Source organism: Stenotrophomonas sp. STM01 (assembly GCF_014852135.1).
In the GTDB taxonomy this organism is placed as follows: domain Bacteria; phylum Pseudomonadota; class Gammaproteobacteria; order Xanthomonadales; family Xanthomonadaceae; genus Stenotrophomonas; species Stenotrophomonas capsici.
Map to the genome: position 1 here is coordinate 1 of NZ_JACVBA010000005.1, position 111,437 is coordinate 111,437.

Below are 111,437 nucleotides of genomic sequence, written 5' to 3' on the forward strand. Positions count from 1 at the left end.
AAACCCAAAAAGCTCGCAGTAACGGCATGCATGCGCAAATACCTCACCCGTCTTAATGCCATGCGCCGCGACAATGCCCCTTGGAAAGCCGCTTCAGAGCAGCATGGTAAAGACAGTTGACTCCTACGGAGTGCATGAGCGCCGGTGCTGCGCTCCCTCCCTTTCGCGCAGCGAAGGGGAGGGCAGGGGAGGGGTAGCTCTGCGAGACCGCAGGAGTCGTGGCTTCGCGGCCGAGGCCGCTCCTACGGGGATGCCGTTGCTTCGAATGCCGCGTGGTAGTGCACCTGCGCCGCCGGTACGGTGCCGGCCAGCGGCAGTGCCTGGAAGTACGCCGGCGGAACCCCCGGCAGTTCCAGTCCCGGAACTACCTTGAAGCCGAACCGCGCGTAGTACCCCGGTTCCCCCAGCAGCACACAGCCGGCACTGCCCAGCTGCGTCAGGCGATCAATTGCCGCCCGCATCAACGCCGTACCAATCCCCTGGCCCTGGCGATCCGGACGGACCGATATCGGCCCCAGGCCATGCCAGCCGGCGTCGCCCGATGACAGCACCACCGGCGATACGGCGACGTGCCCGATCAGCGCGCCGTGCTCCTCGGCCACCAACGACACCGTCAGCTGCCCGGCCGCACGCAATGCGGCAACGATGAACTGCTCGGTATGGCTGGAATGGACCGCCTCGGCGAATGCAGCCTCGGTCAGGCGGTGGATCGCGTCGATGTCGGCGGGTTGCTCGTCGCGGATATGAAACGTCATGCCATGCATCCAGAACGTTGCGGGGCGGATGACCGCCCCGGGAAGAAAGAAAACAGGCGCGGCTCAGTCGTCGAACGACTTGCCGTCGCTGCGCAGGCGTTCCTTGGCCGACTGCCACCAGCCGTCGAGCATGCCCTTGCCGTCGCCCATCAACTGGTCGACCTTCGCGCTCTGCTGGTCCACGAACTCCATCAGGCTGGCCAGCCCATCCGGCCCGTGCCGCTTGATCTCGCCCCAGACCACCTTGGTGAACACCCTGGCCATCCACAGGCTGGAATCAACGTCGCCGGTCTCGGCCTCGATCTGCCCGATCAGTTCACCCAGATAGGCGCGCGCTTCCGGTGGCACCTGCGGGTTCTCGCTCAGGCGCTTGAGCATCACCAGCCCTTCGCGCACGTCGCCGTTGTTGATGGCCAGACCGGCGCGCCCCAGCTCCGACAGCCACGGCTGTTTCAGGCTCAGCGCGATCGCGTCGATATGGACCTGGGCGCGGTCCCAGCGCTTGTCCGTGATGGCCTTGTAACCCAACGCGGCATGCACGATCAGCATCCGCATCCGTGCCTCGGTGGCCTGCCCAGCGTCGAGCGTCTTGCCGCCGTTGATCGCGAATTCGCTCTGCTGTTCGGCCAGTTGCGGCCATTCCCGCCGATGGAAGGCCACCGAACGGAGGGCGGCGCTGATCTGCGCGTAGTCCCTGCAGGCGGGCAGGGCATCGACGATGTCCGATTCGGCGATGGCGATGGTGCTGCGGTCGGCGCTGAGCGCGCTGTAGCCGAGCAGGCCATGGATCATGCATTCGGTATCGGGCGTCAGCTCCGGCGTGGGCTCGCTGCCGGCCATCCGCATGCCCTCGCGCCAGGCGTTGTAGGAGGCGGGCAGGCCGTGGTGCGAAAGGCGCCGGTACTGCGTGTAGGTCAGGCTGTCGCGCAATGCCTCCAGCTGCTCCTGCTCGGTCTTCTCACCGCAACCGGCAAGGATCAGGACGCCAGCGACGGCGGCCAGCCAGCGCAGGCGGGGGCGGGTGTGCGGAAGTGTCATGCGGTCCATCCGTGGGAACACGAGCGCTATAGATACCGCAGCCGAGCGCCGCCCGTACAGTGCGGCGGCGATCATGAAGACGGCGCTGTGGCGCGGTGGGGGCCGGCAACGTACTGTGCCGGGCATCGCACGCACGCTGAGTTCGACCTTCATGTATCCGGGATGCCCGCTGTGAATGCCGCTTTCATGCCCGTTTTGCCGCTGCCCCTGCACCGTGTCCTGCTGGGGGCGGTTGCGATGGGCGTCCTGGCTGCCTGCAGCACGGTGCCGGCGCCCGCCCCGGGGCCGCCGGCGGACGTGGTGCGCAACGAGATCGAACGTCGCATCCCTGCGCGGACCGCGGACCGTGCCGGTTGGGCGGCGGACATACAGGCGGCCTTCGCCGCGCAGCGCATTGCCCCCAACGCCGAGAACATCTGCGCGGTGCTGGCGGTGATCGAGCAGGAGTCGGGGTATCGCGCCGATCCGGCCGTCGCCAACCTGCCGCGCATCGCGCGCCAGGAGATCGACCGGCGTGCCTCGGCGTTGCATGTCCCGGGCCTGCTGGTGGATGCCGGCCTGCGGATCAAGGCAACCGATGGCCGCAGCTACGGTGACAAGCTGGCGGGGGTGCGTACCGAGCGTGACCTCAGTCGCCTGTATGAGGAGATCATCGACCGCGTGCCGCTGGGGCAGCGTTTGTTCGCCGGCAAGAACCCGGTGCAGACCGGTGGCGCGATGCAGGTCAGCATCCCCTTCGCGCAGGCGCATGCCCAGGGGTATCCGTACCCGGTGCAGGCCAGTATCCGCGACGAGGTGTTCAGCCGGCGCGGTGGCGTGTACTTCGGCACGATGCACCTGCTGGGCTATGAAACGCCGTATACCCGCAAGGTGCACCGGTTCGCCGACTACAACGCCGGCTGGTATGCCAGCCGCAATGCGGCCTTCCAGAACGCGGTGGCGGTTGCCTCCGGGCAGGCGCTGGCGCTGGATGGTGACCTGCTGGCACCGGGGGCGCCGCTGGATGCGCCGGGCCAGACCGAGCGTGCCGTGCGGCAGCTGGGCGCGGCGCTGGGAATGGACGAGCGGGGCATCCGGCGGGCGCTGGAGCAGGCGGACCAACTGGCCTTCAGCGAGAGCCCGCTGCACCAGCGCGTGTTCACCCTGGCCGAATCCCGGGCCGGCAAGCCGTTGCCGCGCGCGGTGATCCCCGGCATCCGCCTGGACAGCCCCAAGATCACCCGCGAGCTGACCACCGAGTGGTTCGCCAACCGCGTGGACGGACGTTACCGGGAGTGCCTGCAGCGCTGACCGTGGCAGGTTCGGGTGGGTGTTGCGGCAGGCGAGGGTGGTGGCCTGCCCGCGGGTGCGCAGGCGGGCAAGGCTGCGCCGCTCAGGCGCGGACGGGGTTGCGTCCCAGCACGCGTGCGCCGGTGATGATCATGCGGATCATCTGCGACATCTGCTCGATCAGCTCCGGGTCCTTCTCTTCCGGCAGGTCCATGGCGGTGCCGCCCATGGCGAAGATCAGGCGGGTGATGGCCTTGGCGGCCAGCGCGGGCTCATGCAGCGTGGCACCGTCCAGTGCGGCCAGGCGCACCAGGTCCACCTTGAGCTCGTCCTCGAAATAGTTGAGCTCGCGGTCCACCGCCTGCTTGAAGGCGTCCGAGCCGGCGGTGCCTTCGCGCAGCAGCACGTGCATCAGCCGGTCGTCGGCGCGCAGCTGCTCCATGAAGGTTTCCACCGACAGGCGGATCACACCGCGGTTGCTGTCGGCCGCACGCAGGCGGGCCTGGCCGATGATGGTGCGCAGCGAACGGCCCGCCAGGTCGATCAGGGCCACGGTCAACTCGTCCATGTCCCTGAACTGGCGATAGAACGAATTCGGGGCGATCCCCGCTTCGCGGGCCACCTCGCGCAGGCTCAACGTGGACACGCTGCGATGCGGGCCGATCAGCGCCAACGCCGCCGCCAGCAGGTCGTCGCGCGAGATCGAAGCCTTGCGTGCCGGGTGCTGGTCGTCGTGGTGGGTCAAGGGCTGATCGGGACGGGTCATCGCGGGCAGGATGGACGGATTCGTGAATCATAGCCGGTATGGTGAATATACGAGTGTATACACAGCTGTATGCTCGGCCGTATAGTTCGTCGCCATGAGTGCTGTCTACCGTAATGCCACGCCCCCCCAGATCCCCTGGCTGAGCGAGGGCTTCTTCGATTTCTGGTCCACCCGCGTCAATCGCCTGTGGACGCTGCGCCGTCCATTGGCGCGTGTCGTGGCCCGCAACGCCGCCAGCGCCGATGCGGTGACCCTGGAGCTGCAACCCAACCGGCACTTCGCCGGGGTGCAGGCGGGCCAGCACATCAACGTCGGCGTGGAGGTGGATGGCCGCATGGTCACCCGCAGCTACAGCCCGACCGTCCTGCCCAATGGGCGCCTGGCCATCACCGTCAAGGCAATCCCCGATGGCAAGGCCAGCACCTGGCTGACCCGCAATGCCCGGCCAGGCGACGTGATCGCGCTGGGCCAAGCTTTTGGTGAGATGACCCTGCGCACCGATCCAGGCCAGCGCCTGTTGTTGCTGGCCGCCGGCAGCGGCATCACCCCGATGCGCTCGCTGCTGCAGGCGCTGGATGCGCAGGGCATGCCGGTGGCCGTGGACCTGTTGTACTGGGCGCGTCGCCGCGAGGAGCTGTGCTTCGTCGAGGAGCTGCAGGCGCTTGCCGCCCGCCATACGCACTTCCGCCTGCAACTGTTGCTGACCCGCGATGCGGCCGCGTCCGCGGCGCGCGTGGATGCGCACGACTTCGCGGCATTGGATGCACCGGCGGCCACGCGGGTGCTGGCCTGCGGGCCGGCCGGGTTCGTTGAAGCGGCACGGCAACGCCTGCAGGGCCAGGTTGCCCAGTTCGAAAGCGAGGCCTTCAGCCAACCGGCCTTGCCGGACATCGAGCAGGGCAGCGTGCAGGTGCAGCTGCTGCGGACCGGTCGCACGTTGACGCTGCCGCGCGGCAAGCCCCTGCTGGCGGCGCTGGAGGCCCAGGGCATCCAGCCGGCCAGTGGTTGCCGCATGGGCATCTGCAACACCTGCGTCTGCGACAAGGTGTCCGGCATCACCCGCCATACGCTGACCGGCGACTACGCCGCCGAACCGTCCACCCCGCTGAAGCTGTGCGTCAACAGCGCCAGTACCGATCTCGCCCTGGAGCTGTAACCGATGTCTTCCGTGCACAACCGCACCCTGTCCGCGGCCGAACTGCAGGCCTTCGGCGATGAACTCGACGCGGTGCGCGCCAGGCACCTGGCTTCGCTGGGCGCCGCCGACGCGCGCTACATCCGCAGGATCGTCGCGGCCGTGCGCTGGACCGGCGTCGCCGGGCGCACGCTGCTGTTCCTGGGGGCATTCGTGCACAGCGTGCTGGTGCCGGCCTGGATTGCCGGCGTGGTGCTGCTGGCGCTGTCCAAGATCCTGGAGAACATGGAGCTGGCGCACAACGTCATCCATGGCCAGTACGACTGGATGGGCGACCCGTCATTGCAGGGCAAGACCTACGAGTGGGACATCGTCGGCACCGCCGAGAGCTGGCGCAAAACCCACAATTTCCGCCACCACACGTACACCAACGTGCGCGGGCTGGACGATGACATCGGCTACGGGCTGCTGCGCATCTTCCCCGAGCAGCGCTGGCATCCGTTCTTCCTGGCGCAGCCGTTCGTGGCGGTGGTGTTCGCGCTGCTGTTCGAGTGGGGCATCGCCATACAGGACCTGCGCGTGGGCCGCCTGCTCAACCGCAAGGTCACGCTGCGGCAGCTGTGGGCGCAGGCCAGGCCGGTGCGCCGCAAGATGCTCAAGCAACTGCTGAAGGACTACGTGCTGTTTCCGGCACTGGCCGGCCCGTTCTTCCTGCCGGTGCTGCTGGGCAACCTGCTGGCCAACGTCATCCGCAACGTGTGGACGTACGTGGTGATCTTCTGCGGCCACTTCACCGCCGACGCCGAAACCTTCCCCAAGGACTGCATCCGCAACGAGACGCGCGGCCATTGGTACCTGCGCCAGTTGCGCGGTTCGTCCAATCTCGCCGGCGGCCGGTTGCTGGACGTGATGACCGGCAACCTCAGCCACCAGATCGAGCACCACTTCTATCCCGACATCCCCGCCAACCGGTACGCCGCGATGGCGGTGGACGTGAAGGCCATCTGCGCCCGCTACGGCCAGCACTACAACACCGGCTCACTGCCGAAGCAGTTCGGCCAGGTGGTCTGGCGCATCCTGCGTCACGCCTTCCCGAGCCGCCCGGCCCCGGAGCGCCCGCTGGTAGCCGCCGAGCCCGCCGAGCCGCCTGGCAATGCTCCATCGGTGGGCGCGGCGTAGTCCGCGAAATCGCCTACGCTTGGTAATCCCCCCAAGCCAGCGTTCGTCAGCGGCCGTAATCTCGCATGCGTCCTAAGCCACGCACCAAACCGGGGCGTTGATTGCCCCGGAAGCGCCGCCCGTGCCGTGAGTTGTGTCATCGATGCCGCACACGCCGGCAGCGATGCCGCTCTTTTCGCCAGCGGTGGCGAATGAACCGGCAACGATGCCACTTTTTTCGCCATCCATGGCGCTCGTAACGGCATCCATGCCCCTTGAAGGTGCGCGCGGCAAGCACACGTGGCACGTCTGCCACCGGGAGCGTGGCCCATGCCGCTTCAAGCGGCACGTGTGAGGCCGACACGTTGACCGTTGAAGCACCGGCCGGGCCAATGAAGGGCAGGGCCGGCGATACGACGCCCGGGCGCGCAACATCCCTGCCAAAGAAAGAGGCCGCCCGTGGGCGGCCTCTTCGCGGTCTAGCGCTGGAGCGGTGACGGCAGCCCCGTCAGTACGGTTTCACGAAGGGGAAGACCTGCCGCCGCGCGAGGATTTGGAGAAGCGGCTGCCCAGATTGCGCCGCAGGGCTTCCAGGCCCTGGTTGCGACCGGCCACCTTGAGCAGGGCGTAACCGTCCAGGGCGCAGCGCATCACGTCGCTGCGCAGGGCGATGTCGGTATCGGAGGCGCGTTCGGCAAGGCGCAGGATGCGCTGCAGGCGGGGGCGCAGGCGGTCCAGTGTGTCCAGGTCGGACAGGGCCTCGGCGATGCTCAACGTCGCCGGTACCACCTGCGGGTTCTGCGCCAGTACATGCAACGTCTGCCGGCAGAAGGCTTCGGATTTGCTGCCCATGCGCGAGAGCTTCTTGCGCTGCGCGGCGGACATCGCCACCAGCCCCACCAGCTGTGCCTCCAATTCGGTCAGTGCGGCATCCAATGCGCTCAGCTGCTTGTCGGTCAAACGAAGGGAACTCAGGTTCTGCATCGTCGGTCGTCCTTTTCGATCAAGGGGATGGCCGCTTTCGCCGCGGCCATCGCCACCTTGCCCGCCCGAAGCATCGTTGCCGCCGGGAAAACACCGCCCTTCATCCTAAGAGGCTACCCCCACTTCCCGTAGGGGCAGCCATGGCCGCGAAGCGCGTGCGTCGCGGGAACAAACGCGCCAACCGATCCAATCCCGTGCCTCACCCCCGGCGTGCCGCCTCGATCCTGGCGATGTCGATCTTCGTCATCTCCATCATCGCGGTGAACGCCCGCTTGGCCGCGGCCGGGTCGGGGTCGCTGATCGCCTCGCTGAGCACGCGCGGTGTGATCTGCCACGACAGGCCCCAGCGGTCCTTGCACCAGCCGCAGGCGCTCTCCTGGCCGCCGTTGCCGACAATGGCATTCCACAGCCGGTCGGTTTCGGCCTGGTCCTCGGTGGCCACCTGGAACGAGAACGCTTCGGTGTGCTTGAAGGCCGAGCCGCCGTTCAAACCGAGGCAGGGGATGCCCATCACCGTGAACTCCACGGTCAGGACGTCGCCCTGTTTGCCGGCGGGGTAGTCCCCCGGCGCGCGATGCACGGCATTCACCTTGCTGTCGGGGAACGTGGCGGCATAAAACGTCGCCGCCTCCAGCGCCGTGCCGTCATACCAAAGGCAGATCGTGTTCTTGCTGTTCATGGCAAACCTCCATCAACGGGCCCCCGGCATACCACAGCAACCCTTCAACCCGCGTCGTAGGCGTGGCCTGGGCTGTGAATCCGACAGGCCAGACGGCCGACCCGCGCGCCCGAGCCAGATCCCCGGCTAGAATCCGGAAAAACAACCACACCCGCCGGGGCCGGAAACGCATTTCCGGACGGGTGCCGCAACCGGACAGGAGTCCACGGGGGAAAGGATGGCGGAAGTAACCAAGGCCCGAACCGGCCAACTGATACGCAAGCTGTTTGGCATCCTGCAGGCCCAGCCGGACGGCATGAAGGCCGGTGATGCCTTGGCGGCCCTGGCCGCGCAGGTGCAGCTGACACCTTACGAGGCAGGTGATTACCCCACCGGTGGACGGCGCTTTGAGAAGATCGTGCGCTTCGCCACCGTGGACACGGTCAAGGCCGGCTGGCTGGTGAAGGACAAGGGCATCTGGACGGTGACCAGCGAAGGCGCGCAGGCGCTGCAGCAGTATCCCGATGGCGAGCAGTTCTACCGCGAGGCGGTGCGGCTGTACCACAAGTGGAAGAAAGCCCAGCCGGTCGCGGAGGTGGAGGAGGGCGACGATGAGGCCGTGGAGAAATCGGCCAGCATCACGCTGGAGCAGGCCGAGGAAATGGCATGGGCCGAGATCGAGGCCCACCTGGCCGCCATGCCGCCGTATGAGTTCCAGGAACTGGTCGGGGCCCTGCTCATCGCGATGGGTTACCACGTCGCATGGATTGCGCCGCCCGGAAAGGACGGCGGCATCGACGTCATTGCCTACAACGACCCGCTGGGCACCCGCCCGCCGCGCATCAAGGTGCAGGTCAAGCGCAATGCCAACTCTCCCCGGATCGACGTCATGGGGCTGCGCAGCTTCATGGCGGTATTGGGCGAGGGCGACGTGGGCCTGTTCGTGGCCCTGTCAGGTTTCACCAAGGATGCCGACCTGGAAGCGCGCCAAAGCCACCGCCGAATCACATTGATCGATGCCAACCGGCTGGTGGATCTGTGGACGCGACATTATGGCCAGCTGGACGATGGTGCGCGGCGCAGGCTGCCATTGAAACCGGTTTGGTTTCTGGCGGGGGATGAGTAGGGCGGTGGGAATGGTTTGTCGGCTTTCGGCCCATAGCGGACATTTAGTTGGCGCCAGATTGGGGTCCGTGGGGTCTCCAGCGTTATCTCTGGGTCCTGGCTTGTTAGTGGGACACAGCCGCTCTAAGATCGAGCTGTATCAAGGGGAAAGCCCGCCTATATCCGCGTGGACAAGTCGAATGATCGGACTCCGAGATTAGGCTTCTGGATAGTTGGGGGGGGGCATTGAGCTGGTTGGCGGCGTGTCATTCAATGTGACATCGGTCAACGGCGGCTGTCTCAGAGTCGATGACATATCCGTCTGTAGATAACACGGGCTACGCCATACGCAGGGTTCTTGCCAGCACGTCTTTTCACAACTATCTAGGAGTGAGATATGTCGCTTGAAAAGCTCTACACCAAGACCTTCGCTAAAGAGACCAATTACTTCACACACTGGCTACCCAGTGCTGCCCTTACCCTTGGAACTGTGGGATCCTTGGATGGCTATATGTTTGTCCCGAAAAGCACCCTTCAGGACATGGGGATCGCGTTTAACCCGCTGACGGACGTAGTCCAAGACCTGTCCCCAACCCCCATGAATTTCACATCGAGCAAGGGTGTCGGCATTACTGTCCAAACGACAGCCGATACCAAGCAATTCCTGGCCGGTGTGCCCGTTGGAAAAGCGGGGCTCGGAGTGCAGTTCTCGAAGAAGGGATCCTTTGTCTTAAGGGCAGCGAAGGCCTTCGAGCCGCGGATCAGGGATGTTCACCGTATTGAGATGGAAATCATGAATGCGTTCAAAGCTGGGAAATGGCCGCGGGATTACGTGGTAATAACCCAGCTGTGGCATGCGCCTTACATGGATGCATTTATCTCGGATGACTCCAATGCATCCTGCGATCTTCAATTGGATGGCGACGCTGGCGCCATAGTTCCTGAGCTGGGGAACGCCTCGGCGAAGTTCTCGCTTGTACGCAGCACCGGTAAGGTTATCAGCCTTCTGGGTTGCCAGGACGTACATCCGGCCTTCCTGTTGTCAGGGCTGAAATCGAGCGGGAGAAGGCTGTTCCATAGCCCCAATGCTATGCATGCAGATGGCCTAGCGACCGCAGACGAAGTGGTCGGAGCAGATGATGTTGACGACTACAGTTTCGGCCAGATCAATCCCGTGGATTTGGACGGCTGACCAGTGTGTTGACCAAGGCGCTACCGTTCGCGATTAGTCGGTGCGAGGATACTCATGGTCGTCCTTTTGAAGTCGCTTGGTTTTGGTTGCAATCGGGTTTTCTCGACCATTACTCAGTGCCAGCGATTAGCTCGCAAATCACGGCCCATAACATGTGGCCTTACCTTTGACTTAGGCCGCATGTCTTGTACTTGGCGTGACCCAGCTCAGGCAATGGCGAACGGCTGCTTGTGGTGGTAGGGCCTCATGCGACCCATAGCGGCCATTGGTGCGGCCGCCGAGCCTACCGCTGGGTCCGGTTATACGCTGGCTTGTTAGCCGGACCCGGCCGCCCTAAGATCGTGTTGTATCAAGGGGAGAGCCCACCACAGGTGCTTTGTGGATAAGTCTTATAACCGGACCAATGGGGCCGTCTATTAGGTAATTAGCTTCCTAGAGGGAGAGATGACAGACGACGATAAGAAGGTTTCAATCGCCTTGCCGGGGGAATGGGCACTTCAGAAGACCTTAGGCCCAGTACTCACCGAGATCGGTGATGATCTCAAGCGTCTTTACTCCAAGGGTCGAGACAAGATCATCGAGAAGGCGTACAAGAAGATCGAAGATCCCGAGGATGGCAAGAGCGCAAATCTCCGCATCGCCCACGACGTTTTGACGAACGGCGCTTTCACCGACGAGGAAGTCTGCGCCGAGTACTTCGGTGGAATTCTCGCGTCGTCCAGAACAACCGACGGAAAGAGCGACGATGCCATTCAGTTGCTCGATACCATAAAGTCACTATCCGCCAAGCAGCTGCATCTTCACTATGTTCTGTACAACTCCCTCAACAAACTTCTTGTTGCTGGCCAGGAACATATCAATGTTGGGAAGGCTGCCGAAGTGCAAAGTAGGGAAACTTGGTTTGCTTTGAGCGAACTCGCTGGCATTGGCATCAAGTACGACACTGATTTCAATATCCTGCATAGACAAGGCTTGGTCATTTCCTACCAGACAAGCACGCACAAGATTGATGAGATGCGTGTTCTTCCCTACGCGAAGGCGGGGCCGACCACATACGGTATCCTGCTGTACTCCGTCGCACATAACCTACTCGGCGACTGGCGCAAATTCTCATCGCAGATTTTCCCTGACTTTGAAGGAATTGCGCTCCCAAAGTTGTATGGATTCAGTGTTTCTGAGCTTCTAGAAAAGGCTGGTATCAAGGCCCCAGGGAGCTAACAATTCATTCAAGCCGACGCCGCTACGCGGGTCGGCTCAGTTCCGGAGTTGAACGGTCGCTTCTGGCCGTAGTACGCCAGTCTCCCCATTTGGGTTGGTGATGCGGTTAATTCAGCTAGTTGAGCACCATGATTGGAGGCCGGGCGATGAAGCGCGAACCAAACTGCGTGGGAGTGGACGGGGCGAAGTCGGGTTGGATTGCCGTCTGGTGGGCGGGAGCCGCATTGACGCACTGCGTGTACCGCAGTGCACGTTCTCTTGTGGATGCGCATCGGCAGGCGCGGGTTATCGCGGTGGACATTCCAATCGGTCTGTCGGAGTACGGCGGGCGACGGGCAGACGTTGAGGCGCGACAGTTTGTGGGAGGCCGACGGGCCAGCAGCGTGTTCTCTTCGCCGGTCAGAGGCATCCTTGATGCGACCTCACAACCCGAGGCATCACGTAGGCACAAGGAGATTGACGGGCGCGGTTTTGGTTCGCAATCGTTCGCCATCCTGCCCAAGATCCGCGAATGGGATGAGTTGATGCGGTCGGACACCCTGGCGCGCGCAATGGTGAGGGAAATTCATCCCGAGGTATCCTTTGCCGCGCTGAACGGTGGCCGAGGAAAGGGGCTGGCGTTCAAGAAGAAGTCGCAGGACGGTGCTGCCATACGAACCGAGTTGTTGTCGCCTGTGTTTGGCTCCGAACAGGTCGCACGACTTGTGCAATCGGGGTGCGTCGGCAAGCGGCCAAGGACGACGTACTCGACGCTTTAGTTGCTCTTTGGAGTGCGGAACGCGTCGCCGCGGGGGAAGCCGTTTCTTTGCCGACGCTACCCGTTTCCGATGCCACCGGTCTGGCTACCGCGATCTGGTACTAACGTTGCGTTTAAAGCACGGGGCGTCGAATCTCGTGTGCCTCCACTTGGCCCCCATTTTTACCGGAAGCTGCAGTCCCGGCAATCTCTGAGCGACGCTATTTGCAGCTTCAAGATTCTGCGGCCTTACCCGGAATCAGCGGCCGCAGAAACGAGTGCTTGCTCCCCCAAGTCGCGACCTGCCCTAAAGCCAGCCCCCACGTTTTTCAGCTTGTGAGCGGCGCTCGTGCTGGCTGGCATGGCGCCTCGTCTCCCGGGGCTATGCCCGATGTGTTGCCGGACCCATTGCCGGAAACCATGGTTCCGGCGGCAGGGAGGCATGGTGGCTACGGGCCAACCATGTCAGCCGGGCGACGCCGACGATGACTGCTCGCCGTGCGGATCAGGCTTCCAGCACTTCCAGCACGCGGCCGTCGGGCAGTTCCAGCCCGCGCGGCTTGGAGGGCTCGATGAACTCGGCCAGCCGGCCGGCGTTGGGGCACTGCAGCAGCATGTAGTTGACGTCGAAGTTGAGCTTCTCGACCAGGAAGTCGATGAATGCCCGCACCTTGGGTGAGACCATGCCGCCGCCGGCGAACACGGCGTTGAAGTCGTACTCCGGGCCGGTCCAGCCGGCCAGCACGCGGCGCAGCATGCCGGACTCGACGTAGGGTTTGGCCATCACGTCGCTGCTGAGCATCAGGCCTTCACCGGCGACCAGCATGCTGTTCAGCGCGGCCGTGTCATTGGCCAGCAACAGCGGATTGACGACGAACTCGCGCATCTCGCCGCCGGCCTCGGCCAATGGCCAGGTGAAGCGGTTATTGGCGTTGTGCGGCTTGCGCACGGACAGGGTGCGATGGAACTGCAGCTCGTCCGGGTGGCGGGGTTCGCCGTAGCGCTTGATGTAGGACGGGCTGGCGAACACCTGGGTGCGCAGCGTGCCCAGCTTGCGCGCGACCAGGTTGGAATCGGGCAAGGGGCCGATGCGCAGGGCCATGTCGATCTCGCCGGAAATCAGGTCCAGGGTTTCGTTGCCCAGGTGCATCTCCACGCGCAGTTCCGGGTACTGGGCCTGGAACTGGCCCAGCAGCGGCGCAATCCAGGTGGTGCCCACCGAGTACGGCACGGTGAAGCGCAGCCAGCCGCGCGGGCCGGACTGCAACTGGCTCACCGCGCTCTCGGCCTGCTCCAGTTCGCGGGCGATGCGCTGGCAATGTTCGTAGTAGACGGTGCCGGCCTCGGTCAGGCCCAGACGGCGCGTGGTCCGGTGCAGCAGGCGTGCGCCCAGCCGGGTTTCCAGCTCCTGCACCTTGCGGCTGACGGTGGTCTTGGGTTGCCCGAGCAGCCGGGCGGCGGCCGTGAAGCTGCCTTGTTCAACCACCTTGACGAAGATCAGGGTGTCGTTGAGGTCGTTGGCCATCGAGGGGGACTCTTCAGGGGAGCGGCAGCGGGATTGTGCCGGCGACGGGATGATTATTCCCCTGAATCCGTACTAATCAAGTATGGATTGGAGGCGTACCTTGCACAGCTCCGCACAGATCGGACTTGCAGCCATGCGTCTGCGCCACCTTCCCAGCTTCCGCCGGATCCGCCGCCAAGCCGCGCCAGGCTTGATCACTGACGCGCGCGTTTCGTTCAAAAGCCTGAATTCATTGGAGTTTGCTTTCCCCGACGGGGCCGATGTGGCCGCGCGTCCGGTTGGCCGGGTGCAGCGCCTTGTCCCTGCAATGTGGCACCGACTGATGCGGTTTGTCCCGCAGGTGGGAGAAAAATTTCCGTAGGCGGGACACTGAATGCGTCGGCCACGCGCGTCCAGCGACGCAATGCACGGCCCCACGCGCAGCAACCGGCATGCCGGCCCCTCTTTTCCAGCCTTACCGCAGCACCCGCGCTTTCAGCTTCTCTTTCGCTTCCCTTTCTCCCCCTGTTCTGGATGGATGACATGAACGCAATGACGCCCCGATTCCCCACCGCACGACGTGTCGTGCTGGCCAGCTTCTCCGCATTGGCCATCGCCGTACTGGCTGCCTGCAGTGGCGGCCACGCCGAAGAAGCGGGCATGCCGCCCCCGCCGGAGGTCAATGCCGCCCCGGTGCTGGTCAAGCAGGTCAACCAGTGGGACGAGTTCAGTGGCCGCGTGGAGGCGGTGCAGAACGTCGAGCTGCGCCCGCGCGTGTCCGGCTACATCGACAAGGTCAACTATGTCGAAGGCCAGGAAGTGAAGAAGGGTGACGTACTGTTCCTGATCGATGCACGCACCTACCAGGCTGCCTACGAGCAGGCCAATGCCGAACTGGCACGTGCGCGGACGCAGGCGTCGCTTGCCCGCAGCGAATCCGAGCGTGCCCGCCGCCTGTCCGAGCAGCAGGCCATCTCCACCGAAACCTGGGAGCAGAAGCGCGCGGCGGCCGACCAGGCCGCGGCCGACGTGCAGGCCGCCAAGGCGGCGCTGGACGCGGCCGCGTTGAACCTGGAGTTCACCAAGGTGCGTGCACCCATCAATGGTCGCGCTGGCCGCGCGATGGTCACCGCCGGCAACCTGGTCACGGCCGGCGATGCTGCCAGCGTGCTGACCACGCTGGTATCGCTGGACACGGTGCACGTCTATTTCGACGCCGACGAGGCCACCTTCCTGCGCTATGCGCAGATGGCGCGCAAGGGCGAGCGGCCGAGCGAGCGCGACCAGGCCCTGCCGGTGCAGATCGGCCTGGCCGGCGAGCAGGGCTTCCCGCACGAGGGCAAGGTGGACTTCCTGGACAACCAGGTCGTGCGCAGCACCGGCACCATCGGCGTGCGCGCGTTGCTGGACAACGCCGACCGGCAGTTCACCCCGGGCCTGTTCGCACGCGTGCGCCTGCTCGGCAGTGGCCAGTTCCAGGCCATGCTGGTGGATGACAAGGCCGTGCTCACCGACCAGGACCGCAAGTACGTGTACGTGGTCGACAAGGACGGCAAGGCGCAGCGCAAGGACGTGCAGCTGGGCCGTACCGCCGATGGCCTGCGCATCGTCGAGGCCGGGTTGGCCGCCGGTGACAAGGTGATCGTCGACGGCGTGCAGAAGGTCTTCATGCCCGGCATGCCGGTGCAGGCCAAGCCGGTGGCGATGCAGCCCCTGCCGGCCGGGCCGAAGACCGCCGCGCTGAACTGATTTCCGGTTTCGTCTGATGCCGGCGCCGTGCCGGCCACGCGCCTTCGCCCACCACGGGCGAGGGCAGGGTGGCTGCACGCCATCGCTGGCTACTTCAAGGAACTTCCCTCATGGATTTCTCACGTTTTTTCATTGACAGACCGATCTTCGCGGCGGTGTTGTCGATCGTCATCTTCGCGGCCGGCCTGATCACGCTGCCGATCCTGCCGGTCAGCGAATACCCGGAAGTGGTGCCGCCGTCGGTGGTGGTGCGTACGGTGTACCCGGGCGCGAACCCCAAGGTGATCGCCGAGACCGTCGCCACGCCGCTGGAGGAAGCCATCAACGGCGTGGAGGGCATGATGTACCTCAAGTCGGTGGCCGGCTCGGACGGCGTGCTGCAGATGACCATCACCTTCCGCCCGGGCACCGACCCGGACGCGGCGGCGGTGAAGGTGCAGAACCGCGTGGCCCAGGCGGAAGCCCGCCTGCCCGAGGACGTGCGCCGGCAGGGCGTGACCACGCAGAAGCAGTCGCCCACCTTCCTGATGGTGGTGCACCTGACCTCGCCGGACGGCAAGTACGACACCCTGTACCTGCGCAACTACGCCCGCCTGCACGTCAAGGATGCGCTCACCCGCATTCCCGGCGTGGGCGACGCGCAGATCTTCGGTGGCGGCGACTACGCCATGCGCGCCTGGCTGGACCCGGACCGGGTGGCCTCGCGCGGGCTGACCGCCGGTGACGTGGTGCGCGCCATGCGCGAGCAGAACGTGCAGGTGTCCGCCGGCCAGCTCGGCGCCGAGCCGATGCCCAACAGCCAGTTCCTGACCCTGATCAACGCGCAGGGCCGCCTGCGCAGCGAGCAGGAGTTCGGTGACATCGTGCTCAAGAGCGGTGCCGACGGCGAAGTGGTGCGGCTGTCCGACGTGGCGCGCATCGAGCTGGGGGCCGGTGACTACACCCTGCGCTCGCAGCTGGATGGCAAGAACGCGGTGGGCATCGGCATCTTCCAGGCCCCGGGTGCCAACGCGCTGGAGATCCGCGACGCGGTGATCGGCACGATGGACCAGATGCAGAAGACCTTCCCGGCCGGGGTGAAGTACGAGGCCGTGTACGACACCACCATCTTCGTGCGTGACTCGATCAAGGCCGTGGTCTCCACCCTGCTGGAGGCCATCGCGCTGGTGGTGCTGGTGGTGATCCTGTTCCTGCAGACCTGGCGTGCCTCGATCATCCCGTTGATCGCGGTGCCGGTGTCGGTGGTCGGTACGTTCGCCGCGCTGTACCTGCTGGGCTTCTCGATCAACACCTTGAGCCTGTTCGGGCTGGTGCTGGCGATCGGCATCGTGGTCGACGACGCTATCGTGGTGGTGGAGAACGTGGAGCGCAACATCGAGGAAGGCCTGTCGCCAACGGCGGCGGCGCACCAGGCGATGAAGGAGGTGTCCGGGCCGATCGTGGCGATCGCGCTGGTGCTGTGCGCGGTATTCGTGCCGATGGCGTTCCTGTCCGGCGTGACCGGCCAGTTCTACAAGCAGTTCGCCGTCACCATCGCCATCTCCACGGTGATCTCGGCGATCAACTCGCTGACCTTGTCGCCGGCGCTGGCCGCGCGCCTGCTCAAGCCGCACGGTGCCGCCAAGGATGCCCCGAGCCGCCTGATCGACCGCTTGTTCGGCTGGGTGTTCCGCCCGTTCAACCGCTTCTTCAAGTCCAGCTCGGAGAAGTACGAGCGCGGCGTGTCGAAGATCCTCGGTCGTCGCGGCGCGGTGTTCCTGGTGTATGCGGTGCTGCTGCTGGGCACCGGCGTGATCTTCAAGCTGGTGCCGCCGGGCTTCATCCCGACCCAGGACAAGCTGTACCTGATCGCCGGCGTGAAGCTGCCGGAAGGCGCGTCGATCGCGCGTACCGATGAAATGCTGCGCAAAGTCGCGCAGATCGCCAAGGAGACCGACGGCGTCGCGCACACCATCTCGTTCCCCGGCTTGAACGCACTGCAGTTCACCAACACGCCCAACACCGGCGTGGCGTTCATCCCGCTCAAGCCGTTCAACGAGCGCAATGGGCGGACCGCTGCCGAGATCAACGCCGAGATCAACCAGAAGATCGCCGGCCTGAAGGAGGGCTTCGCGTTCTCGATGATGCCGCCGCCGATCCTTGGCCTGGGCAACGGCAATGGCTACCAGATGTTCATCGAGGACCGCGGTAACCTGGGCTACGGTGCGCTGCAGACCGCGGTGCAGACCATGCAGGGCGCGGTGATGCAGACGCCGGGCATGGGCTACCCGATCACCAGCTACCAGGCCAACGTGCCGCAGCTCGACGCCGAGGTGGACCGCGTCAAGGCCAAGGCGCAGGGCGTGCAGTTGACCGAACTGTTCGACACGCTGCAGACCTACCTGGGCTCGGCCTACGTCAACGACTTCAACCAGTTCGGTCGTACCTGGCAGGTGATCGCCCAGGCCGACGGCCAGTTCCGTGACAGCGTGGAGGACATCGGCAAGCTGCGCACCCGCAACGATCGCGGCGAGATGGTGCCGATCGGCTCGATGGTGACCATCAAGGAAACCTACGGCCCGGACCCGGTGCTGCGCTTCAACGGCTACCCGGCCGCCGACCTGGCCGGCGAGGCCGACCCGCGCGTGCTGTCCTCGGCGCAGGCGATGAACAAGCTGACCGAGATCGCCGGGCAGGTGCTGCCGGTGGGCATGACCACCGAATGGACCGACCTGAGCTACCAGCAGGCCACGCAGGGCAATGCCGCCTTCATCGTGTTCCCGGTGGCGATCCTGCTGGCGTTCCTGGTGCTGGCCGCGCTGTACGAAAGCTGGTCGTTGCCGCTGGCGGTGATCCTGATCGTGCCGATGACGCTGCTGTCGGCCCTGTTCGGCGTGTGGCTGACCGGCGGTGACAACAACGTGTTCGTGCAGGTGGGCCTGGTGGTGCTGATGGGCCTGGCGTGCAAGAACGCGATCCTGATCGTCGAGTTCGCCCGCGAGCTGGAGATGGGCGGCAAGGGCATCGTCGACGCGGCGCTGGAAGCGTGCCGCCTGCGTCTGCGCCCGATCGTGATGACCTCGATCGCGTTCATCGCCGGCACGATCCCGCTGGTGCTCTCGCACGGTGCAGGTGCCGAGGTGCGCTCGGTCACGGGCATCACGGTGTTCGCCGGCATGCTGGGCGTGACGCTGTTCGGCCTGTTCCTGACCCCGGTGTTCTACGTGGCCCTGCGCAAGCTGGTGACCCGCAACGGCGGCGGCAAGCTGGTCCAGCATGGTGAACCGACGATCCACCATTGAGCCCGACCTGCCCGGGCACGGATGACGGCCCCTGCCAAGGCAGGGGCCGTGACCGCCCCGGTAGCTGTTTCCCTTCCTGTTTCCTTCCCGAATTTCTCCTCCGAGGCTTCCCATGAACCACCACAACCAAAAGATCGCGCTGGTCACCGGCGCCACCCGTGGCATCGGTGTTGAGACCGTGCGCCAGTTGGCGCAGGCGGGCGTGCACACCCTGCTGGCCGGTCGCAAGCGCCAGGCGGCCGTTGACCTGGTCCTGAAGCTGCAGGCCGAGGGCCTGCCGGTGGAAGCGCTGCAGCTGGACGTCGCCGACGCCGACAGCATCGCCATCGCGGTCGAGCACGTCACCGAGCGCCATGGCCGCCTCGACATCCTGGTCAACAACGCCGGCGTGCTGCTTGAGGACCCGGCCGTGGCACCGTCGGCGCAGCCGCTGGATGCCTGGCAGCGCACGTTCGATACCAATGTGTTCGCCCTGGTCGCGGTGACCCAGGCATTCCTGCCGCTGCTGCAGCGTTCGCAGGCCGGTCGCATCGTCAACGTCTCCAGCATCCTGGCCTCGCAGACGCTGCACGCCGACCCGGCGTCGGGGATCTGGGACTTCAAGATTCCCGCCTACAACGCCTCCAAGGCGGCGGTGAACAGCTGGACGCTGAGCCTGGCCTACGAGCTGCGCGACACGCCGATCAAGGTCAACACCGTGCACCCCGGTTACGTGAAGACCGACATGAACGGTGGCGAAGGCGAGATCGAAGTGGGCGAAGGCGCGCGCTCCAGCGTGCAGATGGCGTTGATCGGCAACGACGGCCCCACCGGCAGCTTCACTTACCTGGGCGAGGTGCTGCCATGGTGATGCGTGGCCTGACCGTCGCCGTGGCCAGCGCATTGCTGGCCGGCTGCATGACCGTCGGCCCGGACTACACCGCACCGCCCGTGCAGCCAGTGCAATTGCAGGGCACGGCCGACCCGGCGTTCAGCAGCGTGTCGCCGGTGGCTGACTGGTGGTCGCAGTTCAATGACCCGGTGCTGACCCAGCTCATGCACGGCGCGCTGGCCGGCAACCTGGACCTGCGCATCGCGATGGCACGCGTGCGGATGGCGCGCGCGGCGTTCACCGAGCAGCGGCTGGACCAGTTGCCGCACGTCACCGCCGGTGGCAGCCAGGACCGGCGCAAGCAGCCGGATGCGAGCCAGGGCGGCGAGCGGGTGTTCAGTGAAACCTACCAGTTGGGCTTCGACGCGGGCTGGGAGCTGGACCTGTTCGGTCGCCAGCGTCGCGCCGCCGAGGCGGCGCGCGCCGACCTGGGCGCCGAGCGTGACAACCTGCTCGATGCACAGGTCACCGTGGCTGCGGAAGTGGCGCGCAACTACTTCGAACTGCGCGGCACGCAGAAGCGCATCGCCGTGGCACGGCAGACGCTGGTCAACCTGCGCGACACCCAGCAGCTCACCGAAACCCGCTGGAAGCTGGGGGCCGGCAGCGAGCTGGACGTGCAGAGCAGTCGCGCGCGATTGAAGGCGATCGAGGCCGACATCCCGCTGCTCGAAGTGTCCGAAGTGCAGTCGCGGCATCGCCTGGCGGTGTTGCTGGGCCAGCGTCCGGAGGCATTGGACGCCTTGCTGCAGCCCCGCGAGGTGCCGGCCTTCGCCCAGGCCCTGCCGTTGGGCGATACCACCGACCTGCTGCGTCGTCGCCCGGACGTGCGCGCGGCCGAGCGCCGCCTTGCCGCAGCGACGGCACGCGTGGGCGTGGCAACGGCCGACCTGTTCCCGCGCATCAGCGTCAGCGGCTTCGTCGGCTTCCTCGGCGGCGATGCCAACGGCCTGGTGAACGGCAACAACAAGGCGTGGTCACTGACGCCGTCGATCAGTTGGGCCGCTTTCGATTTTGGTACCGTGCGTGCGCGGCTGCGTGCGAGCAAGGCGCAGGCCGATGGTGTCGCCGCCGAGTACGAGAAGACGGTGCTGCTGGCGCTGGAGGACACCGAGAATGCGCTGACCCGCTATGCCAAGGAGCAGTCGCGCCTGGCGATCATCGCCGAGCAGGCCGAGGCGGCGCGGCGGGCCGAAGCATTGGCGCAGATCCAGTACCGGGAAGGCTCACAGGACTTCCTGGCGCTGCTGGATGCACAGCGCAACCAGCTCGCGGCCGACGACGCGCTCGCCGCGGCCGAGGCCACGGTCAACGTCAACGTGGTGTCGGTGTACAAGGCGCTGGGCGGTGCCGGGCAGTTCGAGGTACCGCTGGCGAGCCGCTAGGCCGTGCACCACGGGCGCTGATGCACGCGATGGAAGCGGGCATCGGCGCCGAACCCGGGAGCAGCAAACGAAAGAGGCGGCCAATGGCCGCCTCTTCGTGTTTCAGGCCGGAAAAGCAGGCCTCAGGCAGCGTTGGCCTGCTCGCGGCGCGGGCCCTCGACCAGCGCACGGCCAACCATGTCGACCAGCAGGTCCAGCTCTGCCTCGTCCATGTTGAAGTGCGGGGTGAAGCGCAGCGAGTTCTCGCCACCGTGGATCACGTTGACGCCGTGCATGCGCAGCCACTCTTCGGTGGAGCCGGCGCCGTAGCACTTGAACTGCGGGGCCAGCTCGCAGGAGAACAGCAGGCCGGTGCCCTGTACCTTGGTGATCAGGCCGCCGAGCCTGGCCTTGAGGGCTTCCAGCTTCTGCACGGCCTGTTCGCCGCGCAGGCGGATGTTCTGGCGCACGTCCGGCGACAGGTGGGCCAGGGTGGCACAGGCCACGTCCAGCGCACGCGGGTTGGTGGTCATGGTGTTGCCGTACACGCCCTTGCGGTACAGGCCCGCGGCATGCTCGGTGACGGCCAGCACCGACAGCGGGAACTGCGCGCCGTTCAGGGCCTTGGAATAGGTTTCCATGTCCGGCGGGTCCAGCGTTTCGTAGCCGGGGTAGTCGACGAAGGACAGCGTGCCGTGCACGCGCAGTGCGGCCTGGATGGAGTCGATCAGCAGCAGGCTGCCGTGCTCGCGGGTGAGCTCGCGCGCGGCCTTGTAGAAGCTGGCCGGCACCGCGCGGCCCGGGTCGCCTTCGCCCATCACCGGCTCCAGGAACACGGCCTCGATGAACCAGTTGTTGGCTTCGGCATCGGCGAACACCTTGCGCAGCACGGCTTCGTCGTACGGCGGGATGGTGATGACGCTGTTCTCGCCGCGGTAGCTGGCCAGGTGCTGGTCATACGACTTGCGGCTGGAGTCCGAATACAGCGCCGGGCGGTCGGTGCGGCCGTGGAAGCTGCCCTTGATGACCACGCGCTTGATGGTGGCGCCGGCGTGGCGGGCACCCGGGTCGGTCTGCAGCTTGGCGTTGATGTCGGCGATGCGCGCGGCCAGGCCCACGGCCTCGGAGCCGGAGTTCAGGCACATGAAGCGGGTGAACGGGCAACCGCCGCGGGTGTGGCCGATCTCCTTGCGCATGGCGTTGGTGAAGCGGCGCTGGGCCAGGCTCGGGGTCATGATGTTGGCCATGACCTGCGGCTTGGCGGCGGCGTCCATCACGTCGGCCGGGGTGTGGCCGAAGCCGAGCATGCCGTAGCCGCCGGCGTCGTACAGCACCGCGCCCTTGAGCGAGATCACCCACGGGCCGCGCGCGGCCAGCGCGATGTACGGGACCACGGCGTCATCGGCGTAGAAATTGACGAAACCGGCCTGCATCGCGGCGATCTGGTCCTTTTCGTCCAGATCCAGCAGGTCGGCGGCTTCGTCCTTGATGCGGGTGTATTCGGTGGCGGCAGCCGCGATGGCCTGGGCCAGATCGGGATGGGCGGTGGCCAGGCGTTCGACGCTGGCATCGTCCAGACCCTGGGTAAGGCGGGTGCCGGCGTGCGCGCGAAGCGGGGCGAGGGGGCCGAGTACGGTCATGCTCATCTCCAGAAGTAACTTGTATATATCCATTATCTGGAGATTCTGGACATATGGCAGATATGAACTGGACAGATTTTCGGGTAATTTCGTCGAATCGACGAATCTGGTTTGCAATGTGAAGATTTCCGCCGCTGACGAACGCCTGTTGTCCGTGCTGCGCGAGGACGCGCGCGCCTCCACCGCCCAGATCGCCCGCCGGCTCGGGCTTTCGCGGACCACCGTGCAGAGCCGCATCGACCGCCTGGAGCAGCAGGGGGTGATCGCCGGTTACACCGTGCGCACCCACGAGGACTACGAGCAGGGCCAGGTGCGTGCACATGTGCTGATCACCGTGCTGCCGAAGAAGATGCCGGCGGTGGTGAAGGCGCTGCGCGACATCGCCGAAGTGCGCTCGCTGCATTCGGTCAGCGGCAACCACGACCTGATCGCGATGGTGGTGGTGGGCGGCGTCGGCGAAATGGACGTGGTCACCGATGCCATCGGCGCCATCGACGGCGTGGAGCGCACGACCAGCGCGATCATCCTGTCGACCAAGTTCGAGCGCTGAAGGGCAGGCAGCGCCGAACCATGCCCGGCCGGGGGCCCGGTCTCCCGGCGCTGGCCGGGCCGCCTACCAGCCTAAAACCGCATGGGGGCTACAATAGCCGGCTCCCCGCACGACGTTCCGGCCTTGAAGAAGTCCGATTTTCACTATGACCTGCCCGAGGCGTTGATCGCCCAGGCGCCCCTGGCCGAGCGTTCGGCCAGCCGGCTGATGCTGGTGCCGCCGGCACCGGCCGCCTTCGATGACCTCCACGTGCGCGACCTGCCGACGCTGTTGCAGCCCGGTGACCTGCTGGTGTTCAACGATACCCGGGTGATCCCGGCGCGCCTGTTCGGGCAGAAGGCCACCGGTGGCCGGGTCGAGATCCTGATCGAACGGCTGCTCGGCGGCCAGCAGGCCCGTGCCCAGATCGGTGCCAGCAAGTCGCCCAAGCCGGGCAGCCGCATCCAGCTCGACGCCGGCGGCGAGGCCGAGGTGCTGGGCCGCGATGGCGAGTTCTATGTCCTGCGGTTCGACATCCCCGAGCCGCTGGAGTCGTGGCTGGTCCACGAGGGCCGCCTGCCGCTGCCGCCGTACATCCACCGCGAGCCCGGCCTGGATGACCGCGAGCGTTACCAGACCGTGTTCGCGCGCCAGGTCGGTGCGGTGGCCGCTCCCACCGCCGGCCTGCATTTCGACGAAGGCCTGCTGGCGCAGTTGCGCGAACGCGGCGTGCAGTTCGGCCACATCACCCTGCACGTCGGCGCCGGCACCTTCCAGCCGGTACGCGTGGATGACCTGAGCCAGCACGTGATGCACCGTGAATGGCTCAACGTCGGCGCCGAACTGGTCGAGCAGGTGCGCCGCACCCGCGCGGCCGGGGGGCGCGTGATCGGTGTCGGTACCACCGTGGTGCGGGCGCTGGAGAGCGCCATGCGCGAGGGCGAGCTGCAGCCGTACGCCGGCGAGACCCAGATCTTCATCACCCCCGGCTACCGCATCCGCAGCGTCGATGCGATGGTGACCAACTTCCACCTGCCCGAAAGCACCCTGCTGATGATGATCAGCGCCTTCGCTGGCAAGGCCCGGGTGTTCGAGGCCTATGCCCACGCCATCGCGCAGGAGTACCGCTTCTTCAGCTACGGCGATGCGATGCTGCTGTTCCCGCAGGGCGGGGAGGGCGCCGGCGACGGCGGGGATGCCGCCTCCCGTCCCGGCTGACCGCCAGCGCCCGGCGATCCAAGCCCCGTCGAACGCGCGCCGGTAGACTGTCCGTCTCCGGCGCGCCTGATTTCCGCCCCCATTCCCGAATTTCTGCCTCTCGCCATGTCCCGACTGCACTTCAAGCTCCAGACCACCGATGGCCGCGCCCGCCGCGGCCAGCTGTCCTTCCCGCGCGGCACCGTGCAGACCCCGGCGTTCATGCCGGTGGGCACGTATGGCTCGGTGAAGGGCGTGCTGCCGGAGCAGGTCCGCGCGCTCGGCGCCGAGATCATCCTGGGCAACACCTTCCACCTGTACCTGCGCCCGGGCCTGGACGTCATCGCCGACCACGGCGGCCTGCACGGGTTCTGCCGCTGGGACGGCCCGATCCTGACCGACTCTGGTGGTTTCCAGGTGTTTTCGCTGGCGCATCGCCGCAAGATCACCGAGGAAGGCGTCACCTTCGCCTCGCCGACCGACGGCGCCCGGGTCTTCCTGGGGCCGGAAGAGAGCATGAAGATCCAGAAGGTGCTGGATTCGGACATCGTCATGATCTTCGACGAATGCACCCCGTACCCGGCCACCGAGGCGGTGGCGCAGAAGTCGATGGAACTGAGCCTGCGCTGGGCCCAGCGCAGCCGCAACGCGCATGACGCGATGGGCAATGACGCGGCACTGTTCGGCATCGTCCAGGGTGGCGTGCATACCGACCTGCGCAGCCGCTCGGCCGAGGGGCTGCAGAAGATCGGCTTCGACGGCTATGCCATCGGCGGCCTGGCGGTGGGCGAGCCCGAGCACGAGCGCAACGCCATGCTCGACCACATGCACCCGATCCTGCCGGCCGACCATCCGCGCTACCTGATGGGCGTCGGCCGCCCGGAAGACCTGGTCGAGGGTGTGGCGCGCGGCGTGGACATGTTCGACTGCGTCATGCCGACCCGCAACGCCCGCAACGGCCACTATTTCACCTCCTTCGGCACCGTGCGCATCCGCAACGCCAGGTACGAGCGCGACATGGACCCGATCGAGCCGGGCTGCGGCTGCCACGCCTGCACCAGCGGCTACACCCGCGCCTACCTGCGCCACCTGGACCGCTGCAACGAGATGCTGGCGCCGATGCTGGGCACCCTGCACAACCTGTTCTATTACGAAAAACTGATGGCCGACATGCGCGCGGCGATCGAGGCGGGAACCTTCCTGGCCTTCCGCGAGTCCTTCTACGCGGCCCGGGGCGTGTCTGCCCCGGCCTTGTCGGGGGAGTAACCCAGCAGCCACGCGGCCCGGGACGAGGTCCCGGGGCCGTGGCATACTTCACGGCTGACCCCGTTTCGCGGTGACCGCCGGCCCCAGGCCGGGCAGGGTGCCGCCCAACACCAAGGACTTACGTAATGAATCTGATGGCCATCCTGCTTCCCGTCGCCCAGGCCGCCCCGGCTGCCCCGGGCATGGGCACCTTCCTGCTGCCGATCGCCCTGATCGCGGTCATGTACTTCCTGATGATCCGCCCGCAGATGAAGCGCCAGAAGGAACACAAGGCGATGCTGGACAAGATCAGCAAGGGCGACGAAGTGCTGACCTCCGGCGGCATCGCCGGCGTGGTCACCGACATCGGCGACAACTTCGTCACCGTCGAAGTGGCCGACAACGTGCGCATCCGCGTGCAGAAGGGCTCCATCGGCAACGTGCTGCCCAAGGGCACGCTGAAGTCGGCTGCCTGAGGCTGAATTCCCTTTCCGTCACGTCGTGACGCCGGGAAGGCGCCACGCAGGAATCCGCAATGCTTGAATTTCCACGTTGGAAGTACTTCCTGATCGTGATCGTTCTGGCGGTCAGCGCGCTGTATGCGCTGCCGAACATGTACCAGAAGGATCCGTCCGTCCAGATCACCGCCAACCGCGGTGGCCAGATCGATGACGCCTTCAAGGAGCGCGTCACCACGGCGTTGGGTACCGCCGGTGTCACGCCCAAGGGCGTGGCCAAGGAAGGCGACAGCCTGATCGTCCGCCTGCCGTCGCTGGATGCGCAGACGCGCGCCAACGACGTGCTGCGCGAGGCGGCCGGCGAGAACTACACCGTCGCCCTGAACCTGGCTTCGACCGTGCCGGAATGGCTGGCCAAGCTCGGCGGCAAGCCGATGGTGCTGGGCCTGGACCTGGTCGGTGGCGTGCACTTCGCGCTGCAGGTCGACCAGAAGGCCGCCGTGGACAAGCGCTTCGAGGCCTTCACCGAAGACGTGCGGACCACCCTGCGTGACAGCCGCGTCACCTACCGTTCGGTGGAGCGTCGTGGCAACAGCGACATCCAGGTCACCCTGGCCAACGCCGCCGATGCGGACAAGGCCCGCGCCGCGCTGGCCAAGGCGCAGCCGACCTTCACCTACTCGGTGAGTGGCGATCGCATCACCGCCACGGTGCCGCAGACGGAAATGAGCCAGATCGCCACCGGTGCGATCGAGCAGAACCTGACCACGCTGCGCAACCGCGTCAACGAACTGGGCGTGGCCGAGCCGATCATCCAGCGCCAGGGCGACGACCGCATCGTGGTCGAGCTGCCGGGCGTGCAGGACACCGCCGAGGCCAAGCGCATGATCGGTGCCACCGCGACGCTGGAGTACCGCGCCGTGGTCGATGGCAACGCGCAGGACGCCGCCGATACCGGCCGCATCCCGCCGGAAGCCAAGCTGTACCGTGACCGCGCCGGCCGCCCGGTGCTGCTGAACAAGCGCACCATCGTCACCGGCGACCAGATGGTCAAGGCCAACGTCTCCACCGACCAGAATGGCCTGCCGTCGGTGAGCGTGACGCTCAACGCCGTGGGCGGCCAGCGCATGTTCGACTTCACCAGCGCCAACGTCGGCAAGCCGATGGCCGTGGTCTACACCGAGCGCATCCCGCAGGTGGCCATGGTCAATGGCAAGGAAGAGCGCAGCTTCCGCGTCAAGGAAGAAGTGATCTCGGTGGCCAACGTCAACGGTGTGTTCGGCAAGGAGTTCCAGACCACCGGCCTGGAGAAGACCGAGGCTGACGGCCTGGCCAAGCTGCTGCGTGCCGGTTCGCTGGCCGCGCCGATGGACTTCGTCGAGGAATACGTGATCGGCCCGAGCCTGGGCAAGGAAAACGTGGCCCGCGGCGTCAAGGCCGTGGTGTTCTCGTTCGTGTTCACCCTGGTGTTCTTCACCGTCTACTACCGCATGTTCGGTGCGATCACCTCGGTGGCGCTGCTGTTCAACCTGCTGATCGTGGTGGCGGTGATGTCGCTGTTCGGCGCGACCATGACCCTGCCGGGCTTCGCCGGCCTGGCGTTGTCGGTGGGCCTGTCGGTGGACGCCAACGTGCTGATCAACGAGCGTATCCGCGAGGAGTTGCGGCTGGGCATGCCGGCCAAGAAGGCGATCGCCGAAGGCTACGAGCGTGCATCGGGCACCATCCTGGACGCCAACCTGACCGGCCTGATCGTGGGCGTGGCGCTGTACGCGTTCGGCACGGGCCCGCTGAAGGGCTTCGCGCTGACCATGATCATCGGTATTTTCGCCTCCATGTTCACCGCGATCACCGTGTCGCGTGCGCTGGCCACGTTGATTTACGGCCGCCGCAAGAACCTGAAGTCCGTGGCGATCTGATCGGGAAGAGACTCAATACATGAAACTGTTTCCACTCCATATCGTCCCGAACGACACCAACATCGACTTCATGCGCCACCGCAAGCCCGTGCTTGCGCTGATGGTGGTGCTGCTGTTGCTGTCGGTGGCCGTGATCGGCTTCAAGGGCTTCAACTATGCGCTGGAGTTCACCGGCGGTACCGTGGTGCGCACGCACTTCGAGAAGCCGATCAACGCCGACAACGTGCGTGAAAGCCTGTCCAAGGCCGGCTTCGAGAACGCCCAGGTGCAGAGCGTGGGCGGCGGCAACGACGTCATGATCCGCCTGCAGCCGGACGGTGAGCACAACAACGCCGCTGATGCCGCTGCCCAGGTGGCGGAGAAGGTGCGCGTGGCGGTGACCACCACCGACAACCCCGCCTCGGTGCAGCCGGGTGAGTTCGTCGGCCCGCAGGTGGGCAAGGACCTGGCCCTGAACGGCGTCTACGCGACCCTGTTCATGGTGATCGGCTTCCTGATCTACATCGCCGCGCGCTTCGAATGGAAGTTCGCGATCGTGGCCAGCATCACCGCGTTCTTCGACCTTATCCTGACCATCGCCTACATGTCGCTGCTGGGTCGTGAGTTCGACCTGACCGTGCTGGCGGGCATGCTGTCGGTGATGGGTTTCGCCATCAACGACATCATCGTGGTGTTCGACCGTGTCCGCGAAAACTTCCGCAGCCTGCGCGCAGAGCCGCTGGAAGTGCTGAACAAGTCGATCAACCAGACGCTGTCGCGTACGGTGATCACCGCGGTGATGTTCTTCCTGTCGGCGCTGGCGCTGTACCTGTACGGCGGCGAGTCGATGGAAGGCCTGGCCGAGACGCACATGGCCGGTGCGGTGATCGTGGTGGTGTCCTCGATCATCGTGGCGGTGCCGCTGCTGAGCATCGGCCCGTTCAAGGTCAGCAAGCAGGACCTGATGCCCAAGGCCAAGGACGTGGAGGAGCTGGCCCGTCGCCCGTGACGGTGCCCCTCCCGGCAACCCGGAAAAGCCGCGCACCGCGCGGCTTTTCTTTTGCCCGCGCCGGCAGGTTGCACGGGGATTTCCATGCGGTGGCGTCGGTTGTGTTCGCTGCGGGTGCACACTACGATCCTTCCGGTTCGGCGCCGGGCCGTGGTTTCCCTGTCATGGCGGCGCTGTTTTCCTGCTTACCTAGCTGAGGTTTTCATGGTCATCAAACCGCGTGTGCGCGGCTTCATCTGCGTCACCACCCATCCGACCGGTTGCGACGCGGCGGTCAAGGAACAGATCGACTACATCCAGTCGCTGCCCAAGCTGGCCAATGGCCCGAAGAAGGTGCTGGTGCTGGGTGCCTCGACCGGTTACGGCCTGGCGGCGCGCATCAAGGCGGCCTTCGGCAGCGATGCGGCCACGCTGGGCGTGTTCTTCGAGCGCCCGGGCAGCGAGACCAAGCCGGGCACGGCGGGCTGGTACAACTCCGCCGCGTTCGAGAAGTACGCGCACCAGGCCGGCCTGTACGCGCGCAGCGTCAACGGCGACGCGTTCTCCGACGAGGTGAAGCAGAAGGTCATCGAGATCATCAAGGCCGACCTGGGCCAGGTTGACCAGGTCGTCTACAGCCTGGCGGCGCCGCGTCGCAAGCATCCCAAGACTGGCGAGGTGATCAGCTCCACGCTCAAGCCGATCGGCGCGCCGATCACGCTGCGCGGCCTGGATACCGACAAGGAAGTGCTGACCGAAACCACGCTGCAGCCGGCCACCGCCGAGGAGATCGCCGGCACCGTGCAGGTGATGGGGGGCGAGGACTGGCAGATGTGGATCGATGCGCTGCTGGAAGCCGGCGTGCTGGCACCGGGCGCTACCACGACCGCCTTCACCTACGTGGGCGAGGAGATCACCCAGGCCATTTACTGGAACGGTTCCATCGGTGCGGCCAAGAAGGACCTGGATGCCAAGGTCAAGGACATCCGCGGCAAGCTGCAGGGCATCGGCGGCGACGCGCGCGTGTCGGTGCTCAAGGCGGTGGTGACCCAGGCCAGCTCGGCCATCCCGACCATGCCGCTGTACCTGTCGCTGCTGTTCAAGGTGATGAAGGAAGAAGGCACGCACGAGGGCTGCATCGAGCAGCTCGATACGCTGTACGACATCCTTTACAACGGCCCGCAGGGCGGCGCCAACGCGGCTGACCATATCCGCCCGGCACTGGTTGACGGCAAGGGCCGCGACGTCGCGCTGGTCGACGCCGAAGGCCGCCTGCGCGCGGACTACAAGGAAATGGCCCCGGAAGTGCAGGGCAAGGTGCTGCAGCTGTGGCCGCAGGTGACCAACGAGAACCTGTACGAGATCAGCGACCTGGCCGGCTACAAGGCCGACTTCCTGCGCCTGTTCGGCTTCGGCATCGACGGCGTGGATTATGAGGCTGATGTGAACCCGGACGTGGCGATCCCGGGCATCGTCGAGGCCTGAGCCTCGGCGGTTCCGGGAACAGAAGGGCCGCGCGATGCGCGGCCTTTTTTGTTCCTACACGATCGCCAGGGCCCGTGGAGCCCCTCATCCGCCCTTCGGGCACCTTCTCCCGCCCGCGGGAGAAGGGAGCATCAATCGTACGCTGCCAGCACACGAGCCCTTCTCCCGCGGGCGGGAGAAGGGGGTGTCATCGCACGTTGTCGATGCAAAAGCCCCTCTCCCGTGTACGGGAGAGGGGTTGGGGTGAGGGCAGGCCTCAGTTGAACTCGAAGTCCATCTGCGCCGTCGGCGGCCCGACGAAATCGCCCTGTACGTAGTCCACGCCGGCACTGAACAGCAGGCTCATCGTGGCCGCGTCGGTGACGAACTCGGCGACGGTGAGGATGCCGGCCTCCTGCGCCTTGCCGGTGATCTCGCGGGTCTTGTCCAGCTGTTCCTTGGCCTGCGCCGGATCGGCGGTGAAGCTGCGGTCCAGCTTGAGGAACGCCGGTTGGAAATGGGCCAGCAGCTGGAACGAATCCAGGCCCGAGCCGAACTGCTCCAGCCCGACCTTGCAGCCCATCGTGGCCACGCCGGCGAGGAACTGCTGCGCGTTGCGCAGGTGGGTGAATACCTTGGCCTCGGGGATCTGCAGCCACAGCTGGTCGCCGTCCACGCCTTCGTTGGCCAGCCCGTCGCGGATGACGTCCAGCAACTGCGGGTCGGTGAACGACTCGGGGGTGATGCGCACCATCAGGCGGGTGGTGTGGCCGGCGCGGCGGCGTTCCCCCAGCGCGCGGATGGCGTTGGCCACCACCCAGCGGTTGAGCGGCGCCAGCAGGCCGTGGTCCTCGGCGATGGGCAGGAAGGTGCCAGGGCTGACCAGCTCGCCGTTGTTCTCCAGCAGCAGCGAGGTGTCGTACAGCTGCATCGGCTCGCCCATCAGGTTCAGCACCGGCCGGAAACGCAGATGGAACCCGTCGCCGGCGATAGCCTCGCCGATGCGCTGCACCCAGCGCTGGATGCGTTCTTCCTCGACGCGATCGGTCGCGCCCGGGTCGAACACCTTGACCGTGTTGCCGCCCAGCTCGATGGCCGCGCGGTTGCAGTCGTTGGCATGGCTGAGCACCTGGCCGACGCTGGCGATCTTCTCGCCGACCTGCACGCCGCCGATGCTGACAGTGACCGTGGCCGAACGCTGGCCGATGCTGAACACATGGGAGGCGAAGGCCTGGCGCACGCGTTCGGCCACCTGCGTGGTGTGCGCGTACTGGCCCTGGCAGAGCAGGGCGAAGCTGTGCTCGCCGAAGCGTGCCAGCTGCGCCTCCTCGTTGATGGCGCCGGCCAGGTGCTGGCCGAGCGCGGCGATCAGCGCATCGGCCGAATCCAGGCCGATGTCCGCCAGCAGGCGGTTGTAGTGGTCCGGTTCGACCAGCAGGAAGCCGTACTGGCCGTCGCTGCGGCTGACCTGGGCCACCGCGTTCTCCAGGTGGACCATGAAGGTGGGGCGGTTGAGCAGGCCGGTGACCTGGTCGCGCTGGCGCAGTTCCTCCACCTCGCGCGCCAGTTCGGGGTCGAACTCCTCGCGGCGGCGGAACACCACCTGGAAGCAGGACTCGCCCTCATAGGTAGCGGCGGTGAACTCCATCGTCGCCGGGAAGGTGTCGCCGTCCTGGTTGCGCGCGTGCACTTCGTACTGCGGCGGCGGCGCCTCGCCCTTGCTCAGCGACTTGAGCAGGTTCTTGAAGTCCTCCACGTACTGCGGGGCGACCATGTCCAGCAGCGAGATGCCTTCCACGTCATCGAACGACTCATACCCGAACATGTCCAGGTACGCCTCGTTGGCGCGGATGTGCATCCCTTCGTGGATGTAGGCGATGGGGTCGCGCGAGGAGGAGATCAGCGCATCGCAGCGGCGCTCGGTCTCGCGCATCTGTACTTCGATGCGGCGCAGGCCGCGGCGTGCCTGCAGGTCGGTCCATTCGGTGCGCACCACCGACAGCAGGTGGTCCGGCTCGGTGCGCAGGGCGATGGCACGGATGCCGTTGGCCGAGGCGTCGAGCAGCAACTGCGCGTCGACCTGGTCGGCCAGCAGGATCATCGGGATGTCCTTGCCACTGGCGGCGACCTGCTGGGTCAGCAGCGACTGCGGGATCGTGTACGCGTTGGCGGCCAGCACCAGGTCGAGCGGTTGCCCACCCACGGCCTGGACCAGCTCGTCCGGGCTCTGCGGCCGGAAGGGACGCACGGCGATGCCGCTGTTGCGCAACGTACTGACGATGGCTTCGGCATTCTCGGCGCTGTCATCGACGATCAGCAGGCGCAAGGTGATGTCTTTGGCGTTCTGCATTCAAGACTCCTTCGGACGCCGTTTAATACACGATGGGCAGGTACGGCGTCTATGCGTGGAACGTTTGACAGTGCCGGGCTGGGGCACAAATGGCCCCTGTGCGGCTCATGCCACCTGGCCCGCCGCGTGGCCGGAAGCCCAGGCCCACTGGAAGTTGTAGCCGCCCAGCCAGCCGGTCACGTCCAGCACCTCGCCGATGAAATGCAGGCCCGGCACGTGCTGCGATTCCATCGTAGAGGACGATACCTTGCGCGTGTCCACGCCGCCGAGGGTGACTTCGGCGGTGCGGTAGCCCTCGGTGCCGCTGGCGACCAGCGCGAAGTCGGAAAGCAGGCTGGCGGCGGCCTGCAGCTCGCGCTCGTCCAGTTGCCGCACCGGCTTGTCCTTGAGCCACTGCTCGCACAGGCGCAGCGCCAGCCGGCGCGGGATGACCTCCGACAGCACGGTGCGCAGCTCGGAGGCGCCGCGCTCGCACTTCATCGCGCGCAGCCACTCGGCGGCATCGCGGTCGGGCAACAGGTCCAGGCGCAGGTCGTCGCCGGGTTGCCAGTACGAGGAAATCTGCAGGATCGCCGGGCCGCTGATGCCGCGGTGGGTCAGCAGCATGAAGTTGCGGAAGTGCTGGCCGTTGCAGCGCGCTTCCACCGGCAGGGCGACGCCACTGAGGTCGGCGAAGCGTTCCTGGTGCTTGCCACTGAGCGTGAGCGGTACCAGCCCGGCGCGGGTCGGCAGCACTTCGTGGCCGAAGCGGCGCGCCACTTCATAGCCGAAGCCGCTGGCGCCCATGCTCGGGATGGACAGCCCGCCGGTGGCGATCACCAGCGAGGCGCAGTGGAACAGCCCCTGCGCGGTGCGCACGCGGAAGCCGTCGGCGCCGCGTTCGATGTCCTCCACGCCGCAGTCGGTGCGCACCTGCACGCCGGCGGCACTGCATTCGTCCAGCAGCATTCTTACGATCTGCTTGGAGGAGATGTCGCAGAACAGCTGGCCCAGTTCCTTCTCGTGGTAGGCGATGCCGTGCCGCTCGACCATGTCGATGAAGTCGGTCGGCGTGTAGCGCGCCAGCGCCGACTTGCAGAAGTGCGGGTTGGCCGAGAGGAAGTTGGCCGGCGTGGTGCCGGTGTTGGTGAAGTTGCAGCGCCCGCCACCGGACATCAGGATCTTCTTGCCCGGCTTGTTGGCATGGTCGATCACCTGCACGATGCGACCGCGCTGGCCGGCGGTGAGCGCACACATCAGGCCGGCGGCACCGGCGCCGACCACCAGCACGTCGCAACGGATCGTGTTCACTGCCACCGCCTGCTCAGCCTGCCGGGCGCTTGCGCCACTGCGGGATCACGTCCAGTTGCATCTGGTCGTTGATCAGCTGCACCTCGCCGTCCTGGATCAGCACGCTCCAGCGCATGGCGCGCTGGATCTGGCTGCCCCAGCGTTCGACGAAATCGCCGGGCAGGTCGAGCACGGACAGGTTGTCGAAGCGGGCCAGCGGCTTGCCCTGCTTCTGCCACCAGATGTCCGAGGCATTGCCGCCGTAGTTGATGATCTGCACGCGGCCGCTGCGGTTGCAGGCCTTGCGGATGCGCGATTCGTCCGGCTGGCCCAGGTCGATCCACTGCACGATGTCGCCGGTGTAATCGTGTTCCCACAGGTCCGGCTCGTCATCGATGCTCAGCCCGCGGCCGAACTCCAGCCGGTCGCCGGCATTCAGGGCGAAGGCGAGCAGGCGGACCATCAGCCGCTCGTCGGTTTCGGACGGGTGCTGGGCCAGGGTCAGGTTGTGGGTCGCGTAGTAGCCGCGGTCCATGTCGCTGATCTGCAGCTCGGCCTTGCGGATGGTGGCAGTAAGGGCCATGGGATTACCGGGGGCAAAGACCGACAATGATACGGCTTTGCCCCTGCCGGGACCCGAACGCGTGAGCACCGACGATCTGCCCAGTCATCTGCAATTGGCCCCCGGTCCGTGGGCGAGCCTGCTGGAGGGGTTGTGTGCGCGCTTTCCGGCGATCACGCGCGCGCAGTGGCTGGACCGGTTCGCGCGGGGGCGGGTCCAGGCCCTGGATGGCAGCGCGCTGGACCCGGGGCAGCCTTGGCAGGCCGGGCGTGAGATCCGCTACTTCCGCGAGGTGGCGCAGGAGCCGGTGGTGCCGTTCGAGGCGGACATCCTGTACCAGGACGCGCATCTGCTGGTGGCCGACAAGCCGCATTTCCTGCCGGTGATGCCGGCCGGGCGTCATGTCCGGCAGACGTTGCTGGCGCGCCTGGTGGCCTGCACCGGCAACCCGGCACTGGTGCCGCTGCATCGGATTGACCGGGGCACGGCCGGGTTGGTGCTGTTTTCCTGCAACCCGGAGAGCCGGGCGTCGTACCAGCGCCTGTTCGCCGAGCGGAAGATCGAAAAGCACTACGAGGCGCTGGCGCCGGCCTTGCCGGACTGCGTGTTCCCCGTGCAGCGGCATAGCCGGCTGGAGCGTGGCGAGCCGTTCCATGTCATGCGCGAGGGCTTTGGCGCGCCCAATGCGCTGAGCCGGATCGATGTGATCGAGCGGTGCGGGGAGATCTGGCGTTACGCCCTGGAGCCGGTGAGCGGGCGCAAGCACCAGTTGCGCGTGCACATGGCCGCGCTGGGCGCACCGATCCTGGGGGACGATTGCTATCCGTGCTTGCTGCAGCGCGCGCCGGAAGATTTCAGTACCCCGCTGCAGTTGCTGGCCCGTCGCTTGGCCTTCATCGATCCGTTGAATGGCGAACCGCGCCAGTTCACCAGCCCGCGTCGGCTGGGGTGATGTCCCGGCCAAGCGTTAGGCCGATGCATTGCCGTGGTGCAGGGAGTGCGGCCCGGCTGCCGGGAACGGCCCCGCGGCTGCAAGGTGGTGGACGCCCCAGGCCGGCAGCCCCGGATGCCTAGGCGACTGGCCGTGGGCGCTGGGCGAGCCAGCGGTCCAGCTGCGCGGCGAAGGCCTGGCGGTCGCGTGGGTGCAGGGCGGCCGGGCCACCGGTCTGGATGCCGGCGCCGCGCAACTCCTCCATGAAGTTCCGTACCGACAGTCGCTCGGCGATGCTGTTTGCGGTGTAGACCTCTCCCCGCGGGTTCAGCGCCGCGGCCTGCCTGTCCAGCACACGGGCGGCCAGCGGGATGTCCTGGGTCACGACCAGGTCGCCGGCGGCGACCCGCTCGACGATGGCGTCGTCGGCCACGTCCGGGCCACCGGGCACCTGCAGCGCGCGGATGAACCGGGAGGCCGGGGTGCGGATCCATTGGTTGGCCACCAGTACCGTTTCGATGCCGGTGCGCTCGGCGGCGCGGAACAGGATGTCCTTGATGACGACCGGGCACGCGTCGGCGTCAACCCAGATGCGGGGGGCGGGCGGGGAATCGGGGGCAGTCATGGGGCGCAGTGTAGCGGTGCCCCCGTGGGACGCCGACCGGCGCTGCCCGGCCAAGTCCATGAATCCGGACGACATTGGCGCGGTGCTGAACCGCTCAGCTTTGATGAATACGGTATTTATCGCTTTTTAACCAAAAGCCGCGTATCGTTCGCCCCACTGTGCTTGCAAGGGTCACCGTGAATCGTGGCCTGATGCAGTTGATCTCACCGATCCGCTCATCGTTCCGCTTTACCAACGCCTGCAACTCAGTCTCGGCCCCGAATATCCGGTGGCTGCGATTTTTCTCATCAATGTTTCAGGAGTTTGTAATGTCTGATCGTCAGACCGGCACTGTGAAGTGGTTCAACGATGCCAAGGGCTTTGGCTTCATCACCCCGGAAAGCGGCCCGGACCTGTTCGTGCACTTCCGCGCCATCCAGGGCACCGGCTTCAAGTCGCTGCAGGAAGGCCAGAAGGTGACCTTCGTCGCCGTGCAGGGCCAGAAGGGCATGCAGGCTGACCAGGTGCAGGCGGTCTAAATCGACCCCTGCCACCGAAAGGTAGCTTGGAACGCCGGAAGCGAAAGCTTCCGGCGTTTTCTTTTGTGCCGCCCCGTGGCCGACCGTGCGCGCCATAACCGGTAGGATCCGGGTGTACGGCAGTGACGAGCAGGCGATGCACAACAACGACCCTCATTTCGACAACCGATTCGTGCAGGCGCTGCCCGGCGATCCCGAGCGTGGCCCCGGCCGCCGCGAAGTGCGCGGTGCGCTCTGGTCGGCAGTCAGTCCCACGCCGGTGGCCGCTCCCCGCCTGCTGGCGTACTCGCCCGAGGTGGTGGCACTGCTGGGTTTCAACGAATCCGTCGTGCAGGGCGAAGGCTTCGCGCAGGTGTTCGGCGGCAACGCGCTGTATGCCGGGATGCAACCGTGGGCGGCCAATTATGGCGGGCACCAGTTCGGCCAATGGGCCGGGCAGCTCGGCGATGGCCGCGCGATCTCGTTGGGCGAACTGCTGGCCGGCGGCCAGCGCTGGGAGCTGCAGCTGAAAGGCGCGGGGCCGACCCCGTACTCGCGCGGCGCCGACGGCCGGGCGGTGCTGCGCTCCTCGGTACGCGAGTTCTTGTGCTCCGAGGCGATGCATCACCTGGGGGTGCCGACCACCCGCGCCCTGTGCCTGGTGGCTACCGGTGAAACGGTGGTGCGCGACATGTTCTACGACGGCAACCCACAGGGAGAACCCGGCGCGGTGGTGTGCCGGGTGGCGCCGTCGTTCCTCCGTTTCGGCAGCTTCGAACTGCCCGCCTCGCGCGGGGACATCGCGCTGCTGACCCAACTGGTGACGTTCTGCATCGACCGCGACTACCCCGAACTGGCCGACGCCGGTGCGCAGCGCCAGGCGCGCTGGTTCGAGCAGGTCTGCACGCGCACCGCGGTGATGGTGGCGCACTGGATGCGGGTGGGCTTCGTGCATGGCGTGATGAACACCGACAACATGTCCATCCTCGGGCTGACCATCGATTACGGTCCGTATGGCTGGGTGGAGGACTACGACCCGGAATGGACGCCCAACACCACCGACGCGCAGGGCCGTCGCTATCGCTTCGGCACGCAGATGCAGGTGGCGTACTGGAACCTGGTGCGGCTGGCGCAGGCCGTGTCGCCGCTGTTCGAGGATGCCGCGCCGCTGCAGGCCGGGCTGGATGCGTTCCGGACGCGGTTCGAGCAGGAGCAGCGCCATCATCTGGTGGCCAAGCTGGGCCTGGGCCGTTTCGTCGAGGGGGACGACACCTTGATGGCGCAGTTCCTGCAATTGCTGCACGAGGGCGAAATGGACATGACGCTGGCGTTCCGTGCCTTGGCCGAGGTGGACCCCGCGGCGCCGGATGTGGCGGTGCTGGAGGCGGCGTTCTACGCGCCGGACAAGCGCGGGCAGGTGCTGCCGAAGCTGCAGGACTGGCTGCAGCGGCATGGCCAGCGCGTGCTGGCCGACGGGCAGGCGCCGGAGGTGCGTCGCGCCACGATGAACGTCGCCAACCCGAAGTACGTGCTGCGCAACTGGTTGGCGCAGGAGGCCATCGACCGTGCCGAACAAGGCGATTCGGCCGGTATCACGGACTTGCTGGACGTCCTGCGGCATCCTTATGACGACCAGCCGGGCCGCGAGGCGTTCGCCCGGCGCCGCCCGGAATGGGCGCGCGAACGGGCCGGCTGCTCGATGCTGTCGTGCAGCTCCTGACTCCTGTTTTCCTGATTCGATGATTGAAATGACTCCTGTTTATCCCGAGTGGTCGCGCACGATCCGCGACGTGGCCGACTTCCCCAAGCCCGGCATCCTGTTCAAGGACATCACCCCGCTGCTGGCGGACGCCGAGGCGTTCGATGCGGCCGTCAAGGCCATGGCCGCGCCCTGGCGCGCGGCCGGCGTGCAGGCGGTACTGGGTGTGGAGGCACGTGGCTTCATCCTCGGCGCAGCGTTGGCGCTGGAGCTGGGGGCCGGCTTCGTGCCGGTGCGCAAGCCCGGCAAGCTGCCCGGTGCCACCCTGCAGCAGGAATACACGCTGGAGTACCGCAACGACCGCATCGAGGTGTGCGCCGATGCCATCGCGCCGGGTACCCGGGTGGTGCTGGTCGACGACGTGCTGGCCACCGGCGGCACGCTGGCCGCAGCCCTGCTGCTGGCCGGGCAACTGGAGGCGCAGGTGCTCGGCGCGGCGGTGCTGGTCGAGCTCGACGGGCTCGGCGGCCGTGCGCGCCTGCCTGCCGGCGTGCCCTTGCAGGCCACGCTGGTCTACTGACTTTCCATCGCAGGACGCCCCATGCCGAACCTGAGTGAACTGCTGTCCTCCTTCGACGCGCGCAAGGGCGTGCTGCTGCCCGACAGCTGGCGCCAGGGGCGCACCGCGTACGGTGGCATCGTCACCGCGCTTGGCATCAGCGCCGCGCTCCAGTCGCATGCGACGCCGCTGCCGCCGCTGCGCGCGATGCAGGTCAACTTCATTGGCCCGGCCGTGGGCCAGTTGACCTTCGCGCCGCAGGTGCTGCGCGAAGGCAAGTCGGTGGTGAGCCTTGGGGTGGACGTCTTCGCCGAGGGCGCGCTGGCGGCGCGCTTGATGGGGGTGTTCGGACGCGCCCGCGAGAGCGGCATCGTCCATGATTTCGGCGACTTCCCGGACGTGCCCGGCGTGGACGATTGCCGTGAGTTGAACGCGGCGGCCGCCCCGTTCGTGCCGGCGTTCCTGCAGAACTTCCAGCTCAAGCCGGCCGGTGGTGCGATGCCGGTGTCCGCGGCGGCGTTCCCGGAGCAGTTGGCCTGGGTACGTCACCGCGACGCGCAGGGGGTGGATCCGGCCATTGCATTGGCGGCGATGGGAGACGCCATGCCACCGGCGGCCTTCACCGCATACCGCGCGCCTGCGCCGGTCAGCTCGATCAACTGGAGCTTCGAACTGCTGGATCCGGCGCCGGCCGGGGAGTGGTTCCTGCTGCGCTCCTTCAGCCAGCACGCACGCGACGGCTACTCCTCGCAGGACATGCAGGTCTGGAACGCGCAGCGGCAGCTGGTGATGCGCGGCCGTCAGAGCGTGGCGATCTTCAGCTGACAGCCCGAGCGGGCCGAGGCTGCTCCTGCCCGACGTGGCGATGCCATGATGGCCGCAGGTTCATTCGGGGCAGGGCATGCGCATTCTGGGTTGGCTGGTACTGCTGTTGGCGATGCTGGGCTGGACCGCCTGGTTCGTGGTCTGCAATGTCTACGAGTTCGCGCCACGGCTGGATCCGTGGGCGTTTGCCTATGGCTGGCTGCTGGCCGCGCTCGCTGGCGCGTTCGCCCGGCGCAATGGCTGGAGCCTGTGCGCGCAGGCCGGAAGCGTTGGCCTGTACCTGTTGTTGATCCACCGCGGCATGGGGGATGGCAGTGCACGTGGACTGTTGTTGCTCACCTCCGCCGCCATCGTTGGCGTGACGTGGTGGATCCGTCGGGCCAAGCGCTAGCGCGCTTTCACTGTGGAAGGACAAGTGCCCGGCGCAGGAAGGCCAGCACCGCGGGCGCGCTTTCCCGGTCGGCGCGGGCATGGCCGGCCGGCGTGCCGCCAACCCGGAGATGCGGGCCGCTGGCGTGACGGAAGGTGGTGGGCTGGTGCATCTGCCCGATCAGGTGACCGGCATCGGAGTAGTACAGCAGCGCATCGGCCTGCGGGACGCTGCGGCGCTGCAGGCGTCGCATGGCGACGGCCGCCATTTCACCGGATGCGCCCAGTTGGTCGTCGCCGCCGGCGACGAGCAGCACGGGGCCGTTGATACGTTCGATCGGCAAGGTGGCGTTCTCCAGTGCGGCGGCATGGCCGCCCGGCTGGTTCCAGTTGACGTCCTCCAGGTAGGGGAGGAACGGCAGGTCCCGGCCCTGATGGCTCAGCGCCGGGAGATCAACCGCGCGGAAGTCCGCCGGCGGCACGTCGCGGCGGATGCCGCGAAACGGAGCGGGGCTGCCCACCCACGACACGACCGCCTTCAGGCGCGGATCATGGGTGGCCGATGCCATGGCCAGGGTGGCCCCCCAGGAACCGCCCATCACCCCCACCTGGCCAGTGAACGGTTGTGCCTGCAGCCAGTCGATGGCGCGGCTGACCGGGTCGATCGGAACGCGGATCAGGTCTTGGGGCAGGCCTGGCATGCGGTAGTAGGCAAGTGCCACGGCCGCGAAGCCATTGGAGGCCAGCCAGGCCGCGTAGTAGTTGGCGGTGTCGATGCCGCCCTCCGCGCCACCGAGGGTGATCACCACCGGCAGGCGCTGGCCGTCCCGTGCGGCATCCGCAGGCAGGTAGAGGTTGCCGACAAGGCCATCGACGCCGAGCGGGCGGGCACGCACGCCGGGATGGTTGATGCGGCGTAGCAGTTGTTGCTCACCAACCAGCACGCCGTCGATCCAGGCCTGCAGCGTGAACGGTACGGGTTTGAACAGCAGCCCCCCGGCATCAGGCCGTATCGGCAGCGGGGAGGGCGGGCCGTCACCGGAAACCGGCTGCATCGACCAGAACAACCCCATGGCGTCCACGCCGCTGTAGGTGCCGGCCTCGGCGCCGGTCCGGCGCGTGTCCACGCGGCCATCGAGGTCGGCGCGGAAGGTCGCCTGCGATACCCACTCGACACCGCGGGAATCCTGCAGGGACAGCCGCAGTTGCACCGCCTGCGTCGGCAGCAGTCCTTCCACCTGCATCTGCACGGGCTGGTCGGCGGGCCCATCGGCGGGGGTCACCACGAGGCGGGCGGCATTGGAGGCAAAGCAGGTGCCCAGCAGCAGGGCGGCGAACAGATGACGGTGCATGTGAGGGGAGGACGGTGGACCAACCGCAATGGTGGCGGTGGTGCATGCCGTGGTGTAGCCCCAGGCAGCCCGGATGGCACGGGCCGGGTACAGGCTGGCACGAACGGTGCGAACCGGCTCAGCCGCGCTGTGCGATGGCCTGATCGAATGCGTCGCGGTGCGACCGGCTCAGCGGCAGCGCGGTGCCATCAAGCAGTAGCAGGGTTGCATCGCCATTGCGGCGGTGCTGGAGCGAACGCACCCGGGCCAGGTTGACGATCACCGCTCGCTGGACCTGCAGGAAGCCGGCGGGGGCCAGCTGCTGGGCCAGACGCCCGATGCTTTCGCGCAGCAGGTGTACCTGCCGGCCCACATGGACGCAGGCGTAGTGGCCGGCATTGTCGATGTAGTCGATGTCGCCGACGGGGATGTACTCAATGCCGGCGCCGTTGCGGATGCAGAGCGGCTGCGGCGTTGAAGGCGGCGGCTGGACCAATTGCCGACGCACGCGTTCCAACGCGAGCGCCAGGCGCATGCCGTCCAATGGCTTGAGCAGGTAGTCCACGGCACCCAACGCATAGGAATCGACGGCGTGCCGCGCGTGCGCGGTGGTGAAGATCACAAGCGGCGCTGGGGCGGGTAGCCGTTGGGCCAGCTGCATGCCGTCCTGGCCGGGCATCTGGATGTCGAGCAGCAGCAGGTCCACCGTCTGGTGCTGCAGCAGATGGCGTGCCTGTTCGACGTCGGCGGCTTCGCCACGGATGTCGATATCGGCGTGCACGGCCAGCAGGTGGCGCAGCTTGTCGCGGGCCAGTGGAACGTCGTCGACGATGAGCGTGCGGATCATGCCGCCTCCCTCCTCGCCGGCATCGGCAGCCGGATGCGGGTGTGGCAATGGCCGGCAGCGCGGTTGACGTCCACCGAGGCGCGGCTGCCATGCAGCGCGTGCAGGCGTTGCCGGCTGGCGTCCACGCCGATGCCCCGCCCGGGAGGCGCGCTGCCGCAGGGGTTGCCGATCACGATCTGCAGGATGCCGTCATCGGCCGTCATCGACAGGGTGATCGCGGCATCCGGCACGGTGGAAGCCTGGGCAAACCGCAGGGCATTCTCGATGAAGGGCTGCAGCAGCAGGCTGGGCACCATCGCCTGCCAGGCATCGGGGTCGGCCTGGAGCTGCAGCGCGATGGGGCGGTCCTGCAGCAACTGCTGGAGCTCGACGAAGGCCATGGCATTGGACACCTCCTCGCGCAGGGGCACGATGGCGGCGTTGTCCAGCAGGGTACGCAGCAGCTCACCGAGCTGTGCCAGCGCGGCATCGGCGCGGGCCGCATCCCGGTAACCCAGGCTGCCGATCGCATTGAGGGCATTGAACAGGAAGTGGTGGTTCAGGCGTGATGCCAACGCCTGCTCACGGGCCTGGGCGAGCAGCTCCCCGCGGCGCCGGTAGCGCTGGATGTAGGCAAGGGTCTGCCCGATCCCGATCACGGCAAAGTAGGTGGGCAGCGCAAACAGGCTCGTGGCCAGCACCGCACGTGGCCAATGGGCCGGCAATGGCAACGCGGCCGGCAGGTGCGACAGCCCATGGCCCAGTACCCAGCCGGCCAGTGACAACGTGGGAATGAGTGGCAAGCCCACCAACAGCAGCTGGCCGATGACGCGGGTATCGCTGTCCATTCCCAGTGGCCAGCGCCGGCACAATCGCCACAGCCCCGGCGTCGCCAGCACCCACGGCAGCTGGATGCCGAGCAGGAAGACGAAGTTCCTGCCCAGCGATGACCAGAAGGGCGTGGTGCCGGCGTCGCTGGTGAGCTGCACCGCTGGAAGCGTGACCAATGCGAGCAGCAGCCAGCCAGCAGCAATCTGCTGCCAGCCGGGGCGGTTGTCCTTGCTCGCTGCCGTCATGGCGCGCGGGAAAATCAGATGATGCGGACGCGGAAACGCTTGCCCTTGATCTTGCCGGCTTCCAGGCGGGCGACGGCCTTGCCGGCCTGTTCGTGGCTGATGGCCACGTAGGAGCGGGTCGGGAAGATGTCGATCTTGCCGATCGCCTTGGCCGACAGTCCCGCATCGCCGGTCAGCGCGCCGAGGATGTCGCCGGCGCGCAGCTTGTCGGTCTTGCCGCCGTCGATGCGCAGGGTGCTCATCGCCGCCTGCGGCAGCTGCGCCGGACGCGCGGTGGCCAGCGGCGTCTTCTGCCAGTTGAGCGGGTTGCCCTGCTGGGCCTCCAGCGCATCGGCGCGGTTGCGCTCGCGGCCGGCCACCAGGCTCATCGCCAGGCCGCTGCGGCCGGCACGGCCGGTACGGCCGACCCGGTGCTGGAAGGTGTCGATGTCGGTGGGCAGCTCGTAGTTCACGACGGCGGCCAGGTCTTCCACGTCCAGGCCACGCGCGGCCACGTCGCTGGCGACCAGCACGTTGCAGCTGCGGTTGGCGAACTGCAGCAGTACCTCGTCGCGGTCACGCTGCTCCATGTCGCCATGCAGGGCCAGCGCGGAGAAACCGAACTGGCGCAGCGAGTTGGCAACCTCGTCCACATCCTTGCGGGTGTTGCAGAACACCACCGCCGATTCCGGCGTGTACTTCAGCAACAGGCCGCCCAAGGCCTTCTGGCGGTGGGCCGGTTCCACTTCGAAGAACAACTGCTGGATCGCCGGGGCCTCGGCCTGGCCGTCGATGGTGACTTCGGCCGGGTCGTTGAGCAGGGCGTGGGCAAGCTCGCGGATCGCCTCGGGGAAGGTGGCCGAGAACAACAGGCTCTGGCGCTCCTTGTGGGTGCGCCCGGCGATCTCGCGGATGGGTTCCTCGAAACCCATATCGAGCATGCGGTCGGCTTCATCGAGGACGAAGCCGCGTACCTGGCCAAGGTTGAGCGCGCGCTTGCGCGCCAGTTCCTGGATGCGGCCGGGGGTGCCGACCACGACGTGCGGGTCCTGCGCTTCCAGCGAGGCCAGCTGCGGGCCCAGCGGCATGCCGCCGGTGAGGATCAGCAGCTTGAGGTTGGGGATGCCGGTGGCCAGCTTGCGCAGCTGCTTGCCGACCTGGTCGGCCAGTTCGCGGGTGGGGCACAGCACCAGCGCCTGGGTGCGGCCGGTGGCCGGGTCCAGGCGGTTGAGCAGGCCCAGGCCGAAGGCGGCGGTCTTGCCGCTGCCGGTGGGGGCCTGGACGATCACGTCGCGGCCTTCCAGGATCGGCGGCAGGCTCGACGCCTGCACCGGCGTCATCGTGGTGTAGCCCAGGGCGTCGATGCCGGGCGCGAGCGCCGGCGACAGGGGCAGGGTAGAGAAGTCAGTCATGCGGCATTTTCGCAGAAAAGCGAGGGCGTTACGCTGACCGAGGCAAAGCCCCCGAAGGTAGGGCAGGTCGAAGCAATGCGAACCGAAGCAAAGCCCCTCTCCCACACGTGGGAGAGGGGTTGGGGTGAGGGCAGCCTCCAGCCGCAGGCGCAAAGCGCCCCCATCCGCCCTTCGGGCACCTTCCCCCGCAGGCGGGGGAAGGGTGCATCACGGCACTCCCGCCGCTGATCGAAGTAAAGCCCCTCTCCCGCTCAGCGGGAGAGGGGTTGGGGTGAGGGCAGCTTCCAGCCGTAGGCGCAAAGCGCCCCCATCCGCCCTTCGGGCACCTTCCCCCGCAGGCGGGGGAAGGGAGCATCGCGGCACTCCCGCCGCTGATCGAAGCAAAGCCCCTCTCCCGCTTAACGGGAGAGGGGTTGGGGTGAGGGCGAGGTTGTGACGCGTGAGGCTACGAGTGCAAAGCGCCCCCTTCCGTCCTTCGGACACCTTCCCCCGCCTGCGGGGGAAGGGAGCATCGCGGCACTCCCGCCGTTGATCGAAGTAAAGCCCCTCTCCCGCTTGGCGGGAGAGGGGTTGGGGTGAGGGCAAGGTTGTGACGCGTGAGGCTACGAGTGCAAAGCGCCCCCCATCCGCCCTTCGGGCACCTTCCCCGCAGGCGGGGGAAGGGAGCGTCACCGCTTCAGAGGATCGCCCTGACGCCCAGATTGATCAGCATGCCGCCTGCCAGCAGCCAGCCAAACAGCAGTACCGCCAACAGCATGGGCTTGGTGCCGGCCTGGCGCAGGGCCGAGACGTGGGTGGTCAGGCCGAGTGCGGCCATCGCCATCGCCAGCAGGGCGGTATCCAGATCCACCAGGGCGCTGACCACGCCGGCCGGGAGCAGGTGCAGCGAGTTGAACGCCACCATGGCGATGAAGCCGAACGCGAACCACGGCACGGTGATCTTCGCGCGCTGGCCGTCGCCGGCCGCTTGCCCGCGGGCCAGCAGCGCCGACAGGCCGACCAGGAACGGCGCCAGCATCATTACCCGCACCATCTTGGTGATGACCGCGGCGTCGGCGGCCGGCTCGCTGATCGCCCGACCCGCGGCGACCACCTGGGCCACCTCATGTACGGTGGAGCCGGTGAACACGCCGAAGGCGGTTTCATCCAGCGGCATCCAGCCGGCATTGATACCCCACTGGTACAGCAGCGGGTACAGGAACATCGCCAGCGTGCCGAAGATCACCACCGTGGCCACGGCCACGGCGACCTGCTCGGCGCGGCCCTTGACCACCGGTTCGGCCGCCATCACCGCCGCCGCGCCGCAGATCGAGCTGCCGGCACCGATCAACAGGGCCGAATTGCGGTCCAGCCCCAGCACCCGGGTGCCCAGCCACCAGGCCAGGGCGAAGGTCGAGCACAGCACCAGGGCGTCGATGACCACGCCGGCGGTGCCGACCTGGCCGATGTCCTGCAGGGTCAGGCGCATGCCATAGAGGATGATGCCGGCGCGCAACAGGGTGGCCTTGGAGAAGCCAACGCCTGCGGCCGCCCAGGGTGCCAGCGCCGGGTAAGCGGTGTTGCCGATGACGATGCCGATCACGATGGCCAACGTCAGGGCGCTGATGCCATGGGCCTGCAGCCAGGGCAGGGTGCCCAGCCAGATCGACAGGCCGGCGATCAGGGCGGTCAGCAGCAGGCCGGGGAGGCGGTTCGGGGTGGGCTGGGCCAGCCCTTGCGTAGCGGTGTTCATAACGACGGGTTATCAGGAGATGGCCCATGCTGCTCCCGGTTTCATCAGCTGTAAAACAGATACTATTCGTATATTCAACCTGTTTTACGGGTAAGTCATGCATCTCTCATTGCGCCAGCTGCAGATCTTCTCCGCCATTGCCGAGGCCGGGACCACCACCGCCGCCGGCGAAGCCATCGGCCTGTCGCAATCGGCGGTGAGTGCGGCATTGAATGAACTGGAAAGCCTGCTCGGGTTGGCCCTGTTCGACCGCATCGGGCGGCGGCTGGTGCTGAACGGGCACGGTCGCGCGTTGCTGCCGGAGTCCCGGGCGTTGCTGGCGGGCATGGCGGACCTCGAGCGGCGCTTCCGCAGCGGGCAGGCGGGGGGCACCCCGGTGCGCTGGCGGGTGGGGGCGAGCACCACGATCGGCAACTACCTGATGCCTTCACGCATAGCGGACTTGCTGGAGAGCAACGGCCAGGCCCATGTCGACCTGGTGATCGGCAATACCCGCGAGATCACCAGCGCGGTGCAGCGCATGGAGGTGGATGTCGGCCTGATCGAAGGGCCGAACCACGAGCCCGGGCTGGACGTGGCCGAATGGATGGACGACGAGTTGGTCATCGTCTTCGGCGAGCGCCATCCCCGGGCGGCGGCGCTGCGTGCCGGCGCGGGCCTGGAGGCGCTGCGGCAGGCCTGCTGGCTGCTGCGCGAACCGGGTTCCGGTACCCGCGAGGCGGCCGAACACGCCTTGTTGCCGCACCTGCATGGGTTTGCCGAAGTACTGCAACTGGGCGGTACCGAGGCCATCAAGCAGGGAGCGGTGGCCGGCCTGGGCCTGGCCTGCCTGTCGCGGCATGCGGTGGCCGACCTGGTCGCGCTGGGCAAGCTGCAGGTGCTGGACAGCCCGTTGCCGCCCCTGCGGCGACGCCTGTGGCTGGTCCGTCACCCCGGCAAACGCGTGCCGGCCAGCCTGCGCCAGCTGCTGGGGTTGCCGGCCGACGTCTTCGCCGACGGCTGACTCCCGTACAATGTGCCGATGCCTTTGATTACTCTGCAGAACGTCGACTACAGCGTCGGCGGCCCGTTGTTGCTGGAAAAAGCCGAACTGTCGATCGAGCCGGGTGAGCGCATCGCCCTGATCGGTCGCAACGGCGCCGGCAAATCCACCCTGATGAAGCTGATGGCTGGCGAACTGAAGCCGGACGATGGCGAAGTGCGCGTCCAGCAGGGCGTGCGCGTCACCCGCCTGGAGCAGGAAGTGCCGCACGGCGCAGCCGGCAGCGTGTTCGACGTGGTCGCCGATGGGCTCGGCGAGCTGGGCCACTGGCTGGCCGAGTTCCACCGCCTGAGCCACGCCGAGGTGTTCGACGGTGATGCAATGGGCAAGGTGCAGGCCAAGATCGACGGTGCCGACGGCTGGGCCCTGGACCAGCGCGTGGCCGAGACCCTGACCAAGCTGGAGCTGGACGGCGAGGCCGAGTTCGGGCGCCTGTCCGGCGGCATGAAGCGCCGCGTGCTGCTGGCGCGCGCGCTGGTGGCCGGTCCGGACGTGCTGCTGCTGGACGAGCCGACCAACCACCTGGACATCGAGGCGATCGACTGGCTGGAAGGCTTCCTCAAGGGCTGGAACGGCTGCGTGGTGTTCGTCACCCACGACCGCCGCTTCCTGCGTGCATTGGCCACCCGCATCGTCGAGATCGACCGCGGGCAGGTCACCAGCTGGCCGGGCGATTGGGAGAACTACGAGCGCCGCCGCGAGGAACGCCTCAACGCGCAGGCCCAGGAGAACGCCCGCTTCGACAAGCTGCTGGCGCAGGAAGAGGTCTGGATCCGGCAGGGCATCAAGGCCCGCCGTACCCGCGACGAAGGGCGCGTGCGCCGGCTCAAGGCCATGCGCAACGAGCGCAGCCAGCGCCGCGAGCTGGGCGGCAACGTCAAGCTGGAAGCAGCCGGCGCGGAGAACTCCGGCAAGAAGGTCATCGACATCAAGGACGTGTCCTTCGCCTTCGGCGAACGGGTGATGATCAAGGACTTCTCGACCACCATCCTGCGCGGCGACCGCATCGGCCTGATCGGCCCCAACGGCAGCGGCAAGACCACCCTGCTGAAGCTGCTGCTGGGCGAGCTGCAGCCGGACAGCGGCGAAGTGCGCCAGGGCACCAACCTGCAGATCGCCTACTTCGACCAGTACCGCGCCACCCTGCGCGAGGACTGGAGCGCGATCGAGAACGTGGCCGAAGGCGCGGACTTCATCGACCTCAATGGCAAGCGCAAGCACGTGCATGCCTACCTGCAGGACTTCCTGTTCACCCCCGAGCGTGCGCGCGCGCCGATCACCCGCCTGTCCGGCGGCGAGCGCAACCGCCTGCTGCTGGCCAAGCTGTTCGCGCAGCCGTCCAACCTGCTGGTGATGGACGAACCGACCAACGACCTGGACGTGGAAACCCTGGAGCTGCTGGAAGAGCTGCTGGGTGATTACACCGGCACCCTGTTGCTGGTCAGCCATGACCGTGACTTCCTGGACAACGTGGTCACCTCCACGCTGGTGCTGGAAGGCGAGGGCAAGGTGGGCGACTACATCGGCGGCTATACCGACTCGCTGCGCCAGCGCCCGGCGCCTGCCATGAGTGGCATGGCGGTGGCCAAGGCCTCGGCGACCGCGCCGGCGGCCAAGCCGGCTGTCCCGGCGGCCGAGGCGGCACCGGCCAAGCGCAAGCTCAGCTTCAAGGACGCGCGTGAGCTGGAACAGCTGCCGGCGAAGATCGAGCAGTTGGAACTGGACGTGGAAGGCCTGACCAGCGCGATGAACGACCCGGCGTTCTATACCCGTTCCAGCGCCGAGGTCACCGCGCACACGCAGAAGCTGGGCAAGGTGCAGGCCGAGCTGGATGCGGCCTACGCACGCTGGGAAGAGCTGGACGCGTGACCTGAGCGCCAGGGGTTTGGCGACCGAGGTCGCTCCTGCACTGTGCAGGAGCTGCCTTGGCGGCGAAGCCGGGGCTCATTCGTCCGCAGGGACGCCGGCGTCGGGCAGTTCGAAGAATGCCCAGAACGGCACGTTCTGTTCTGCCCAGCTGATCGCCGTTTCCGAGAGCACATCCAGCAACGTGTTGAAGTCCTCGGGGCTGTCCCGGCGCAGGTCGGTGGCCTCGCTGAACAGCACCGCGTAGCCGTTGGCGGGCAGCCAGGACAAGTCGCGCAGCGCGTCGGACAGGGCATCCCAGTTGCGGCTCCAACCGGGCGGGAAGTCCAGCTGGGTACCCAGCCGCATCAGCAGGGTGCGTTTGTCGCTGCAGCCTTCCAGGTCCACCCGCAGCACTTTCAGCCCGGCATCGCGGGCCGCCGCGGCCAGGCCGCCGAGGTCGCCGTCGCCGACGCCGTAGACGCCGGCCTGACTGACGTCTTCCAGCCCCATGTCAAAACCGCTGTCGCTCATGGCCGTACTCCGGTGGCGGGGACGCTGAAGCTGCGGAAGCTTTCGTAATGGTCTTCGGTGTAGTACCAGACCTCCGGCGGCGTGCCGCCGGTGACGATGCGTCGGGCGCCACGGTGGTCCAGTCCCGGCGTATCGACGGTGTACTCACGGTAGTAACCGCGCGGCCGCTGCGGCAGTTGGCGTTCGCGGTTGCCGAACACGCTGCCGTCCTGCCGGTGCGGATACGGGCCGCCGCGCTGGATCAGCGCGATGGTGGCGCGTGCTTCGGCCGGCAGGAAGGCCGGCAATGGGTCCGCCGCTGCGCTGGTCCGCTGGACAGGCGATGCGGTGGCGGGCGCATCGGCCGCCTCCTGGGTCAGCGAGGGCGCGAACTGCGGCGGTGCGGGTTGCTGCACCACGCGCATTCCCCACAGCCCTGCGATCAGAAGGACGATGGCTACAACCAGCAGTAACGGCTTGCGCATGGGCAAAGAGGACGTTGGCGGAACAGGCGACGATTATCACGCCAGCGTGCCGTGTTTGTTGAACGGGAGGTTCAGTCGGTCCACTTCACGCCGGGGTAACAATGGCCACGCATGTTGCGTGCAGGTGATCCATGACCCAAGGGCGGGACAAAGTTTCCTTTACACCGGCCTTGGTAAGTTGACCGTTCGTCCCTACCATTCATACCGCACTGTCCGGTTTTTCGGCCGGACGCAGAAACCGGTATCTAAAGGAGATCCCTCATGGCCTACACCCTGCCCAAGCTGCCCTACGCCTACGACGCCCTCGAACCGCATATCGACGCGGCCACGATGGAGATCCACCACAGCAAGCACCACCAGACCTACATCAACAACGTCAACGCCGCGCTGGAAGGCACCGAGTACGCCGACCTGCCGGTCGAGGAACTGGTCAAGAAGACCAAGTCGCTGCCGGAGAACCTGCAGGGCCCGGTCCGCAACAACGGTGGTGGCCATGCCAACCACTCGCTGTTCTGGACCGTGATGTCGCCCAACGGCGGCGGCCAGCCGGTCGGTGACGTGGCCAAGGCCATCGATGCCCAGCTGGGCGGCTTCGAGAAGTTCAAGGAAGCCTTCACCAAGGCAGCGCTGACCCGCTTCGGCAGCGGCTGGGCCTGGCTGAGCGTGACCCCGGACAAGAAGGTGGTCGTGGAGTCCTCGGCCAACCAGGACAGCCCGCTGATGGACGGCAACACCCCGATCCTGGCGCTGGACGTGTGGGAACACGCCTACTACCTGAAGTACCAGAACCGTCGCCCGGAATACATCGGCGCGTTCTTCAACGTGGTCGACTGGAACGAAGTCGAGCGTCGTTACCAGGAAGTCATCGCCTGACGCCGGGCGCCGGTGTCGCCCTCGGGGCGCACCGGCACGGTCAGTATCCAGCGGAAGCCGGGCCGGGAGGTCCGGCTTTCGTCGTTTCAGGGGGTATCGACGGCGGCGTCGTCGAACGGGCGGGTGATGCGCAGGGTGGCCATCATGCCCATCGGCATGGCGGCGCCGGCCTCGCCGGGGGGCAGCACGATGGTCTGCTGCTTGATGTCGGCGAAGCTGCGCACCTGGTAGAGCACATCCATGCCGTGTTCGTTGTTCTCGCTGGGGCGGGCTTCGCTGCGGCGCGCCGAGGGGTTGCGACGCGCCGGCTGGAAGCCCGGCAACTGCCGTACCAGCTCATCGGTGGGCGCGCTGAAGTCGCCCACCACCAGCGATGGCAGGCCCTCGCCGGTGGCGTCCATCCAGGTGCGCAGGTCGGCGGCCTGGTGGCCGCGCGTGATGGGCGTGTCCTCGGTCGGGCGCATCCGCGCGGTGTAGATGTTCAGCCGAGCGCGCTGCAACTGCAGGCGCTGCATGCCGGCGATGGCCGGGGTGCCATCGCCATGCAGCAGGGTGATCCCGTCCTCCAGTGTGGACAGCCGGGTCAATACCGCATTGCCGCGGCGCTGGGCCTGGCTGGGGCGGTCGGCGGAGATGAAGTCACAGCTGTAGCGGAGCTTGCCGCCCAGCCAGCAGGCCGGGTTGCTGGTCTCGCTGTTCTGCTGCACGTCCTGGACCACGATCACGTCCGGATGCAGCTCGGCCAGCAGGCTGGCGATGCGCTCGCGCTCGCCCATCCAGCCTTCGCTGACCGGGGGCAGCCGTACGCTGGCAACCTTGATGACCGGCGCCACTGGCTGGGCCAGCGCCGAGAACGAGAGAACCAGCAGCCCGAAACAGCCCCAACGCAGCATTGCTACGGCTCGAATGGATGAGCCGCCATCGTATTCCCAATGCCGTCTAGGGTTCGTGCATATCCGTAGTTCCAGACCATTCTGCATGCGGTACCAGGCGGTCTGCCGGTACACATGGCAGGTCACGATGCCAGCACGATGCGTTACGCTTGCAACCTTTGTATCAACGGATCGCCTCCAGATGACGACCAGCCACCCCGCCGCCGCAACGCCCAAGGGGCGCATGCCCCGCCAGATCCCCTACATCATCGGCAATGAGGGCTGCGAGCGGTTCAGTTTCTATGGGATGCGCAACATCCTGGTCCAGTTCCTGATCACCTCCACGCTGCTGCAGCACATCCTGGACGCGGATGCGCGCGCGCTGGAAGCCAAGGACCTGATGCACACCTTCATGATCGGCGTGTACTTCTTCCCGCTGCTGGGTGGCTGGGTCGCCGACCGCTTCTTCGGCAAGTACAACACCATCCTGTCCTTCAGCCTGATCTACTGCCTGGGCCATGCGTTCCTGGCGGTGTTCGAGGACAGCCGCATGGGCTTCTTCGCCGGCCTGGGCCTGATCGCCTTCGGCGCGGGCGGCATCAAGCCGCTGGTGGCCTCGTTCGTCGGCGACCAGTTCGACCAGAGCAACAAGCACCTGGCCAAGAAGGTGTTCGACGCCTTCTACTGGATCATCAACTTCGGATCGCTGTTCGCCTCGCTGAGCATGCCGCTGTTCCTGAAGAACTTCGGGCCGTCGGTGGCCTTCGGTATCCCGGGCCTGCTGATGTTCATCGCCACCTTCGTGTTCTGGCTGGGCCGCAAGCGCTACGTGCTGGTCAAGCCGGACATGGCCGATGACCCGAACTCCTTCGGCAAGGTGATCCGCACCGCGCTGTTCGCGCGCAAGGCCGGCCACGGCCGGCCGGGCCTGGTGCTGGCCGGGCTGGGCCTGGTCGCCGCGGTGGTCTCGCTGGCGATGACCCCGGTGCTGGGCTTCGTGATCGCCGCCTGCATCGCGCTGGTGCTGGTGATCGCCGGTGTCGGCGGCGGCGCCTGGCTGCAGCTGGACCGTGCCCGTGGCATCCATCCGGACGAGGCGGTCAACGGCGTGCGCAACGTGCTGCGGGTGCTGGTGATCTTCGCGCTGGTCACCCCGTTCCATTCGCTGTTCGACCAGAAGGCCTCGACCTGGGTGATCCAGGGCGAGGAAATGACCAAGCCGGCCTGGTTCGTCGCCTCGCAGATGCAGGCATTGAACCCGGCGCTGGTGATGATCCTGATCCCGTTCAACAACCTGGTGCTGTACCCGCTGCTGGCCAGGCTGGGCTGGGAGCCGACCGCGCTGCGCCGCATGACCGCCGGCATCGCCTTCAGCGGCCTGGCCTGGATCGTGATCGGTGGCATCCAGGTGGTGATGGACGGCGGCGAGCCGATGTCCATCGTCTGGCAGATCCTGCCGTACGCGCTGCTGACCTTTGGCGAGGTGCTGGTCTCGGCGACCGGGCTGGAGTTCGCCTACAGCCAGGCCCCGCAATCGATGAAGGGCGTGGTGATGAGTTTCTGGAACCTGACCACCACGGTCGGTAACCTGTGGGTGCTGCTGGCCAACTTCGCGGTGCGCAATGATGCGGTGACCACCAACATCGCCACCACCGGCCTGAGTGTGACCGCCTTCCAGATGTTCTTCTTCGCCGGATTCGCCCTGCTGGCAGCGTTGGCCTTTGGCTGGTACGCGCGCCGGTACAAGGTCGTCGACAACTACCGCGCAGCCTGAGCCGAGCCTGACCGCCCATGAACTATCCCGTCACCCTGTTCCTGATCGCCGTCACCGTGCTGGTGTCCTGGATGGCGTTCAACAACCGCAAGCTTGCGGACCGGCTGATCCTGTGGCCGCCGGCCATCGACCGGCACAAGCAGTACGACCGGTTGCTGACCTACGGCTTCATCCATGCCGATTTCACCCACCTGCTGTTCAACATGATCACGCTGTTCTTCTTCGGTCGCGCGATCGAGGGGCTGATGCTGCGGTTGAGCGGGCAGTGGTGGGTGTTCCCGCTGTTCTACCTGTCGGCGTTGCTGGTATCGATCCTGCCCAGCTACCTGAAGAACCAGAAAAACCCGAACTACCTGAGCCTGGGGGCCTCCGGCGCGGTGTCGGCGGTGCTGTTCGCCTTCGTGCTGGTGTCGCCGTGGTCGCTGATCTTCGTGTTCTTCATCCCGGCCCCGGCCGTGCTGTATGCCGTGTTCTACGTGGGCTACAGCATCTGGATGGACAAGAAGGGCGGGGACAACGTCAACCACAGCGCCCACCTGGCCGGTGCGGCCTATGGCGTGATGTTCATGCTGTTGATGTCGCCGGACCTGCTGCAGCACTTCCTGCAGGCGCTGATGAATCCCAGCTTCGGCCGCTGAGGCAGAAAAGGGGGGGCTCCGGGTGCCGGGGCCTTTCCCCGGGAACCTGCGGCCTGGCGGAAGGAACACGCCAGGCACGGCTGCGGCGGTAGATCGTGCGGGCTGACAGGCGTCAGCCCCGGGCGCTTCAGGCCTCGTAGGTCGCCAGCAGGCGGGTGTAGACCTCGTTGTCGATCTTCTCGAACTCCCAGGTGTGGGTGTCGCCGGTCACCGTGAGCTGGAACAGGCCTTCCAGCAGGGTGGCATCGTGGTCGTTGCTCGGGATGGCGCGTTCGTTGTCGTACATGGGGCTGTCCTGGTGCTGTTCTGTCCGTTGTCCGGGTACACAGCAAGAGTCATGCCAGCATTTCTGGCAGGATTGAGCCGCCCCCGGGCTCGCGCCAGGGGCGGGAATGTCGGAAAGTGACGCAATGCGGCGGACGCGGGAGGCCTTTGCGTCATCACGCTGCGTTGACTTTGCGACCCGGTACCTGGAAAAAGGAGCAGGCACATGGCAGCAACGGGAAATGACGGCGCTTCGATCCGGCACGACGCGCACGCGCGTCGCTTCGAAACCCGGGTGGACGGCCATCTGGCCGAGCTGGACTACGTGATGGAAGGCAACACCATGGTCATCACCCATACCGGGGTGCCGGAGGCCATCGGTGGACGTGGCATCGCCGCCGCGCTGACCCGGCATGCGCTGGACCATGCACGCGCCGAAGGCTGGAGGGTGGTGCCGGCCTGCGCCTATGCCGCCGCTTTCATGCAACGTCATGGCGAATACACGGACCTGCTGGGATAATTGGCCCTGCGCGGCCAGGCCCGATCGGGCGGCCATCTCTTCGAGGAAGCACAGGGCATGAACAGGTTTGCACAGGGATCGTATGCAGCAGCGGTGCTGCTGTTGGCATTGGCAGGATGCAAGCGTGAGGACGCGCCGCAGGCGCCGGTAGCGGCAACGCCGGAGGCGCCGGCTGCACCGGTCGAGCAGGGTGCGGCACCGGCCGACCTGCGCGACGTCATCGAGAACACGCCGAGCTATGTGATCGGCATCAGCTACCCGCCCGCCGCGGCCAAGTACCCGGGCCTGGCGCAGGAACTGACGCAGTACGCCGAGCATGCCAAGGCCGAACTGCTCAAGGCCGTGGGCGAACTGGGCAACGACAAGCCGACCGCGCCCTATGAGCTGTCGCTGGCCTTCGACATGTTGGCCGATACCAGCAAGGTCGTCGCGGTGTCCGCCGACGGCAGCAGCTACACCGGTGGGGCCCATGGCCAGCCGCTGGTGGCGCGTTTTGTCTGGTTGCCCGAGCGGCAGAAGCTGCTGCGCGCCGAGGACCTGATCGACGGCGACAAGGGCTGGAAAGCGATCAGCGACTACGCCGAGGACAAGCTGCTGGAGCAGGCGACCGTTCGTGCCCAGGGCGAGGACCTGTCGCCGGAGGAACAGCAGGCCCAGGTGCGCAACCTGGCCAAGATGATCGACGAGGGCACCGCCCCGGACGCGGCCAACTTCGCCCAGTTCCAGCCGGTGATGGACGCCTCCGGCCGCATCAGTGCGCTGCGCTTCGTGTTCGCGCCGTACCAGGTGGGGCCGTATTCCGATGGCACGCAGACGGTGGACGTGCCGGCTGCCGCCCTGCTGCCGTACGTGGCCGCCGATTACCGGGAGTTGTTCGCACAGCCGTAAACCGTGGAGGGCCAGCGATGGATGCAGGGTTGCAACGACGCGTCGAAGCACTGCTGCAGGAAGCGGACGTGGTCCCGGGTGGGACGCGTGCGCAGGATATCGACATCCTCGACCCGCGCTTCTACGCGCGGGTGTTGGCCGATGGCTCGCTCGGGCTGGGCGAGAGCTACATGGAAGGCTGGTGGCGCGCGCATTCGCTCGATGGCTTCCTGACCCACCTGCTGGAGGCGCGCCTGGACGAGCGCGTGCACGGCAGCGGCGAGGTCTGGGATGCGCTCAAGGCCAAGCTGTTCAACCTGCAGAGCGGGCAGGGCAGTTTCGAGGTTGGCAAGCGCCACTACGACCTGGGCAATGACCTGTACCGGGCGATGCTGGGCAAGCGCCTGGTCTACAGCTGCGGCTACTGGCGCCACGCCGATACGCTGGATGCGGCCCAGGAGGCCAAGCTGGACCTGATCTGCCGCAAGTTGCGGCTGCAACCGGGCATGCGCATCCTCGACATCGGCTGTGGCTGGGGCGAGGCGTTGAAGTTCGCGGCCGAGCGCTATGGCGTGCAGGGCGTCGGGGTGACCATCTCGCACGAACAGGCGGTGCTGGCCCGGGAGATCTGCGCCGGGCTGCCGGTCGAGATCCGCCTGCAGGACTACCGCGAGCTGGACGAGCCCTTCGACGCGATCCTGTCGGTGGGCATGTTCGAGCATGTCGGGGTCAAGAACTACCGCACCTACTTCGAGACCGCCCGGCGCTGCCTCGGCGAGCAGGGCCTGTTCCTGCTGCACAGCATCGGCACCAACATCAGCCGCGACCGCACCGATCCGTGGATCGCGCGCTACATCTTCCCCAACTCGATGCTGCCCTCGGCCGCGCAGATCTCCACGGCGATGGAAGGGTTGTTCGTGCTGGAGGACTGGCACAACTTCGGCACCGACTACGACCTGACCCTGCAGGCCTGGCGCGACAACGTGGAAGCGGCCTGGGACGTGCTGGACCCGCGCTACGACGAGCGCTTCCGGCGGATGTGGCGGTTCTACCTGGCCGGTTCGATGTCCACCTTCCGCACCCGGCATTCGCAGTTGTGGCAACTGGTGCTGTCGCCGCGCGGCGTGCCCGGTGGCTACGTGGGTGTCCGCTAGGCGTGTGCTGTTGGCTGTCGACCGCCGATGGCGGCGCCGGCGGGGGGACGCAGTGAAGGGGCAAGGGATGGCGCCGGATCCCGGTGCATTCATGTCCATGAGCAGGAGCTGCCGCAGCCGTTCGAGGTGATTCCTGGTCGGGGCTGGCTGTCCGGCGTGATATTTCATTCACTCATTGATATTTCATTTGTGTATTATATTCGCCAGTCCTGACTCCTTTCCTGGCGATGAGCAGCTTCGACCCCACCGAAATCCGCATCGATGCCACCTGCAACCGGTGGCCGGGTTTCCCGCGCGAACCGGCGGTGCTGGTCCGGCTGGTCAAGGGCATCTACAAGTCGGTCCATGACCACGCCAACGCGGTGCTGCGCGACTTCGACCTCTGCCACGCCGAGTACAACGTGCTGATGATGCTGTACGGCACGCCGGACCGCCCGGTCAGCCCGTCCGAGCTGGCCGGCGCGGCCACCGAGAAGTCGGCCAACATCACCCGCCTGACCGACCTGCTGTGCCGCAAGGGGCTGCTGGAGCGCATTCCGCACCCGGAGGACCGGCGCAAGCTGGACCTGCGCCTGACCCACGAAGGCGTGGCCTGCGTGGAGCGCATGCTGCCGGCCATGTCCGGCCTGCTGCTGCAGCAGGTGGAAGGGTTGAACGAAGCCGAGCAGCACCAGTTGGAAGCACTGCTGAAAAAGATGCTTGCCGGCATCGACGCAATCTGAGGTCGCAATGTCCGCCGTACCTTCCTCCGCCACGCCGAGTACCGGGGCCGCCCCGTGGTACGCGGGCCTGGGTGATTTCCTGAAAGGCGAAGCCGACGCCTGGCTGTTCGTGCTGCGCGTGGCGTTGTCGTTCTTCATCACCGGTTGGCTGGCCATGCGCATGGGCCTGCCGCAACCGGGGACGGCGATGATGACCACCATCATCGTCATGCACCGGCAGAGCGGCATGGTGCTGGCCAAGGGCTTCTACCGCGTGCTCGGCACGCTGGTCGGCGCCGCCGCCGCGTTGGCGATCGTGGCGCTGTTCCCCCAACAGCGCGAACCGCTCCTGCTGGTGATGGCGCTGTGGATCGGTGCCTGCGCCGCCGGCGCGACGCTGCACCGCAACTTCAAGTCATACGCCTTCGTGCTGGCCGGCTATACCGCGGCGATCATCGCCCTGCCGGTGATCTCCACCCATCCGGGCCAGGTGTTCGATTCGGCGGTGGCCCGGATCAGCGAGGTGATGCTGGGCCTGGTGGTCAGCGCGGTGATCAGCGACACCGTGCTGCCGGTGCGCCTGCGCGACACCCTGCGCGCGGCGGTCCGCGGGCAGTACGCCAACTTCCTGGAATTCGTGCGCGAGGCGGTGCAGGGCGAGCTGCCGCGTGAGCGCATGGAACAGGCGCACCTGCGCGTGGTGCGCGATGCGGTGACGTTGGAAGACCTGCGCAGTTCGGTGATCTTCGAAGACCCGGAGGCGCGCGCGCGCAGCCTGCACATCCAGCAGTTCAACCAGCGCTTCATGGCGGCCTCGACCAGCTTCCAGTCCCTGCACCACCTGATCAACCGGCTGATGCGGATGGACAACACCGATGCGGCGCAGTCGTTGGTGGCCCTGTACCAGCCATTGGGCAACGCGCTGCAGTCGGCGGCTTCGCTGGCACCGGAGGCCTTGGCCACGCGCATCCACGCGGTGCACCAGGCCTTGCCCGAGCGCGCCGCACGGCTGCGCGAGGGGCTGGCTGACCGTGCCCAGGCCGAGGACTTCGAGGTGGGCACCGGCCTGCTGCTGCGCTTCACCCATGAGCTCGAAGCGTATGTACAGGCCCGCGCGCAGCTGCTGGACCGGGTGGTGGCCTCCGGCGGCGTGGAGCAGGTGCACTTCGTGCGCGGCAATGACCATGCCGGCGCCGGGCTGGCCTTCATCCGCACCACGGTGACGATGCTGCTGCTGGGTGCGTTCTGGATCGCGACCGGCTGGCCGATGGGCGCCAACGCAATGCTGTTGGCGACTATCTTCTCCGGCTTGTTCGCCACGGTGCCCAACGCCGCACGGCTGACCGTCAGGATGTCCGGCGGCTACCTGCTGGGCCTGGTGGCCGGCTATGCCTGCGAGTTCGAGGTGCTGACCCGGCTCGATGGCTATGCGTTGCTGGTGGCGGGTATCCTGCCGTTCTTCATCGTCGGCCCGTACCTGACCACCCGCCCCAAGCTGGCCGCGCTCGGCCTGGGCTACGCGATGGGCTTCGTCAATATCCTCGCGTTGACCAACCCGATGGTGTTCGACCCGCAGCACTTCTTCAACGACAGCCTGTCGCAACTGACCGCGCTGGCGGCGGCGCTGGTGAGCTTCATGCTGCTGCCCTCGGTGGCCGGTTCGTCGTGGCTGCGGCGGCGACAGATGGCGGCATTGCGGGCGCAGGTGCGCCTGGCCGCGCAAGGGCCACTGCCGGGGCTGCGGCATCGGTTCGAGAGCATGAACAGTGACCTGGTGCACCAGATCGTGGTGCACACCACGCCCGGTAGCGAGGACTCGCGGCGGCTGCTGGCCTGGGCGCTGGCGGTCAACGAGACCGGTCGCGCGCTGATCCACCTGCGCCATGACGTCGCACGCGAGCCCCTGTCCGGCCCGTTGCACCAGCAGGTGGATGCGGCTGTGGCGGCGCTGGCGGACTTCTTCCAGCAGCCGTCCCGCCATGCCTGGTGGCGCGCCGACCAGCAACTGCGGCAGGCCAGTGATGCCGCGCGTGAAGAAGCCGGCCAGCGTGGCGTGGCGCGGCAGGTGCTGCGGCACCTGCGGCTGGTGCGCCTGGCGATGGTCGACGACCACTCGGTGATGGCGACCTACATCGTTGCAACCGACCCCACCCTGGAGGAACTGCCCCGTGCCCATTGAAATCGCCTTCGGCGGCAGCCTGTTCCCCGGCCTGCTGGTGTTGTTCTGCGTGGTCTGCGCCCTGCTGTGGGCGCTGGATGCAGTGGCCGGGCGGCGCGGCTGGTATCGCTACGTGTGGCACCCCTCGTTGTTCCGCATCGCGGTGTTCACCTGCCTGTTTGGTGGCCTAGGCCTGTTGCTGTTCTGAGATTCCCCCAATGACTCCCAAGACCCAATCCCTGCTTCGTTTCTCCCTTACCGCCGTGGTCGTCGTGATCGCGGCCCTGATCGCCATCGCGATGTGGCGCCATTACATGTATTCGCCGTGGACCCGCGAGGGCCGCCTGCGTGCGGAAGTGGTGCGCGTGGCAGCGGACGTCTCCGGGCCGGTGACCGGCGTGTCCGTGCAGGACAACCAGCAGGTCAAGCGCGGCGATGTGCTGTTCACCATCGACGAGGAACGCTACCGCAATGCGCTTGCACAGGCGCGCGGCAACCTGGCCGCGGCGCAGGCCGCCGCGCGTGCCGCCGGTGCCAGCATCCAGGCCGCTTCGGCCGGTGCCGCGCAGCAGAGCGCCAACGCGGCCCGCTACGAGCTGCAGTACCAGCGTCGTGAGCGCATTGCCGGCAGCCTGATCTCCGAGGAATCGCGCAGCGATGCACGCAGTGCCGCGCAGGCCGCCCGTGCCGGGGTCGCGCAGGCGCAGGCCAGCCGGCAGCAGGCCAGTGCGGCCCAGCAGCAGGCCCTGGCGGCGGTGGAGCAGGCCCAGGCCGCGCTGGCGACCGCCGAGCTGAACCTGGAGCGCACCCAGGTGCGTGCGCCGGTGGACGGCTACGTCACCAACCTGGAGGTCCGCCAGGGCGATTACGCCAGTGCCGGCGCCGCGCGCCTGGCGCTGATCGATACCGATTCGTTCTGGGTGTACGGGTACTTCGAGGAGACCAAGCTCTCGCAGCTGCATGTCGGCGACGGCGCGAAGATCGAGCTGATGAGCGGGCAGACCCTGCATGGCCACATCGAGAGCATCGCGCATGGCATCACCGATGCAGACAGCCCGACCGGCACCGACCTGCTGGCCAACGTCAACCCGACCTACAACTGGGTACGCCTGGCACAGCGCATCCCGGTGCGGATCCGGCTGGACGCGGGCACGGTGCATGATGGCATCGTGCTGGCCAACGGCATGACGGCGACGGTGGTGGTGGAGGCGAGGGGCTGAGGCGGCCGCGTTGCGCGCCGACGGCCCTCATCCGCCCTGCGGGCACCTTCTCCCGCGCACGGGAGAAGGCAGCTGCTCGACTCTCCGCAAGTCGTCACGGGTACGGGCGCCGCCAAGGATCGAAGCCGATGACTCTCCCTTCTCCCGCCTGCGGGAGAAGGTGCCCGCAGGGCGGTTGAGGGCGCTTTGCTCCAGCACTAGATGAAGAAACGCCCGGCAGTGCCGGGCGTTTCGCTTTGCATGCGCGGTGAAGCTTACTTCGCGGTCGACCCCGAGGTCAGGCCACGCTTCTCCAGCAGCGGCTCGATCTGCGGCTCGTGGCCAGCGAAGTTGCGGAACAGCTCCATCGCATCCACGCTGCCACCCTTGGACAGCAGGGTTTGGCGGAAATGGTCGCCGTTGGCGCGCGACAGGCCGCCGTGCTCGCGGAACCACTTCTGGGTGTTGGCGTCCAGCACCTCGGACCAGATGTAGGCGTAGTAGCCGGCCGAGTAACCGCCCATGATGTGGCTGAAGTACGGGGTCTTGTAACGCGGCGGGACCGGCGCGTAGTAGATGCCGTCCTTGACCAGCGCTTCATGCTCGAACTTCATCACGTCCTGCGGTGCCGGCACGTCGCTGACGCCGATCTGGTGCCAGCGCTGGTCCAGCATCGCCGCGCCCAGGTACTCGGTGGTGGCAAAGCCCTGGTTGAACTTGGATGCGGCGATCACCTTGTCCAGCAGCGCCTGCGGCATCGCCGAACCGTTCTGGTAGTGCTTGGCGTAGTTGGCCAGGATGGTCGGCTCGTCGGCCCACATCTCGTTGACCTGCGACGGGAACTCGACGAAGTCACGCGGCACGGCGGTGCCCGAGAAGTACGGGTACTTCACGTTGGAGAACATGCCGTGCAGGGCGTGGCCGAACTCGTGGAAGGTGGTGTTCACCTCGTCCCAGGTCAGCAGCGTCGGCTTGCCCGCCGGCGGCTTGGGGATGTTGAGGTGGTTGGCCACCACCGGCTTGTCGCCGGTCAGCGCGGACTGCGAGACGTAGGAGTTCATCCAGGCGCCACCGCGCTTGGACTCGCGCGCATACGGGTCGAAGATGAAGATCGCCAGCTGGCTGCCGTCGGCATCGAACACGTCGTAGACGGTGACGTCGTCGTGGTAGACCGGCAGATCGGTACGCTGCTTGAAGGTCAGGCCGAATTCCTTGCCGGCGGCGAAGAACACGCCGTCTTCCAGCACGCTCTTGAGCTCGAAGAACGGCTTGAGCTGGGATTCGTCGAAGTCGTACTTGGCCTGGCGCACCTTCTCGCTGTAGAAGGCCCAGTCCCAGGGCTGCAGTTCGAAGGTCGGCTTGCCGGCGGCCTTCTGCTCGGCGTCGATCATGGCCTGCAGGTCGCCGGCCTCGCGCTTGGCATTGGCCACCGCGGCCGGGGCCAGCTGGCCGAGCATGGCATTGACCGCTTCCGGGGTCTTGGCGGTCTGGTTGCCCAGCGAGTAGGCGGCGAAGTTCGGGAAGCCCATCAGCGCGGCCTTCTCGGCGCGGATGGTCATGATGCGCGAGACCAGCGCGGTGTTGTCGTACTCGCCCCCCTTGCTGCCGCGCGACACCGAGGCTTCGTAGATGCGCTGGCGCAGCGCGCGGTTGGTCAGGTTGGTCAGCGCCGGCTGGCCGGTGGTGTTGAGCAGGGCGATGACGTACTTGCCGTCCAGCTTGCGGGCCTTGGCGGCTTCGGCGGCAGCGGCGACCTGCTCGGTGGACAGGCCATCGAGCTGGGTGACGTCATCGACGACGATGTAGGACGCGTTGACCTCGGCCAGCACGTTCTGGCTGAAGCGGGTGCCCAGGTTGGCCAGCTCGGCGTTCATGTCCTTGAGCTTGGCCTTGTCGGCGTCGGACAGCTTGGCGCCGGCGCGGACGAAGTTGTCGTAGTACTTCTCGACCAGGCGCAGGCCCTCGGCATCCAGGCCCAGCTTGGCGCGGTCGTTGTAGAGGGTCTCGATGCGGCTGAACAGCTTGCCATTGAGGTTGATGGCGTCGCTGTGGGCGGCGAACCGGGCCGAGTAGTCCGCCTGCAGCTTCTTGCGCGCGTCGTTGGTGTCCGCGCCGATCAGCGCGAAGAACACGGTGGTGGCGCGGTCCAGGATGGCGCCGCTGTTCTCCAGCGCGATCAGGGTGTTGTCGAAGGTCGGTGCGGCCGGGTTGTTGGCGATCGCCTCCACTTCCTTCAGCTGCTGGGCCATGCCTGCGTCGAATGCCGGGGCGAAGTCGCTGTCCTTGATCTTGTCGAACTGCGGGTAATGCAGCGGCAGCGTGCTTTCGGCGAAGAACGGGTTGGCCTGCTGGGCGGTCTGGGCGGTGGCGGCGTGGGCAGTCACGCTGTAGGCCGGCAGGGCAAGGCCCAGGGTCGCGGCAAGGGCAAGGGCAAGGCGGGTATTCAAGTCGGAAACTCCGGATAAGACTGATCGGAAAGGGTAACCCGGGGCGCAGGGCAGGGGGTGTGCCGAACGGCATGGGCGACGCCGTTGGCGCATGTTGGCCGCCGATGAGACCGTGATGACGTAGGCTTGCAGGCTCATTCCGGAGGTGCAGCCATGACCAGTGCATACGATTTCCAGACCACGGCGCTGGATGGGCAGCCGCTGGCGCTCGATGGATTCCGCGGCAAGGTGCTGCTGCTGGTCAACACCGCCTCCAAATGCGGATTCACGCCGCAGTACGAAGGGCTGGAGCGCCTGTGGCGTGAACTGGGGCCGCAGGGCCTGGTGGTGATCGGCTTCCCCTGCGACCAGTTCGGCCACCAGGAGCCGGGCGAAGCCGGTGAGATCGCCAGCTTCTGTGCGCTCAACTACGGGGTGAGCTTCCCGATGTCGGGCAAGATCAAGGTCAATGGCCCGGAGGCCCATCCGCTCTGGCACTGGCTGCAACGGCAGAAGCGCGGGGCGCTGGGCATCGGTGCGATCAAGTGGAACTTCAGCAAGTTCCTGGTTGGCCGCGACGGGCAGGTACTTGCCCGCTACGCGCCGACCGCGCGCCCGGAATCGCTGGAAGCGGATATCCGCGTGGCACTGGGCTGAGCCGCCGGATACGACAACGGCTGGATCCCCGCAGGACCCAGCCGTTGCACGTGGTCACGCCGGGTGCTTGCCTGGCTTACTTCTCGACGAAGGCCCGCTCGAACACGTAGTGCCCCGGCGTGCCGATGCGGGTGGAGACTTCAAAGCCGCGTGCGTCGAGCACGCTGCGCAGGTCGGCCAGCATCTGCGGGCTGCCGCAGATCATGAAGCGGTCGTTGGCCGGGTCCAGCGTCGGCAGGCCCAGGCGTTGCTGCATCTGCCCGGTTTCCATCAGCGTGGTCAACCGGCCCTGGTTGGGGAACGGCTCGCGGGTGACCGCCGGGTAGTACAGCAGCTTGTCGCGGACGATGTCGCCCAGGATCTCGTCCTGCGGCAGTTCCTTCTCGAAGTAGTCGCGGTAGGCCAGGTCTTTCTCGAAGCGCACGCCGTGGCAGACGATGACCTTCTCGAAGCGCTCGTAGGTTTCCGGGTCCTTGACGATGCTCAGCCAGGGCGCCAGGCCGGTACCGGTGCCCAGCAGGTACAGGTGCTTGCCCGGGTGCAGGTCGCTGATCAGCAGGGTGCCGGTGGGCTTCTTGCCGACCAGGACCTTGTCGCCCACCTTCAGGTGCTGCAGGCGCGAGGTCAGCGGGCCGTCCTGCACCTTGATGCTGAAGAAGTGCAGCTGCTCTTCCCAGTTGGCGCTGGCGATGGAATAGGCGCGCATCAGCGGGCGGGCGCCTTCGTTTTCCAGGCCGATCATCACGAACTGGCCGTTGTCGAAGCGGAAGCCGCTGTCGCGGGTGGTGGAGAAACTGAAGTAGGCGTCCGTCCAGTGACGGACCTCGAGCACCGTTTCGGCGCCAAAAGCGGAAGACATTGCTGTGGTTCGGATTTGGAGTGTCGCGGGTATTCTAGCCGAATTGACCCAAATGGGAATGAATCGCATTTGAGGCGATTTGCCCGGTCCCATCACCGGAGAGGCGGTTCGGCGCCCTCCCTTTGCCGCTGGCGAGGGGGCGGTTGGGGAGTGGACATGGCTCGGCACCCTCCGCTGGCTTCCCGGCTCAGCGGTAACCCGCCGCCTGCAGCTCGAACAGCTCGGCGTAGCGGCCACCTTCGGTCATCAACTGCGCGTGGGTGCCGCTGGCCTCGATGCGGCCGTCGGCCAGCACCAGGATACGGTCGGCCATGCGCACCGAGGAGAAGCGGTGCGAGATCAGCACGGCGGTGCGGTTGTCCGACAATTCCTTGAAGCGCTGGAACACCTCGAACTCGGCGCGTGCGTCCAACGCGGCGGTGGGCTCGTCGAGGATCATCACCTGCGCATCGCGCATGTAGGCGCGGGCGATGGCGATCTTCTGCCACTGGCCGCCGGACAAATCCACGCCGGTCTTGAAGCGGCGGCCGATCAACTGCGCGTAGCCATTGGGCAGGCCTTCGATCACCTCGTCGGCCAACGCGCGATGGGCGGCATCGCGGATGCGGGCCTGGTCGTCCATGGCTTCGACCAGCCCGACGCCGATGTTCTCCCCGGCAGACAGGTGGTAGCGCACGAAGTCCTGGAAGATCACCCCCATGTTGGCGCGCAGGTCATCCAGGTCGTAATCGCGCAGGTCGCGGCCATCGAGCAGGATGCGGCCTTCATCGGGGTCGTACAGCCGTGCCAGCAGCTTGACCAGGGTGGTCTTGCCGGCACCGTTCTCGCCGACCAGCGCGATCACTTCGCCCGCACGCAACTGGAAGTCGAGGTGCCGCACCGCCCAGCGCTCGGCATCGGGGTAGCGGAAGCCGACGTTCTCGAACACGAAGCCCTCGCGGATGGGACGCGGGATGGCGATGGCATCCGGGGTGGAATGGATCTCGGGCTTGATCGCGAAGAACGAGAACAGGTCGTCCAGGTACAGCGCCTGGCTGGCCACCTGCGAGAAGCCGCTCAGCAGGCCTTCGAGCAGTTGGCGCAGGCGCATGAAGCTGCCCGACAGGAAGGTCAGGTCGCCGATGCTGAACTCGCCACGGATGGTGCGCCAGGCGATGTAGGCATAGGCGGCGTAGTAGCCCAGCGTGCCGAGCGCAGCCAGCAGCGTGCCCCATACCGCACGCTTGCGTGCCAAGGCGCGGTTGGCGCGGTAGAAGCGTTCGGCCAGCAGCTTGTAGCGGTCGATCAGGAAGCGGTGGAGGTTGAAGATCTTCACCTCCTTGGCGGTCTCGACGCTGGCGCCGACCTGGCGCAGGTAGTCAAGCTGGCGCCGCTCCGGCGTCCAGCTGAAATTGAGCGAATAGCCCAGCGTGTTGAAGTGTGATTCGCCGATGAAGGCCGGCACCAGCGCCACCGCCAGCAACAGCATCAGCCACGGTGCGTACATCACCAGCCCGGCGGCGAAGCTGATCACGGTGATCATGTCCTGCGCCTGCCCGAACAGCTGCGCCATCAGGCTCATGCGGCCCATGGTCTGGCGCCGGGCGCGGTCGAGCTTGTCCTGCAGGTCCGGGTCCTCGAAGTCCTCCAGGTCCAGCTCGGCGGCGTGCTCCATCAGGCGCACGCTGGTGGCGTTGGTGAACAGCTCCGACAGCAATGAATCGGCGTAGTTGACCAGCCGGCCGAGCAGGTCCGAGCCGATGGCGATGCCCAGTTCGAGCAGCAGCAGTTCCAGCAGGGTGTTGAGGTGGCCGCTGGCCAGCGCCTCGCCCAGCGGCGGCATCGCGCCGGCACCGGCCAGGCGCACGGCCTCGTCGATGATCAGCTTGCCCACGTACAGCATCGCCACCGGCATCAGCGCGCGGATCAGGCGCAGGCCCAGGCTGGTGAGGGTCAACCAGCGGCTGGTCTGCCAGACCTGCCGCAGGAACGGCGGCAGGTTGCGCATGGCGTCCACGCGCTCACGGAAACTGGGTTGCTTGCCCGAGGCGTTGGTCGGTGCGGAAGCGGGATGCGGCATGGCGGCTCAGGCGGACGGGGGCCGCTTCAGGTTACCGCGTACCGCTGCGTTCAGCCGTCCTTGCCGAGGTCGATGTCGCCCATCTGTGCGTCGTCGCGGCCATCGGGGTTGTCGCGCACGGCTTGGCCGCGCTCACCGAACGAGCGGGTGCCGGTGTCGACATTGAGGTGGTTGTGCACGCCGCGCACGCCATCAATGCCAGCCACCAGCTGTTCGACCTGCTGTTTGGCGGCGGTGCTGGGGACGTCACCGGACAGCGTGACCTGCCCATCCTTGACCTGAACCAGGACCTGCGAGGACTGGCCCTGCTGGCCGAGGCTGCGGACCACGTCATCGCCAATCAGGGTGTCGGAACGTTGTGCTGCCATGGTCGTCTCCTGCAAAAGAAGCCCCAACATGGCGCAAGCGGCGTGAGCATGTCGTTACTTCTCGTTCGGCAGGCTCAGCGGCGCGGGCCTTCCGGCGGTGGCGGATCGGAGGACTGCAGCGCCACCGGCAGGTGCCAGCCGAAATGCATGGCCATCATGCGCAGCCCGAAGCACAGCGCGGCGCCGGCCAGTGCGCAGGGCAGGGGCGGCAGGCCCAGCCAGTAGCCCACGGCCACCACTGCCGCGCCGGCCAGCGCGGCCACCGCGTACAGCTCGGCCTGCAGCACCAGCGGCACCTGCGCGAGCAGTACATCGCGGGCGATGCCGCCGCCGATGCCGGTCAACATGCCCAACGCGGCGGCCATCGGCGGGGCGATGCCGAACGCCAGCGCCTTCTGCGTGCCGGCCACCGCGAACAGGGCCAGGCCCATCGCATCGAACATCCGCACCGGGTACTGCAGGCGCTCGATCAGCGGTGCCCAGAAGAACGTCACCACGCCCGCGGCCAAGGTGATGGCCGGGTAGCGCCAGTCACTGATCGCGGCCACCGGGGTGGCGCCGATCAGCAGGTCACGGGTGATGCCGCCGGCCAGTGCGGCGGCGAAGGACAGCACCAGCACGCCGAAGATATCCAGCCGCCGGCGCACCCCCATCGTCGCCCCGGACAGGGCGAAGACGAAGGTGCCGATGAGGTCGAGGATCAGGACGAGGGTTCCCATGCCGCGTATTGTGCGGTCTGGCGCGGGAACCGGCCATCGGACCAGGCGACGCTGGCCGGGTGCTTGCCTGGCGCTTTCTCAGGGCAGCGGTGGCAGCAGGCCCGCGCCCAGCCGGTTCCAGGCGTTGATCACCGCCACGCCCATGCTCAGGTCGCTGATGCCCTTGTCATCGAAGTGCGGCGCCAGGGCGTCGAAGGCAGCCTGCGACGGGGCGCCGTCGGGCAGGCGGGTCAGGGCTTCGGCCCAGCCCAGTGCGGCGCGCTCGCGGGCATCGAAGAAGCGGCTTTCATGCCAGGCCGGCAGGGTGTCGAGCTTGCGCGGCTCGATGCCGGCCTTGCGCAGCGTGGTCGCATGCATGTCCATGCAGTAGCCGCAGCCATTGATCTGCGACACGCGCAGAAACACCAGTTCAAGCAGGTCTGCGTCGATGGAGCTGTCGTGCACGGCCTTGCTGGTGGCGAGCAGGCCCTTGAACGCCTCGGCAGCCAGGCGGGTATAGGGGACGCGGGGAGAGTCGGACGAAGACATCATGGGCTCCATGACGGCCACGGTGGCCGTCTTTCACTGCAAGGACGCGCCAGCGTCACCGGCTGTGACAGGGGTGGGCAGCTTGTTCGGATTGAGCACGCTGTAGATGGTGGCGATGCGGCCATCGACCACCTCGATGGTGGTGACCGAGTGCAGCTGGCCGGCGTGGAAACGCAGGATGGCCGGCTGCCCGTTGACGCTGCCCAGCCGGGCCGGTTGGGCGCCACCACGCCGCGCGATGGCCCAGAACAGGCGGCCGATGCGCTCGGCACCGAGCAACGGACGGATCGCCGCGGTCACCACGCCGCCGCCGTCGGAAAGCAGGCGCGCATTGGTGTGCAGCAAGGCCTGGATGGCATCGCTGTCGCCGTCCTGGCAGGCGTCCATGAAGCGCGCCAACAGCTGGCGGTGCTGGGTGCCATCGGCTTCGAAGCGCGGCCGGCCGGCCTGCAGGCGCTGGCGGGCGCGGTGGACCAGCTGGCGGCAGTTGGCTTCGCCGTGGCCGAGCAGGCGGGCGATCTGCGGATAGTCGTGGTCGAACACCTCCTTGAGCAGGAAGGCGGCACGTTCGTCGGGGCTGAGCTGTTCGAGCAGGGTCAGGAAGGCCAGCGACAGGTCCTGGGCCAGGGCGTGGACCTGGTCCGGGGCGGGTGGGGCGGGCAGGTCCAGCGAGACCTGCAGCGGCTCCGGCAGCCAGGGGCCGATGTAGTCCACGCGCTGCCGGGAGGCGGCGCGCAGGCGGTCCAGCCCCAGCCGGGTGGTGACGGTGACCAGCCAGGCTTCCGGGTCGGCGATGCTGCCCGGGGCCGCCTCGGCCCAGCGTAGCCAAGCGTCCTGGACGACGTCCTCGGCATCGGCACGGCTGCCGAGCAGGCGGTAAGCGAGCGCCATCAGGCGCGGGCGGTGGGTCTGGAAGGGGGTTTCGGCGTTCATGCGACAAGGACGCTGCAGCGCGGACCGGCGTGACAGTGTAGGAGCGCCGCCGGGCGCGATGCACGGGAGCACGGATTGGAGGGATGTCCGGGTCGGTTGGAACCCCGGCTTCGCGGCCGGGGCCGTTCCAGCCGGGGCGCACGGCTTGGCGGCAGGGCGTAAAATGCCCGGCTGAACCCCCGCCAGCCTTCAGCAAGCGAGCAAGCCGTGACATCGATCAAGCAGGAAGACCTCATCCAGTCCGTCGCCGACGCGCTGCAGTACATCTCGTACTACCACCCGGTCGACTACATCAAGAACCTCGCCGCCGCCTACGAGCGCGAGGAATCGCCGGCCGCCAAGGAGGCGATCGCGCAGATCCTGATCAACTCGCGCATGTGCGCCGAGGGCCACCGCCCGATCTGCCAGGACACCGGCATCGTCACCGTGTTCCTGGAAATCGGCATGAACGTGCGCTGGGACGACGCCACCATGGGTGTCGAGGACATGGCCAACGAGGGCATCCGCCGCGCCTACGCCTACCCGGACAACAAGCTGCGCGCCTCGGTGCTGGCCGACCCGGCCGGCAAGCGTACCAACACCAAGGACAACACCCCGGGCGTGGTCAACATCAAGGTCGTGCCGGGTGACACGGTCGATGTGATCGTCGCCGCCAAGGGCGGTGGTTCGGAGGCCAAGAGCAAGTTCGCCATGCTCAACCCGTCCGACTCCATCGTTGACTGGGTGCTCAAGACCGTGCCGACCATGGGCGCCGGCTGGTGCCCGCCGGGCATGCTCGGCATCGGCATCGGCGGCACCGCCGAGAAGGCGATGCTGCTGGCCAAGGAATCGCTGATGGAGCCGATCGACATCACCGACCTGCAGGCCCGTGGCGCGTCCAACCGCGCCGAAGAGCTGCGCCTGGAGCTGTACGAGAAGGTCAACGCGCTGGGCATCGGCGCACAGGGCCTGGGCGGCCTGACCACGGTGCTGGACATCAAGGTCAAGGACTTCCCGACCCACGCCGCCAACCTGCCGGTGGCGATGATCCCGAACTGCGCCGCCACCCGCCATGCGCACTTCACCCTGGACGGCAGCGGCCCGGTGATGCTGGACCCGCCGTCGCTGGAAGACTGGCCGCAGATCACCTACGACGCCTCCAAGGGCACCCGTGTCGACCTGGACACCGTCACCCCGGAAGAAGTGGCCAGCTGGAAGCCGGGCCAGACCCTGCTGCTCAACGGCAAGCTGCTGACCGGCCGCGACGCCGCGCACAAGCGCATGGTCGACATGCTCAACAAGGGTGAAGAATTGCCGGTCGACCTGAAGGGCCGTTTCATCTACTACGTGGGCCCGGTCGATCCGGTGCGCGACGAAGTGGTGGGCCCGGCCGGCCCGACCACCGCCACCCGCATGGACAAGTTCACCCGCCAGATCCTGGAGCAGACCGGCCTGCTGGGCATGGTCGGCAAGGCCGAGCGTGGCCCGGCCGCGATCGAGGCCATTCGTGACAACAAGTCGGCCTACCTGATGGCGGTCGGCGGTTCGGCCTACCTGGTGTCCAAGGCGATCAAGGCCTCCAGGGTGGTTGGCTTCGCTGACCTGGGCATGGAAGCGATCTACGAGTTCACCGTGCAGGACATGCCGGTGACCGTGGCGGTGGATTCCACCGGCGAATCGGTGCACAAGACCGGCCCGCGCGAATGGCAGGCCCGCATCGGCAAGATTCCGGTGATCGTGGAGTAAGTCCCGCCATTGTCACTGGAGATATCGCGATGGCCCGGGCTATGCTCGGGCCATCGTCGTTTGCGGGCACGTTGACTGCCGGTATGACTTGGTCAGGGAGGATGCATGTCGCGAGATCATGGTTGGTGCCATCGTTGGATGTGGCTTGTGGTAGTGGCTTCTGCCGTGGTGGTCACCGGCTGCAGATCCTATGAGGTGGTCATGCCGGAGACAGCCGCAGGGCGGATCTGTGTAGATCAATGTTCGAGCCGCAAGACGCTGTGCATCAGCGATGCCGAAATGCTCGCCCAAAACGAGGCATCCTTGTGTGAGAGCAGGGCTGAGAGGGTCGAACACAAGTGTGAGCGGATTTATGTGCAGGACAAGGATGTCGAGCGTTGCGAGGTCGTCAATGGCGCGGGCTCATTCTGTCCAGGCGTGGTGGCCAGCACCGGGCCATGCGAGGCGTCTTGGCGTAGTTGTGTGGTTGAGTGCGGCGGTCGGGTGATCGAGCGCTGACTGCGGTCACCATTGTCAGGAAGGGAAAAGTCATGCGAGCTTCCATCGTGCTGTCAGGGGTTCTGGCCGCTTTGCTGCTGGGGTGTGGTAGCTACCGGGAGGTGGCACCGAAGGGAGATCCGGCGGCCTGCGTGACCTATTGCCAGAGCCGTTACCAGGCCTGCAATGCCAACCCGCGCAGTTACGGGGATTGCGGCGAGGCGGGCCGGAACAACCAGTGCGACAAGATCACCAACCCGGAGCTGCGTGGTGCCTGCCAGACCTCGCAGGCGTTCTGCCAGAACCGTTCGGCCGCGGCAGTGTGCGGCGAGCGCCTCAACAGCTGCATGGCCGGCTGCCAATAGACCGCAGGAGCGCCTTCGGGCGCGAGGCTGGGAAGGTTTGAATGTGTGCTGGCTTCGCGGCCGAGGCCGCTCCTGCCGAGGCTAGAATGCCGCATCACCCCTTTGGAAGCTGCCCATGTCCGTCGTGTTGTATGGCTCGCAAAGCACCGCCTCGCTGGTCGTGCACTGGCTGTTGCTCGAACTGGGCATCGAGCACGAACTGCACCAGCTGGACTTCGACCGCCGCGAGCAGAAGTCGGCCGACTACCTGGCGCTGAATCCGGCCGGCCGCGTGCCCACGCTGGTTCTGGACGGGCAGGTGCTGACCGAATCGGCGGCCATCGCCATGCACCTGGCCGATCTGCACCCGCAGGCCGGACTGGCGCCGCTGCCGGGCAGTCCGGCGCGGGGCGATTACTACCGCTGGATCTGCTTCTGCGTGTACACGCTGATGCCGGCCTATCGCGCCTGGTTCTACCCGGAAGAGCCGGCCGGTGAGGCCAACGTCGCCGAGGTGAAGCAGCGCGCGCGCCTGCAGCTGGAAGCGGCCTGGCAGCAGATGGCCGACCACCTGCAGGCGCATGGTCCCTACGTGCTGGGTGAGCAGGCCAGCGTGGTCGATTTCCTGCTGACCATGCTGATGCGCTGGAGCCGCAACATGCCGCGCCCGACCGACCAGTGGCCGGTGCTGGCCGCGCATGCCGCACGCATGAAGGCGCGCCCGGCATTCGCCGAGGTCTACCGCCGCGAGGGCATCACCGACTGGACGTGAGTTGGCGGCGCCCCAACGCCGCCTTCGCGCGACGGCAAGGCGCCAAGCCCGGCTTCAATCCACGAAGTCCTCGTACTTGCGCCCGCCCTGGAACGGCATGAGGTGCTGCTGGATGATCCCCTTCGGCACCGTCTCCAGCTTCATCACGCCGTACTCTTCCGGCCACTGTGCCTGGTCGCGCGGCAGCTTGAAGGTGCCCATCAGCATGTCCACCAACGGCAGGTGGATGGCGTAGTTCACGTCCACGTATTCCTTCTGCCGCGCGTGGTGCCAGTGGTGGTAGCGCGGCAGCACCAGCAGGTACTCCAGCCAGCCGAAGCGGATGCCCAGGTTGGCGTGCGCCAGCACGGCCTGCAGGCCGACCAGGATCACGTAGGCGTTCACCGCGGGCGTGGAAAAGCCCAGGACCAGCAGCGGCAGCAGCACCGCGCTGCGCGTCATCACGATCTCGACGATGTGGATGCGCGAGCCGGCCAGCCAGTCCATGTGGCGGCTGGAGTGGTGCACCGCGTGGAAACGCCAGAGCCAGGGAATGTTGTGGTACGCGCGATGCAACAGGGCCTGGGCCATGTCGGCCACGAACACGGCGATCAGGAACTGCGCCCAGACCGGCAGCGCCTGGATCAACGCTTTCAATGAAGGAAACGCTGCAAGCCCGGCGATGGTTGAGGTGGAGGCGGTCACCAGGATCAGGATGAACTGCACCAACACGTGGCTCATGAAGAAGTAGCCCACGTCGGTGCGCCAGCCGGGCCGCAGCGGCGACAGCACGCGCTTGCCCAGGTAGCGCTCCAGCGGCACGAACACCAGCGCCGAGAAGAACAGGGAAAGCACGAACCAATCCAGGCCGAGCGAGTACGGCGTCTGCCCGACCGGGTCGAACTGCACGTTGGTGCCGCCCAGCAGTACCGCGAGGGTGGCCGTGCCCACGCCCAGGGTGGCGATGCGCTTGTTGCGGTCACGCAGGATGGCGAAGGTGCCCATGATGAAGGCCGCGGCCAGCCCGACCAGCAGCAGGTGGCGGGCGAACTGCTCGTTGTAGACGGCGCGGAACTCGCGGCTGGTCAGCAGTTCGGGGAAGTGGAAGCAGGCGACCGCCATCAGGCTCAGCACCCCCAGCAGGGCAGAACCATAGGCGAAGAACGAACGATGCGGTCGGGTCATACACGGACTTCCTGTCGGGCTCGCAGGGATTCTGCCCGCCGTTCCCGGCATGGGAAAGAGGGGAGGGCGGTTTCACGCGGGCTGCGCGGGTCCAGGCGTAGCGTGGCCGGCAGAGCACGCGCCCGGGGTGCTGGGCGATGGTGCGACGCCGTTGATTCCTGTCCGGAGTGAGCCGATGAGTGTGCTGAGTGTTCCGGTAAGTGCGCAGGACCATTACCAGGGGCGGCTGGATGCGCCCGTGGTGCTGGTCGAGTATGCCGATTACCAGTGCCCCTACTGCGGCGAGGCGTTCTCGCTGGTGAAGCGGCTGCAGCAGCGGTTCGGCGACGAGCTTTGCGTGGTGTTCCGCAACTTCCCGCTGGTCCAGTCGCACCCGCAGGCGCTGCCGGCGGCGATCACGGCCGAGTATGCCGCAGCGCAGGGGCAGTTCTGGCCGGCCCACGATGCCCTGTTCCGCAGCCAGCAGCAGCTGGGTGAGGTGATCTACCGGGAGCTGATGCGCGAACTGGGCCTGCCGGAGGACGGGCTGGTTGCCGCGATGGAGGATGCCCGCTTCATGCGGCGCATCCAGGATGACATCGATGGCGCCCTGCGCAGTGGCGTCGGCGGCACGCCGACGTTCTTCATCAATGGCCGGCTGTTCCAGCCCAGCAAGAGCTTCGAGGAGTTGTACGACGCGATCGTCGCGGCGAAGGCCGCAGAGCGCTGAATGGCGCGCAGACCGTGGCCGCCAGTGGACGGCCACGCCAGGCGGCTCAGTCGATCAGCTGCAGCACCGTCTCCGGCGGGCGGCACAGGGCGGTGCCCTTGGCGGTGCGCACGATCGGCCGGTTGATCAGGACGGGGTGGGCATGCATGGCCTGGACCAGCGCCGGCTCGTCGTCCAGCTTGTCGGCAAGGCCCAGCTCGGCATACGCCGTCTCCTTGCTGCGCAGCAGGTCGCGGGCAGGCATGCCCATTTCGGCAAGCAGCGTGCGCAGCTCGGCGATCGAAGGCGGTGTCTCCAGGTAGTTGATGACCTCCACGTCCACGCGGGCTTCCTGCAGCAGGGCCAGCGCGCCACGTGAATTGGAGCAGCGGTTGTTGTGCCAGAGGGTTGCCTTCATTGCCTTAGTACCACTCCAGCAGGGAGACGCCAACGCCGATGTAGGTGGCCCGGTGGTTGTAGTCGATCATGCTCTCGCCATAACCATCGAACACCTGCACGTGGCCGCGCAGCAGGTTGTTGATCGGGAAGCCGTAGTCCACCTGCAGCGAGCCATGCGAGCGGTCGCCGCTGCGCAGCGAGTGGCGGCCGGTGATGGCCAGTTCGTGGCCATTGCGGTTGTACACCAGGGTGGCATCGCCACGGCCGATGTAGTCCTCGATGTCCGGGTTGTTGTCGTCGCGGTCGCCTTCGGGGATGCGGTACCACGGGCGCAGCATCAGGGCCCAGTTCTCGCGGTCCAGGCCGAAGTTGAAGATCACCCGGTTCCAGCTGCGCGACAGCGGGTCGCTGCGGCCGTTGGACTGGTGGTTGAGGCTGATGCCGGTCATGCGGCCGTTCCAGCCCAGCAGCGAATAGCCGTTGCGGAAGGCCAGCATCACTTCCGGTTCGTAGTTGGTCTCGCGGAACGGGCGCGACAGTTCGCTATTGTAGGCCTGCCAGCGCGAGCTCTGGGTGTAACCGACCCAGATGTCGCCGTTGTCGCCGAACAGGTTCTCGGCCACCTTGGTCTTGAAGCTGAGCTGGAACTTCAGCTCGGTGCTGTTCAGTGCTTCCGGCTCGGTGACCGTGTTGTTGGGATTGGGCGAGTGCGGCATCTCGTTGGGCTTGCTGCTCCAGAATGCGGGCAGCAGGTACACCGGCTTGTAGGCGCGCAGCTGGAACAGGCCGAGCTTGGAGTCCTTGGCCAGCTCCCAGCGGCTGTCCAGCAGCGAGCCGCGGCCGGCGTTGGCGGCCATTGCCGCCAGCTCGTCGTGGGCGAACAGCTCGTTGCGGCGCGGGTCCTCCTCATCCAGGGCCTTGGCACTGACCTTGGCTTCCTTGCGAGCGGCCTGCGCGGCGTTTGCCGCGGCATCGGCGGCACGGGTGTCGGCCGGAGTGCGCCCCAGCGCGCTGTCGTAGCAGGCCAGGCGCGCGGCGTCGGAGTCCAGCGCGAAGCAGGCCTGTGGCGATGCGGGGGCGGTGAGGGATTCCTGGGCCAGCGCGGGGGCGCTGGCGCTGGCCAGGGCGGTCAGCAGGGCATAGCGAAGGGGCGTGTTCGGCATGGTGGGGTTCCGGTCATGGCAAAGGGCCGGGGACTTCCGCAGCAAAGCGGCATCCGTGCTCCGGCGGACATTGTCGGCGATTGCCCCGTGTAGGGGGAGTCTTGGCCGCGCGCTCAGTTGACGAACCACGCCACCGCGAACACTGCGACCATGGTCATGGCCAGGCCCAGCTTGAAGGCCACGCCCAGCACGATGCCCAGCCAGGTGCCGAGGCCGACCTTGGTCGCCTGGCCCAGCTTGCGCCCGTGCAGGTACTCGCCGCCCAGCGCGCCCAGGAAGGGGCCGACGAACAGACCGATCGGCATGAAGAACAGGCCGGCCACCGTACCGACCGCCGAGCCGACCAGCGCCAGGCGGCTGGCGCCCACCTTCTTTGCGCCGATCACCGTCGATATGACGTCGATGATGATGGAAATGACGGTCAAAACGCCAAGCACGACCAGCGTGATCCAGCCGACCCGTTCGAACCCTTCCGTCCAGGCGGCCACCAGTAGGCCCACGAACACCAGCGGGACTCCGGGCAGCGCGGGCAGGATGATGCCGGCGATGCCGGTCAATACGAGCAGGGCCGCAACCGTATAGAAGATGAATGAATAGTCCATATTGGTTCTGAAAGGGTCCATTGGGGGTTGACTTTAACGGCTTCACCGGGATTGCAATTTGATTTTTCCCGGGTTAAGTTGCAGCCGCTGAGCTTGGCAAGGTCACCGTGAATCGTGGCCTGATGGGTAGATCGCACGATTTGCTGCATCGTTGCACCTCGCTTCCTCCTTGCAATCAGCCGCCTTCCGGGGCGTTCCATCAAACGAGAGAGAGCAACAGGGAGTTAGTCGAGATGTCCGATCGCGAAACCGGTACCGTCAAGTGGTTCAACGATGCCAAGGGCTTTGGCTTCATCAGCCGTGAGAATGGTGAGGATGTGTTCGTGCACTTCCGCGCCATCCAGACTCAGGGCTTCAAGAGCCTGAAGGAAGGCCAGAAGGTCTCCTTCACCGTCGTCCAGGGCCAGAAGGGCCTGCAGGCCGACGCCGTGCAGCCGGTCTGATACAGACAGGCTGGCATGACAAAAGAAAGGCCCGCGCAAGCGGGCCTTTCCTTTTTCGGCGTGGCGGTTGCCTGGATCAGCGCAGTACCACGCGGCCATTGACCACGCGGACGTAGGCATTCTCTGCCACGCCGTTGAGGTTCTTCTGGTTGACCATGATCACGCGGCCGTCGTCCATGCGCACCTGGATGTCATAGGACTCGCCGGTGACGTTCTGCTGGATCTTGTTGCCTGCCAGCGCGCCGGCGGCGGCGCCGGCCACGGCGGCGATGTTCTGGTTGCCCTTGCTGCCGCCGGTGTGGTCGGAGATCTCATGGCCGGCCACGGCGCCGACGATGCCGCCCAGGATCGCGCCGGTCGCCGTCGGTGCGGTGCGGCCGGAGGACACGGCGTTGATGCGGGTGACGATGCCGCAATCGGCGCAGCGGTTCTGGTTGTAGTTGTTGCCACTCCCGTAGCCGCCACCGTAGTTGTTACCACCACCGTTGTAGCCGCCGCCGTAACCGGGCGACGTGGCGCAACCGGCCAGAGCCAGACTGGCAATGGCGCCTGCGGCGATCAACTGAATCTTCATGGTGCTTCTCCTTCGCCAGTGAACAAAAAGGTAAGTGCTTACCCGACGGCGTAGATCCTGTCGTTTCACATGTGAATGGAGGGCCAACCACATGTGAACGCGATATTCACCGATGGATTACTTGAAGTCCTGGTGGCAGCTCTTGCAGTCGCTGCCGATCTTCTGGGACAGCGCCGCCAGGCTGGCACAGTCCGCCGCCGGCTTGGCCAGGGCGTCGTTGAGGGTGGCCCGGAAGCGGTTGGCGTGCTGCTGGAACCGCTCGTCGTCACGCAGGCCGGGGAAGGCGACTTCCAGGTCGTTGGCCAGGGCGCGCAGGGTCTGCACGCGCGGGGCGGTGTCGTTGATGGTGCAGCGGTTCTGCTTCTGGCTTTCGCCCAGCAGTTGCACCTGCTTGGACATCACCGTCATCAGGCTGTCGGGGAAATGGTCCTGGCGGGCCTGGATGGCACGCATGCCCATCACCGTCGCCACCACGCCGATCAGCAGGCCGGCGATGAGGACATAGAGATAACGGGCAGCCTTGGACGGCTGGCGGACGGGTTCGGACATATGCGTTGGCTCCGGGCTACGTGGCATGGTCGTTGTAGGGGTACTGCCCGGCCATTATGCCGTCCCGGCTAAAATGGGCGGATGAAAGAACAACTGCGTGAGCGATTCGCCGGCATCGACCGGCTGTACGGTGCCGGGACCATCGAGCACCTGGCCGGCTGCCGGGTGGCCGTGGTCGGCATGGGCGGGGTGGGGTCCTGGGTGGTCGAGGCGCTGGCGCGCTCGGCGGTCGGGCACCTGAGCCTGATCGACGCCGACGACATCTGCGTGTCCAACACCAACCGGCAGCTGCCCGCGCTGGCGGGCCAGTACGGCCGCAACAAGGCGCTGGCCATGGCCGAGCGCTGCAAGGCGATCAACCCCGACATCGAGGTCGAGGCGGTGGAGTCGTTCCTGACCGGTTCGAACATGGCCGAACTGCTGGACCGCAACTTCGACCTGGTGATCGATGCCTGCGACAGCTTCCGGGTCAAGGTGGAGGCCATTGCCTGGTGCCGCCGCCGCAAGCTGCCGATGATCACCGTCGGCGCGGCCGGCGGACGCACCGACCCGACCCTGGTGCGGGTGCGCGACGTGTCGCGTACCGAGCACGACGCGATGATGGCGCTGATCCGCAAGAAGCTGCGCGCCGAATTCAACTTCCCGAAGAACCCGCAGCGCTACTTCGGCGTGTCGGCGGTGTACTCGCTGGAGAACGTGAAGTACCCGCAGGCCGACGGTAGCGTGTGCGGCCTGCGCCCGAACCTGGGCCCGGACGAGGCGATGAAGCTGGACTGTGGTGCCGGACTGGGCGCGGCCACCCACATCACCGGGGCATTCGCCTTCGCCGCGGTCGGCAAGGCGCTGGAAGTCCTGCTGAAGAAGAAAGGCACGTAGGAGCACCTTCGCGAACTTCGCGGCCCGGGCCGCCCCTACGGCAGTCCGAACAGGCGTTGCGCGTTGGCGGTGGTCTGCGCGGCGATTTCTTCCGGCGCCTGTCCGCGCAGCTCGGCGACGGTTTCCAGGACGCTGGCCAGCCGGGCCGGTTCGTTGCGCTGGCCACGGATGCCGGCGTCCGGCTGGTCCGGCGCATCGGTCTCCAGCAGCAGGAACTCCAATGGCATCTGCGCCACCAGCGTGCGCAGGCGGTTGGCGCGGGGATAGGTGAGGGGGCCACCAAGGCCGATCAGGAACCCCAGTTGCCATAACTGGCGGGCCTGTTCCGGACTGCCGGAAAAGCTGTGGACCACCCCCTGCAGCCCGCCGGTGCGGCGGATGCGCAGGATGACTTCGTCCACCGCGCGGCGGGCATGCACCACCAGCGGCAGCCGGTGGCGGTGGGCCAGGTCGAGCTGGCCCTGGAAATAGAACCGCTGTGCTTCGGGGTCCCGGTCTTCAATGAAGAAGTCCAGGCCGCATTCGCCGATGGCGCGCGGGGATTGGCGGGTGATCCATTCGTCCAGCTGCTGCAGGTGTTGCGGCCGGTGTTCGGCCAGGAACATCGGGTGCAGCCCGTAGGCCGGGAACAGGCCGGGGGCGAGCGTGCAGCTCTGGCGCAGCTTGGGCCAGCTGGCCGCGGTCACCGCCGGCACCACCTGCGCGATCACCCCGGCCGCCTGCGCGCGCGCGATCACCGCCGCGCGGTCGGCGTCAAACGCATCGGCATCGAGGTGACAGTGGCTGTCGACCAGTTGCACGGGTCAGGACTTGCGTGGCGGCAGCACCTGCGGCGCATCGGACGGGTCCTTGCGTCGCTTCCAGTTGGCCAGCAGCAGCGTACCCAGCCCGAACAGGATCTCGTCCAGGAACGGGATCGGGTCCGGCAGCAGCAACGTGACGAGGAACAGGCCTGCCGTGATCTTGAACAGGGTCGGGTAGCGCAGCTTGCGCGCCCACTCCATAAACGGCGTCAGCATCAGGGACATGGCAAATCCTGTGGTTGGGGAGTACAACAACCGCGATATTGCGGCGTGCCGTGCTTTTTCGATAGGCCGATGCCATTCATGCGGGCCTCTGTTCAGCTTTGGCGTGCTGGAATCCACCCCATATCAAGACGCGGGCCATCCGCAGGGAGCTGAACCATGAAAAGCACGACCACTACTGTTCTGGTTGCCGCCGGCGCCCTGCTGGTGGGTGGCATCGCCACTGCCGCTTTCATGCAGGGGCGCGACAAGGCCACCACGCTGCCGGCCGCGCAGACGCCGAACCCGGTGCTGGACAACCAGCCGCTGGCCGATGACGCCGCTGCCAGTTCGCAGGTCGAGGCAGGCGGCAAGCTGGAATACGCCGACGTACTGAAGGTGGCCCCGGTCACCGAGAAGGAGCGCGTGTACGGCACGGTGACCCGCACCGAGCCGATCAACGAGACCTCGACCACCAGCACCCCGCATGAGGTCTGCAACGACGTGGTGGTGCAGGAGCGGCTGCCCGAGCGCGACGGCAACGTCGGCGGCACCGTGGCGGGCGCGGTGATCGGTGGCCTGCTGGGCAACCAGATCGGCGGCGGCAACGGCAAGAAGGCCGCGACCGCTGCAGGCGCGGTGGCCGGCGGTGTGATCGGCAACCAGGTCGACAAGCGCCACGTGGGCGGCCGTGTGGTCCAGCGCACCGAGCGCCAGTGCCACACCGAGCAGCGCACCGCCGAAAGCAGCCGCGTGACCGGCTACAACGTGACCTACCGCAAGCCCGATGGCAGCACCGGCACGATGCGCATGGACAGCCGTCCGGGTGAACGCGTGTCGCTGGGCAACAGCGACCGCACGGTCGGCTATGACGTGACCTACCGCTACGAGGGCCAGGAAAAGACCGTGCGGATGGACAACCGCCCGAGCAGCGACCGCTTGCCGGTGCTGGACGGCCAGGTGGTGACGCAGACCGCCGCGGTTGATGTGGGCAGCAGCCGCCAGTAAGCAGGCGTGCTGCACCGAGAGCATCTGGAAGGCCGGCATCTTGCCGGCCTTCCTTGTTTGGGGACGGCCCGCACCGCGCAGGCGACCGATGTCCCGGACAGGTGTTAGGGTTCCGACCAATCCCGGCAGGAGCCTTGATCCATGAGCATCTTCGATCTGCGTCTGGAAACCGAACGCCTGATCCTGCGCCCACCGGGCCGGCAGGACTTCGAGGCCTTCGCCGCGTTCTGCGCCGACCCGGTGGCCATGCAGCACCTGGGGGGCGTGCAGCCCAAGCCGGTGGCGTGGCGCAGCCTGGCCGGGCTGGTCGGCAGCTGGCAGTTACTGGGCTACTCGATGTTCTCCGTCATCGAGAAGGACAGCGGGAACTGGATCGGCCGGGTCGGGCCCTGGCAGCCGTACGGCTGGCCCGGCACCGAAGTGGGCTGGAGCATCGTGTCGTCGCATTGGGGGCGCGGCTACGCCCCGGAAGCCGCACGCGCGGCCATCGATTGGGCCTTTGATGCGCTGGGCTGGGAGGAAGTGATCCATACCATCGCGCCGGACAACAGCAACTCCCAGCACGTGGCGCGCAAGCTGGGTGCGCGGGTGCTGCGCAATGCCCGACTGCCGCCGCCGCATGAGGTGGACGTGGAGGTTTGGGGGCAGTCGCGGCAGGCCTGGTTGGCGGCACGCTGACCGCCTGCCGATTGCTGCGGTTGCAGCTACCAACCGGCGTCGATTCCGGTCATATTCAATTGCCGCACGCCATCGCGGTGCGGGGAGAATCGACGCTGTGAGTACTGCCGCTGCACTGACGGTTTACGGCATGTCCAGTTCGGGCAACTGCCACAAGGTTCGTTTGCTGCTGGAACAACTGGGCTCGCGCTACCAGTGGAAAGAGGTCGACAGCGCCGGCGGCGATACCCGCACGGCCGAGTTCCTGGCGCTGAACCCGAACGGCAAGGTGCCGGTGGTGCAGCGCAACGATGGCCGCGTGCTTGCCGAATCCAATGCCATCCTGTTCTGGTTGGCCGAAGGCACGCCGTTCCTGCCGACCGATGGCTGGCAACGTGCCCAGGCGCTGTCCTGGATGTTCTTCGAGCAGTACAGCCACGAGCCCTGCATCGCCGTGGCGCGCTTCATCAGTGGCTGGACGCCGGATGACTCGTCGCGCCGTGCCGACCTGCCGCGGCTGCGTGCGCGCGGCCACGAGGCGCTGGCGGTGATGGCCCACCACCTGGCCGACCACCGTTGGTTCACCGGCGGCGATTACGGCATCGCCGACATTGCCCTGTTCGCCTACACCGCCGTGGCCGAGGACGGCGGCATTTCGCTGTCTTCGTACCCGGCGGTCGAACGCTGGTTGGAGGACGTCCGCCGCCAGCCCGGCTTCGTCGCCATGCCGGTGCCGGACGCCGAGGTCCAGGCGCGCTTCGCCGCGTCGCGCTGATCCCCCCATTTCCCCCGCAACACCGCCTTGTTTCGTGGAGCCTGTCTGCATGTTCGCTCGTGTACCGAATCCCATCCCGGCCCGGATGAAGGGCCTGAACCGCGCCGAGATCTGCGATACCAACTTCATCGAATTCGTGAACGGCCTCGGCCGGGGGCCGGATGCCGGCCCGCAGGACGCCGCGCCGGTGCTGCCGGGCAGCGCGCTGGATGCGGCCGGTTTCCGTGAGCTGTTCGAGTCACAACTGATCAGCCGCCATCTGGACCTGATGGCGCGCGTGCTGCGCGTGCAGAACAAGGTCTTCTACACGATTGGTTCATCCGGCCACGAGGGCAACGCGATGGTGGCGCGGGCGACGCGGCATACCGATCCGGCCTTCCTGCATTACCGCTCCGGTGGCTTCATGGCCGAGCGCTTCCGCAAGCTGCCGGGCATGGACCCGGTGATGGATTCGGCGTTGTCGTTCGCCGCCAGCAAGGACGACCCGGCCAGCGGCGGCCGCCACAAGGTATGGGGCAGCAAGCCGCTGTGGGTGTTGCCGCAGACCTCGACCATCGCCTCGCACCTGCCCAAGGCGTTGGGCACGGCGATGGCGATCGAGGCCGGCAAGCGGCTGGGCCATGCGCTGCCGATCCCCGATGACAGCATCACCGTGTGCTCGTTCGGCGATGCCTCGGCCAACCATGCCACCGCGCAGACCGCCTTCAACGCCGCGGCGTGGAGCAGCTTCCAGAAGTTGCCGGCCCCGGTCCTGTTCGTCTGCGAGGACAACGGCATCGGCATCTCGGTGAAGACGCCCGAAGGCTGGATCGGCGAGAGCTTCCGCCACCGGCCCGGGCTGGATTACTTCCAGGCCGATGGCCTGGACCTGGCCGGTGGCTACGCCGAGGTGCAGCGTGCGGTGGAGCATTGCCGCCGCACCCGCCGGCCGACCTTCCTGCACCTGCGCACCAACCGCCTGATGGGCCATGCCGGCACCGACTTCGAGATCGAATGGCGGGCCCTGGAGGAACTGTGCGCGGTGGAGGCCGGTGACCCGCTGCTGCGTTCGGCGCAGATCGCGGTGGAATCCGGGTTGATGGACAAGGGCGAAGTGCTGGCGCTGTACGAGCACACCCGGCGCCGCTGCTTCGAAGCGGCCGAAGCCGCCGACCAGCGGCCGCGGCTGAAGGCACTGGCTGAGGTGGTTGCACCGCTGGCGCCGTACTCGCCGGAGCGGGTGGTCAAGGAAGCCACCCGCGCCGACTACGCCGAGCGCCGGTTGCAGGTGTTCGGGAGCGAGGCCGCGCTGCCGGAGAACCAGCCGCCCAAGCACCTGGCCATCCAGATCAACCAGGCCCTGCACGACCTGTTCTGCAAGTACCCGGAAACGCTGCTGTTCGGCGAGGACGTGGCGCAGAAGGGTGGCGTCTACACGGTGACCAAGGGCCTGCAGAAGGCATTCGGCCCGCGCCGGGTGTTCAACACGCTGCTGGACGAGACGATGATCCTGGGCATGGCGCAGGGCTTCGCCAACATGGGCATGCTGCCACTGCCGGAGATCCAGTACCTGGCCTACCTGCACAACGCCATCGACCAGGTGCGTGGCGAAGCCTGCTCGCTGCAGTTCTTCTCCAACGACCAGTACCGCAACCCGATGCTGATCCGCATCGCCGGGCTGGGCTACCAGAAGGGCTTCGGCGGCCACTTCCACAACGACAACTCGATCACCGCCATCCGCGATATCCCCGGGTTGGTGGTGGGCTGCCCGTCGCGCGGCGATGATGCGGCGGCGATGCTGCGCACGCTGGCGGCGCTGGCCAAGGTGGACGGGCGGGTCTGCATCTTCCTGGAGCCAATCGCGCTGTACATGACCAAGGACCTGTACGAGACCGGCGATGGGCAATGGCTGTTCCCGTATCCGGCGCCGGAGCAGGCCATCGCGCTGGGCGAGGGGCGCGCGTATGGCGAAGGCAATAACGACCTGGTGATCTTCACCTATGGCAACGGCGTGCCGATGAGCCTGCGCGCGGCCAGGGCCATCGAACAGGCGCAGGGCTGGAAGGTGCGGGTGCTCGACCTGCGCTGGCTGGTGCCGTTGAACGAAGGCTGGATCGCCGAACAGGCCAAGGGCGCCAAGCGGATCCTGGTGGTCGACGAGGGCCGGCACAGCGCCGGGGTGGGCGAGGGCGTGATCACCGCGTTGGTCGAGGCCGGCCACGGCCAGGTGCCGCTGCGGCGGGTGACCGGTGCCGATACCTACACGCCGTTGGCCGGTGCCGCCCTGCTGGTGCTGCCGGGCGAGGGCGATATCGTCGCCGCGGCCGCGCAACTGGCGTGAGGCACCTGCCATCGCGGTCCGGCTGGCACGCCCGCACGTTGCGGCAACCTCGCTCCTCCCGCGTCCGCGGGAACGGGGCGGGGCGCGCGGCCTTCACCCGGTCCAACGCGGCGGGCGGCTAGCCTGCCCCCATCTTCCGGTTGGAGCCCGCCATGAGCCCCTACAAGATTGCCGTTTTCGTCGGTAGCCTGCGCAAGGATTCGATCAACCGCCGCTTGGCGCATGCGCTGCAGAAGCTGGCCGGGGACCGGGCCAGCTTCGAGTACATCCAGATCGGTGATATCCCGCTGTACAACCAGGACCACGATGGCCAGTTTCCGGCGCAGGGCACGCGGATGAAGAACCAGGTGCGTGCCGCCGACGCGGTCCTGTTCGTCACCCCCGAGTACAACCGCTCCATCCCCGGCGTGCTGAAGAATGCCATCGACACCGCGTCGCGGCCGTACGGCGACAATGCCTTCGACGGCAAGCCGGCGGCGGTGACCGGTGCCTCCATCGGGGCCATCGGCAGTGCATTGGCCCAGCAGCACCTGCGCAACGTGCTGGTGTTCGTGAATCTGGCGGTGCTGGCGCAGCCGGAGGCCTTCCTGCACTTCAAGGAGGGGCTGATCGAGGCCGACGGCACGATCACCAATGAGGCCACGCGGACGTTCCTGCAGGGCTTCGTGGACCGCTTCCTGGCCTGGATCGGGACCCACCACGCCGGCTGAGCGGTCGGCACGGGCGCGGCGGCTTTGCGATAATCGGCACTCGGCGCCGCAACGGCGCCGGGTGCTTCTTTCTGTATGGCCGCCCACTCCGGAACGCCCCGCCAGGCCGCGGGGGCTGGAATTGTGGACAGGTTATCCACAGAGTTGTCCGTACCCCGGTGGCAGATGCCCACCTACCATGGCCGTAGTGCCTTAGCGCAGGAATCACGTTCTTCTTATGTCCGCTCGTACTGGTTTCCGTTCCGACCGCAACGACCGCGCTGAGCGCGGCGAACAGCGCATTGATGCCCTGCGCGTACCCCCGCATTCGGTGGAAGCCGAGCAGGCGGTGCTCGGTGGCCTGATGCTGGCGCCGGAGGCATTCGACCGGGTCAACGAGGCGCTGACCGAGAAGGACTTCTACCGCCGCGACCACCAGCTGATCTACCGCGCCATCCGCGAGCTGTCCGAGCGTGACCGCCCGTTCGACGCGGTGACCCTGGGGGAATGGTTCGAGTCGCAGGGCAAGCTGGACCAAGTGGGCGATGGTGCGTACCTGATCGAGCTGGCCAGCACCACGCCGTCGGCGGCCAACATCAGCGCCTACGCCGAGATCGTGCGTGACAAGGCGGTGCTGCGGCAGCTGATCCAGGTGGGCACCGACATCGTCAATGACGGCTTCCAGCCCGAAGGGCGCGACAGTACCGAACTGCTGGCCACCGCCGAGAAGTCGGTGTTCGCCATCGCCGAGCAGGGCGCGCGCGGGCGGACCGACTTCGTGGCCATGCCCGGCGCGCTGAAGGACGCCTTCGAGGAGCTGCGCAACCGCTTCGAGAACGGCGGCAACATCACCGGCCTGCCGACCGGCTACAACGACTTCGACGCGATGACCGCCGGCCTGCAGCCGACCGACCTGATCATCCTTGCCGCGCGTCCGGCGATGGGCAAGACCACCTTCGCGCTGAACATCGCCGAATACGCCGCGATCAAGTCGAAGAAGGGCGTGGCGGTGTTCTCGATGGAAATGTCGGCCTCGCAGCTTGCGATGCGCCTGATCTCCTCCAATGGCCGCATCAACGCGCAGCGCCTGCGTACCGGCCAGCTCGAGGACGAGGACTGGAGCCGCGTCACCGGTGCCATCCGCATGCTGAAGGAAACCAAGATCTTCATCGACGACACGCCGGGCGTGTCGCCGGAAGTGCTGCGCTCCAAGTGCCGCCGCCTCAAGCGCGAGCACGACCTGGGCCTGGTGGTGATCGACTACCTGCAGCTGATGAGCGTGCCGGGCAACAGCGAGAACCGCGCCACCGAAATCTCCGAGATCTCGCGTTCGCTCAAGGGTTTGGCCAAGGAGCTGAACGTGCCGGTGATCGCGCTGTCCCAGCTCAACCGCTCGCTGGAAACGCGTACCGACAAGCGCCCGGTGATGGCCGACCTTCGCGAATCCGGCGCTATCGAGCAGGACGCGGACATGATCGTGTTCATCTACCGCGACGATTACTACAACAAGGAAAGTTCGCCGGACAAGGGCCTGGCCGAGATCATCATCGGCAAGCACCGTGGTGGCCCGACCGGCTCGTGCAAGCTGAAGTTCTTCGGCGAGTACACCCGTTTCGACAACCTCAGCCACGATTCGGTCGGCGCGTTCGAGTAAGCCCCTCCGCCATGTCCGTCGCCCTCGTCTGGTTCCGGCGCGACCTGCGCCTGCGTGACAACCCGGCCCTGCAGGCCGCGATCGAGGCAGGGCATACGCCGCTGCCGGTCTACATCCATGCGCCGCACGAAGAGGGCGCATGGGCACCGGGCGCGGCCTCCGATGCATGGCTGCACCAGTCGCTGCAGCAGCTTGACGCCGACCTGCGTGCACGTGGCAGTGCGCTGGTGCTGCGGCGTGGCGACAGCCATGCCGAACTGCAGGCGCTGATCGCCGAGAGCGGCGCGCAGGCGGTGTACTGGAACCGCAAGTACGAGCCGGCCACCCAGCCACGCGACGCGGCGATCAAGCGCGGCCTGCGCGAGCAGGGCGTGCACGCCGAGAGCCACAACGGCTATCTGCTGTTTGAACCGTGGGAACTGGCGACCCAACAGGGCGGCCCGTACAAGGTGTTCACGCCGTTCTGGCGCAACGCGCTGGGCCGGTGGCGGCTGGCGGCCTTGACCGAGGCGCCGTCGCGGCTGCCCGGCCATGGCCTGCAGGGCCTGCCGCTGCAGGCGTTGCAGCTGGCACCGCGGTTGCACTGGGATGCGGGGTTCTGGGCGCACTGGCAACCGGGCGAGGCCGGTGCGCAGGAGGCATTGGACGTCTTCACCGATGGCGCGCTCAATGGCTACCGCGAGCAGCGCGACCTGCCGGACCGTACCGGCACCTCGTTGATGTCGCCGCACCTGCATTTCGGCGAGATCGCGCCGTGGCGCATCGTGCACGCGCTGGAGCGGCTGCGCAGTGCCGGTCGCGACGCCGACATCGACGGTTACGTGCGGCAACTGGGCTGGCGCGAGTTCTCTTGGCACCTGCTGCATCACTTTCCGCAGACTTCCGACAGCAACCTCAATCCGCGCTTCGATACGTTCGCCTGGGCGCCGCCGCGCGCCGAGCTGCTGGGCGCCTGGCAGCAGGGCCGCACCGGCATCCCCATCATCGATGCCGGCATGCGCGAACTGTGGGCCACCGGCTACATGCACAACCGCGTGCGCATGCTGGTCGGCAGCTTCCTGTGCAAGCACCTGCGGATGCATTGGAAGGAAGGCGCGCGCTGGTTCTGGGACACGCTGGTGGATGCGGACCTGGCCAACAACAGCATGGGCTGGCAGTGGATCGCCGGCACCGGGGCTGACGCGGCGCCGTACTTCCGGGTGTTCAACCCGGTGACGCAGGCGCAGAAGTTCGACCCGCATGCGCGCTACATCACCCGCTGGGTGCCGGAACTGGCGGGGCTGCCGGTCAAGGCGCGGTTCGCGCCGTGGTTGTCACCGTCGCTGCTGGCCGAGCAGGCGCCCACGTATCCGGCACAGCCGCTGGTCGATCTGGCGCAGGGCAGGGAGGCCGCATTGGCCGCCTACCACCGGTGCCGCTGAGAGTTTGAACGCTTCAGACAGTTAGATGAATGGAACCCGCTTCCGGCGCGGTTCCATCATCCCCACGTCGCAGCCTGCTGTTTATCCTTGCCCGGCAAATCCACGCCGGCCTTCCTGCCGGCCCATGAAGGAGACTCTGATGAGCACCGTTACCGCTGTCCGCAATATTTCCCTTGGTCTGGTGGCAGCTGCCGTCCTCTCGGCCTGTGCCACCGGTGGCTCTTACGTGCAGCAGGACCCGTACGGCAACCAGACCCAGCAGCAGAACAAGACCGGCAAGGGCGCGCTGATCGGCACCGCCATCGGCGTGGCCGCAGGCCTGCTCAGCGGTGGCGATGCCACCGAGCGTCGCCAGCGTGCAATGGTCGGCGCCGGTATCGGTGCATTGAGCGGCGCGGCGATCGGCAACTACCAGGACCGCCAGGAGCGGGCCCTGCGCGAGCGCACTGCCAACACCGGCATCGACGTGCAGCGCGAAGGTGACAACATCACCCTGAACCTGCCCGACGGCATCACCTTCGATTTCAACAAGACCACCCTCAAGCCGCAGTTCTACGGTGCGCTCAATGGCGTGGCCAGCACCCTGCGCGAGTACAACCAGACCATGATCGAAGTGGTTGGCCACACCGACAGCATCGGCACCGACGCGGTGAACAACCGCATCTCGAAGGAACGCGCCGACGCCGTGGCCGCCTACCTGACCGCGCAGGGCGTGCAGGGCGCGCGCATCGAGACGCTGGGTGCCGGCAAAGCCTACCCGATCGCCGACAACAGCACCGATGCCGGCCGTGCGCAGAACCGCCGCGTGGAGATTCGCCTGATCCCGCTGAAGTCGTGATCGCAGCCGCAGCGTTGATGGTGTGAAGCAAGGGCCGCGCAAGCGGCCCTTGTCATGTCGGCACGGGGAGGCGATGCGCCTTGGCCTGCAACCGCGCCGCGGCAGGTCAGCCGGCGATGACCGCGCTGTTGCGTCCCTTGCGCTTGGCTTCGTACAGCGCCGCATCGGCGCGCGCGAACCAGTCCTGCCAGCGCTGTTCGCCGGCATACATCGCCCCGCCCAGGGAGATGGTGATGCGGCCGCCGGGTCCCCGCAGTGCCTCGTACACCGCCTTGCGGATCCGTTCGGTGAAGCATTCCAGGGCTTCGCGCGTACCGGTCTCGGCCAGGATCACGAATTCCTCGCCACCGAAGCGGAACACCTGGTCCCGGTCGCGCAATTCAAAGCGCAGGATGGCGGCCAGGTCCGATAGGGCGGCATCGCCGGCGGCGTGACCGTGGCGGTCATTGACGTCCTTGAAGTGGTCGATGTCCAGCACCACCAGCGCGTGCCGGAAGCGGCTCTCGCGCTGGCCGATGATCTGCTGGCTGAGGGTACGTTCGAGCGCGCGCCGGTTGGGCACGCCGGTGAGGGCATCGAGCGAGGCCAGTTGCTCCAGGCGGCTGCGGTCGCCCTGCAGGCGCCGCGAGAAGCGATGGCCGAAACCGAAGGTCAGCACGATGACGGCAAGCGCCTGCGGCTGGATCGGCGCGAGCAGCAGCCCGGGCTGCAGCAACAGCCCGACGACCAATGCCAGGTTGACCGGTGCGGCGACCTCGTAGCGGACGATGAAGAAGTTGCTGATCAGGACCAGGAACGTCCATGCCAGCGCCGAATGCTGCAGCACCCACGCCGCCAACAGGCAGCCGCCTGCATTGGCGAGGGCGGCCAGCACCCCGGCGATGTCCAGCCTTCGACGCTGGGCCAGGACCGTGGCTGCCACGGCCACAGCGGTGAGCAGCAGGCTGATGGCCAGTTCCGGCAGGCGCCGGTCGGCAGCCAGCCAGGCACTGAAGAACACCAGCACCAGCGCCGAGGTCGGCGCGATCGTGCGCAGCGGTACGCTGCGCAGCGCCTGCGGCAGGTCGGGAACGTGCTGGACGGGAGGGCCGGGGGTGTGCATGGCGGCGGCAACATAGCAGCGGCCGTGGCGGATTTCCTTCACCCGGATACACATGGTCAGGCGTCGGATTGCTTTGTGCAGGAACGCCCCGGAAGGGCGTCATTTACTGACCAACCACGGCCGTGTTCATGTCCGATATGGACGCACGGCGGCGCTTTTCAAGGCGTGTTCGGCAGCGTCGCGTGAAGCCGGATTTCACCGTCCGGACGCCGCGCCGGCCCATTTGCGCAAACCCGATCAGGCCAGCGGCAGGCGGCTTTCGGCCCGGCTGTAGCGATCGTGCAGTGCCCGTACCTGCGCGGCGCGCGGATGGACGCGCACGGTATCACCGAACGTCCGCAGGTACTGGCAGGCGGCGAAGCCCGGCGATTGCCGCTCGTAATCGGCGATCCAGGCCAACCGGTCCGGACGGTTGGCCTGCTCGGGTGACCACGCCGCGACGCGTGGCTGGATGCGGGCTTTCATCCCCATCCGCCACGGCTTGGGAGTAAGGCGCGCGCGGAAGCAGTGCTGCAGGCGGCACATGCGGGCATACAGCGGATCGGCGTGGACCGCCTTGAAGAACTGGTGGACCGCCTTGTCCTGCGGATCGAACACCGCGTGCATCACCAGCACCCGCAAACCGGCCGGCGTGCGGTAGGTGCGCAGCGTCCAGTCCGGTTGTTGCCGTGAGAACTGCTCCAGCTTGGCCAGCGCGCGCCCCTGGGCGCCTCCATTGGCGTTGAAGCGCACGCGCCTGACCACTACCACCAGCCAGTTGAGCAGGACCAGCGCGAGGGTGGCGGTTGCGGCGCCTATCCACCAGTTGTTCGCGTTGACGCCGACGATGGCCATCACCCCGAGCCAGCAGGCCGCCGACAGCAGGAAGGGCAGGACACAGCCGGAGGGAGGCTCTTCCAGGTCGATGTCGGCGAACAGCACGTCCGGGGTGTTCAGGCACAGCGCGCCGTAGCTGTTGCGGGTGATGACATCTTCGCCCTCGCGCGCAACGACCTGCTCGCGGATGGGCACGCCTTCCACGCCATAGTGGGTGCGGCGCTCGCGGCGCGGCAGTGATTCACCGGCAAGGATGGCGTCCATGGCCTGCTGCACGCGCGCCTCGGCATGCGCCTGGGCGGCCTCCAGGCTGAGCTCGGACCAGCCGAAGCGGCGGACGGTGACGCTGCGGCGGCGATGGCGGACCTGCCTGCGGGCCTCGGCCCAATACTCCGGAACAATCATCTGCCGTCCTGCGGTCATCCTGACGAAGTGGCCGGAGTCTGGCATAGGCCATGACGCCCGTCACCGGCCTCGTCGGCGCATGGCGGCGTACCGACGCGTCGTCGGGTAGGCTCAGAGGCAACGTTCAACAGGGGTGTCACGTGCTGAAGGGAAGCAACGCCTGCCTGGCGTCGATGCTGGCCATGGTGGGTACGGCTGCGGCCACCGACGACGTCGAGGCAGTGCAACCGAAGGCCACGTTTGTTTACGTGGACAAGTCCGAGCGGCAGTTGTTCGTCTTCAGTGGCCGCACGCTGTTGCTGCAGTACCCGATCGCGCTGGGGCGGGTGCCGGCCGGGCACAAGCAGCAGGAGGGGGACAAGCGCACGCCGGAAGGGGTGTACATGCTGGACTGGAAGAACCCGAACAGCCGCTACCACCGTTCGATCCATGTCTCCTACCCGAATGCCGCGGACCGTGCCGATGCGCAGCGGCGCGGCGTGTCCCCGGGAGGGGACATCATGATCCACGGCCAGCCGAATCAGTCGCCCCTGCCGGCCGCGGCCTTGCAGCAGCACGACTGGACCGATGGCTGCATCGCGCTGACCGATGCGCAGATGGATGCGCTGTGGGAGGTGGTGGATGTGCCGGTGCCGATCCGGATCGTGCCGTGAGCGGAGGGCACTGTCTGCAGGCGGCGGGGGAACGGCGGGGTTTGAATCGGCCACGGTGCCGGCTTCATCACGGTGCCTGCCGGTGAAGCGGGGTATACCGGCCGGGCGTGCCGGGCCGTGTCGCAATCGCGCCCGGTGCGGGTGCATGCTGTGCTCCCCAGCCCAACGCCCGCCTGGAGGGATCCGATGATGGACGGTCTCGTCGAGCGCAACCGCGATGCAATCATCCTGGCCGCGCGCATCCTGTTGATGGTCTTGTTCATCATGTCAGGGCTTTCCAAGCTGACGAACTTCGCCGGCACGGTGGCCTACATGGCATCGCTGCATGCACCGCTTCCCACCCTGGCGGCCGCGGTGTCGGTGTTCATGGAGTTCTTCGTCGGCGCGGCCATCGTGATGGGCCTGTGGGTGAGGCCGCTGGCACTGTTGTTCGTGCTCTTCACGCTGGGTACGGCGGTGATGGGCCATGCGTTCTGGTCGATGGAGGGGCAAGCGCGCGACCTCAATACGATCCAGTTCTTCAAGAACGTCGCCATCTGCGGTGGCCTGCTGCTGCTGGCCGTGACCGGCGGCGGGCGCTACGCACTGACGCGCAGCCACTGAGTGGCAGGAGCAGGCCCGCACGGGCCTGCTCAGTCCTCCAGCTTGAGTGCGGCGTCGGCGGCCAGCAGGGCCTGCGCCGCCGCGCCCAACGGGGGCGATACCACGTCCTGCACGCCCAGCACCTGCAGCACTTCCTCGCCGGTGACGAAGCGTCGGCCGCGCCGGTCGTACATGCCGGTGATCAGCAGGGCGCGGGTGGCTACCTTGTCGTCGTCGCCGACCAGCACGCGTTGCTCCATCAGGATGCGGCCGCCGACCCAGCCGACCATGCGCGTTTCCAGGGTGAAGCGCTGGAATGGCTTGAGTTCGCGCCGGAACTGGATGGTGCCGGCGCCTGCGATCGGCGCCCACTTGCGGCGCATCGCCACTTTGCCCAGGCCGGTGCGCAGCACCAGGTCCAGCCGGCCCAGGTCGAAGATCGTCCAGTAGCGGCCGTTGGTCATGTGCAGGTTCAGGTCGATGTCGTTGGGCAGCACCCGGAACTGCAGCCGCGACACGCCGGTGGGGGCCTGCAGGCGCGGGCGGAACCAGGAACAGATCAGCAGGTGCAGCAGACGGAACCAGAGATTCATGGCGTGGGCAAACCTTTTATAACGACTGTCATAACGCGCGTACGCTAAGCTATGACACCCGTCATAGCAAGGACCTCGCGATGCGCCGCCGTCCCACCGATGCCCCGCAGCGCGTGATCAGCACCGCCGCCGACATGCTGGCGACCTATGGCCTCAATGCCACCAGCATCCGCGAGGTCACCAAGCGTGCCGAGGCGCCGTTTGGCTCGACCTATCACCATTTCCCCGGTGGCAAGCAGCAGGTGCTGGCCGAAGCGACCGCCCTGGCCGGCAGCCGCATCGACGCCATGCTCGACGAGGTCCTGCGCGAGGGCGTGGTCAGCGGCGTTTCGCGCTTCCTGGCGCTATGGCGCGAACGCCTGCTCAAGTCCGACTTCCACGTGGGCTGCCCGGTACTTGCCGCGGCGGTGGAAGAGCCCATCGACGGCGGCGCCGACGATGCCCGGGAAGCGGCCGGTGTTGCGTTCACAGCGTGGGAGCGACGCCTAGCCGAGGCGTTCATCGGCGAAGGCCATGCGCCGGTCCAGGCGCAGGCGTTGGCGACGATGCTGATCGCCAGCGTCGAAGGCGCGGTGGCGATCAGCCGGGCCACGCGTGACATCGCCGCGTTCGACCGGGTGGTCGAGCGATTGGAAGGCTTGTTGCGCTGAGCTCGCCCGCGTCCTGGCCGGATGCGGCTCAATCGCGGATCGGCAGGGTCACGTGGCTGTCGCCGTGCCACTGGATGACCAGCGGCTCGCCGGCGTCGGCCAGGGTCTCGTCGGCGGGTTCCTTGCCGCTGCCGAGGTTGAGCTGCACGTTGGGTTGCTTGAGCACGCCGACGGTGACCACGATGCGGCTGCCGGCGGGCAGGCGGCTGCCGAGCAGGCGGGTGTCATGGATCCGCACGTGGCTGCGTTGCCTGGGCTGCAGCAGGTGGCGTTCGCTGCGGTCATCGGCCTGGCTCAGGCGCTGCAGCGCATAGGCCAGGTCGAAGTACTGGCCTGCGGGCCCCTGCGCGTAGATGCCGATGCTGAGGTCGGCGTCGGCCTTGTTGAGGGTGAAGTACAGGTCGGCGCTGAACGGTCCGGCCAATTCCAGGTCGTGCGTGAGCACGTCGCTGCGGAATACCAACCCGGCGTGCGGGTCCAGCGTGGGGTTCAACACGTTCGGCGAAGGCTGCCAGTCGGCGTCGCTGCGGTCGCTGAAGTCCACGCGCTGGATCGCCGGTGGGCCGTTGGACGGTGCCGCATCGAGCCGGTGCGCGGCATTGGCGCCGGCGTGCAGGTAGTAGCGCTGGCTGCGCGTGGCCATGGCTTCCAGCGTGTCGGCGTGCCGCCAGGTGTCGGCGCCCATGACCTGCCAGTTGACGCGCCCGGCAAGCGGGGCGGGCGTGGGCGCGCCCTTGAAGACGTGGTCGAACCAGGCCAGCCGCATTGCCTGCAGGTCGATGCGGGCGCCGGGGTCGGGCGTGTAGCCCTGCACCACCGGCGGCAGCCCGGTCTGCATGGTGAAGTGTTCGTAGGGGCCGATCAGCAGGGTATGGTCGGCGTTCGGGCGGTGCTGCAGGTGGTTGCGGAAGTAGTGCAGGACGCCGATCTGCGCACCATCGAAGTAGCCGGTGGTGGCCAGGACCGGAATGTCGATGTCGGCGAACGCACTGTCCTGCGGAATCATCGCGCGCCACCAGGCGTCGTAGCGCGGGTGCTGCAGCCAGCGGCTGAACACCGGGTTGGCCATGCCATCGATGGCGGGCCGGTCGCGGTAGCGGCCACCGTCGCGGTAGGCCTGCTGGTCGAGCCGCTGCCAACGGGCGCTGTCGCCGTAGCTGGCATCGTCCAGGCTGCGATTGCTGGCCGTGTAGAACGGCCAGGCGTACATGAAGTTGAGGAAGACGCCGCCTTCCATCGGGACATCGATGCCGGGTGCGGTCGTGGCCGAGGTGGCGATGGCCTTCAGCGCAGCCGGACGTTGCTTGAGCGCGGCCCATTGGGTGAAGCCGCTGTAGCTGCCGCCATACATGCCGACCCTGCCATCGCTCCAGCGCTGCGCGGCGATCCAGTCGATCACCGCCGCCGCGTCGCCGCCATCGTGCTCGAACGGCACGATTGCATCCGGGCTGCGGCCCTTGCCGCGGCTGTACGCCACGACCGACGCATAGCCGTGGGCGGCCATCTTGCGGGCGTCGTCCCAGGCCCAATCGTCGTTGGCGTAGACGGTGAAGGTGAGCAGTGCGGGCAGGGGAGTGGCGGCGTGGCGCGGCAGCACCAGCAGCGCGGACACGCGGGTGCCGTCCGGAGTGGCGATCAACAGGTCGCGCTCGACCTGGTAACGACGTGCGTCGTCGGCGGCCTGTGCCGCGGCGAACAGGGGCTGGAAGGCGGCGTAGCTGTCGTGGACCTGCCAGGCACGCACCAGTTCGATAACCTGGTCCATCGGAAGGCTGCGTTTGCCGCGTGCCTGTTCGATGCGCTGGTCCAGGTCCTGGCGCATGCGTGGCAGGTAACCACTGAAGGCAACGCCGGCCTGCTGCGCGCTGCGGTCATCGAGCTCGGCGAAGCGGGCGGCGAAGGCCTGTGGCCATGCCTGCGCGAACGCTTGCCGATGCTCGGCCTGCGCCTGCCGCGCACGCGCATGGATCTCGTACTGCAGGAACAACGGTGGCTGGTTGGGTGGGTCGTTGCGCAGGCGGCGCAGCGCCTGGATGCTGGTGATGGCGTCGACATGCCTGCCGGCGGCCAACTGCAGGCGGAACACCGTGCCCAGCCGCTGCTGCGCATCGGGCGCGTCGTAGCGTGCCAATGCCTGCCGGGCCAGGGCCGGTACGGCCGCATCGAGGCGCTGCTCCCAGCCGGCCGACAGTGCAATGTCGTCGTTGGCCGCGTAGGCCGAGGCCGTGAACAGCATCAACAGCAACGTGAGCAGGCTGCGCATGGTGTTTACCCAACGAAGGTGCTGCTTGATAGCACATCGACGGACGGCGCGCCCGTGCGTCGTTGCGCCCGAAAACAGATGCCCCCTCCCGTGGACGGGAGGGGGCATGGCTTCCATCGCTACGGAAGTGAAGGTGTGGCGATCAGCCGAGGATGCCCGGCAGGTCCAGGCCCTTCTCGCGGGCGCAGTCCAGCGCGATGTCGTAGCCGGCGTCGGCATGGCGCATGACGCCGGTACCGGGGTCGTTCCACAGCACGCGGGCGATGCGCTGGTCGGCAGCCTCGCTGCCGTCACAGACGATGACCACGCCGGAGTGCTGCGAGTAGCCCATGCCAACGCCACCGCCGTGGTGCAGGCTCACCCAGGTGGCGCCGCCGGCGACGTTGAGCATGGCGTTGAGCAACGGCCAGTCGGAAACCGCATCCGAACCGTCCTTCATCGACTCGGTCTCGCGGTTGGGCGAGGCGACGCTGCCCGAATCCAGGTGATCGCGGCCGATCACTACCGGTGCCTTCAGCTCGCCATTGCGGACCATCTCGTTGAAGGCCAGGCCCAGCTTGTGGCGCAGGCCCAGGCCGACCCAGCAGATGCGCGCCGGCAGGCCCTGGAAGGCGATGCGCTCGCGCGCCATGTCCAGCCAACGGTGCAGGTGCGGGTCATCGGCGATGATCTCCTTCACCTTGGCATCGGTCTTGTAGATGTCCTCCGGGTCGCCGCTCAGTGCCACCCAGCGGAACGGGCCAACGCCACGGCAGAACAGCGGGCGCACGTAGGCCGGCACGAAGCCCGGGAAGTCGAACGCATTCTTCAGGCCTTCGTCGAAGGCCATCTGACGGATGTTGTTGCCGTAGTCGACGGTCGGGATGCCGGCCGCGTGGAAGGCCAGCATCGCCTCCACGTGCACGCGCATCGCGGCCTTGGCGGCGTCGCGCACCTTCTCCGGGTTGGCCTGCTGCTCGGCCAGCCACTGCTCGACCGTCCAGCCGATCGGCAGGTAGCCGTGCACCGGGTCATGCGCGCTGGTCTGGTCGGTGACGCAGTCCGGGCGCACACCACGGCGCACCAGCTCCGGCAGGATCTCGGCCGCATTGCCGAGCAGGGCGATCGACTTGGCTTCGCCGGCAGCCGTGTATTTGGCGATGCGCGCCAGCGCGTCGTCGATGTCGGTGGCCTGCTCGTCGACGTAACGGGTGCGCAGGCGGAAGTCGATGCTGCTCTGGCGGCATTCGATGGTCAGGCTGCTGGCGCCGGCCAGCGAGGCGGCCAGCGGCTGCGCGCCGCCCATGCCACCGAGGCCGGCGGTGAGGATCCACTTGCCGGCCAGGCTGCCACCGTAATGCTGGCGGCCCATCTCGACGAAGGTCTCGTAGGTGCCCTGCACGATGCCCTGGCTGCCGATGTAGATCCAGCTACCGGCGGTCATCTGCCCGTACATCATCAAGCCCTTCTTATCGAGCTCGTTGAAGTGCTCCCAGTTGGCCCAGTGCGGCACCAGGTTGGAGTTGGCGATCAGCACGCGCGGTGCATCCGGGTGCGTGGGGAACACGCCGACCGGCTTGCCCGACTGCACCAGCAGGGTCTGGTTGTCGTCCAGGCGCTGGAGCGTTTCCAGGATCTTGTCGTAGCTCTCCCAGTCACGCGCGGCGCGGCCGATGCCGCCGTACACCACCAGCGAGGTCGGGTCTTCAGCCACTTCGGCGTCGAGGTTGTTCTGCAGCATGCGGAACGGGGCCTCGGTCTGCCAGGACTTGCAGTTGAGCGTGTTGCCGCGCGGCGCGCGCGGGCTGCGGGAAGGATCGTGACGGGTCATGCGTTTCTCCGGGAAGCAAAATCGAGGCAGGCGCGAAGGATCTGTTTCAGGGTGTCGCGTACCGGTGCGGCGTGGTCGGGGTCGTACGGGGTCGGCCAGCTGTGCTCATCGACATCGGCCGGCGCGGGCTCGTGCATGTAGCCACGGCAGCCCAGCTCCATCTGCAGGGTATGCACGCCGCCGGCGGTATCGCTGTAGTGGCGGGTGATCCAGCCGCCCTTGAAGCGGCCATTGCGGACGTGGCCCAGGCCGCTGATCGCGCACAGGTTCTCGACCACGTCGGTGAGCGCGTTGTCGCAGGACGTGTCCGGCGCACCGCTGGGGCCGGCGCTGCCGATATTGAACTGCGGCAGTTCGCCGTCGAACAGGTGCGGGATCAGCGAGCGGATCGAATGCGCGTCGTAGACGACCACGGTGCCGTGGATGGCGCGCAGTCGGGTGATCTCGGCGCGCAGCGCGGCGTGGTACGGGTCGAACCAGGTCTGGCGGCGGCGCTGGATCTCCGCCTCATCCGGTGCGTGACCATCGCGGTACAGCGGCTGGTTGTCGAAGGTGGTGGTCGGGCACAGGCCGGTGGTGTTCTGGCCCGGGTACAGGGAGGCGCCGGAGGGATCGCGATTGACGTCGATCACCGAGCGCGAGACCGCGGTGCGCACCGTGGTGGCGCCCAGCTCCCTGGCGAAGGCGTACAGCTCGTGCACCCACCAGTCAGCGTCGCGGCGGGCCAGCCACGGCGAGACGAAGTGGCCGACCAGCGCGTCGGGCAGTTCGGTGCCGGTATGCGGGAAGCTGACGATCAACGGGGCATCGCCGCGGTGAATCTGCAGCCAGTCAGGCGAGTGGGTCATGGAGGACTCCAAAGGGCAGGGCAGAACGATGAAGCATGTGGGAATGCGTTATCCCTTCTCCCGCGTGCGAGGGAAGAGGCCCGAAGGGCAGATGAGGGGAGCTTTTTGCAGTGAAGCTGAAAAGCGCCCTCATCCGGCGCTGCGCGCCACCTTCTCCCGCTTGCGGGAGAAGGGAAGGGTTTGCTGCGAGCGCTGGCCGCACGGCTATGTCATACACTGCGCGGAAAGCCGATGCCGTCTCTTCTCCCGCCTGCGGGAGAAGATGCCCGAAGGGCAGATGAGGGCAGCGCTTAGGACTGAAGCGAAAGCGCATAGACCCCCCCATGTGAACCCAATGCCGCATGCCGTCAGGTCAGTTGCCAGCCACATCCACGCCCGGCAACTGCACGCCCAGGCCCGCCAGCAGCGCGCCGCTGCGCACCAACTCGGTGGCGGCAACCATGTCCGGGTGGAAGTAGCGGTCGTCCTGCAGCGTCGGCACCTGCGCACGCAGCACCGCACGCACGCCTTCCAGTGCATCGCTCGAACGCAGCGGTGCATGGAAGTCGCAGCCCTGGCCGGCGGCCAGCAGCTCGATGCCGATCACGTTGGCGGCGTTCTCGGCCATCGCGATCAGGCGACGTGCACCATGCGCGGCCATTGATACGTGGTCTTCCTGGTTGGCCGAGGTCGGAATCGAATCCACGCTGGCCGGGTAGGCGCGCTGCTTGTTCTCCGACACCAATGCTGCGGCAGTCACCTGCGGGATCATGAAGCCCGAGTTCAGGCCCGGCTTCGGGGTCAGGAACGCAGGCAGGCCACTCAACGCCGGGTCCACCAGCATCGCGGTGCGGCGCTCGCTGATCGAGCCGATCTCGCAGATCGCCATGGCCAGCATGTCGGCGGCGAAGGCCACCGGCTCGGCGTGGAAGTTGCCGCCGCTCAACGCCTCACCGGTATCGGTGAACACCAGCGGGTTGTCGGACACGCCATTGGCTTCGATTTCCAGCGTGGTCGCGGCCTGGCGGATCACGTCCAGTGCCGCGCCCATCACCTGCGGCTGGCAGCGCAGGCAGTACGGGTCCTGCACGCGCACGTCGTTGTCACGGTGCGATTCGCGGATGGCCGAGCCCTGCATCAGCTGGCCCAGCACAGCGGCGGTGGCGATCTGCCCGCGCTGGCCGCGGATGCGGTGGATGCGGGGGTCGAACGGGGTATCCGAACCCTTGGCCGCTTCCACCGACAGCGCACCGGTGACCAGCGCGCTCTGGAACACGACTTCGATCTCGAACAGGCCGGCCAGCGCATATGCGGTGGAGTACTGGGTGCCGTTGAGCAGCGCCAGGCCTTCCTTCGCGCCCAACACCAGCGGTGCCAGGCCGGCCTGCTGCAGCGCCTGTTCGGCCGGCATGCGCACGCCACCGACGAAGGCTTCGCCCACGCCGATCATCACGCTGGCCAGGTGCGACAGCGGCGCCAGGTCGCCCGAGGCACCGACCGAACCCTGGCTCGGCACCACCGGCACCACGTCCTTCTGCAGCATGGCTTCCAGCAGCGCCAGCGTTTCCGGGCGGATGCCCGAAGCACCCTGCGCCAGGCTGGTCAGCTTGAGCGCCATCATCAGCCGCACCACGTTGACCGGCATCGGCTCACCCACGCCGGCGGCGTGCGAGAGCACGATGTTGCGCTGCAGGGTTTCAAGGTCCTCGCGCTCGATGCGCACGCTGGCCAGCTTGCCGAAGCCGGTGTTGATGCCGTACACCGGCGCGCCCTTGGCGACGATGTCGGCCACGACCTGCGCGCTGCGCTGCACGGCGGCCTGCGCCGAGGCATCCAGCTGTACGTTGGCGCCGCGGTAGATCTGCCGCCACTGCGCGAGCGGGACGTGGCCGGGGAGAAGGGTCAGGGTGGTGCTCATGAATGCTCCAAGCGGTGCGTTGTAGTGCGTGGTGTCAGGCCGCGTGCCCGCGCCAGATGCGGGCATGCAGGGGATTGAAGCCGATGCGGTAGACCAGGTCGGCGGGCGCCTCGATGTCCCAGATGGCCAGGTCGCAGTCCATGCCGGCGACCAGCCTGCCGAGGCGATCGCTGCGGCCCAGCGCGCGGGCGGCTTCGCGGGTGAAGCCGGCGATGCATTCGTCCACGGTCAGGCGGAACAGGGTCGCGCCCATGTTCATGGTCAGCAGCGGGCTGGTCAGCGGCGAGGTGCCGGGGTTGCTGTCGGTGGCCAGGGCCAGCGGCACGCCGGCGTCGCGCAGTTTCTGGATCGGCGGCAGCACGGTTTCGCGGGTGAAGTAGAACGCGCCCGGCAACAGCACGGCGACGGTACCGGCCGTGCGCATGGCGGCGATGCCGGCATCGTCGAGGTGTTCGATATGGTCGGCGGACAGCGCACCGTGGCGGGCGGCCAGTTCGGCGCCATGCTGGTTGGACAGCTGCTCGGCGTGGATCTTGATCGCCAGCCCGTGCGCGCGTGCGGCCTCGAACACCTGCTGCGCCTGTGCCGTCGAGAAGGCGATGTTCTCGCAGAAGATGTCCACGGCCTCGGCCAGGCCTTCGGCGGCGATGGCCGGGATCATCACTGCACTGACGTCGTTGATGTAGGCCTGTGCCTCGTGGCCGGGCGGTACCGCATGCGCGCCAAGGAAGGTCGGCACCACTTCCACCTTGCGCAGCCTGCCCAGTTCGGCGGCCACGCGCAGTTGCTTGCGCTCGTCGGGCAGGCTCAAGCCATAGCCGGACTTGATCTCGATCGTAGTCACGCCCTCGGCCAGCATCGCGTCCAGGCGGGGCAGGGAGGCGGCGATCAGCCCGGCATCGTCGGCGGCGCGGGTGGCGCGCACGGTGGAGACGATGCCGCCGCCGGCCCGGGCGATGTCGGCGTAGCTCACGCCCTGCAGGCGCTGCTCGAACTCGCCGGCGCGGTTGCCGGCGTAGACCAGGTGGGTGTGGCAGTCGATCAGCCCGGGGCTGATCCAGCGGCCGCCGCAATCGATGCGCTCGGCCGGTATGAATGCCGGGGCGGTGTTGGCCGGGCCGGCGTATACGATGCGACCTTCGGTGGCGGCGATCATGCCGTCACGGACCACGCCCAGGCCGCCGCTGGCATCGTCCAGGGTCATCAGGTTGGCGTTCTGCCAGAGCGTGTCGCAGCGCATGGGCACTCATCCCGGTGAATTTGTATATACAATAACGACCGAAAACGGAGAGTGTCCAGTGATCACCCCATCCTCATCGCAACCGGTTCATTTCCATGCCCAGCAGGCCTTGTTGGCCGATGGCTGGGCGCATGACGTGCGCATCGAAAGCCAGGCCGGGCGCATCACTTCGGTGACGGCAGGCGTGCCGGCGCAGGACGGGGACCGGCGGCTGGGTACGGTCGTGGCCGGGCTCGGCAACCTGCACAGCCATGCGTTCCAGCGCGCGATGGCCGGCCTGACCGAAGTGGGCGGGCGCTCGGGCGACAGCTTCTGGAGCTGGCGCGAGCTGATGTACCGCTTCCTCGACCGGCTCGACCCGGACGACTTCCAGGCCATCGCCGCGCAGGCGTACATGGAGATGCTGGAAAGCGGCTTCACCCGCGTCGGCGAGTTCCACTACCTGCACCATGCCCAGGATGGCAGCGGCTATGCCGATCCGGCGGAAATGTCCGCGCGCGTGGCCGCCGCCGCTGCCGAGACCGGGCTGGGCCTGACCCTGCTGCCGGTGTTCTATGCGCACAGCGATTTCGGCGGGGTGGCGCCGACGCCGGGCCAGCGTCGCTTCCTGCACGACGTGGATGGCTTCGCGCGCCTGCTCGAAGGCTGCCAACGGGTGCTGGCCACGACGCCCGATGCGGTGCTGGGGCTGGCCCCGCACAGCCTGCGTGCCAGTACGCCACAGGAACTGCAGGCATTGGCGGCGATGGGGCAGGGTCCAATCCACATCCATATCGCCGAGCAGACCCGCGAGGTCGACGCCTGCCTGGCATGGAGCGGCCAGCGTCCGGTGGAGTGGTTGTACGACCACGTCGCGGTCGATCCGCGCTGGTGCCTGGTGCATGCCACCCACGTCACCGCGCGGGAAGTGCAGCAGATCGCCGACAGCGGAGCGGTGGTGGGACTGTGCCCGATCACCGAGGCCAACCTGGGCGACGGCCTGTTCCCGATGCGCGACTTCGTGCAGGCCGGCGGCCGGTTCGGGGTGGGCTCGGATTCGAACGTGTTGATCGATGCAGCCGAGGAACTGCGCCTGCTCGAGTACGGCCAGCGCCTGGCGTTGCGGGGGCGCAACGTGTTGTCGCCGGGCGTGTTCTCGACCGGGCGCTGGTTGTACCAGCAGGCCGGTGAGGGCGCGGCGCAGGTGCTGGGCGTGGCCAGCGGGTTGCAGGCGGGCGCGCCGGCCGACCTGCTGGAGCTGGACCTGGAACACCCCGCGCTGCATGGCCGGCAGGGGGATGCCTTGCTTGACAGTTGGCTGTTCGCCGCACGTAATGGCGCCCTCCGCAGCGTCTGGCGCAACGGTCGAGAGCTGGTCCAGGGAGGCCGCCACGTGCATCGCGAAGCGATCACCCTGCGCTACCGCGCCGCCCTTGGCCGGATACTGGCCTGACGACACGGTGTTGCCCATTTCAGGAATCGCGAGTGAAGAGCAAGAAGGCTCCCACCCTCAACCAACGCATCCGCAGTGACATCGAAAGCCGCATCCTCAGCGGCGAGTGGGAGCCGGGCTACCGCATTCCCTTCGAACATGAGTTGATGGAGCAGTACGGGTGTTCCCGGATGACGGTGAACAAGGTGCTGACCACGCTGGCCGAGAGCGGCATGATCGAGCGCCGCCGCCGCGCCGGTTCGTTCGTGGCGCGCCAGCCGCCGCACCTGGAACATGTGGCGCTGGAGATCCCGGACATCGCGGTGTCGGTCATCCAGCGCGGCCATGCCTATGGCTTCCAGTTGCTGGAGCACGCCCATCGCAAGGCCCGCGCAGGACAGGCGGAGGAGTTGGCGCTGGTCGGTGCCGGCAAGCTGCTGGCGATGCGCTGCCTGCACCTGGCCGACGGCAAGCCGCTGGCGCTGGAGCGGCGCCTGATCAATCCCGAGGCCGTCCCCGAAACGCTGGAAGTGGACTTCTCGGTACAGCCGCCGGGCAGCTGGCTGCTGCAGAATGTCTCCTGGACGCGTGGTGAGCACCGCATCAGCGCGGTGGCCGCCACCGCCGAGGAAGCCGCCCTGCTGCAGGTGCCGGCCGGCACCGCCTGCCTGACCATCGACCGCCAGACCTGGCGCGGCGAACAGCCCATCACCTGGGTGCGACAGAAGTTCCTGGGCGATGCCTACGACCTGATCGCCCGCTTCGCGCCCGGCAACCGGTAGGGGCGGCCAGGGCCGCGCCTAAGGCTCAGAACGTGCGGCACTGCCGCCAGCGCACCGGCTCATCGACGCCCGGACGCGGGTTGAGCTGCACGCGGGTGGTACGCAGCGCCGGGAAACGTTCCAGCTCGGCGCAGATCAATGGCCAGATCGCCGCATCCTCGCCACTGCGTTCCACCGCAAGGGTGCTGCGCGTCTGCCAGATGCCGCTGACCACGCCCGGGGTGCGCGCCAATGCCTTGGATACCGACTGCTGGTAACGCAGCAGCGTCTGCGGGTCGGGATCGGCGACCAGGTCGCCGGGGTTGGCACTGGCCACCGGTGTGGCTGCGGCAACGGGCGTTGCGGCATCCGGCGCCGCGGCTTCGGCACCGTTGCCGGTCGGCTTCGGGTGTCCTTCGCGTGCCGCTGCCGGTGCGCCGCGCGGCGTAGCCGCCCCGCTGGCGCCTTCGTCGCGAAGTGTGAGGTAGCCCATGCTGACCAGCAGGCCCAGGGTCACGGCGGCGAGCCCGGCAATGCCGGTGTGGCGCACGGCCTCGCGGCGCGCGAAGCCGGTGACCGTTTCGCGAACTTCGTCCGGCACGTAGGGCTTGAGGAACTGCCACAGGTCGCGCCCGTCGATCACCTCGATGGATTGCCGCCCGGCCTCGGTCACGCCCTCGCGGTCCACCTGGCCTTCGGTCAGCAGCAGGCCGCCGACCGCACCGGTCAGGCGCATCGCCGCGCCCAGTTCGTGCACGGCCGAGGCATCAAACCGATACGCGCGTCCGTGCTTGCACGACACCAGCCAGCGCTCGCCGTCCCGCTGCAGCAGGAAGTCGCTGCTGGTGCCGCGTTCGCTGTCATCGCTGGCATTGAGGGCAACCAGGCCACGGCGCTCGGCCATCGCCGAACGGACGATCTGCGAGAACTCGCGCCAGCGCATGCCGGCCAGCGCGGCCAGGCCATGCTTCATCTCGGTTTCCCGGCGCTTGACCAACCACAGCCAGGCGGCCGCAAGGCTCCAGATCAACAGCGCGAGCACCAGGGCCAGGATCCAGGAAAACATCGATTTACCCGAGGGAACGGAAGACAGGGGGCCTCAGTCTAGCTTCCTTCATGACCGTAAGAAGGGCCAATTTCAGCTTTTGCGAAAGCCGTCAGGGCGCTGCCGGGGACGCTGCCCGCGCGCGTGCTCAACCCGGCCAGTAGTGGCTGTCCGGCACCGTTCTTGCGCCGAAGATGGCCTGCCCGACGCGGACCACCGTGGCGCCTTCCTCGATGGCGATCTCGAAGTCACCGGACATGCCCATCGACAGTTCGTCCAGCGTGATATCGGCAGGCGCTTGCTGGCGCAGGCGGTCGCGGAGCTGGCGCAGTTCGATGAAGCAACGGCGTACCCGCTCGGCCTCGGCCGAGAACAGGGCCAGGGTCATCAGGCCACGCACGCGCAGACTGCCGAATTGCGGCAGGGCCTGGAGGAAGGCCGGCACGTCGGCCGGTGCCAGGCCGAACTTGCTGTCCTCGCCGGAAGTGTTGACCTGCACGTAGACATCCAGCGAGCGGCCTTCCAGCTGCAGGCGACGGTCCAGGGTCTCGGCCAGGCGCAGGCTGTCCAAGGCCTGGAACTCGCTGGCGAAGCGCGCCACCAGCTTGGCCTTGTTGGTCTGCAGGTGGCCGATCACCGACCACTGCAGGTCGTGCAGGTCCTGCATCGCCTCCCACTTGTGGTGGGCTTCCTGCACCTTGTTCTCACCCAGCAGGCGGCAGCCGGCCTGGTAGGCCAGGCGGATGTGGGCCTCGTCGATGGTCTTGCTGACCGGCAACAGCCGCACGCTGCCGCGGTCGCGGCCGGCGCGCGCGCAGGCGGCATCGATCCGGGCCTGGATGGCCTCCAGGTTGTGGCGGAAGTCCTCCACGGTTTCGGCGCGCGGGTAGCGGCCATGCTGGTCGTGGCGGGTGGGGGTGTCGGACAGCGGGGTCTGCATGGCGGCTCTCATGGCGCGATCGGCCGGGCCGACCATTGTCGCCTTTACCGTCCCGCGGGGCATCTTTCCCGGAGCGCAGGCATGAAAAACCCGCCATCCGGAGCCGTGAGGGGAGGGAGACAAACGGCGCGGTACTGCTGGCGGGTCAATGGATTCTTGCGCAACTTTTGCTGCTATGCAACATCAATCTTCATGCGGAGGCGAAGCGGCGTGCGCGGCGCGCGATTCGGCCTTGGTCAGGCGCCGGTTGAGCGCGTCCAGGCGCTCGTTCAGCGCTTCGATGTCCGAGCGGCTGGGGATGTCCATCCGGCGCAGCACCCGGTGCACACGGTCCTCGAAGTTCTTCTCCACCCGGTCCCAGGTGCCGGCGGCGCGCTCGCGCGCCTGGCCCAGGGTGTTCTCCACGGTGTCGCGCAGGCTTTCGCCGCGCGTGGACTCCTCGCGGCTGCGCTCTTCGGCGGCCTCGCCTTCCTTGACCAGTGAATCGAACAGGCGGCTGCCTTCGTTCTGTGCCCGGGCCAATGCGCCCAGCCCGGCCAGCCAGACCTGCTGGGCCGATTCGGTCATCCTGCGGCCGATGCGCTCGGCCTGGTGCTGCAGGCCGGGGCTGCTGCCGTCGTCACCGGGACGACGTTCATATGCGCTCATGACGGTGCTCCTGTAGGGACGAAACCTTGGGCAACACCGTAACGAGTGGGATGCGTGCTTGGCGTGATGGAGGCTCAGCCGAGCTTTTCGGCCAGCACGCGCTGGATTTCCGATTCCACCATGCCCTTCATCGCGGACAGCAGGAAGCCCAGTTCAGCCTTGACCCGCACCGCGCCGGGCAGCAGTTCGATGCCGCCTTCCACGCCGGAACGGGCGAAGTGCAGCACCTGGCCTTCCCAGCGCGTGGTGACGTCGAAGCGCTCCTGCAGCTTCTGCGCCACTTCGGCGATGGCGGAGCGGGCGTTGTCTTCGGACAGGCTGTGGGCGTGGCGGATGTCGATGGTGGACATGAAGCGTTCCTGCGATACGGCGTCGGGTTGAAGGGAGGGCATTGTAGGACCTGCGCGGCCTGCTCCGGGCGCCGTGGCACCTTCTGCGCGGCAGGCCGACCTGCTAGTCTGCCGCGGTGCCTATCCTGCAAGTCCATTTCAGCAACCGCCAGCAGCCCGACCAGCCCTTGAGTCCGGGCGTCCAGCGTATCGTGCGCCATGCATCCGGGCAGGTCCGGCTGGGCGATGACAGCGTCGGTCCGATGTTGCTGGCGCAGTTCTGCGTGGACCAGCGCGGCGTCTGGCTGCAGGTCGCCAATGGCGTCCGCGGCATCCACGTCAATGGCCGCCCGGTGCGCCGGATGGCGCAGCTGCGCGCCGGTGATTCGGTCTACGCCGATGGGGCGGAGATGCTGCTGCGCGGCCAATGCGAGCCGGCCGGGCAGGTGCCCGAGGCCGTCGCCGAGCCGGGTGATGACCAGCGCGTGCTGCTGCGCGGCGTCGGTGGCCGCCACCATGGCCGCAGCTTCACCCTGGATCGGTCCCGTGGCATCGGCAGCGAAGCCACCAATGACATCGTCATCGACGACCCCACCTTCACCGCACGCCATGCCCGCTTCGAGCGCCACGACGACAAGGTGCTGCTGCGCGACCTCGGTTCGGCCGACGGGGCGCTGGTCAATGGTGTGGCGGTACGCAACTGCTGGCTGCAGGCCGGTGACCAGGTCGTGTTCGACGGCGGGCACCGCTTCGTGCTGGAGATGCCGCTGAACCCCGCAAGCCTGGCGGCGGTGCTTGCGGTCGAAGAGGAAGCGCCGGCCGAACCGGCCGAAGCGGCCGCCACCGCCGCGCCGCGGCGTCCGCGGCGCTGGCCCTGGTTGCTGCTCAGCGCCCTGTTGCTGGGCGCGGCGATCAGCGCCCTGCTGCTGTACGGCGCCCGCTGAGCCCGCGCGCCGGCCGCGCCCTGGCCGGCTTGGCGGCGATCCAATTGGGTGCAGATGCAACTTTTTCTGCGCCCCCAAAGGCTGTTGCGCTGCGGCATACTAGGGGTTCTGTCCAACAGGTGTGTCATGACGCGCGCATTCAATTTCAGTGCCGGCCCTGCAACGCTGCCGGAGCAAGTCCTCCGCCAGGCGCAGGAGGAAATGTTGGAATGGAATGGCGTAGGCGCATCCATCGTCGAGATCAGCCACCGCAGCGCGGACTTCATGGCCGTGGCGGCGCAGGCCGAAGCCGACCTGCGCACGCTGGTCGGCATCCCCGATGACTATGCCGTGCTGTTCCTCGGCGGTGGCGCCACCACCCAGCAGGCGCTGCTGCCGCTGAACTTCGCCAGCCCGGGCCAGCGTGCCGACTACGTGGTCACCGGCCATTGGGGCAAGACCGCGGTCAAGCAGGCCAAGCCCTATGTCGATGCGCACGTGGCCGGCAGCGGCGAAGCCGGCGGCTTCCACGACATCCCGCCGGTGGCGCAGTGGCAGTTGTCGCCCGACGCGGCCTACGTGCACATCACCGCCAACGAAACCATCCATGGCGTCGAATTCCGCGACGTGCCGGACGTGGGCGAGGTGCCGCTGATCGCCGATTTCAGTTCCTCGATCGCCTCCGAGCCGATCGACGTCTCGCGTTACGGCGTGATCTACGCCGGTGCGCAGAAGAACCTCGGCCCGGTCGGCATCGCGGTGGTGATCATCCGCCGCGACCTGCTCGAACGCGCCGGCCAGCCGCGCGCGGACATCTTCGACTACCGCTCGCACGTGGCGCGCGATTCCATGCTCAACACCCCGCCGACCTGGAACTGGTACCTGGCCGGGCTGATGTTCAAGTGGATGCTGGCCCAGGGCGGCGTGGAGGCCTTCGCCCGCCTCAGCCAGGCCAAGTCGGCCGCGATCTACGACGCCATCGACGGCTCCGGCGGCTTCTATCGCAACGAAGTGGTGCCGGCCGTGCGCTCGCGCATGAACATCCCGTTCTTCCTGCCCAGCGAGGAACTCGATGCGCGCTTCGTGAGCGAGTCCAAGGCCGCCGGCCTGCTGGCCCTGAAGGGCCACAAGGCGGTCGGTGGCATCCGCGCCTCGATCTACAACGCCATGCCGCTGGAGGGCGCGCAGGCGCTGGCCGCGTTCATGCGTGATTTCCAGCAGCGCAACGGCTGAGCCCCCAACAACGCCGTGCGCCGTGCGCCGGCCCGCAACAGGTAAATGATTGATGGCAAGCAAGCCGCCCAAAACCCCCGCCAAGGCCAAGCCGGCCATCGCGAAGAAGGCCGCCAAGCCGGCCGAGAAGAAGCCCGCCGCCGGTGCCATCGCCAAGCCGGTGCTGGCCGATGTGCGCGCCAAGATCGACCACATCGACCGCAGCATCCAGGCGTTGATCGCCGAGCGTGCCGAGTTCGCCCACCAGGTCGGCAAAGCCAAGGGCAAGCTCGCCGCCGCCGTGGACTACTACCGTCCCGAGCGCGAGGCGCAGGTGCTGCGCATGGTGGTGGACCGCAACGAAGGCCCGCTCAGCGATGAAGTGCTGGTGCACGTGTTCCGCGAGATCATGTCCGCCTGCCTGGCCCAGCAGGAGCCGCTGAAGATCGGCTACCTCGGCCCGGAAGGCACCTTCAGCCAGCAGGCCGTGCTCAAGCATTTCGGCCGCTCGGCGATGGGCTTGCCGATGGCCAGCATCGAGGAAGTGTTCCAGGAAGTGGAAGCCGGCAACGCCGACTTCGGCGTGGTGCCGGTGGAGAATTCCGGGCAGGGCACCATCCAGATCACGCTGGACATGTTCCTGACCTCCAACCTCAAGATCTGCGGTGAGGTGGAACTGCGCGTGCAGCAGTTCCTGATGTCGCGCAGCGGTCGGCTCGAGGACATCGAGCGCATCTACGCGCACCCGCAGTCGTTCATGCAGACCTCGTCCTGGCTGCGTGCCAACCTGCCCAAGGCCGAGAAGATCCCGGTATCGAGCAATGCCGAAGGCGCACGCCGCGCCCGCAATGCCGATGACGCGGCCGCCATTGGCGGCGAGAGCGCCGGCCATGTCTACGGCCTGAAGAAGGTGGTGACCAAGCCGATCCAGAATGACGCGGACAACACCACGCGCTTTTTGGTGATCGGTCGCCAGCTGTTCCCGTCCTCCGGCCATGATCGCACCTCGGTGCTGGTGTTCATCCACGATAAGCCCGGTGCGCTGTTCGATGTGCTTAGCCCGTTCGCGCGTCATGGCATCAGCATGAACCGCATCGAGTCGCGGCCGTCGCACCAGGCCAAGTGGGAGTACGGTTTCTTCATCGACCTGGCCGGCCACATCGAGGATGAATCGATGCAGGCCGCGCTGGCCGAACTCAAGGCCCATTCGGCGCAGATCAAGGTACTCGGTTCCTATCCGGTCGCCGTGCCCTGATCGCGTCCCGGACGCAGACCTGTCCCTTCCCCCAGGCGGGGGAAGGTGCCCGAAGGGCGGGTGGGGTAGTTCCAGCCCGTGACCGTTGATCCGCCTTCAGTCCCCCGCTTCCCGCATGGCGCCGGGAAGAAAAGAACGTTTAGAGAGCCCGCATGAGTTCCCAGCCTTACTGGATTGCACGCAAAGGATCGGCCCTGCAGGGCACCTTGACCATT

107 protein-coding genes and 1 pseudogene (1 of these 108 running past the window's edge) are annotated in these 111,437 nt (G+C 67.2%); 61 read left to right on the plus strand and 47 right to left on the minus strand.

Annotation, left to right across the window (positions count from 1 at the left end; genetic code table 11):
* Nucleotides 1-242: 242 nt before the first annotated feature.
* Both IB227_RS17100 and IB227_RS17105 read right to left on the minus strand, forming a co-directional pair.
* Nucleotides 243-755, minus strand: a complete 513-nt coding sequence (locus tag IB227_RS17100) for an N-acetyltransferase (protein WP_192288384.1) — start codon at nt 753-755, stop codon at nt 243-245.
* Between the two features lie 63 nt (nt 756-818).
* Entirely contained in the window at nt 819-1,793 is a 975-nt protein-coding gene (locus tag IB227_RS17105) for a hypothetical protein (protein ID WP_192288385.1), read from the minus strand.
* Between the two features lie 186 nt (nt 1,794-1,979).
* Between IB227_RS17105 and IB227_RS17110 the strand changes: the two genes are divergently transcribed.
* Entirely contained in the window at nt 1,980-3,083 is a 1,104-nt protein-coding gene (locus IB227_RS17110) for a DUF1615 domain-containing protein (protein WP_192288386.1), read from the plus strand.
* 82 nt (nt 3,084-3,165) lie between these two features.
* On the opposite strand, the gene fabR is transcribed toward IB227_RS17110, so the two are convergent.
* Nucleotides 3,166-3,828 carry an HTH-type transcriptional repressor FabR gene (fabR, locus tag IB227_RS17115; RefSeq protein WP_132864236.1) on the minus strand — a complete coding sequence of 221 codons (663 nt, stop codon included), beginning with the start codon at nt 3,826-3,828 and terminating at the stop codon, nt 3,166-3,168.
* Between the two features lie 94 nt (nt 3,829-3,922).
* Here fabR and IB227_RS17120 point away from each other — a divergent pair, with 94 nt between their 5' ends.
* Together IB227_RS17120 and IB227_RS17125 are read left to right on the plus strand one after the other, a co-directional pair.
* Complete coding sequence (locus tag IB227_RS17120) at nt 3,923-4,984, plus strand: ferredoxin reductase (RefSeq protein WP_192288387.1); 1,062 nt, start codon at nt 3,923-3,925, stop codon at nt 4,982-4,984.
* 3 nt (nt 4,985-4,987) lie between these two features.
* On the plus strand, nt 4,988-6,142 hold the full coding sequence (locus IB227_RS17125; protein WP_192288388.1) for a fatty acid desaturase: 1,155 nt from the start codon (nt 4,988-4,990) through the stop codon (nt 6,140-6,142).
* 498 nt (nt 6,143-6,640) lie between these two features.
* Here the strand turns inward: IB227_RS17125 and IB227_RS17130 are convergent, their stop codons facing one another.
* Together IB227_RS17130 and IB227_RS17135 are read right to left on the minus strand one after the other, a co-directional pair.
* Nucleotides 6,641-7,105 (minus strand): hypothetical protein, encoded by a 465-nt coding sequence (locus tag IB227_RS17130; protein WP_132864233.1) that lies wholly within the window; start codon nt 7,103-7,105, stop codon nt 6,641-6,643.
* A gap of 199 nt (nt 7,106-7,304) precedes the next feature.
* Nucleotides 7,305-7,784, minus strand: a complete 480-nt coding sequence (locus tag IB227_RS17135) for a VOC family protein (RefSeq protein ID WP_192288389.1) — start codon at nt 7,782-7,784, stop codon at nt 7,305-7,307.
* Between the two features lie 217 nt (nt 7,785-8,001).
* On the opposite strand from IB227_RS17135, the gene IB227_RS17140 reads away from it, so the two are divergent.
* The 5 genes from IB227_RS17140 (at nt 8,002) to IB227_RS18585 (ending at nt 12,139) form a co-directional block, all read left to right on the plus strand.
* Complete coding sequence (locus IB227_RS17140; RefSeq protein ID WP_192288390.1) at nt 8,002-8,889, plus strand: restriction endonuclease; 888 nt, start codon at nt 8,002-8,004, stop codon at nt 8,887-8,889.
* Between the two features lie 375 nt (nt 8,890-9,264).
* Nucleotides 9,265-10,059, plus strand: coding sequence for a hypothetical protein (locus tag IB227_RS17145; protein ID WP_192288391.1), 795 nt, complete (start codon nt 9,265-9,267; stop codon nt 10,057-10,059).
* A gap of 444 nt (nt 10,060-10,503) precedes the next feature.
* Nucleotides 10,504-11,277 carry a hypothetical protein gene (locus tag IB227_RS17150; protein ID WP_192288392.1) on the plus strand — a complete coding sequence of 258 codons (774 nt, stop codon included), beginning with the start codon at nt 10,504-10,506 and terminating at the stop codon, nt 11,275-11,277.
* Between the two features lie 146 nt (nt 11,278-11,423).
* Complete coding sequence (locus IB227_RS17155) at nt 11,424-12,035, plus strand: DUF429 domain-containing protein (RefSeq protein WP_263863723.1); 612 nt, start codon at nt 11,424-11,426, stop codon at nt 12,033-12,035.
* Nucleotides 11,993-12,139 carry a DUF429 domain-containing protein gene (locus IB227_RS18585; protein WP_318639559.1) on the plus strand — a complete coding sequence of 49 codons (147 nt, stop codon included), beginning with the start codon at nt 11,993-11,995 and terminating at the stop codon, nt 12,137-12,139. Before IB227_RS17155 ends, IB227_RS18585 begins: the two co-directional genes overlap by 43 nt.
* Before the next feature lie 472 nt (nt 12,140-12,611).
* Here IB227_RS18585 and IB227_RS17160 read toward each other — a convergent pair.
* Nucleotides 12,612-13,538 (minus strand): annotated as a pseudogene (locus tag IB227_RS17160) (LysR family transcriptional regulator); the annotation flags it as partial.
* A gap of 531 nt (nt 13,539-14,069) precedes the next feature.
* Here IB227_RS17160 and IB227_RS17165 point away from each other — a divergent pair.
* From IB227_RS17165 to IB227_RS17180, 4 genes are all read left to right on the plus strand, one after another.
* Nucleotides 14,070-15,266 carry an efflux RND transporter periplasmic adaptor subunit gene (locus IB227_RS17165; RefSeq protein ID WP_192288394.1) on the plus strand — a complete coding sequence of 399 codons (1,197 nt, stop codon included), beginning with the start codon at nt 14,070-14,072 and terminating at the stop codon, nt 15,264-15,266.
* Nucleotides 15,267-15,376: 110 nt separating this feature from the next.
* On the plus strand, nt 15,377-18,547 hold the full coding sequence (locus IB227_RS17170) for a multidrug efflux RND transporter permease subunit (RefSeq protein ID WP_192288395.1): 3,171 nt from the start codon (nt 15,377-15,379) through the stop codon (nt 18,545-18,547).
* A gap of 112 nt (nt 18,548-18,659) precedes the next feature.
* Entirely contained in the window at nt 18,660-19,397 is a 738-nt protein-coding gene (locus tag IB227_RS17175; protein ID WP_192288396.1) for an SDR family oxidoreductase, read from the plus strand.
* Entirely contained in the window at nt 19,391-20,803 is a 1,413-nt protein-coding gene (locus tag IB227_RS17180) for an efflux transporter outer membrane subunit (RefSeq protein WP_192288397.1), read from the plus strand. Before IB227_RS17175 ends, IB227_RS17180 begins: the two co-directional genes overlap by 7 nt.
* A gap of 122 nt (nt 20,804-20,925) precedes the next feature.
* On the opposite strand, the gene IB227_RS17185 is transcribed toward IB227_RS17180, so the two are convergent.
* Nucleotides 20,926-22,422: an aminotransferase class III-fold pyridoxal phosphate-dependent enzyme gene (locus IB227_RS17185; RefSeq protein ID WP_192288398.1), complete on the minus strand. Its 1,497-nt coding sequence runs from the start codon at nt 22,420-22,422 to the stop codon at nt 20,926-20,928.
* Nucleotides 22,423-22,540: 118 nt separating this feature from the next.
* On the opposite strand from IB227_RS17185, the gene IB227_RS17190 reads away from it, so the two are divergent.
* The 7 genes from IB227_RS17190 (at nt 22,541) to fabV (ending at nt 30,222) form a co-directional block, all read left to right on the plus strand.
* Entirely contained in the window at nt 22,541-22,972 is a 432-nt protein-coding gene (locus IB227_RS17190; RefSeq protein ID WP_132864220.1) for an Lrp/AsnC family transcriptional regulator, read from the plus strand.
* A 123-nt stretch (nt 22,973-23,095) separates the two neighbouring features.
* Nucleotides 23,096-24,169, plus strand: a complete 1,074-nt coding sequence (gene queA, locus IB227_RS17195; protein WP_192288399.1) for a tRNA preQ1(34) S-adenosylmethionine ribosyltransferase-isomerase QueA — start codon at nt 23,096-23,098, stop codon at nt 24,167-24,169.
* Nucleotides 24,170-24,274: 105 nt separating this feature from the next.
* Nucleotides 24,275-25,414: a tRNA guanosine(34) transglycosylase Tgt gene (gene tgt / locus IB227_RS17200; RefSeq protein ID WP_192288400.1), complete on the plus strand. Its 1,140-nt coding sequence runs from the start codon at nt 24,275-24,277 to the stop codon at nt 25,412-25,414.
* 125 nt (nt 25,415-25,539) lie between these two features.
* The gene (gene yajC, locus IB227_RS17205; RefSeq protein ID WP_132864217.1) at nt 25,540-25,869 is read left to right on the plus strand and encodes a preprotein translocase subunit YajC; all 330 of its coding nucleotides are present in this window, start codon (nt 25,540-25,542) and stop codon (nt 25,867-25,869) included.
* A gap of 59 nt (nt 25,870-25,928) precedes the next feature.
* Nucleotides 25,929-27,770 carry a protein translocase subunit SecD gene (secD, locus tag IB227_RS17210; protein WP_192288401.1) on the plus strand — a complete coding sequence of 614 codons (1,842 nt, stop codon included), beginning with the start codon at nt 25,929-25,931 and terminating at the stop codon, nt 27,768-27,770.
* A gap of 19 nt (nt 27,771-27,789) precedes the next feature.
* A complete protein-coding gene (gene secF, locus IB227_RS17215) occupies nt 27,790-28,758 on the plus strand; it encodes a protein translocase subunit SecF (RefSeq protein WP_192288402.1) in 969 nt (322 codons plus the stop codon).
* A 204-nt stretch (nt 28,759-28,962) separates the two neighbouring features.
* Nucleotides 28,963-30,222 carry an enoyl-ACP reductase FabV gene (fabV, locus tag IB227_RS17220; RefSeq protein ID WP_192288403.1) on the plus strand — a complete coding sequence of 420 codons (1,260 nt, stop codon included), beginning with the start codon at nt 28,963-28,965 and terminating at the stop codon, nt 30,220-30,222.
* 256 nt (nt 30,223-30,478) lie between these two features.
* On the opposite strand, the gene IB227_RS17225 is transcribed toward fabV, so the two are convergent.
* The 3 genes from IB227_RS17225 to IB227_RS17235 all read right to left on the minus strand — a co-directional run bounded on the left by IB227_RS17225 (nt 30,479) and on the right by IB227_RS17235 (nt 34,403).
* A complete protein-coding gene (locus tag IB227_RS17225; protein WP_132864213.1) occupies nt 30,479-32,551 on the minus strand; it encodes an EAL domain-containing protein in 2,073 nt (690 codons plus the stop codon).
* A gap of 105 nt (nt 32,552-32,656) precedes the next feature.
* The gene (locus IB227_RS17230; protein WP_192288404.1) at nt 32,657-33,841 is read right to left on the minus strand and encodes an NAD(P)/FAD-dependent oxidoreductase; all 1,185 of its coding nucleotides are present in this window, start codon (nt 33,839-33,841) and stop codon (nt 32,657-32,659) included.
* Nucleotides 33,842-33,854: 13 nt separating this feature from the next.
* Complete coding sequence (locus IB227_RS17235) at nt 33,855-34,403, minus strand: YaeQ family protein (protein ID WP_192288405.1); 549 nt, start codon at nt 34,401-34,403, stop codon at nt 33,855-33,857.
* Nucleotides 34,404-34,464: 61 nt separating this feature from the next.
* Here IB227_RS17235 and IB227_RS17240 point away from each other — a divergent pair, with 61 nt between their 5' ends.
* Nucleotides 34,465-35,334, plus strand: coding sequence for a pseudouridine synthase (locus IB227_RS17240; RefSeq protein WP_318639560.1), 870 nt, complete (start codon nt 34,465-34,467; stop codon nt 35,332-35,334).
* Nucleotides 35,335-35,452: 118 nt separating this feature from the next.
* Here IB227_RS17240 and IB227_RS17245 read toward each other — a convergent pair whose 3' ends face one another.
* Entirely contained in the window at nt 35,453-35,938 is a 486-nt protein-coding gene (locus IB227_RS17245; protein ID WP_192288407.1) for a YaiI/YqxD family protein, read from the minus strand.
* 308 nt (nt 35,939-36,246) lie between these two features.
* On the opposite strand from IB227_RS17245, the gene IB227_RS17250 reads away from it, so the two are divergent.
* From IB227_RS17250 to IB227_RS17270, 5 genes are all read left to right on the plus strand, one after another.
* The gene (locus IB227_RS17250; protein ID WP_039005002.1) at nt 36,247-36,456 is read left to right on the plus strand and encodes a cold-shock protein; all 210 of its coding nucleotides are present in this window, start codon (nt 36,247-36,249) and stop codon (nt 36,454-36,456) included.
* Nucleotides 36,457-36,592: 136 nt separating this feature from the next.
* On the plus strand, nt 36,593-38,155 hold the full coding sequence (locus IB227_RS17255) for a YdiU family protein (RefSeq protein WP_192288408.1): 1,563 nt from the start codon (nt 36,593-36,595) through the stop codon (nt 38,153-38,155).
* Between the two features lie 28 nt (nt 38,156-38,183).
* Nucleotides 38,184-38,714, plus strand: coding sequence for an adenine phosphoribosyltransferase (locus IB227_RS17260; protein WP_192288409.1), 531 nt, complete (start codon nt 38,184-38,186; stop codon nt 38,712-38,714).
* A gap of 21 nt (nt 38,715-38,735) precedes the next feature.
* Complete coding sequence (locus tag IB227_RS17265) at nt 38,736-39,518, plus strand: thioesterase family protein (RefSeq protein ID WP_132864208.1); 783 nt, start codon at nt 38,736-38,738, stop codon at nt 39,516-39,518.
* A gap of 76 nt (nt 39,519-39,594) precedes the next feature.
* Nucleotides 39,595-39,909, plus strand: a complete 315-nt coding sequence (locus tag IB227_RS17270; protein WP_192288410.1) for a hypothetical protein — start codon at nt 39,595-39,597, stop codon at nt 39,907-39,909.
* A gap of 7 nt (nt 39,910-39,916) precedes the next feature.
* On the opposite strand, the gene IB227_RS17275 is transcribed toward IB227_RS17270, so the two are convergent.
* The 5 genes from IB227_RS17275 to IB227_RS17295 all read right to left on the minus strand — a co-directional run bounded on the left by IB227_RS17275 (nt 39,917) and on the right by IB227_RS17295 (nt 46,243).
* Nucleotides 39,917-41,239, minus strand: a complete 1,323-nt coding sequence (locus tag IB227_RS17275) for an acyl-CoA thioesterase/bile acid-CoA:amino acid N-acyltransferase family protein (RefSeq protein ID WP_192288411.1) — start codon at nt 41,237-41,239, stop codon at nt 39,917-39,919.
* Between the two features lie 118 nt (nt 41,240-41,357).
* Nucleotides 41,358-42,065 carry a LytTR family DNA-binding domain-containing protein gene (locus tag IB227_RS17280; protein WP_192288412.1) on the minus strand — a complete coding sequence of 236 codons (708 nt, stop codon included), beginning with the start codon at nt 42,063-42,065 and terminating at the stop codon, nt 41,358-41,360.
* A complete protein-coding gene (locus IB227_RS17285; protein WP_192288413.1) occupies nt 42,062-43,120 on the minus strand; it encodes a histidine kinase in 1,059 nt (352 codons plus the stop codon). Before IB227_RS17285 ends, IB227_RS17280 begins: the two co-directional genes overlap by 4 nt.
* Before the next feature lie 14 nt (nt 43,121-43,134).
* Nucleotides 43,135-44,511: an ATP-dependent RNA helicase DbpA gene (gene dbpA / locus IB227_RS17290; RefSeq protein WP_192288414.1), complete on the minus strand. Its 1,377-nt coding sequence runs from the start codon at nt 44,509-44,511 to the stop codon at nt 43,135-43,137.
* Nucleotides 44,512-45,187: 676 nt separating this feature from the next.
* Nucleotides 45,188-46,243 carry a YeiH family protein gene (locus IB227_RS17295; RefSeq protein ID WP_192288415.1) on the minus strand — a complete coding sequence of 352 codons (1,056 nt, stop codon included), beginning with the start codon at nt 46,241-46,243 and terminating at the stop codon, nt 45,188-45,190.
* 97 nt (nt 46,244-46,340) lie between these two features.
* Here IB227_RS17295 and IB227_RS17300 point away from each other — a divergent pair, with 97 nt between their 5' ends.
* Both IB227_RS17300 and IB227_RS17305 read left to right on the plus strand, forming a co-directional pair.
* The gene (locus IB227_RS17300; protein ID WP_192288416.1) at nt 46,341-47,246 is read left to right on the plus strand and encodes a LysR family transcriptional regulator; all 906 of its coding nucleotides are present in this window, start codon (nt 46,341-46,343) and stop codon (nt 47,244-47,246) included.
* Between the two features lie 18 nt (nt 47,247-47,264).
* On the plus strand, nt 47,265-49,154 hold the full coding sequence (locus tag IB227_RS17305) for an ATP-binding cassette domain-containing protein (RefSeq protein ID WP_192288417.1): 1,890 nt from the start codon (nt 47,265-47,267) through the stop codon (nt 49,152-49,154).
* Nucleotides 49,155-49,229: 75 nt separating this feature from the next.
* On the opposite strand, the gene IB227_RS17310 is transcribed toward IB227_RS17305, so the two are convergent.
* Nucleotides 49,230-49,664, minus strand: a complete 435-nt coding sequence (locus tag IB227_RS17310) for a barstar family protein (protein ID WP_132864202.1) — start codon at nt 49,662-49,664, stop codon at nt 49,230-49,232.
* Entirely contained in the window at nt 49,661-50,128 is a 468-nt protein-coding gene (locus IB227_RS17315) for a ribonuclease domain-containing protein (RefSeq protein ID WP_192288418.1), read from the minus strand. Before IB227_RS17315 ends, IB227_RS17310 begins: the two co-directional genes overlap by 4 nt.
* Before the next feature lie 261 nt (nt 50,129-50,389).
* Between IB227_RS17315 and IB227_RS17320 the strand changes: the two genes are divergently transcribed.
* Nucleotides 50,390-51,001, plus strand: a complete 612-nt coding sequence (locus IB227_RS17320) for a superoxide dismutase (RefSeq protein ID WP_192288419.1) — start codon at nt 50,390-50,392, stop codon at nt 50,999-51,001.
* Between the two features lie 86 nt (nt 51,002-51,087).
* On the opposite strand, the gene IB227_RS17325 is transcribed toward IB227_RS17320, so the two are convergent.
* Nucleotides 51,088-51,894, minus strand: a complete 807-nt coding sequence (locus IB227_RS17325) for an endonuclease/exonuclease/phosphatase family protein (RefSeq protein ID WP_192288420.1) — start codon at nt 51,892-51,894, stop codon at nt 51,088-51,090.
* A 127-nt stretch (nt 51,895-52,021) separates the two neighbouring features.
* Between IB227_RS17325 and IB227_RS17330 the strand changes: the two genes are divergently transcribed.
* Together IB227_RS17330 and IB227_RS17335 are read left to right on the plus strand one after the other, a co-directional pair.
* Nucleotides 52,022-53,647: an oligopeptide:H+ symporter gene (locus tag IB227_RS17330; protein WP_343237555.1), complete on the plus strand. Its 1,626-nt coding sequence runs from the start codon at nt 52,022-52,024 to the stop codon at nt 53,645-53,647.
* A 17-nt stretch (nt 53,648-53,664) separates the two neighbouring features.
* Nucleotides 53,665-54,285, plus strand: coding sequence for a rhomboid family intramembrane serine protease (locus tag IB227_RS17335; RefSeq protein ID WP_192288422.1), 621 nt, complete (start codon nt 53,665-53,667; stop codon nt 54,283-54,285).
* A gap of 127 nt (nt 54,286-54,412) precedes the next feature.
* Here IB227_RS17335 and IB227_RS17340 read toward each other — a convergent pair whose 3' ends face one another.
* Nucleotides 54,413-54,571, minus strand: coding sequence for a hypothetical protein (locus tag IB227_RS17340; protein WP_165931161.1), 159 nt, complete (start codon nt 54,569-54,571; stop codon nt 54,413-54,415).
* Nucleotides 54,572-54,775: 204 nt separating this feature from the next.
* Here IB227_RS17340 and IB227_RS17345 point away from each other — a divergent pair, with 204 nt between their 5' ends.
* From IB227_RS17345 to IB227_RS17375, 7 genes are all read left to right on the plus strand, one after another.
* Complete coding sequence (locus IB227_RS17345; RefSeq protein WP_132864197.1) at nt 54,776-55,069, plus strand: GNAT family N-acetyltransferase; 294 nt, start codon at nt 54,776-54,778, stop codon at nt 55,067-55,069.
* A gap of 57 nt (nt 55,070-55,126) precedes the next feature.
* Nucleotides 55,127-55,957 carry a DUF3298 and DUF4163 domain-containing protein gene (locus tag IB227_RS17350; RefSeq protein ID WP_132864196.1) on the plus strand — a complete coding sequence of 277 codons (831 nt, stop codon included), beginning with the start codon at nt 55,127-55,129 and terminating at the stop codon, nt 55,955-55,957.
* Nucleotides 55,958-55,974: 17 nt separating this feature from the next.
* Entirely contained in the window at nt 55,975-57,090 is a 1,116-nt protein-coding gene (cfa, locus tag IB227_RS17355; RefSeq protein ID WP_192288423.1) for a cyclopropane fatty acyl phospholipid synthase, read from the plus strand.
* A 227-nt stretch (nt 57,091-57,317) separates the two neighbouring features.
* Nucleotides 57,318-57,812, plus strand: a complete 495-nt coding sequence (locus IB227_RS17360) for a MarR family transcriptional regulator (protein ID WP_192288424.1) — start codon at nt 57,318-57,320, stop codon at nt 57,810-57,812.
* A gap of 7 nt (nt 57,813-57,819) precedes the next feature.
* Complete coding sequence (locus tag IB227_RS17365) at nt 57,820-59,970, plus strand: FUSC family protein (protein WP_192288425.1); 2,151 nt, start codon at nt 57,820-57,822, stop codon at nt 59,968-59,970.
* Complete coding sequence (locus IB227_RS17370) at nt 59,960-60,157, plus strand: DUF1656 domain-containing protein (protein WP_132864192.1); 198 nt, start codon at nt 59,960-59,962, stop codon at nt 60,155-60,157. Before IB227_RS17365 ends, IB227_RS17370 begins: the two co-directional genes overlap by 11 nt.
* Nucleotides 60,158-60,167: 10 nt before the next feature.
* On the plus strand, nt 60,168-61,169 hold the full coding sequence (locus IB227_RS17375) for an HlyD family secretion protein (protein WP_192288426.1): 1,002 nt from the start codon (nt 60,168-60,170) through the stop codon (nt 61,167-61,169).
* Nucleotides 61,170-61,423: 254 nt separating this feature from the next.
* On the opposite strand, the gene IB227_RS17380 is transcribed toward IB227_RS17375, so the two are convergent.
* Nucleotides 61,424-63,595: a M3 family metallopeptidase gene (locus tag IB227_RS17380; RefSeq protein ID WP_192288427.1), complete on the minus strand. Its 2,172-nt coding sequence runs from the start codon at nt 63,593-63,595 to the stop codon at nt 61,424-61,426.
* Between the two features lie 153 nt (nt 63,596-63,748).
* Here IB227_RS17380 and IB227_RS17385 point away from each other — a divergent pair, with 153 nt between their 5' ends.
* Complete coding sequence (locus IB227_RS17385) at nt 63,749-64,231, plus strand: glutathione peroxidase (RefSeq protein WP_192288428.1); 483 nt, start codon at nt 63,749-63,751, stop codon at nt 64,229-64,231.
* A 76-nt stretch (nt 64,232-64,307) separates the two neighbouring features.
* On the opposite strand, the gene IB227_RS17390 is transcribed toward IB227_RS17385, so the two are convergent.
* From IB227_RS17390 to IB227_RS17415, 6 genes are all read right to left on the minus strand, one after another.
* Nucleotides 64,308-65,090, minus strand: a complete 783-nt coding sequence (locus IB227_RS17390) for a ferredoxin--NADP reductase (RefSeq protein WP_132864188.1) — start codon at nt 65,088-65,090, stop codon at nt 64,308-64,310.
* A gap of 187 nt (nt 65,091-65,277) precedes the next feature.
* Nucleotides 65,278-67,149, minus strand: coding sequence for an ABC transporter ATP-binding protein (locus IB227_RS17395; protein ID WP_192288429.1), 1,872 nt, complete (start codon nt 67,147-67,149; stop codon nt 65,278-65,280).
* Between the two features lie 50 nt (nt 67,150-67,199).
* Nucleotides 67,200-67,517: a BON domain-containing protein gene (locus IB227_RS17400; protein WP_192288430.1), complete on the minus strand. Its 318-nt coding sequence runs from the start codon at nt 67,515-67,517 to the stop codon at nt 67,200-67,202.
* 74 nt (nt 67,518-67,591) lie between these two features.
* Nucleotides 67,592-68,236, minus strand: a complete 645-nt coding sequence (locus IB227_RS17405; RefSeq protein WP_132864185.1) for a trimeric intracellular cation channel family protein — start codon at nt 68,234-68,236, stop codon at nt 67,592-67,594.
* 78 nt (nt 68,237-68,314) lie between these two features.
* Nucleotides 68,315-68,764, minus strand: coding sequence for a carboxymuconolactone decarboxylase family protein (locus IB227_RS17410; protein ID WP_192288431.1), 450 nt, complete (start codon nt 68,762-68,764; stop codon nt 68,315-68,317).
* 33 nt (nt 68,765-68,797) lie between these two features.
* Nucleotides 68,798-69,697 carry an RNA polymerase sigma-70 factor gene (locus tag IB227_RS17415; protein WP_192288432.1) on the minus strand — a complete coding sequence of 300 codons (900 nt, stop codon included), beginning with the start codon at nt 69,695-69,697 and terminating at the stop codon, nt 68,798-68,800.
* A gap of 207 nt (nt 69,698-69,904) precedes the next feature.
* Between IB227_RS17415 and IB227_RS17420 the strand changes: the two genes are divergently transcribed.
* The 3 genes from IB227_RS17420 (at nt 69,905) to IB227_RS17430 (ending at nt 73,015) form a co-directional block, all read left to right on the plus strand.
* On the plus strand, nt 69,905-71,422 hold the full coding sequence (locus IB227_RS17420) for a fumarate hydratase (protein ID WP_192288433.1): 1,518 nt from the start codon (nt 69,905-69,907) through the stop codon (nt 71,420-71,422).
* A 530-nt stretch (nt 71,423-71,952) separates the two neighbouring features.
* Entirely contained in the window at nt 71,953-72,264 is a 312-nt protein-coding gene (locus IB227_RS17425) for a hypothetical protein (protein WP_192288434.1), read from the plus strand.
* 115 nt (nt 72,265-72,379) lie between these two features.
* A complete protein-coding gene (locus IB227_RS17430) occupies nt 72,380-73,015 on the plus strand; it encodes a glutathione S-transferase family protein (RefSeq protein WP_192288435.1) in 636 nt (211 codons plus the stop codon).
* Nucleotides 73,016-73,069: 54 nt separating this feature from the next.
* On the opposite strand, the gene IB227_RS17435 is transcribed toward IB227_RS17430, so the two are convergent.
* Nucleotides 73,070-74,179 (minus strand): sterol desaturase family protein, encoded by a 1,110-nt coding sequence (locus IB227_RS17435; RefSeq protein WP_192288436.1) that lies wholly within the window; start codon nt 74,177-74,179, stop codon nt 73,070-73,072.
* A 175-nt stretch (nt 74,180-74,354) separates the two neighbouring features.
* Here IB227_RS17435 and IB227_RS17440 point away from each other — a divergent pair, with 175 nt between their 5' ends.
* A complete protein-coding gene (locus tag IB227_RS17440) occupies nt 74,355-74,888 on the plus strand; it encodes a thioredoxin domain-containing protein (RefSeq protein WP_192288437.1) in 534 nt (177 codons plus the stop codon).
* Nucleotides 74,889-74,934: 46 nt separating this feature from the next.
* Here IB227_RS17440 and arsC read toward each other — a convergent pair whose 3' ends face one another.
* The 3 genes from arsC to IB227_RS17455 all read right to left on the minus strand — a co-directional run bounded on the left by arsC (nt 74,935) and on the right by IB227_RS17455 (nt 77,031).
* On the minus strand, nt 74,935-75,285 hold the full coding sequence (arsC, locus tag IB227_RS17445) for an arsenate reductase (glutaredoxin) (RefSeq protein ID WP_192288438.1): 351 nt from the start codon (nt 75,283-75,285) through the stop codon (nt 74,935-74,937).
* A 4-nt stretch (nt 75,286-75,289) separates the two neighbouring features.
* Nucleotides 75,290-76,429 (minus strand): phospholipase A, encoded by a 1,140-nt coding sequence (locus IB227_RS17450; protein WP_192288439.1) that lies wholly within the window; start codon nt 76,427-76,429, stop codon nt 75,290-75,292.
* 113 nt (nt 76,430-76,542) lie between these two features.
* Nucleotides 76,543-77,031, minus strand: a complete 489-nt coding sequence (locus IB227_RS17455) for a DUF456 domain-containing protein (protein WP_192288440.1) — start codon at nt 77,029-77,031, stop codon at nt 76,543-76,545.
* A 233-nt stretch (nt 77,032-77,264) separates the two neighbouring features.
* On the opposite strand from IB227_RS17455, the gene IB227_RS17460 reads away from it, so the two are divergent.
* Nucleotides 77,265-77,474, plus strand: coding sequence for a cold-shock protein (locus tag IB227_RS17460; RefSeq protein WP_055944114.1), 210 nt, complete (start codon nt 77,265-77,267; stop codon nt 77,472-77,474).
* A 76-nt stretch (nt 77,475-77,550) separates the two neighbouring features.
* Here IB227_RS17460 and IB227_RS17465 read toward each other — a convergent pair whose 3' ends face one another.
* Nucleotides 77,551-78,048 (minus strand): glycine zipper 2TM domain-containing protein, encoded by a 498-nt coding sequence (locus IB227_RS17465; protein ID WP_192288441.1) that lies wholly within the window; start codon nt 78,046-78,048, stop codon nt 77,551-77,553.
* Between the two features lie 117 nt (nt 78,049-78,165).
* Complete coding sequence (locus tag IB227_RS17470) at nt 78,166-78,597, minus strand: cytochrome c (RefSeq protein ID WP_132864173.1); 432 nt, start codon at nt 78,595-78,597, stop codon at nt 78,166-78,168.
* Nucleotides 78,598-78,678: 81 nt separating this feature from the next.
* Between IB227_RS17470 and IB227_RS17475 the strand changes: the two genes are divergently transcribed.
* Nucleotides 78,679-79,473, plus strand: a complete 795-nt coding sequence (locus tag IB227_RS17475) for a tRNA threonylcarbamoyladenosine dehydratase (RefSeq protein ID WP_192288442.1) — start codon at nt 78,679-78,681, stop codon at nt 79,471-79,473.
* A gap of 35 nt (nt 79,474-79,508) precedes the next feature.
* Here IB227_RS17475 and IB227_RS17480 read toward each other — a convergent pair whose 3' ends face one another.
* Nucleotides 79,509-80,273, minus strand: a complete 765-nt coding sequence (locus IB227_RS17480; RefSeq protein ID WP_192288443.1) for a TatD family hydrolase — start codon at nt 80,271-80,273, stop codon at nt 79,509-79,511.
* Between the two features lie 3 nt (nt 80,274-80,276).
* Nucleotides 80,277-80,501 (minus strand): DUF6116 family protein, encoded by a 225-nt coding sequence (locus tag IB227_RS17485; RefSeq protein WP_132864170.1) that lies wholly within the window; start codon nt 80,499-80,501, stop codon nt 80,277-80,279.
* Between the two features lie 156 nt (nt 80,502-80,657).
* Here IB227_RS17485 and IB227_RS17490 point away from each other — a divergent pair, with 156 nt between their 5' ends.
* From IB227_RS17490 to IB227_RS17525, 8 genes are all read left to right on the plus strand, one after another.
* Nucleotides 80,658-81,485: a glycine zipper 2TM domain-containing protein gene (locus tag IB227_RS17490; protein WP_192288444.1), complete on the plus strand. Its 828-nt coding sequence runs from the start codon at nt 80,658-80,660 to the stop codon at nt 81,483-81,485.
* A gap of 141 nt (nt 81,486-81,626) precedes the next feature.
* A complete protein-coding gene (locus IB227_RS17495) occupies nt 81,627-82,163 on the plus strand; it encodes a GNAT family N-acetyltransferase (RefSeq protein ID WP_192288445.1) in 537 nt (178 codons plus the stop codon).
* 97 nt (nt 82,164-82,260) lie between these two features.
* A complete protein-coding gene (locus IB227_RS17500; RefSeq protein ID WP_318639561.1) occupies nt 82,261-82,917 on the plus strand; it encodes a glutathione S-transferase family protein in 657 nt (218 codons plus the stop codon).
* Nucleotides 82,918-82,966: 49 nt separating this feature from the next.
* Entirely contained in the window at nt 82,967-85,237 is a 2,271-nt protein-coding gene (locus IB227_RS17505) for a thiamine pyrophosphate-dependent enzyme (RefSeq protein ID WP_192288447.1), read from the plus strand.
* Nucleotides 85,238-85,389: 152 nt separating this feature from the next.
* Nucleotides 85,390-85,947, plus strand: a complete 558-nt coding sequence (locus IB227_RS17510; RefSeq protein ID WP_192288448.1) for an NADPH-dependent FMN reductase — start codon at nt 85,390-85,392, stop codon at nt 85,945-85,947.
* Between the two features lie 217 nt (nt 85,948-86,164).
* Nucleotides 86,165-87,580, plus strand: coding sequence for a replicative DNA helicase (locus tag IB227_RS17515; protein WP_132864164.1), 1,416 nt, complete (start codon nt 86,165-86,167; stop codon nt 87,578-87,580).
* Between the two features lie 11 nt (nt 87,581-87,591).
* Nucleotides 87,592-89,001, plus strand: a complete 1,410-nt coding sequence (locus IB227_RS17520) for a deoxyribodipyrimidine photo-lyase (RefSeq protein ID WP_192288449.1) — start codon at nt 87,592-87,594, stop codon at nt 88,999-89,001.
* Between the two features lie 139 nt (nt 89,002-89,140).
* Nucleotides 89,141-89,839 carry an OmpA family protein gene (locus IB227_RS17525; RefSeq protein WP_132864162.1) on the plus strand — a complete coding sequence of 233 codons (699 nt, stop codon included), beginning with the start codon at nt 89,141-89,143 and terminating at the stop codon, nt 89,837-89,839.
* Between the two features lie 106 nt (nt 89,840-89,945).
* On the opposite strand, the gene IB227_RS17530 is transcribed toward IB227_RS17525, so the two are convergent.
* On the minus strand, nt 89,946-90,995 hold the full coding sequence (locus IB227_RS17530) for a GGDEF domain-containing protein (protein ID WP_225591956.1): 1,050 nt from the start codon (nt 90,993-90,995) through the stop codon (nt 89,946-89,948).
* A 183-nt stretch (nt 90,996-91,178) separates the two neighbouring features.
* Nucleotides 91,179-92,162 carry a hypothetical protein gene (locus tag IB227_RS17535; RefSeq protein WP_192288450.1) on the minus strand — a complete coding sequence of 328 codons (984 nt, stop codon included), beginning with the start codon at nt 92,160-92,162 and terminating at the stop codon, nt 91,179-91,181.
* Nucleotides 92,163-92,302: 140 nt separating this feature from the next.
* Here IB227_RS17535 and IB227_RS17540 point away from each other — a divergent pair, with 140 nt between their 5' ends.
* Complete coding sequence (locus IB227_RS17540) at nt 92,303-92,815, plus strand: L,D-transpeptidase family protein (protein WP_207911799.1); 513 nt, start codon at nt 92,303-92,305, stop codon at nt 92,813-92,815.
* Nucleotides 92,816-93,001: 186 nt separating this feature from the next.
* Nucleotides 93,002-93,418 carry a DoxX family protein gene (locus IB227_RS17545; protein WP_225591957.1) on the plus strand — a complete coding sequence of 139 codons (417 nt, stop codon included), beginning with the start codon at nt 93,002-93,004 and terminating at the stop codon, nt 93,416-93,418.
* A 29-nt stretch (nt 93,419-93,447) separates the two neighbouring features.
* Here the strand turns inward: IB227_RS17545 and IB227_RS17550 are convergent, their stop codons facing one another.
* Nucleotides 93,448-93,990, minus strand: coding sequence for a thioesterase family protein (locus IB227_RS17550; RefSeq protein WP_192288451.1), 543 nt, complete (start codon nt 93,988-93,990; stop codon nt 93,448-93,450).
* An 80-nt stretch (nt 93,991-94,070) separates the two neighbouring features.
* On the opposite strand from IB227_RS17550, the gene IB227_RS17555 reads away from it, so the two are divergent.
* Nucleotides 94,071-94,640, plus strand: a complete 570-nt coding sequence (locus IB227_RS17555) for a TetR/AcrR family transcriptional regulator (RefSeq protein WP_132864158.1) — start codon at nt 94,071-94,073, stop codon at nt 94,638-94,640.
* A gap of 28 nt (nt 94,641-94,668) precedes the next feature.
* Here the strand turns inward: IB227_RS17555 and IB227_RS17560 are convergent, their stop codons facing one another.
* The 5 genes from IB227_RS17560 to hutI all read right to left on the minus strand — a co-directional run bounded on the left by IB227_RS17560 (nt 94,669) and on the right by hutI (nt 102,698).
* Nucleotides 94,669-96,903: a CocE/NonD family hydrolase gene (locus tag IB227_RS17560; RefSeq protein WP_192288452.1), complete on the minus strand. Its 2,235-nt coding sequence runs from the start codon at nt 96,901-96,903 to the stop codon at nt 94,669-94,671.
* A 142-nt stretch (nt 96,904-97,045) separates the two neighbouring features.
* Nucleotides 97,046-98,713: a urocanate hydratase gene (hutU, locus tag IB227_RS17565; protein WP_192288453.1), complete on the minus strand. Its 1,668-nt coding sequence runs from the start codon at nt 98,711-98,713 to the stop codon at nt 97,046-97,048.
* Nucleotides 98,710-99,561 carry an N-formylglutamate deformylase gene (gene hutG, locus IB227_RS17570; protein WP_132864155.1) on the minus strand — a complete coding sequence of 284 codons (852 nt, stop codon included), beginning with the start codon at nt 99,559-99,561 and terminating at the stop codon, nt 98,710-98,712. Before hutG ends, hutU begins: the two co-directional genes overlap by 4 nt.
* A 352-nt stretch (nt 99,562-99,913) precedes the next feature.
* Nucleotides 99,914-101,458, minus strand: a complete 1,545-nt coding sequence (gene hutH / locus IB227_RS17575; protein WP_192288454.1) for a histidine ammonia-lyase — start codon at nt 101,456-101,458, stop codon at nt 99,914-99,916.
* Between the two features lie 34 nt (nt 101,459-101,492).
* Nucleotides 101,493-102,698: an imidazolonepropionase gene (gene hutI, locus IB227_RS17580; protein ID WP_192288455.1), complete on the minus strand. Its 1,206-nt coding sequence runs from the start codon at nt 102,696-102,698 to the stop codon at nt 101,493-101,495.
* Nucleotides 102,699-102,759: 61 nt separating this feature from the next.
* On the opposite strand from hutI, the gene IB227_RS17585 reads away from it, so the two are divergent.
* Together IB227_RS17585 and hutC are read left to right on the plus strand one after the other, a co-directional pair.
* Complete coding sequence (locus IB227_RS17585; protein ID WP_318639563.1) at nt 102,760-104,130, plus strand: formimidoylglutamate deiminase; 1,371 nt, start codon at nt 102,760-102,762, stop codon at nt 104,128-104,130.
* 32 nt (nt 104,131-104,162) lie between these two features.
* Complete coding sequence (gene hutC / locus IB227_RS17590; protein WP_132864151.1) at nt 104,163-104,891, plus strand: histidine utilization repressor; 729 nt, start codon at nt 104,163-104,165, stop codon at nt 104,889-104,891.
* A gap of 25 nt (nt 104,892-104,916) precedes the next feature.
* Here hutC and IB227_RS17595 read toward each other — a convergent pair whose 3' ends face one another.
* From IB227_RS17595 to IB227_RS17610, 4 genes are all read right to left on the minus strand, one after another.
* A complete protein-coding gene (locus IB227_RS17595) occupies nt 104,917-105,936 on the minus strand; it encodes a restriction endonuclease (RefSeq protein WP_192288457.1) in 1,020 nt (339 codons plus the stop codon).
* 127 nt (nt 105,937-106,063) lie between these two features.
* On the minus strand, nt 106,064-106,855 hold the full coding sequence (locus IB227_RS17600) for a YggS family pyridoxal phosphate-dependent enzyme (RefSeq protein WP_192288458.1): 792 nt from the start codon (nt 106,853-106,855) through the stop codon (nt 106,064-106,066).
* A 183-nt stretch (nt 106,856-107,038) separates the two neighbouring features.
* Nucleotides 107,039-107,503 (minus strand): phasin family protein, encoded by a 465-nt coding sequence (locus IB227_RS17605; protein WP_192288459.1) that lies wholly within the window; start codon nt 107,501-107,503, stop codon nt 107,039-107,041.
* A 74-nt stretch (nt 107,504-107,577) separates the two neighbouring features.
* Nucleotides 107,578-107,853 (minus strand): polyhydroxyalkanoic acid system family protein, encoded by a 276-nt coding sequence (locus IB227_RS17610; protein ID WP_132864147.1) that lies wholly within the window; start codon nt 107,851-107,853, stop codon nt 107,578-107,580.
* A gap of 116 nt (nt 107,854-107,969) precedes the next feature.
* Between IB227_RS17610 and IB227_RS17615 the strand changes: the two genes are divergently transcribed.
* From IB227_RS17615 to aroA, 4 genes are all read left to right on the plus strand, one after another.
* A complete protein-coding gene (locus IB227_RS17615; protein WP_132864146.1) occupies nt 107,970-108,776 on the plus strand; it encodes an FHA domain-containing protein in 807 nt (268 codons plus the stop codon).
* A 126-nt stretch (nt 108,777-108,902) separates the two neighbouring features.
* A complete protein-coding gene (serC, locus tag IB227_RS17620) occupies nt 108,903-109,988 on the plus strand; it encodes a 3-phosphoserine/phosphohydroxythreonine transaminase (RefSeq protein ID WP_192288460.1) in 1,086 nt (361 codons plus the stop codon).
* A 52-nt stretch (nt 109,989-110,040) separates the two neighbouring features.
* Nucleotides 110,041-111,222, plus strand: a complete 1,182-nt coding sequence (pheA, locus tag IB227_RS17625) for a prephenate dehydratase (RefSeq protein WP_192288461.1) — start codon at nt 110,041-110,043, stop codon at nt 111,220-111,222.
* 152 nt (nt 111,223-111,374) lie between these two features.
* A protein-coding gene (gene aroA / locus IB227_RS17630) for a 3-phosphoshikimate 1-carboxyvinyltransferase (protein WP_192288462.1) crosses the window boundary here: on the plus strand, nt 111,375-111,437 show its beginning. The gene runs 1,251 nt beyond the window's last position; the window shows 63 of its 1,314 coding nt (coding positions 1-63); the start codon lies at nt 111,375-111,377; its stop codon lies beyond the right edge, outside the window.

What these genes read in the sequence shown, in the direction of transcription:
- IB227_RS17100 (WP_192288384.1), bottom strand. Translation starts at nt 755, where the DNA reads ATGACGTTTCATATCCGCGACGAGCAACCCGCCGACATCGACGCGATC.
- IB227_RS17105 (WP_192288385.1), bottom strand. Translation starts at nt 1,793, where the DNA reads ATGACACTTCCGCACACCCGCCCCCGCCTGCGCTGGCTGGCCGCCGTC.
- IB227_RS17110 (WP_192288386.1), top strand. Translation starts at nt 1,980, where the DNA reads ATGCCCGTTTTGCCGCTGCCCCTGCACCGTGTCCTGCTGGGGGCGGTT.
- fabR (WP_132864236.1), bottom strand. Translation starts at nt 3,828, where the DNA reads ATGACCCGTCCCGATCAGCCCTTGACCCACCACGACGACCAGCACCCG.
- IB227_RS17120 (WP_192288387.1), top strand. Translation starts at nt 3,923, where the DNA reads ATGAGTGCTGTCTACCGTAATGCCACGCCCCCCCAGATCCCCTGGCTG.
- IB227_RS17125 (WP_192288388.1), top strand. Translation starts at nt 4,988, where the DNA reads ATGTCTTCCGTGCACAACCGCACCCTGTCCGCGGCCGAACTGCAGGCC.
- IB227_RS17130 (WP_132864233.1), bottom strand. Translation starts at nt 7,105, where the DNA reads ATGCAGAACCTGAGTTCCCTTCGTTTGACCGACAAGCAGCTGAGCGCA.
- IB227_RS17135 (WP_192288389.1), bottom strand. Translation starts at nt 7,784, where the DNA reads ATGAACAGCAAGAACACGATCTGCCTTTGGTATGACGGCACGGCGCTG.
- IB227_RS17140 (WP_192288390.1), top strand. Translation starts at nt 8,002, where the DNA reads ATGGCGGAAGTAACCAAGGCCCGAACCGGCCAACTGATACGCAAGCTG.
- IB227_RS17145 (WP_192288391.1), top strand. Translation starts at nt 9,265, where the DNA reads ATGTCGCTTGAAAAGCTCTACACCAAGACCTTCGCTAAAGAGACCAAT.
- IB227_RS17150 (WP_192288392.1), top strand. Translation starts at nt 10,504, where the DNA reads ATGACAGACGACGATAAGAAGGTTTCAATCGCCTTGCCGGGGGAATGG.
- IB227_RS17155 (WP_263863723.1), top strand. Translation starts at nt 11,424, where the DNA reads ATGAAGCGCGAACCAAACTGCGTGGGAGTGGACGGGGCGAAGTCGGGT.
- IB227_RS17165 (WP_192288394.1), top strand. Translation starts at nt 14,070, where the DNA reads ATGACGCCCCGATTCCCCACCGCACGACGTGTCGTGCTGGCCAGCTTC.
- IB227_RS17170 (WP_192288395.1), top strand. Translation starts at nt 15,377, where the DNA reads ATGGATTTCTCACGTTTTTTCATTGACAGACCGATCTTCGCGGCGGTG.
- IB227_RS17175 (WP_192288396.1), top strand. Translation starts at nt 18,660, where the DNA reads ATGAACCACCACAACCAAAAGATCGCGCTGGTCACCGGCGCCACCCGT.
- IB227_RS17180 (WP_192288397.1), top strand. Translation starts at nt 19,391, where the DNA reads ATGGTGATGCGTGGCCTGACCGTCGCCGTGGCCAGCGCATTGCTGGCC.
- IB227_RS17185 (WP_192288398.1), bottom strand. Translation starts at nt 22,422, where the DNA reads ATGACCGTACTCGGCCCCCTCGCCCCGCTTCGCGCGCACGCCGGCACC.
- tgt (WP_192288400.1), top strand. Translation starts at nt 24,275, where the DNA reads ATGTCCCGACTGCACTTCAAGCTCCAGACCACCGATGGCCGCGCCCGC.
- yajC (WP_132864217.1), top strand. Translation starts at nt 25,540, where the DNA reads ATGAATCTGATGGCCATCCTGCTTCCCGTCGCCCAGGCCGCCCCGGCT.
- secD (WP_192288401.1), top strand. Translation starts at nt 25,929, where the DNA reads ATGCTTGAATTTCCACGTTGGAAGTACTTCCTGATCGTGATCGTTCTG.
- secF (WP_192288402.1), top strand. Translation starts at nt 27,790, where the DNA reads ATGAAACTGTTTCCACTCCATATCGTCCCGAACGACACCAACATCGAC.
- fabV (WP_192288403.1), top strand. Translation starts at nt 28,963, where the DNA reads ATGGTCATCAAACCGCGTGTGCGCGGCTTCATCTGCGTCACCACCCAT.
- IB227_RS17225 (WP_132864213.1), bottom strand. Translation starts at nt 32,551, where the DNA reads ATGCAGAACGCCAAAGACATCACCTTGCGCCTGCTGATCGTCGATGAC.
- IB227_RS17235 (WP_192288405.1), bottom strand. Translation starts at nt 34,403, where the DNA reads ATGGCCCTTACTGCCACCATCCGCAAGGCCGAGCTGCAGATCAGCGAC.
- IB227_RS17245 (WP_192288407.1), bottom strand. Translation starts at nt 35,938, where the DNA reads ATGACTGCCCCCGATTCCCCGCCCGCCCCCCGCATCTGGGTTGACGCC.
- IB227_RS17250 (WP_039005002.1), top strand. Translation starts at nt 36,247, where the DNA reads ATGTCTGATCGTCAGACCGGCACTGTGAAGTGGTTCAACGATGCCAAG.
- IB227_RS17255 (WP_192288408.1), top strand. Translation starts at nt 36,593, where the DNA reads ATGCACAACAACGACCCTCATTTCGACAACCGATTCGTGCAGGCGCTG.
- IB227_RS17260 (WP_192288409.1), top strand. Translation starts at nt 38,184, where the DNA reads ATGACTCCTGTTTATCCCGAGTGGTCGCGCACGATCCGCGACGTGGCC.
- IB227_RS17265 (WP_132864208.1), top strand. Translation starts at nt 38,736, where the DNA reads ATGCCGAACCTGAGTGAACTGCTGTCCTCCTTCGACGCGCGCAAGGGC.
- IB227_RS17270 (WP_192288410.1), top strand. Translation starts at nt 39,595, where the DNA reads ATGCGCATTCTGGGTTGGCTGGTACTGCTGTTGGCGATGCTGGGCTGG.
- IB227_RS17275 (WP_192288411.1), bottom strand. Translation starts at nt 41,239, where the DNA reads ATGCACCGTCATCTGTTCGCCGCCCTGCTGCTGGGCACCTGCTTTGCC.
- IB227_RS17280 (WP_192288412.1), bottom strand. Translation starts at nt 42,065, where the DNA reads ATGATCCGCACGCTCATCGTCGACGACGTTCCACTGGCCCGCGACAAG.
- IB227_RS17285 (WP_192288413.1), bottom strand. Translation starts at nt 43,120, where the DNA reads ATGACGGCAGCGAGCAAGGACAACCGCCCCGGCTGGCAGCAGATTGCT.
- dbpA (WP_192288414.1), bottom strand. Translation starts at nt 44,511, where the DNA reads ATGACTGACTTCTCTACCCTGCCCCTGTCGCCGGCGCTCGCGCCCGGC.
- IB227_RS17295 (WP_192288415.1), bottom strand. Translation starts at nt 46,243, where the DNA reads ATGAACACCGCTACGCAAGGGCTGGCCCAGCCCACCCCGAACCGCCTC.
- IB227_RS17300 (WP_192288416.1), top strand. Translation starts at nt 46,341, where the DNA reads ATGCATCTCTCATTGCGCCAGCTGCAGATCTTCTCCGCCATTGCCGAG.
- IB227_RS17305 (WP_192288417.1), top strand. Translation starts at nt 47,265, where the DNA reads ATGCCTTTGATTACTCTGCAGAACGTCGACTACAGCGTCGGCGGCCCG.
- IB227_RS17310 (WP_132864202.1), bottom strand. Translation starts at nt 49,664, where the DNA reads ATGAGCGACAGCGGTTTTGACATGGGGCTGGAAGACGTCAGTCAGGCC.
- IB227_RS17315 (WP_192288418.1), bottom strand. Translation starts at nt 50,128, where the DNA reads ATGCGCAAGCCGTTACTGCTGGTTGTAGCCATCGTCCTTCTGATCGCA.
- IB227_RS17320 (WP_192288419.1), top strand. Translation starts at nt 50,390, where the DNA reads ATGGCCTACACCCTGCCCAAGCTGCCCTACGCCTACGACGCCCTCGAA.
- IB227_RS17325 (WP_192288420.1), bottom strand. Translation starts at nt 51,894, where the DNA reads ATGCTGCGTTGGGGCTGTTTCGGGCTGCTGGTTCTCTCGTTCTCGGCG.
- IB227_RS17330 (WP_343237555.1), top strand. Translation starts at nt 52,022, where the DNA reads ATGCCAGCACGATGCGTTACGCTTGCAACCTTTGTATCAACGGATCGC.
- IB227_RS17335 (WP_192288422.1), top strand. Translation starts at nt 53,665, where the DNA reads ATGAACTATCCCGTCACCCTGTTCCTGATCGCCGTCACCGTGCTGGTG.
- IB227_RS17340 (WP_165931161.1), bottom strand. Translation starts at nt 54,571, where the DNA reads ATGTACGACAACGAACGCGCCATCCCGAGCAACGACCACGATGCCACC.
- IB227_RS17345 (WP_132864197.1), top strand. Translation starts at nt 54,776, where the DNA reads ATGGCAGCAACGGGAAATGACGGCGCTTCGATCCGGCACGACGCGCAC.
- IB227_RS17350 (WP_132864196.1), top strand. Translation starts at nt 55,127, where the DNA reads ATGAACAGGTTTGCACAGGGATCGTATGCAGCAGCGGTGCTGCTGTTG.
- cfa (WP_192288423.1), top strand. Translation starts at nt 55,975, where the DNA reads ATGGATGCAGGGTTGCAACGACGCGTCGAAGCACTGCTGCAGGAAGCG.
- IB227_RS17360 (WP_192288424.1), top strand. Translation starts at nt 57,318, where the DNA reads ATGAGCAGCTTCGACCCCACCGAAATCCGCATCGATGCCACCTGCAAC.
- IB227_RS17365 (WP_192288425.1), top strand. Translation starts at nt 57,820, where the DNA reads ATGTCCGCCGTACCTTCCTCCGCCACGCCGAGTACCGGGGCCGCCCCG.
- IB227_RS17375 (WP_192288426.1), top strand. Translation starts at nt 60,168, where the DNA reads ATGACTCCCAAGACCCAATCCCTGCTTCGTTTCTCCCTTACCGCCGTG.
- IB227_RS17385 (WP_192288428.1), top strand. Translation starts at nt 63,749, where the DNA reads ATGACCAGTGCATACGATTTCCAGACCACGGCGCTGGATGGGCAGCCG.
- IB227_RS17390 (WP_132864188.1), bottom strand. Translation starts at nt 65,090, where the DNA reads ATGTCTTCCGCTTTTGGCGCCGAAACGGTGCTCGAGGTCCGTCACTGG.
- IB227_RS17395 (WP_192288429.1), bottom strand. Translation starts at nt 67,149, where the DNA reads ATGCCGCATCCCGCTTCCGCACCGACCAACGCCTCGGGCAAGCAACCC.
- IB227_RS17400 (WP_192288430.1), bottom strand. Translation starts at nt 67,517, where the DNA reads ATGGCAGCACAACGTTCCGACACCCTGATTGGCGATGACGTGGTCCGC.
- IB227_RS17405 (WP_132864185.1), bottom strand. Translation starts at nt 68,236, where the DNA reads ATGGGAACCCTCGTCCTGATCCTCGACCTCATCGGCACCTTCGTCTTC.
- IB227_RS17410 (WP_192288431.1), bottom strand. Translation starts at nt 68,764, where the DNA reads ATGTCTTCGTCCGACTCTCCCCGCGTCCCCTATACCCGCCTGGCTGCC.
- IB227_RS17415 (WP_192288432.1), bottom strand. Translation starts at nt 69,697, where the DNA reads ATGAACGCCGAAACCCCCTTCCAGACCCACCGCCCGCGCCTGATGGCG.
- IB227_RS17425 (WP_192288434.1), top strand. Translation starts at nt 71,953, where the DNA reads ATGCGAGCTTCCATCGTGCTGTCAGGGGTTCTGGCCGCTTTGCTGCTG.
- IB227_RS17430 (WP_192288435.1), top strand. Translation starts at nt 72,380, where the DNA reads ATGTCCGTCGTGTTGTATGGCTCGCAAAGCACCGCCTCGCTGGTCGTG.
- IB227_RS17435 (WP_192288436.1), bottom strand. Translation starts at nt 74,179, where the DNA reads ATGACCCGACCGCATCGTTCGTTCTTCGCCTATGGTTCTGCCCTGCTG.
- IB227_RS17440 (WP_192288437.1), top strand. Translation starts at nt 74,355, where the DNA reads ATGAGTGTGCTGAGTGTTCCGGTAAGTGCGCAGGACCATTACCAGGGG.
- arsC (WP_192288438.1), bottom strand. Translation starts at nt 75,285, where the DNA reads ATGAAGGCAACCCTCTGGCACAACAACCGCTGCTCCAATTCACGTGGC.
- IB227_RS17450 (WP_192288439.1), bottom strand. Translation starts at nt 76,429, where the DNA reads ATGCCGAACACGCCCCTTCGCTATGCCCTGCTGACCGCCCTGGCCAGC.
- IB227_RS17455 (WP_192288440.1), bottom strand. Translation starts at nt 77,031, where the DNA reads ATGGACTATTCATTCATCTTCTATACGGTTGCGGCCCTGCTCGTATTG.
- IB227_RS17460 (WP_055944114.1), top strand. Translation starts at nt 77,265, where the DNA reads ATGTCCGATCGCGAAACCGGTACCGTCAAGTGGTTCAACGATGCCAAG.
- IB227_RS17465 (WP_192288441.1), bottom strand. Translation starts at nt 78,048, where the DNA reads ATGAAGATTCAGTTGATCGCCGCAGGCGCCATTGCCAGTCTGGCTCTG.
- IB227_RS17470 (WP_132864173.1), bottom strand. Translation starts at nt 78,597, where the DNA reads ATGTCCGAACCCGTCCGCCAGCCGTCCAAGGCTGCCCGTTATCTCTAT.
- IB227_RS17475 (WP_192288442.1), top strand. Translation starts at nt 78,679, where the DNA reads ATGAAAGAACAACTGCGTGAGCGATTCGCCGGCATCGACCGGCTGTAC.
- IB227_RS17485 (WP_132864170.1), bottom strand. Translation starts at nt 80,501, where the DNA reads ATGTCCCTGATGCTGACGCCGTTTATGGAGTGGGCGCGCAAGCTGCGC.
- IB227_RS17490 (WP_192288444.1), top strand. Translation starts at nt 80,658, where the DNA reads ATGAAAAGCACGACCACTACTGTTCTGGTTGCCGCCGGCGCCCTGCTG.
- IB227_RS17495 (WP_192288445.1), top strand. Translation starts at nt 81,627, where the DNA reads ATGAGCATCTTCGATCTGCGTCTGGAAACCGAACGCCTGATCCTGCGC.
- IB227_RS17505 (WP_192288447.1), top strand. Translation starts at nt 82,967, where the DNA reads ATGTTCGCTCGTGTACCGAATCCCATCCCGGCCCGGATGAAGGGCCTG.
- IB227_RS17510 (WP_192288448.1), top strand. Translation starts at nt 85,390, where the DNA reads ATGAGCCCCTACAAGATTGCCGTTTTCGTCGGTAGCCTGCGCAAGGAT.
- IB227_RS17515 (WP_132864164.1), top strand. Translation starts at nt 86,165, where the DNA reads ATGTCCGCTCGTACTGGTTTCCGTTCCGACCGCAACGACCGCGCTGAG.
- IB227_RS17520 (WP_192288449.1), top strand. Translation starts at nt 87,592, where the DNA reads ATGTCCGTCGCCCTCGTCTGGTTCCGGCGCGACCTGCGCCTGCGTGAC.
- IB227_RS17525 (WP_132864162.1), top strand. Translation starts at nt 89,141, where the DNA reads ATGAGCACCGTTACCGCTGTCCGCAATATTTCCCTTGGTCTGGTGGCA.
- IB227_RS17530 (WP_225591956.1), bottom strand. Translation starts at nt 90,995, where the DNA reads ATGTGTATCCGGGTGAAGGAAATCCGCCACGGCCGCTGCTATGTTGCC.
- IB227_RS17535 (WP_192288450.1), bottom strand. Translation starts at nt 92,162, where the DNA reads ATGATTGTTCCGGAGTATTGGGCCGAGGCCCGCAGGCAGGTCCGCCAT.
- IB227_RS17545 (WP_225591957.1), top strand. Translation starts at nt 93,002, where the DNA reads ATGATGGACGGTCTCGTCGAGCGCAACCGCGATGCAATCATCCTGGCC.
- IB227_RS17550 (WP_192288451.1), bottom strand. Translation starts at nt 93,990, where the DNA reads ATGAATCTCTGGTTCCGTCTGCTGCACCTGCTGATCTGTTCCTGGTTC.
- IB227_RS17555 (WP_132864158.1), top strand. Translation starts at nt 94,071, where the DNA reads ATGCGCCGCCGTCCCACCGATGCCCCGCAGCGCGTGATCAGCACCGCC.
- IB227_RS17560 (WP_192288452.1), bottom strand. Translation starts at nt 96,903, where the DNA reads ATGCGCAGCCTGCTCACGTTGCTGTTGATGCTGTTCACGGCCTCGGCC.
- hutU (WP_192288453.1), bottom strand. Translation starts at nt 98,713, where the DNA reads ATGACCCGTCACGATCCTTCCCGCAGCCCGCGCGCGCCGCGCGGCAAC.
- hutG (WP_132864155.1), bottom strand. Translation starts at nt 99,561, where the DNA reads ATGACCCACTCGCCTGACTGGCTGCAGATTCACCGCGGCGATGCCCCG.
- hutH (WP_192288454.1), bottom strand. Translation starts at nt 101,458, where the DNA reads ATGAGCACCACCCTGACCCTTCTCCCCGGCCACGTCCCGCTCGCGCAG.
- hutI (WP_192288455.1), bottom strand. Translation starts at nt 102,698, where the DNA reads ATGCGCTGCGACACGCTCTGGCAGAACGCCAACCTGATGACCCTGGAC.
- IB227_RS17595 (WP_192288457.1), bottom strand. Translation starts at nt 105,936, where the DNA reads ATGTTTTCCTGGATCCTGGCCCTGGTGCTCGCGCTGTTGATCTGGAGC.
- IB227_RS17600 (WP_192288458.1), bottom strand. Translation starts at nt 106,855, where the DNA reads ATGCAGACCCCGCTGTCCGACACCCCCACCCGCCACGACCAGCATGGC.
- IB227_RS17605 (WP_192288459.1), bottom strand. Translation starts at nt 107,503, where the DNA reads ATGAGCGCATATGAACGTCGTCCCGGTGACGACGGCAGCAGCCCCGGC.
- IB227_RS17610 (WP_132864147.1), bottom strand. Translation starts at nt 107,853, where the DNA reads ATGTCCACCATCGACATCCGCCACGCCCACAGCCTGTCCGAAGACAAC.
- serC (WP_192288460.1), top strand. Translation starts at nt 108,903, where the DNA reads ATGACGCGCGCATTCAATTTCAGTGCCGGCCCTGCAACGCTGCCGGAG.
- pheA (WP_192288461.1), top strand. Translation starts at nt 110,041, where the DNA reads ATGGCAAGCAAGCCGCCCAAAACCCCCGCCAAGGCCAAGCCGGCCATC.